The following is a 115,062-nucleotide window of genomic DNA, read 5'->3' as shown; positions in this document are numbered from 1 at the left end:
GGCTGGCCGGCAGCGCACTGCGCTGACGACCGGAGTTGCCCGTCCTCGCTCCTATCTTCTCCTCGTCTACTTCTGGGCACACCTCGTGGACGCTGCCTCTATTCGCCCGGCCACGATGCGGACTACTGGCGCAATCTCTCGGCAGACCGCTTCCAATTCGGGCACGAACACCGTTGCCCACCAGTCGTGGTCGGGCCGTATCGGACGGTCACGCCGCAGAGCCGATATCACCAGTTGCGAAAGGCACTCCCTCTGGGCCCCTGTCCGGGCATCGTCCCGTGCATTGCCGACGTGGGCACACGCACCAGGATCGGCATCGCGGAGCCGGAAAAGGAAAATCGACCAAGATAGATCCCGAGTCTGCGGACAGTCCCGGGCACGAAGATGGGTATGCCTACCGGTCGTTCTACCGTCGTCGGATCGACACCTGGCGAGGAGTGTGGGAGTTCGACAACCCCCACAAACCCTGCAAGCCGAGGCCCCAATGCACGATCAGTTCCACCGCCCCTTCCTCGTCGCACGCGACGTCTCCATCAGTCGCCGCTGCGCTCAATGCCAGACCATGCTCGCCGGCGACGCGTCCACGTGCTCGTCGTGCCGCAGCGCCGAACTGAGCCGGACGGGCACCGACTTCACTCCTTCACGGTCGCGACCATCACGCTCGACGAGCGGACCGTGGGGCCTACGCCTGGGTCGACGCCCTTCTCACGCAGGCTGACCGGGGCAAGTTCCGCGTCCGCAGTGACCGGATGATCGTGGACGAGCAGTATCCGCTGTTCGTGCGTTCCGGTCTTCGCCAGTCCCCCGTGTGGACTGCCGCCGACCGTGCCGTTCTTGCGAACGATGCCTGACCTGACTGCCTTGCAGAAGGCCGCGCCGGAGGCCGACGGCGATCGGCAGACAAGGTCCTGCTGCTTTCAGCCCCGACAGTCCAGCCGTGACGACATCGTCAGGTCGAGTCCAGCTCGGGCACCAACGCGAGCGGGCTTACAGACAATCCCTCGATTTCGCGAAAGTAGAGAGAATTCAATTGAGAAGGCTTTCCGGGTTTCTTGCCTGTCTCGCAGTCGCCCTCGGCGTTTTCCTCGTCGAGGCCCCGGCGGCATCAGCCACCGGTGTCGTGTCCAACGGCATCGCATGGACCGACGATCTGAACCCGGCACCGCACCCGCCCGGCATCATCGAGTTCTGCACGATGGGCGTTGTAGGTATCGACTCGCTCGGCAACAAGATCGGCATCTCCGCCGCCCACTGCGTCGACGGCACACCCGACGGTGCGCCCGTATACCGCTACGCGCCGACCGGACCGCGGGAACAGATCGGGAACATCGCGTACCGCAGTCCCGGCGGCGGGACGGGCGTCGACTGGGTGGTCATTCGCCTCAACGCTGACGCGGTACTCACATCGAACGGTCCCAGTGCCCGGGTCGACGGAATCGGCGCCTCCAGCCCGGTCGGTCCCCTTTGCAAGGACGGGGCCGGTACCGGCGTCCATTGCGGGTCGATCACCTCGCAGAACCCGACACGTTTGTACAGCAACGCCCAATCGGGCGGCGGCGACTCCGGCGGTCCCGTACTCCAGAACAACACCGAGATCGTGGGCATGGTCCGCGGATTCGACACTGCGCTGTTCGCGTTCGAGTACATCAAGTTCGCTGCCGTCCTCGACGGCATCAACGCCCAGTTCAACCCTGTCGGTAAGGGCTTCGTCGTCACCAACAGCTAACCGCGCCACCAAATCTGCTGCACAATCAGCCACAGCCATTCTCGGACAGGCTGGGGAAACGGGCTGTAATACAGCCACCAATTGTCCATTGCCCGTCCTTCCGCGTAGCGCCCCGGCGGTCCGTCGATCATACGCCCGACATCTGGACCGAGTCCCGCGTCAGGCCCCCGACTGGTAGCAAGACCTGTATTGTCACGTTCGTCGAGACATACGCCCTCGACGCCTACATAGAGGGTGTACGCCACCGATCCCGCTCTTCCCCAGTCGATCCCACCGTGATCCGACAGCATGGCAGGCGAGAGGTCCCGGTTGACACGCCTGGCGGGTGGAACTCGGCACAGGCAATTGGGTTGCGGTGAATGACTTCGACTCGCCAGTAGTTGCCCTCGTGGGATGCATGTTTCATGCCTGACCTCCGATAACCACGGAGTGGACCCGCCCGTACGACGGTGCCGTCGTACGGACGGGCCATCCCCCGACTCGCACCAGGAAAAGGTGCGGTCTTCGGGTGCAGCACTGAACCCTCAAAAGGGGGCGCACGTTGCCTGTCTGCGCGGGGTGTGCTGCCTGTATGACTACGAGTGAAGTTGTGGGTCGGACGCTGTCTCCGGCGACCTCCTTCGCGAGGTCCGTAGGGCACTGGTGTCGCTTTTCTGTCTGGTCACAATTGTGGGGTGACCTGCGGGGTTGCACACGGGTCGTTCAGCCCATCGGGGTACCTGTTTCTGCCCGGCTTGTTTTTCACGCTGGTCTCCGTTCTCGGCAGGTAAGTGACGGCGGCGTGCTTGTCCACATCGGTGTACTCGACTCCGATTCGGTGGCGGTGTTCGTGAAAGACCACGGTTCAAGAAGGAGTTCTTGGTGGAACCGACGGTCTTCACCCACGTCACCAACGACATGATCATCGCCCGAGAGGAAAACTTCGGGCCCGCGCTGTCGATCATCTCCTAGGACAGTGTCGACGAGCGTCAAGATCGCCAACGACAGCAAGTACGGGTGGGCCGCCGGCGTCTGGAGTTCGGACGATCAACGGTATGGATCAACGACTGGCACAACATTTCCCAGTTCCTGCCGTTCGGCGGTTGCAAGCAAAGCGGGGTGGGACGCGAACTCGGACCCCCTCCGCCGCTCTGACCGTTGGCGATTCGCCGGAGGTGGGCAGCACCTATTGGTACGCCCCACCCGGGATGTCAGTCTCCATCGAAGTCACGCATCCTCGCTCCGACGGGGCGGGAGGCCCTGCGGTCGAGTAGCTGCGCGGATGCCTTCGGGTCGGATGCGACATCGAGCACGGTCCACGCCAAGGGGGTCGCGCCGTCGACGACGTACTCGTCCCCCGGCGGGCAGCCGCCGCGTCGGTGCGCCCTGATCGTAGTTTCAATGCCGCTGAGCGAGCTGGCACTGATTCGCGCCATCCGCTTCATGACCTCTGTCTTCTCAGCGATCTGGTTGTCTACCGCGACACCGGAAATTGCGATCGTATCGTCGACATCCCCCGATCGGGGGGCATTGGATTCATCCCGTCCTCGGCCCTGTCGGCGGACAGACGAGAACGCGCAGTCGCGACATAATTGCTGCACACCGGGGAATCGAAAGCCTAAGCCCCACGGTCCCCGACGTTCCCCCGAAGTGTCAGAACTCAGGAGAGCCATCATGCACACCAACGCCCGCCACCGCGTCGCACTCTTCATCGCACTCTCCGCCACCGCCGTGGCCGTCACCGGATTCGCCATCGGAGCCGCCGGTGTTGCCACCGCAGGTCCGCACGAGAACCCATCGCAAGTTCAGAGTGCCCTGCTTTACGGAAAATGACGGCATCACCCATGACTCTGAAGCGCTCAGACCGGCTCGACAGTCACCGATGCGTCCACCCTATTGATGGTCAATGCGGCACAGCGCCGCTGAACGTCTCCGTAATCCGCTGCCGGATCGTCGAATAGTCCAGGTCGGTGATGAACCGATGCGTCGGGGCGTGAAACGCTCTGTGCCCCCACAGGCCTGCCCGACCGTCATCGCCGCGGTGCACGCGGCCGGTCAATTCGACGGCGGACCGAACCACGGCCGGGTCGAGCATGACACCGGCCGCGACGGAGTCGTGACAGGTGTAGATCGGGGTGTCAGCCTGGTAGGTGGTGGTGCAGTACAGGTGGTAGTCGGCGGTGATATCGCGGACGAACGCGGCGACTCCGGAATGCGCAGCCTGGGCGTCGAGATCGGCCCACGGCATGTGCAGACGACCGGTTGCGTTCATCCCGACCCAGGTAACCGGCCCCCGCGCCGCTGCGACCGCAGCGGTGGCGACTGGGTCATGGTTCGTGTTCGTGTCGCCCTTCACCAGAAGGAGAGGTTGCACCGCGGCATTGGTGTCCTGCCGGGCGGCGGGTCCCATTCCGCCCATGATGGTCACCGTCCGGTAGCGAGTCAGCACCAGCGAATCTTGCTCGAGAGCGGCAGCGACGTTGGACAGCGGTCCCAGGCAGAGGAGGTCCACCTGTCCGGGTGTTCACGAGCGATTCGCAGGATCTGTTCGACAGCCGACTCCGCCGCCGGCGAGACCCCGTCGGGTGGCCGTAAGCCTCGATCGCCAAGACCGTCGGCGCCGTGAAGTGACGGGATTGTCGGCGCCGGTCCGGGTCGTGGCCGACCGACGCAGACGGGGATGTCGACGCGGCCGACGGCCGCGAGTACGACGAGCGCGTTGGATGCGGCCTGCCGTTCCGTGCAATTGCCGAAGACGCTGCCGACTCCGATCAACTCCGTCTGCGGTGCGTCCAGGACCGTCAACAGAGCGAGTGCATCGTCGACTCCGGTATCCGTGTCGATGAGTACGCGGCGAACGTCCGTCATCGCACCCCTCCCGTTCGTCTGTAACCGCCACTTTGTACGCAGCAAGCCGGATGCTGCCATTCGTGTGCCGACACGCTGACACGAAGCGCTGCAGTGGTCGTCTTCTCGTCCACGTCGACATCGAGAAACTCGGCCGCATCCCGGACGGTGGTGGACACCGCGAGTCCGGCAGCACAGACGCTCGTATCTGTGGTGCCCCGCTCCATCATCTCCAGCATTGTGAGCCGCGACCCCCGTGGGCCGACCCTGCCACGTGGGCCGTCGTCACCGCCGACGACATCACCGCGGACCCCGCCACCGCCACCGAGTGGCGCGGCTTCGACGAGCACGGCGACCTTGCGCCGTCACCACTGCGCTCGTCGGCAGCCGCCCCGACCAGGGGAATCTCAATCGCACACTCAGAGCTGTCCCGGGACTCGAACGCACCGACGAGCGGGTCCGAGTACAGGCCACCGGCCGCCCGCAGTCGTCTGGCGTGGAGCGACACCATCAGCGGCACCGCCCCACCCCCGGATTGCCACGCCGTGATCCCCCACTGATCCGAGTCTGCCCAGTGGCAGAACAGGACGATCGTCCAATACTTGTGGCCAAAACCGACCGGTACGATTCAGCTAGGCAACCGGATCGGACAAAGGAGTGGGGCACCGTGCAACAGCGCGCTATCGCTACCCGCCACGCTGTGCTGGCCGCCGCGGCTGACGTGTTCAACCGCGTGGGATACGTCAATGCCGGCCTACAAGAGATCATCTCCGCATCGGGGGTGACGAAGGGTTCGCTGTACTTCCACTTCAACTCGAAAGAGCAGCTGGCACGGTCGGTGATCGACGAGGGCTGCGAACGCCTCGAAATGGCATGGTCTGCACACATCGATTCCCGCACACCAGCGTTGGAGTCGTTGATCGGGATGTCGTACGCGATGATCAACCCGGACAACAGCGACGTTCTGACATTGGCGGCATTCCGTCTGCTCACCGAGGTGGGGGACTCTCGGGGCACGGGGGATGTTGTCTTCGAGCGCTGGACTTCGATCTATCGGACACTGGCGGCGAGGGCCGTCGAGGAAGGCGACTTCCGTGCCGGCACCGAGCCGGACGAGGTCGGCCGTCTGCTGCTGGAGATGGTATTCGGTGCGCGACAACTCGCCGTCGCGACCGACACCCTGAGAAACCTGCCTGAGCGCACGACCACGGCATGGAAGGTCTACCTGCCCGGACTGGTCGATCACGCCAAGGTGGAGTACTTCACCCAGTTCGCCGCTCGTCGACTGTCCGCGCTTCTCGTGCCCGCATAACGTGTCGCGTTACCCGTGCTCGACCAAACTCGATGCGGGCCCGGACCAACCCCAGTGGGACACTGCACTAGCCGTCCTTGGTGACTGACACACCGCTCCCCGACCCCGAGACGACAGTGCGGGCAGGGAATATGAGCAACGAACTCGAATGGATTCATTGCTCACCTCCACTGCTGGCGCCTCGTAATACGCACGATGGCCGGCCATCGCGAATCATGCCGCAACGACGCGCTGGGCACCACACAGCGCTGCCCATCATCCGATCCGGTGCATGCCACCCCTGAGGTTCCGCAGACAAATACAGCCACCCCGGGATCGGCCTCGAGCGATCGGAACGTGGGCGTGTCGGCCCAACCTGGCACGATAACGAGGGACAGCCAGACAAGCTGGCCGAACAACGCACCAAGGAGTACCCCATGGCACTGCCCGTCTTGACACCGGAACAACGCGCGGATGCGCTCGCGAAGGCCGCCGAAGCCCGCAAAGCGCGCAGCGAACTCCTGGCAGCAGTGAAAGCCGGCGACCTCAGCGTCGAAGCGGTGCTCACGAAGGCCGAGACCGACGAAATCGTGAAGAAGACGAAGGTCTCGGCACTGCTCAAGGCACTGCCCGGCGTCGGGGCGGTGAAGGCCGCGAAGCTTCTCGAGGAACTGTCGATCGCCGACACCCGTCGCATCGGCGGGCTCGGAGCCAACCAGCGGCAGGCCCTGATCGAAGCGTCGTCGGCCTCCTGATCCTGGAGGACAACAGCGTCCGGCCCACCCGAGATGAATGGGCTGGATGCTGTTGTTCACCGCCGCGACCGCGTGTTGACTCAGTGAGCTGCGCTGTACATCTCCTCGATCTGGGCGGAGATACATCCACTCGTGACCACCTCATAGGCCTCGGTGGCCGCCATTCCCGATTTCTTTGTCGGCTTGCGCCACCGGCGACAGCTCCAATGCGAGAGTCGACAGCTCTTCCCACGCCGACTCGTGTTGCCTGCTCGATGTAGCAATCGTGAGTGCTGAGAATTTCTTGCGCGTTCGTGCCCTGCACATCGATCCGTAGTCGACGCTACCAACTGTGAACGGAATGGCGTCCCCCATAACGCTCTTGGTCGGTATTCCGTCGATGCATTCGACAACGCATCCACGGGGGCGGACCGACGTACTCCATGATCACCGACGGGCATTGTGCCCAGGTCCGGGCCGTCGTTAAGGAACTGCCCGGCGATGGCTGGGGAGACGAATTCGGTGATAGTGCAGTTGATTCGAACCCAGCCCCCGCATGGTCAGGGTTGGCCGTGCGCCGTAGGTCCAAAGAAGGCCGCGAACGTCTGGATCAGCTGGGCTGAGGCGCGGTTGATGCCGTCATGGCCCCCGCGGACTGCTGCTGCACGGCCGCGGGGCAGTACAGCAGCAAGGGCATCGTTGAGTTGTTCGTAATAGGGCGGTCCGTCCGCACCCCTCAGCAACAGAACCTCCGCAGTCACCCCCGACCAGCGGCTCGCCGGACCGTCGGCCCGTGCGATCGTCTGCGACTCGTCCAACGTCATGGGCAACAAAGCGCCCATAGTGCGCCCGACGGGAGTGCGCAACAACAGTCGGCTCATTGCGATCTGCACCCCCAGTGGCAGGGCGCCCACCCGCGACTGAGTGTTGATGCCAGCCCCGGTGATCGCCATCGCACGTGCAACGTCGCCGTCCCGTGCCGCTGCTCTCGCACTTTCCAGCCACTGCGCGGGGAAGAGACCGTCCACGGACACTGCTGCGTCGTAGAGAGCGAGACGCACGATGGGCAGTTGCAGGGCAGCCGTCAGGGCGATGAACCCACCGCTGCTGGGGCCGATAACGCCACGTGCGCCCGTGTTTTCGAGCACCGTCCGCAGGTCGTCGACGTCCTCTTGAACGTCGTAGGGCTCCGTACGGGGCGGCGCATCTCCGCGTCCGCGTCGGTTGTAGAGATGCACGGTGAACGTATCCGACAGTTTGCGCGCCAGACGGCGATAGGAATCGATCGTTACCCCGCCGCCATGAACGACCACCAGAGCAGGGCCGTCACCGACGGTATGCAGGACGACGTCGCCCACTCGTTCAACCCGCTCTTGCATCGCTGCCTCCTGAAGTGCGTACTTCAAACAATAGCAAACAGTGTTCGCAGTTTAGGATTGTGGAGTGAGCGACCAACCCCGACCCCGTAAACGCAGAGCCTCCGCAACGGAGACGCCGCGTCCCCGACGAGGCCCGGTCCCCGCGCACAGCCGAGACGAGATCGCTGCAGCCGCAATCACACTCACGGATCACGAAGGCTTGGCCGGCCTGTCCATGCGGGCCGTTGCAGCCGCGTTGGGTACCGGTGCCGCTTCGCTGTACCGGTACGTGACATCGCGGGACGAACTTCTCGGGCTCATGACCGATCACGCCATGCGCGAGCTCCGTCCGTACCCACGCGGCCATGATCAGTGGTTGGACGCCATGCTCGAGATGTCCCGCCGACAGTTGCACCTGTATCGGCGTCACCCCTGGCTCGTCGACGTCACCCAACAATCGCCCACCTTCGGTTCCGAAGCCCTGGCGTGGCTGGACCACTGCCTGCAGGTACTCGAACCAGTCACGGCCTCCAGTCGGGCAAAATTTGAAGCGATCGCGATGGCAACGGGAGTCACAACGTTGTTCGCTCGCAGCGAGCGCGCTTCGCAGCTCGCACTTCCCCCGATCGACAGCCATGCGTACCCGCACGTGGCCCGGGCGATCTCCGCTGACGCAACTCCTAAGCCCACCGATCGGGATCTCTTCGAGGATGCCTTGCGCAGCCTTCTAGTCGGTCTGCTGTCCTGAGAACGATACTCCGGCGAGGATCATGGATCGAGACAACAAGAAGGACAACCGAATAACCCCAGGTTGTGTACCGCATCCTCCGAGCCCTGTCGTACGCCGAAACATCCGCGGTCCTTGCTCCCGAGCTAATCAAGCTGGGCGAACGGATCGGATCGTCGGCCCCTCACGAGCGACAGCCACTACACCCGAGATACGTACCCTGGGGCGATCACAGCCGAAGGCGACGGTCTTTGCTCCGCCAGCTGCCACCGAGCCCGGCCGAGGACCTATGAATCCATTCGGCTGCCGGAGTTCAGAGTCGACGTGGCTTCTCGCAGCAAGACGGCGACCGCTGCCACCAGGTTGTCGGCGATCTTTCCTCGGGGGTAACTGCGGAGCACGACCCGACGGGTACCGAGTCCGGGCACGTCGATGACATCGACTCCCTCGAGCAGCATCCCCTGCAGCGCGAGTGACGGCAGCACGGTTATCCCTTCTCCGGCGGCGACCAGCGCCAGTGCCGTCTGCGTGCCGAAGTAGCGGTGCATGACTTGATTGTCGCCCCCAGCCACACGCCGCAGTCTTCGTGCGGGGAAGGCGGTTGCAGCTTCGGGCTCACCGAGCCACGGCAGGGATGTGCGTTCGAGGTCGGTGATGTCGGTGATAAGTGTTCCTGTCGGAACTACCAATTTCCAGGGCTCGTCGAGAAGAGGAACCTCGGCGACGCCGGCGGGTGGCGCGGCCTCGGCTGTTTCTGCGTCGAGTTCGATGATAGCGGCGTCGAATTCGCCGTCCTTGAGGGAGCGCAGATGGGGTTCCAGTTCGGTCTCGACGAGGTCGAACGCGACTCCTGGCAGTCTGCTGCGCCATTGCGGTAGGGCAGGGGCGATAACGACCGACAAGAAGCTCTGGAAGCACGCGATGCGCATCCGGCCGTGCAACTCCACGTCGCCCTGCTGCAGCCGTGACCGCACCCCGGCAAGTGTTCGCTCGATATCTTGGGCTGCCTCCGCGAGCAGTGTTCCCTCCTGCGTCAGCACCGAGCCCTGCGGGGTTCGCGTCATCAGCACCTGATCGGTCTCACGTTCGAGCCGCGCTATCTGCTGCGACACCGCCGAGGGGGTCATGTGCAGCTCGTCGGCGGCCGCCAAGATCCCACCTGCCCGCGCCACCGCTAGCAGGTAACGCAACCGTCGCGGATCGATGTCCATTCACAAATCCTAAACCCCGGATACAGAATATTTCACTTGTCCTGAACACCTGGGCCACCACATACTGCGGATGTACATCGGGAGAGATCGTGAGAGGAGGAGCCCGTGACCGCGGCGGTGCTCGGGTGGGTGGGAACAATCGGCACGCTGATGGCGTACCTGTTGGCGAATCGCGGCCGGTTGTCGATCAAGTCCCGGCGCTATGCCATGGTGAATGCCGTCGGTGGCGTGCTCAGCGGCACCGCCTCGGCCCTGTACGGCGCATGGCCCAGCGCTGCAGCCAATTTCGCATGGGCACTCGTCGGCACGCACGCGCTGCTGATCGGCGTCAGCCGCGGGCCCTCTCCCTTCGCAGCGGTCCGTTCCCTCGCACGGTCGCATGGTTCCCGGCGAGCGGGAAAGAACAACCGCTCTCGGCCGCCCCGCTATGCCGGCATCGTCTCGAATCACGCATCGGCGATGCCCGCGGCACCGCGGTGCACGAGTGGCATCCGACCGCCGGCCACCCACGAGTCCGGGGATTCGCCCCGCGCGGGCCGGCACTCGGACTCCCACACGCGTGTACCGAGCCCGGGGTGTCGATCCACCGGACTGCTCGCGGCGTGCGGCGTCGACCGCGACCACGACGGCGTAGGAACGAACGACGTTGCGAACGCGCACCCTGTCGAACGCCACGAGGAGGCGGCCGCGCCGGCATTGCCGCAGAAGTTCGCGATCTCGTGTGTCATGAGCACGGTCGCCGACAATGATGCGGCACAGGTGGTCACCGCCTGATGTGGCGGCGCCATCGGGACGAGCCGCGTCGACCACAGGGGGGCACCGCAGTACAACGGCTTCTGTTGTCGCCCGCTCCTCACCCCGGACGGGTTGGAAACCGGAGTGAACATCTACACGAGCCCGGCCACGGGGGGCGCAGTTGACCCAGCGGTGCGGCGAAGACAGCCGTGAAGGGCTCGCTCCTCGGCGCGGTACGATCACGGTCGTGTACTCCCACCGAGTTCGGTATCACGAGGTCGACCAGCAGGGATATCTCTTCAACAGCCGATACCTGGAGATCGCGGATATCGCGATGACCGAATTCTTCCGATCGCTCGGATGGCAGTACGACACACTCATTGCGGCGGGGACGGATCCGTCCGTCGTCAAGAGCGAGATCGCCTTTGCGACCCCCTGCCGTTTCGATGACGTCCTCGACGCCGACACGGTTCCGACCCGTGTCGGAACGTCGAGCTTCCAGCTGCGCATCACCCTGCGGCGTGACGAGGTCATCGTCGCAACGATCGAAAACACCTATGTCAACGTCGATCTCGCTTCAACGCGGTCGCGTCCACTGCCAGATGACGTCGCCGAAGCGCTCAGGCGGGCGGTTCAGGTCGAAACAACCTAGTACCGTGCGCATTGGATGGCAGCGAAGACACCACCGTTTTCGTACGTGCGTTCAGCTGGGCATCCGATGCTTCGCCGCACCGCCTTCGGATACCTCGCTATTGCCGGTTCGCGGCGAGAATGACGTCCTCCGGGTTTCGGCGAGCGCCGAACATGGCTGAGACCATGGGATACTCGGGCTCGAGCATGAACTGTGCAGCGCAGACGCCACATCCGCGTCCTGAAGCCACGCCAGTGTCCACGTAGGTTGGTCAGGTCTCCCAATACCCGGACCTAACCGAGGTCGCGTACTCTCTCGGCTGCGGCATCGCTGTGCACCGAGCCTGTGACGGAATGTCCTGCTGCGACAAATCTCTTCGCAAGCGCGGTCCCGAGGCATGCACCTGCACTGAAGACGAGTACACGCGCTATTGCAGTTTCCTTTGTCAGTCGAGGCAGTGCTGCGCCGTGGGACGGCCCATGCGCCGCCCACCACCGGAGGAATCGCCGAGCACCCACCTCATCCACCCTCACCCTCGGCCCCTCCCCACCACCACCGGATCCGACGCACACAGGCAATCGCCCACAGATAACAGCGAACCCCTCCAGGTTGCGTCCAACCGTGCAACTAAGCGAGATGCAGGGGTCCTGCACGATCGTCAGCGTCAGGGCGCTGAGAAGCCCGGCCTCGCCGTCCGGCAGATCACATCCAGCCCCACTGCGCTGGGTAACGGTGGGCGTCAGCGCCAGAGTTGCCTGAAAGGCGGCGCTCTGGCAACGAGGGGTTTCATTCCGGCCGCAGCGGGGTTACCGTCATGGACACAGGTTCAGACAGCAGCCGCCGAAATTCCATCACGGCCGCTGTGCGTGCACTGACCTCCCACCCCTGGCAGGTTATCCGCTCCTCGACCGCCCACACGGGAGCGACCATGACCTACCTGCGATCCGTCATCGAAACCCCGCAACGCCTGCGCCTGTCCCTGTCCGACACCGCCGATTGGGACCGAGACGACCCCGAGAATCGCCGTTTCACCCTCAAGATCGACGAACCCACCGGAGGTCCGATCGTGCTGCGTCTGAGCGGTGACGTCGACGTGGCCACCGCGCCGATCCTCGCCGCGTGCCTCGACGAAATCGTTCTGCACGGCCGCAGCGCCGTCGTCGACCTGCTCCGCACCAGCTTCGTCGGATGCGCTGCCCTCACCGCGCTCGCTGCCGCCGGCACCCGAATCCGCGAGCAACGCAGCCACCTCACCGTCGCCGCACCCCAACACCTGCGCCGGGTCATCGCCCTGGCCGACATGGACGCGGTGCGCACGTTCGATACCCTCGCGCACGCCTTCACCGCCGCACACACCGCCACATCGAGCGCCTACGAGGAGCCGCCGCCACGTCAGACCGGATGAGATGCCGGCGGCGGCACCAAATATCAAAGCGAGGGCACCCAGGTGCCGCCAGAGCGCCATCGGCGTCCGGGTCGGCGATGAGCCTCCGGATTCCAATTCGGACCAGAGCGGAAACCTCGTCGGCGAGTTCTTCGAGCCGGCGTCTGGTCTTCTCGTCCCACCGCAAGGGGTACCGCTTCCCGAACGGCGTGCCCGCCGGTGTCGGCACTGCCGCCGCGGATGCGGGCGCAGTTGCGACCTGGGCGGCGGCCGTGCGGCGTTCGTCACGGGCGAGGGAGCTGGCCGTTGCAGCCGTGACCTTCGCCCCGTTCTCGCAGAATTCGGCGTGCTTGCGGTGCCCAGGCGTTTCCGGCCACGCGCATCCGGGGCGTCGACGCCGTTGCGCTGTCGTTTGCGCAGGGCGGCGAGACCGCCGAAGCCTGGTCCGACCGGTGGCCGGCGCTTCGCGGGTGGCGGTGGTCAGGCGTTGTCCCCCAGCAGGGTCGTGCGGACGTGCCGCAAATGCACACGCATCGCAGTCCGGGCGCTGTCCGGGTCCCGGTCGGCGATGGCGTCGACAATGTCGGTGTGCTCGCCGCAGTATTCGCGATGCAACTCGGGGTTGAAGGTGCGCTTCTTGAGCCCACCCCAGATCGGTTGCTGGCGGCTGTCGATGAGGAGCTGACTGACCCCGATCAGGACGATGTTGTGGGTGGCGAGAGCGAAGCTGTGGTGCAGCGCGGTGTCCCACCGTTCGAACTCTTCCGAGGATCGGGCGCCGTCACCGCCGCGCAGGCAGCGGCGCATTTCCTCGATGTCGTCGCGGGTCGCGGCCGCCACGGCGAGTGGGAGCAGTTCCGGTTCGAGGATGAGCCGCGAGCTCATGATTTCGCTGGGGCTGGGATGGTTCGCCGTCTCCGCGGCCGCGGATTCGCTCGGGGCGAGAAACGTGCCTCGCCCGACGTAACGCACCACTGTTCCCCGGTGTTCGAGATCTTCGAGAACAGACCGAACCACGGCACGGCTGACACCGGCCTCTGCGGCAAGTTCCCGCTCGGTCGGCAGCTTGTCGCCAGGGCCCAACTGCCGCTCGGCGACAAGGGCTTCGATGCGCCGCAGAACAGCAGCCGAAGGTCCCACAGCCAGGCTCACAACAACTCCTCTCAACGAACCAATTCGAACCAATCATAGGGGGTGAGTACCCAGATCCCCTACTTGCACTTCAACAAATCAAGTGTTGACGGTCACAGCACGATCGACTTATCGTAACCAATACGAACCGCAATCCAGTTTGGTTCACATTGGTTTCACAGGAGGTCTCATGCGCTTCGCGCGGATTCAAGGTAAGAGCGGCGCAGTCGTCTGCGCTGTGGACGCGAACGGAGCTGCGCTGCCCGTGCGGTTCGGTGACACCGGCGCCCAGGTGCATGAGCTGCAGGAGATCATCGCCGGCGGCCAGGGCGCTCTCGGCCGGCTGAGCACCAGCACCCCCGCCGAGGGCGGCAAGTTACTTGCCCCCATCACCCCGCACCGCAACGTATTCTGCGTCGGCCGGAACTACTCCGAGCACGCCGCCGAGTTCGCCAAGAGTGGGTTCGACGCGACCGGCTCCGCAGACGGTCAGCACGTGCCGCAGTACCCGGTGGTTTTCACAAAACCCGCTGCCTCGGTGATCGCCTCCGGCGACCCAATCGACCCGCATACCGACATCACCTCGGCCCTGGACTACGAGGGCGAGATCGGCGTCATCATCGGCAAGCGCGCCTCCAAGGTCAGCCGCGACGACGCGTTGGATTACGTGTGGGGCTACACCCTCATCAACGACGTCACCGCCCGCGACCTGCAACGCGACCACAAGCAGTGGTTCATCGGCAAGTCCCTCGACACGTTCTGCCCGCTCGGCCCCTGGGCCGTCACCGCGGACGAGATCGACATCGACGACCTACAGCTGCAGACCCGCGTCAACGGCGAACTGCGGCAGGACACCAATACCGCCAAGCTCATCTTCGACGTGCCCACCATCATCGAGACGCTCTCCGCCGGCATCACCCTCGAACCCGGTGACGTGATCGCCACCGGCACCCCGGTCGGCGTCGGCATCGGATTCGACCCGCCGAAGTACCTCTTCGAAGGCGACGAGGTGATCGTCTCCGCCCCAGGCCTCGGCGAGCTGCGCAACAGCATCGGTATTCCGGCCGCTGTGAACCACCTCACCCCGATCGGCACCAGTGAACTCTTCGTCGAGAAGACCGGCAGCGGACCCGCGGTGGTGCTGATCCACGGACTCGGCGGCGCCACCACCGTGTACGAACCGCAGGTCGCGACACTTGCCGAAACCCACACCGTGCTGCGCTACGACCTCTCCGGTCACGGCCGCTCCCCATTCGCCGGACCGGCGAGCATCGACAACTGGGTCGAGGAGTTGCGCGAACTGCTCGACGCCGAGGGCATCGAGCAGACCGCCCTGGTCGCGCACTCGATGGGCACCCTGGTCGCGAACACCTTCGCCGCCGAGTACCCGCAGCGCGTCAGCAAGGTCGCGCTCCTCGGCGCGGTCCGCGCTCAGCCGGAGGCCGCCAAGACTGCCACCCGGACTCGCGCCCGCACCGTCCGCGAAGCGGGCATGTCCGCCGTCGCCGACACCATCGTCGGAGCAGCGCTGTCGCAGGAAACGCATAGCACCCGACCGTCGTCGGTGGCCCTGGTCCGCGAACTGCTGCTCGGTCAGAACCCGGAGGGCTACGCGAGTGCCTGCGAGGCCCTCGCCGCCGCCGTCGAACCGGACTTCGCGTCGATCGACGTCCCCGTTCTGCTGCTCACCGGCGACGAGGACAAGGTCAGCCCGGTCGCGGTCAATGACGAGCTGCTCTCGATCTACCCCAACGCCCAGAAGCACGTGCTCGACGGGGTGGGCCACTGGCACTCCCTCGAAGATCCCAGTGCTGTCACCAACCGGCTTCAGGAATTCCTGAACAAGCCCTGAGCTCCTCCAAAGAAAGGAGTGGCGACAATGACGTCAGCCAACACCCCCGATCAGTCCATCCTTTTCACCAACGTTCGGATCTTCGACTCCACCGGCTCCGACCCGTATGAGGGTGAAGTGCTGGTCGAAGGCGAACGCATTGCCGAGGTCCGGAAAGGCACGGGAGATCTGCCTCGCGAAGGCGCGAGGGTCATCGACGGCCAGGGCAAGTTCCTCATGTCGGGTTTATGTGACGCTCACACCCACTTCTCCTGGGTCAACTCCGCCGACCTGCCTGGTCTCGGGACGATGGGCGTGGAGGAGCACACCCTGCTGTGTGCCCGGTCGGCGCAGACCTACATCGACTCCGGCTACACCATGTGCGTCGGTGCCGCCGCCGCCAAGCCGCGACTCGATGTGGTCATCCGCAACGCCATCAACGCCGGCCAGATCCCCGGACCCCGCTACCTGGCGAACTGTCAGGAGATCGCGGTCACCGGCGGCGCACTGGTCAAGGGCATCACCGCCTTCGCCGACGGTCCCGAGGAGATGCGCAAAGCCGTCCGACAGAACGTCGACCTGGGTGCGGACCTGGTGAAGCTGAGCATGTCCGGCGAGGAGATCACCGGAAACCAGCACGCTGAGGACAACTACTTCTCGGACGAGGAAACCCTCGCCGCGGTCACCGAGGCGCACCGCCGCGGACTGCGGGTGTGTTCACACGCCAGGTCCGGGGAGAGCGTGAAGATGTCGTTGCGCAACGGCGTCGACATCATCTACCACGCGTCCTTCACCGACGAGGAGGGTCTGGACATGCTCGAAGAGCAGAAGGACCGCATCTTCGTCGCACCCGGACTGAACTGGCTGGTCGCCACCCTGCACGACGCCGAAGCGTTCGGGTATCCACCCGAGGCCGCCGAGGCCGCCGGATACCAGCACGAACTCGACTGTGCGATCAACAATCTGAAGAAGATGAAGGAACGCGGCGTCCGGGTGCTGCCCGGCGGCGACTACGGCTTCGCGTGGACCCCGCACGGCACCTACGCCCGCGACCTGCAACACTTCGTCGAACTGCTCGAGTTCTCCCCGAAGGACACCCTGCTCGCGGCCACCGCTCTCGGCGGGCAGATCATGCGGATGCCCGACGACCTCGGGCAGGTCAAGGCCGGTTTCTACGCAGACATGATCCTGATTGACGGTGACCCGCTCGACGACATCACCATCCTGCAGGACCAGTCCAAGATCGTGGGGATCATGAAAAACGGTGCTTTCCACAAGGATCCGGGATCGGGGCAGTCGGCGCGCCCGTCCAAACTCAGCGAGACCCACCGGGGCACGCCAATCCCCGCATAGGAATTCGCCGGCCGTTCGACCGGCGGTGTGGGAAGCGTGGCGCACCCACACCGCCGGCTGGACGCGGCAGCAAGTCTGCGGCGACTGCCTGGTGCGGCGGAAATGCCTACCCATGCCCTCAATATCCCCGAACCACACGGGGTGTGGGCGGAATGACCGAACGCGACCGCGCCGGGACGAAGAACCCCACCACCGCCCGGCCGGCACCGCTCGCGTCCTGAGTGAAACCCGCGCCGCCCGATCGGCGCATCTCCCCCTCCGGCGTCCGCACCCTGCGTCGACGCCCCGCCCCACGGTCGCTCCGGCAACGCTGCGTTACCCACACCTGCCGAGGCCGACCGTGCCGAATGTTCAGCGAAGGACCATTCGATGTGCAACCTCATTCATGAGGCTCACCAACATTCGCTATCCCGCCGCGGGCTGCTCGCCGGCGTCATGGCACTCGGGACCGCGACGGCGCTGGCCGGGTGCTCCTCTGCCGACACCACGTCGACGGCGCCCACCGGCACCTTCGCTTACGTCGACGACGCACGCTCGCACCGCACCCGGCTGGTCCTGCTCGGCACCGCCGGCGGCCCGATGACCTGGATCGCCCCACACAACGGCGGCGACCAGACCCGCCACGGCATCGCCACCGCACTCGTCGTCGACGACGCGATCTACCTGGTCGACTGCGGAATGGGCGTCGCACACCAACTGAGGCTGGCTAATCTCGGCAAGGACGGCGACTTCCACGGCTACGAAGGCCTGCGCAGCGTCTTCCTGACGCACCTGCATTCCGACCACACCATGGACTACTTCAACATCGTGCTCTCCGGCTGGTACCAGGGACTACCCGGATCGGCACCGGTCGAGGTCTACGGACCCGGTGACCGGGGCGCCCTGCAACCGATCTCGGGCAATGCCGCCGTCCCGGTGGTCAACCCCGAGAACCCGACACCGGGAACGGTGGACATGACCAACTATCTCACCCAGGCGTTCGCCACCGACATCAACGACCGGCTCCGTGACTCCGGTAAACCCGGTCTCGACAAGCTCATTCGCACCCACGACATTCAGATTCCCGTCGCTGTCGCGGCCCAGGCCAACGACAACCAGTTTCCGGTCATGGACCCGTTCCTGGTCATGGAGGACGACCGCGTCCGGGTGACCGCGACCCTCGTCGATCACGGCGCCGTCTACCCCGCATTTGCGTTCCGCTTCGACACCGACGACGGGTCCATCGTTTTCTCCGGCGACACCGCACCCACACCCAACCTGATAACCCTTGCCACCGGTGCCGATGTCCTCGTCCACGAGGTGATCGACGCCGACTGGGTCAAAGCACTCTACGGTGAACCGCCGTACAGCCCGGAAGAAGAGGGGTTCATCGAACACCTCCTGCACTCGCACACCACGATCGAGCAGGTCGGCCCGGTCGCCGAGGAAGCCCGCGCGAAAACACTGGTTCTCTCGCATCTCGCGCCGGGAAACAACCCGGCCGAACGGTGGCAGGCCGCGGCCGCCGGCTTCTCCGGCGACCTGATCGTCGGAGAAGACCTGATGGAGATCGGCGTCGGAGAGCGCACCGGTTGATCGATACCGTGCTCCTGGTCGGGGCCGCGGTCGCGACCGCAGTGACGGTCGGCGCCGTGCTGCGGCGGCTCAGCGGCACCGGTCTCGCGCTCGTCTCCGCCGCTACTCACCCTGCTCCTCGTGTCTTACCCGGCGCGGCACTGTCGCGGCGCGTGGTGATGGCAGGAGCGATGTCCGGGTTGATGAATACCGTGTGGGAGGTAGCGGGGTGCGAATAGTGACCGCGCGGCCCGCGCAATTCCTCCTTGAACGCGCATCCAGATGTACGATCAGTCAGCGACTTCTCATGGCGGCTGTGTGAACCTCCATTGCGACGCCGGGCCCGAATGTCTTGGATGAGGTTCATGCAGTTAATGAACGAGAGCCGGATTGTTGTACCACCACGCGAAGGCAGAGCCGTTTCCCTCCGGAGGGGGCAACAGGTGCGGCTGGAAGACGTCGAGGGAGGGCAGGTCGGGGATGTGTTCGCCTTCTCGGCGGAGGACATAACGGAGTTCCACAGCGCTTCTCACACCCGCGCACACAACAGCCGCCTATTCCCTCGGGTCGGCGAGCCATTTCTCACGAATCGACGCCGCCCCATCCTCACATTGGTCGCTGATACTTCTCCTGGCATCCACGACATGCTGATCGCGGCGTGCGACCCAGCTCGCTATGCCGCTCTAGGTGCCTCCGAACATGCCTCCTGCGCCGAAAATCTCCGTTCGGCGTTGGCCGACATCGGGTTGGCTACTCCGGTCGTTCCCCAGCCGATCAACATCTTCATGCGCATACCGGTCGCCGAGAACGGGGGTTTGAGCTGGCTTTCGGCGCCCACTCGCGGCGGTGAGGCCATCACCTTCGAAGCGACTATGGACTGTGTTCTGGTCCTGTCGGCGTGCCCGCAAGATCTCACCGCGATCAACGGAAAGAACCCGACGGCGCTGGCAATCGATCTTCTCGCTGATGCCGGAACGGAGACGCCGACGAATGACTAGTCCTCAGGCAGGCAGCCACTCCGCGCTGCGACCCGCCAGGATCGGCACCCTTGGGCTCAAAAACAGCCTGGTTGTGGCACCGATGACCCGTGTCTCAGCAGACGCGGACGGCACTCCAACCACGGAGATGGCCGATTACTACGGCGAGTTTGCGGTAGGTGGATTCGGTCTCATTATTACCGAGGGAACCTACACCGACGCCCGGCATAGTCAGGGCTACCGCAACCAGCCCGGACTCGTGTCGGATCGGCACGTGCACGGATGGCGGCAGGTCGTGCACCGGGTACACGAGGTGGGTGTGCCGATCATTGTGCAGCTCATGCACGCCGGGGCCCTTTCCCAAGGCAACTATTACGGCGCCGAGTCCATCGCACCGTCGGCGCTCGCGCCGCGCGGGGAAATGATGCCCGAGTACGGAGGTAACGGTCGGTGGCCCATTCCCCGCGCGATGGAGTATGACGACATCACCCAGGTCACCAGCGGATTCGTCAGCGCGGCGCGGAATGCGGTGGACGCCGGATTCGACGGTGTCGAGATCCACGCCGCCAATGGGTACCTGCTGGATCAGTTCCTCACCGACTACACCAACCACCGAACCGATTCCTTCGGCGGCGACGTCAGCGGCCGCATGCGACTGACCGAACAGATCGCCAGCGAAATACGGCGAGCGGTAGGACACCGGGTGACGGTGGGGGTCCGCTTGTCCCAGACGAAAATCAACGATTTCACCTATCGGTGGCCCGGCGGGGTGTCCGACGCCGAGACGATATTCGCCGCAGTCTCAGCGGCGGGTGTGGACTATCTGCACATCGCCAGCGAAGGCCGGAACTTCGTCGAGACAGCACGGATGACGGATGGCCGCACGATCACCCAGATCGCCAGGGAAGCCTCGGGGCTGCTCCCGGTCATCGCGAACGGTGGTATGCACGATCTGGGGCAAACCGCGAGCGTCCTCGACGGTGGGCACGCCGATCTGGTATCGCTCGGACGGGGGGCTCTCGCCAATCCCGATCTCCCATGCAGGCTCGCGCAGGGGGCAAAGATGACCGACCTCAACAGGTTCGATCACTCGATGCTCGAGCCTTTCGCAACACTCGGTAATGCCCGACGATGGGCTGCGGGGGGATCAGGTAGCGACGGCCCTGTTCGAGTCGCCGCGGATACGAGGGAGTGATCGGGATGGGAACTTGGCATCGAGGTGCAGCAGCGGTCGTCACCTTGTCCTTCGACGTGGACGCCGAGACGCCGATCCTTGCGGAGGGTCGAAGATACGCCGATCACCTCATGACGATGTCGCACCAATCCTACGGGCCCGATGTCGGCGTTCCCCGCATCCTGGACCTGCTCGACGAGATGAGCGTTCCGGCTACCTTCTTCGTGCCGGGGTGGGTCGCCGAGCACCGTCCCGGGCTGGCGGCCTCGATCGTCGAGCGCGGACACGAGGTGGCCCATCACTCACACAGTCATCGGTCACCGACATCGATGTCTGCTGGTGAGGAGCGGGCGGACTTCGAACGTGCCTTGGACGTTTTCGACAGGCAGCGAATCGCGATTGCGGGTCACCGTGCGGCCTCGTGGGGAGCTAGCTGGCAGACACCTGGCTTGGTCGCCGAACACGGTCTGATCTACGACTCGTCCCTCATGGGTGACGATCGTCCCTATCGGATCGCCACCGATTCGGAGCCGATTGTCGAGCTGCCAGTCCACTGGTCGCTCGATGATTGGGAACAGTACGCGTTTTTGCCGGATCCGCAGATTGGTTCAGTCATCGAATCGCCTTTGAAGGTCGCCGAGATGTGGCGCGTGGAACTCGAAGGGATGCGCCGCTACCAATGCCTGTTCAATCTCTGCATGCATCCGTTCTTGTCGGGGCGGCCCGGACGGATCATGGTGTTACGGAGGTTCATCGAGGAAGCTCTCGCGGCCGGCGACGTTCGCTTCACCCGCTGCCGGGATCTCGCGCAGGCCGTGCGGGAGGACCCGTCGATCAGTCCCCGCCGCTTGGTACGTCCGACCGTTCCGCCTGATGTCTATCCTCTCTGAGCACCGCTATCCCATACCGTCCGCTTCGAGGGCGAGATACAGATCGACGGCGTCCTCGATCCTGTTGACGTCGCGGCCGGTCAATTCCGTGATGCGGGCGACACGGTTGCGCAGCGTGTTGACGTGCACGTAGAGGTCGGTAGCGGTGGCCGACCAGTGACAGTCATTGCGGAGAAAGACTCGCAGCGTTCGTTCGAGTTCGCTGCCATTTCGGGCGTCTACCGTGCGCAGTGGACCGAGGACGTCGTCGGCGAATCGCCGCAGGATGGTGCGATCGTGCAGGCCGAGCAGCATCCGATGGGTACCGACGTCTGCGAATGTCGCGGCCCTCGGTCCGTGACTTCGCCGGCGGAGCACGTGACACGCCTCCCGCGAGCGGACGAGCGAATCGCGCAATCCTGATGCGCTGCGGGCCAATTCCCCGATGCCAACCACCGTGCGGTCGAGCGCGAAGCGCAGTGTCAGGGTATCTGCGAGGGACTCGGCCAGGTCGGCGAGCGCGCCTGTGCTGGTCCAGGGAAAAATCGTGACGATGTCGTTGCTTCCCGCCGCCACGATCACCGGTGTCCCTCGGTTACTGAAAAGCTGTTCGATCTCCTCGGTAGCTCCCACGGGCGGTGTGGCTGCGGCGCCGACGGCGATGGTGAGAATGGCCAATGGGCCGGTCGGGTCGATGCCGAAGGCGCGCAATCGATCGGGCAGCTCGGCGGCACGCGCGGGGCCCGAGAGAATCATCTCGAGCACTTCCCCGGAGAATCGTGACTCGATCGCGTGCAGGGCCTGTTTCTTGGCGACCTCCAAGCTCAGGAATCGGGCGGCCTGGTCGAGCGCGGCCCGTTCGTTCTGCTCGAGTTCGGCGAGCGGCTTCAAGCACAGCAGGGCAGCGTCGACCGTGCCCACGGCGCCTTCGACCAGGTAGACCGCCGCGGGCCCCACTCCGGACAGACTCACTTCCAATGGTGGCGGATGCTGCCCTAACGCCCGGCCGGCGAGACGCATCTGGTCATCGCTGACGTCGTCGGCAGCATCTCCCAGGGATGCCAGACACGACCCCGCTCGGTCGACGACGAGTAACGGCAGGTCGTATTCCTTGCTGAGAATTTCCAGGACCCCGATGGCGCCGGCACCACGAGTCAACGAGGCTGCAAGGGCGTTGCCTCGGCGAATCATCCCCTCGAGGACATCCTGCCTTGCTTCACTCTGGATCTTCGCAGCCGCTTGTGTGATCGCGGTGAAGGGAACCGCGATGGAAAGCTCGAGAAGGGACATTCGTGCGTTTTCGCACGCGGTCACCAGAGCTGGTGGGACCCGCGGCGTTTGTTCGGTCAAGCCGAACACCAGCCCACTGGCGCGTGCGGTGACGAGTGAATCGACAAACGCATCCGCGGTGACACTGGTTTGCCACAACCCATTGGTCAGAACGAGCTCGGTCTCCCGAATGTACGGTGCGGGGTCCGGTAGTTCGGTGTTGTGCAGCCACAGCACTTCGTCTGCGTCGATATCGCCCGCGCCGCGCACAAGCAACGTCAACTCCAGCGCGGTATCCGCAAGCAATGCACCAAGTGAAAGCACCATGACTGTGCCTTTCTATATCCGCCCCGCGACTCTGGTGGATGAAACTACACTACCGCCGTTCACGGGCCGGTGCTTGTATGGGCTACATCACCCACAAGGGTGAGCACTAACGCCACCACAGGACTGAACATGACTCCTTCTCCACTTGCCCTCCCCGACGTGATCGACGAATACCGGCTCAGCAACAGTTTCCTCGGCAACGTCATCGAAATCTGCATCGTGACCGCCGACTATCGAAAAACCATCGAGGGCTTGATCCGGTTGGGGATCGGCCCGTGGCGGGTTTACACATTCAGCTCGTCGAATGTCCGAGACCAGACGTACCGCGGCGCCGAGAGTGAGTTCTCACTGAAAGTTGCCTTCGCCATCAATGACAACATCACCTGGGAACTCATGCAGCCGATCGAGGGACGCAGCATCATGGCGGAGTTCCTGGAGCAGCATGGCGAGGGAATTCACCACGTGGCGTTCGATTGCAACGGTGCCCCGTGGGAGGAACGGATCAAAATGTTCGCCGAGCGCGGTTTCGAGAAGACCCAGTCCGGTTTGTGGGCGGACGGCAACTCGTTCGCCTTCTTCGACACCGAGGCTGCGACCACAACCTGCTTCGAGACATACCACTTCCCGCCCGACTTCGAATACCCGGAACCGGAGGAGTGGCTACCGGCACCGCCGCCGCGGTGACAAGCATCGTACAGCCACTCACCGGAGCCAGGACTCCTCCCTTGTGCTGCAGCGATCCCAGCCAGTTCTAGACGTACACCACAACATCCATCTTCGTCCGGCCCACAGAGGAACCGTTATGGCCCCCGAACTCACAACCTCAGCAGCTGCGCCCCAGCACAGTGCCTTCCGCGTCGAGAAACACGGCTTCGATTTCATCCCACTCACCGAGCGCACGATGACGCTGCGCCAAGCGGCGTTGTTCTGGGCCGGCACCCAGGCCAATTTCGTCCCCGTCAGTCTGGGAGTGGTTGCGGTCACCTTGGGTCTGAACCTGTGGCAGGCACTGATCTCCGTGATCATCGGATGCTCATTCTTCGCGTATGTCGGCGTGGCCTGCGTCGCCGGCCCGCGCGCCGGGGTGCCCACACTGACCTTCACCCGATCGGCCTTCGGGCCGAAGGGAAATCAGCCGAATGTCGCATTGACATGGGCGGCGCTCGTAGCATTCGAAGCCCTCAACACCATCCTCGCCGCCCTTGCCATTCTCGCGTTCCTCCCCCTCGTCGGTGTTACCGAACCCGGTCGGACAACCGAAGTCCTCGCCGTGCTGGCGGTCATCGGCCTGTCCGTGGCAGTCGCCGCGCTCGGTCACGCCGCGATGGTCTGGCTGCAACGCATCGCCGCGGTGATCCTCGTCGTCGCATTGGTACTCGTCCTCGCCGCCACTATGGCCGGCGCCCAGTGGACGGCCGGGCAGAGCATCGATACCGGACACGTGCTCGCGCTGATGACCGTAGCAATTGCCGCCAACGCATCAGGACCGCTGGCATACCTCTTCTGCTCACCGGAATGGTTCCGTTATCTGCCGCGCGATGTCAGCGCCCGCAAACTCTCGTGGACATTGTTCGCCAGCGGCGGCGGAGTGGCCGTCCTACTGGGACTCCTTGGTGCCGAACTGGCCTCCCAGGTCGACATGTCGGACCCGTTGGCCGGACCCAAGGACGCGTTGCCGGTCGCGATCTACGCAGTCTTCCTGCTCGCCGCCGTGCTCGGCACGCTCGCCAACAATGTCCCGACCCTCTACTCTGCAGGGCTCACCCTCCAGGCGCTAGGCGTACCCATCTCCCGCTTCTTCGCTACCGTCTTGAACGCCGTCCTCGCGGCCGCAGTCACGCTTTGGGTCCTCGCCAGCGGTGGATTTCTCGACAGCTTGGAAACATTCGCGTCCTTGCTGGTTGTGTGGCTCGGCCCGTTCGGGGGTGTGTACGTCGCCGATGCGATCCTTCGACGCTGGCGTTGGAACCCCACCGATCTGCACGACCGATCCGACCGTGGGCAGTACTGGGGACACAATGGCTGGAACATCGCGGGATGGATCGCCCTTGGCGCGGGCATGGTCACGACCGTCCTGACCATGAACAGCGTGATCTACGTCGGACCGGTCGCCCATGCCCTCGGAGGCACCGATTTGAGCTGGCTGTTAGGAATCCCCGTCAGCGCAGCCGCCTATGTGGCACTCAGCGCTAGAAAGCTCCGGTCCCCCGACGCCGAGCGTCTCGGACTCACCGCATGGCGCACCCAACAAACCGTGCAGGATACCGAATCAGACATAATCGCCCGCGAGCTGCACCGATCATAGCCACCCACCCTGACGGCCCCCCTTCTTTTCGCGCTGTCACCACCCAGGACGAAGCGAGACACAGCATGCACAGCATCGCTGCAGCCGACCTCTCAGCCCGAGAGACGTTCAACATCCTGACTGCCACCGTCGTTCCCCGGCCCATCGCGTGGACCTCCACGGTCAGCGCGTGCGGGGTAAACAATCTGGCGCCCTTCAGTTTCTACACCGTCGTCTCTTCCGAACCACCGATGCTGCTGCTCAGCATCGAACCGAAAGAGGGCAGCGACCCCAAGGACAGCGAAGCCAACATCATTGCCACAGGCGAATTCGTCGTCAACGCGGTGTCGGTCCCCTCCGCTCACGCCCTCCACACGACCAGCCTCGACCACCCACGCGAGGTCGACGAATTCGATGTCGCGGGCGTCACCGCGATCCCCTCCATCCGAGTACAACCCCCACGGATCAAGGAAGCATTGATCAGCATGGAATGCACAGTGCGCCAAACACTCCGGCCAGGACGCGACCTACTGGTCATCGGTGAAGTCGTCACCTTCCACCTCGCAGCTGATCTCGTCGTCGATTCCCGCGTCGACGTCCGCCGGCTCAACCCACTCGGCCGAGTCGCCTCGCAGTTCACCGAACTCGGCACGTTGTTCTCCCCCGCGGACTAGCCCGCCGACCGCCGCAGCAACGCCACCCGAAACGGAATCCCCTCATGCCTACATCCGGCCCCTCGCTGATCGACGATTCGCCACTGACGGCTTTTCACAAAAAGCTCACACTGTTCTCGTGCGGTGGCCCATTCCTCGACGGCTATGCACTGACCATCATCGGGATCGCCCTGGTCTCCATGAAACCGCACCTGGGACTGACCACCCTCGACACCGGCCTCATCGGCGCGACCGCCCTGATCGGGATTTTCCTCGGCGGCGCCGTCTTCGGCTACGTCACAGACCGGGTAGGTCGCAAGGTCATGTACATCGCCGACCTGGCCGTGCTGGTGGTCGTCTCACTCGCCTCAGCATTTGCCGATCATGTCTGGCAGCTGGTTGCTCTCCGACTGATTCTCGGCATCGCCATCGGGGCCGACTATCCCATTGCCAGCTCCTTGCTCGCGGAGTTCATCCCCAGCAAGTACCGCGGACGCCTGTTGGGGTCGCTGTTCGTCGTCTGGGCCGGCGGGGCCGCCGCGGCAGCGGCTGTCGGGTGGGCGCTGTCGTTCCTCGGCCCCGATGCCTGGCGATTCATGCTCGCCAGTCCCGCCGCGTTCGGGATCGCCACCATCGTGATGCGCGCCGGCAGCCCGGAATCACCGCGGTGGCTGCTGAGCAAAGGACGAACGGACGAAGCTCAGGCCGTGTGCGTCAAGGTGTGGGGCCCGTCGGCTCGCATCGATCAGATTCCCGACGAACCGCACAAGATCAGCTACACCGCAATCTTCAGGGGCGTCTACCTCCGGCGTGTCGTCTTCGTCGGCGTCTTCTTCACAGCACATGTCATCCCGCTCTTCGCTATCTACACCTTCGGTCCGGACATCATCGCCGAGATCGGACTCGCGGGAGACAACATCTACCTCGCGGAACTGATCATCAGTGCACTCTTCCTCGCCGGCGGCATTCCCGGGCTGATGATGGTCGACAAGATCGGCCGCAAGTCCCTCCTCATCGTCACCTTCGCGATCATGAGTATCGCCTTTGGATTCATGGCTCTGTTCCCGGCCGCACCCGCCCTTGCCCTACTCCTCGCCCTCGCGGTCTACGCGGTCACCTCCGGGGCCTGCAACTTCATCGAAATCATCTACCCGAACGAACTTTTCCCTACCGCGGTACGCGCAACAGCAACCGGCGCGATTGTCGCGATCAGCCGAATCGGCTCCGCAATCAGCACCTTCGCGCTGCCGCTGCTGCTCTCCGGGGCCGGTATCGGCGGTGTGATGTGGCTTCTCGCCGCCGTCAACATCATCGGATTTGCTGTCACCATCGTGCTCGGGGAAGAGACCCGCGGACGTCCCCTCTCGGAGACATCGGCAAGCACGTTAGGCGGCCGGTCCTCTCAGGCCGGCACCGTCACCACTCCCGGCAGTTCCTCGGTGCGCTCGGGACCGACTCGATGAGCCCGGCGCCGGTCACCGCACTGAGCATGGCCAGTCATCTGGCCACACGCGAGTGGACCGCGACTGACCTGTTCGACCGGGCGCTTTCGCGGACGAACCTCGCGCCCGCCGCCTCTGCGTTGATCACCACGACCATCGAACGCGGTCATCGCGAAGCGCGGGCCAGCGACCGGCGCCGACGAGCGGATGCCTCGAAGTCACCACTCGACGGGGTCCCCATTGTCTGGAAAGACGTGTTCGATGTCGCGGGCACGGTCACGACCGCCGGATCACAGAGCCGGACAGCAAACCCCCCAGCCGAACAGGACAGTTCGCTGGTCCGACGTACCCATCGCCGGGGACTTGTCACGGTCGGCAAAGCGAACCTGAGCGAGTTCGCCTTCTCCGGTTTGGGCGTCAACACCTACTTCGGGACGCCGGTCAACCCGAACAGCACCGACACCCCCCTCGTCCCCGGTGGGTCCTCGTCAGGGTCCGCAGCCGCCGTAGCCGCCGGCCTAGCCCCACTGGCGGTGGGAACAGATACCTCAGGATCAATTCGAGTGCCCGCAGCGTTCTGCGGTCTGGTCGGATTCCGAGCAAGCCCCGGACGGTACGGCCCGCACGATTTCCTTCCGCTATCGGTAACACTGGACAGCATTGGAATCATCGCCCACACGCTCTCCGACATCGACGCCCTCGACCGCGTCCTCACGGTCACCCGCACGCCCACGACCACCCACACCTCGCCGCGGGTCATCATCCCTGCCGGCGAATGGATCGAGGACTGCACACCCGAGGTGCGGATGCCATTCGAGCGTGCCACCATGGCGCTCACCCGCGCCGGTATCGACGTCACCACCAAACCCATCGCCGCGATGATCGAAGCCCAGCACCTAATGGACTCCCACGGCACAATCGTCGGTGCCGAAGCGCACGCCCTCCACGGTCACCTCCTCCCATTCGCGCCACACATCGAAGCCGCGACACTACGTCGCCTGGAACAGAATCAACATCCGAGATCCCAACTGCAGCAGGTGTTTTCAAATCTAGCCGACCTGCGCCGCCGGTTTGGGGAAGAACTCGACGGCGCCCTCCTGCTGTGTCCCACAGTTCGACATGACCCCCCGCCCATACATTCCCTCCTGAACAGCGCCTCCGCGTACGACCGCTACAACGCGAGCACACTCAGAACCACCATGCTGCTCAGCTACCTGGGCACCTGCGGCCTCAGCTACCCACTGCGCGCCTTCGGCAATGCCGCAGCCGGAATGCTTTTCTCCCAAACCGATACTCACGACGACTACCTCCTCGCCATGTCCAGACGGCTACTCGATCTCCTCCAACTGGACTGACCCCGAGTCCCACCATTTGCCGATCACCATGATCCCCCGCAGTCGGTACGAATGGGCCCGGCCGCCACTTCTAAGACTTCGTACTCGGTGACGTTTATCGGCACCCGCTCGGCCGGACCGTACTGGACGCGGACAACCTCGCCGGCAGCCCAGACTTGCGATCATCGACACAGCCCGTAGCTAGTCGCTGCACTTTGTAGCGAGTAGCTACAACACCCGGTAGTGAAGCAATGCAAAGTTCCGCGGACAAGGTCACCCGCCTGGCGGCGGACCTGGTGGCCAGCGCCATGGCCGAGGGAGCACGGCAGCACCGCACAGGACGCCAGCAACTCGAACACTGGGCCCGGGTGGGGCGTGCGGTCTCGAGTCGGCAGACCGCGGCCCGGCGCCGGGTGGAGGAAGCTCTCGCCGGCCGGTTGCCGATCGGTGAACTCGGCACCGAGGAAGGCACAGTATTCAACGCCGAGATCAACGCGGCGATCGAGGAACAACTGGCCACCACCGATTACGGCGCTGCGCTCGCGGCGTAGGGGGTCACCACGGTCGCGCTGTCCGAGGACGGTCAGATCGTCGAGTACCGTCCCGACGGCACGCGGACAGTCCTGCCCGAGTGAAACGACTCGACCTGGTGGTCGGCTGCAACGGTGCCGGCAAGTCCACCTTCGTGGCCTTCACTCTCGCTCCCTGCTGCCGGCCAGCCCGCTCGTCAATGCCGACGAGATCGCCAAACAACGCTGGCCGGCGAATCCGGCAACACACCCCTACGAGGCGGCAGATATCGCCGCGAAGACCCGGTCACACCTTTTGACCCTGGGGAAATCGTTCATCGCCGAGACGGTGTTCTCCCATCCGTCGAAGCTGGAGCTGGTCGACGAAGCGCGCATGCACGAGTACACCGTCGTCTTGCATGTGGTGATGATTCCCGAGAAGCTAGCGGTCCAGCGTGTGCGCTACCGGGTCCGTGCCGGCGGGCACGATGTACCGGAAGACAAGATCCGCCAGCGATACCAACGATTGTGAGGTCTCGTCGCTCAGGCGTCCCCCCGCTGTGATCACGTGACCGTGTACGACAACAGCTCGAGCACCGGCCCGCGCATCCTCGCCCAGTTCACCGACGGATACCTCGTCGGCGAAGCCACCTGGCCCGCGTGGACACCCGCAGAACTGACGTCGCACACCAACCGGGGCGAGCGACCATAGGCCCGTCCAAGGAAGCTGAGCCGCCGGCCTCGCCGACGGCTCGGCTCCTTCCGTCCTCAGACCGTCGGATAGGTGGGATATTCGATGCCGGAGAGGAACTGCACCGTCCGCACCACCTGGCACGAGTACCCGAACTCGTTGTCGTACCACACGTAGATGATGGCGCTGTCGCCTTCGATGATTGCAGCGTTCGCATCGACGATGCATGCCGCACGCGAGCCGATGAAATCGCTCGAGACCGCGTCGGTAGCAGCCGTGAAGTCGAGATTTCGACTCAGCGGGCCGGTCAGCGAAGCTCGCCGAAGATGCTCCACCACATCCTCTTTGGTGGTCTCACGTCGAAGTTGAAGGTTGAGAATCGCCATCGACACATCCGGGGTGGGCACGCGGATCGAATTGCCGGTGATCTTTGCCTGGAGGGACGGTAGTGCTTTGGCGACCGCCGACGCGGCCCCGGTCTCGGTCAGCACGAGGTTGAAGGGCGCCGACCGACCCCGCCTATCCGCACCGTGAAAGTTGTCCAGCAGATTCTGGTCGTTCGTGAACGAGTGAACGGTCTCGACGTGACCGCGAACAATACCGAACTCGTCATCCATCGCCTGCAGCGGAGGAACTATCGCGTTGGTCGTGCACGATGCACACGAGAAAATCCGCTCCTGCAGGTTCTGAGTTCGGTGGTTGACGCCGTGCACGATGTTCGGCACCTCCCCCTTGCCGGGGGCGGTGAGCACGACCTTGTCGATACCGGGACGCAGGTGCTGCTCGAGCCCGTCGCGATCACGCCACTTACCAGTATTGTCGACGAGAATTGCGTTGGTGATGCCATGCTCGGTGTAGTCGATGCATGTCGGGTCGTCACTGTAGATGAACTTGATGACGTTGCCGTTTGCTGTCAGTGTGTTGTTCTGCTCGTCGATTTTGATCGTGCCGTTGAATTGCCCATGAACCGAGTCTCGTCGCAGCAGGGACGCACGTTTGGACAGGTCACCTGCACCGCTCTTACGCACGACTACCGCTCGCAAGTTCAATCCACCGCCCGAGCCTGCTTTCTCGATGAGCAAACGAGCCACCAGACGTCCGATTCGACCGAAGCCGTACAGCACCACATCGCGCGGACCCGCCGGCTCGCTCTTCCGTTCGCCGGTGATCTCGCTGAGCGTGTCCGCGACGAATTCGGCAATGGGCCGATTGTTTCCCTGCTCGCGGTAGGCCATCACGAGAAGACCGAGATCAATCTTCGATGCTCCCAGATCCAGCTGGCACAGTGCTTCGAGAAAGGGGAAAGTCTCGTCGACGGACAGCTCGTCGCCACCGATCTGACGAGAGAAGCGGTGCGTACGCAGGATGCTGATGACCGACTTGTTCACCAAAGAGCGGCTGTGCAGCAGAATGGTAACGCCCTTGGCGCGATACAACGTGCCGATGATCGGGATCATCGCTTCCGCTATTGCCTCCTGGGAGTTCCAACGGGTGAGTTCTTCCGAGGTCAACGCATACATCCTTCGGTTGTTGGTAGGGGAACACCGGCGTTTGGATCGCAATGAAGTGTAAGGGGCGGCCATGATCTCTCATGGCCGCCCTCACGGGTGTGAACTCAGTGGTTCTTGCATGCGTCGACTGCCCAGCCCGGGCCGCGCTATCGACGGCGACGTAATTCCCGACGAACCCCGCGCAATGTCTCGAATGGCGTGCACGTTTTGCCTTCGCTGCGACGCGGATCAGTCGTGCTCGCACCCGACCCCAGCATGGCATCGACCTCCTCGTTGGACGTCGTGAAACACATCAGCAGGCCTTCGTCGCTGTTTTCCGCGGGAACTGCGACTTGATCGCAGCGAGCGCCGGCTGTGGAAGCCCCCAGTTTTCGAATTGCTCTACGACGACGCGCGTTCCTGACGGACCCTGAGAATCTCGACGTGTGCTCCGGAATTGTCCCACTGTCCCTTGTCCGGGAGGTGAATCTGCAGTAAGCACGCTCGCTTATAGGAGATCTGCGGCGGCAGCACCGCGCGGCCGGGAGGCGCGGGGAAATCGTTGACCAGGAACTGGCGTTCGGCCGTACTGGTGGAGCCAGCGAGGGGACCGAAAAGCATCCCCGGATGCAGTTGTCGCCTTCTTCGCAGAGCCCGTTCTCACGGCAGGCTTCGTCGCGGCAGACTTCTTCACGGTTGCCGTCTTCGTGGGGGCCGATTTTTCCTGAACTTCTCTTGACGCCTTCTCGATCTCCGCTGAAATTCCTCCGCGAGAGGCTATTTAGCGTCCCTCGGAGTCCGCCCACTCCGAATCTCCGATTGCGTGATACTGATCCTCGGGCAGCTCCTGACGGAACAGCCACCGGCGACCTGCGGTGCCGAACAGGTCGCTGACCGGTGGGCGTGGCATCAGATTGCGGTGCAGGCGAGCAACGTGTGTCTCGAGCGGATTGGATACCACCACCCATGCCACCTCCAACGAGTCTCGAGGATTCGAGGAAAAGGTGGGTAATCGACACCTACGGATTCGCGCTCGCAGCGCAGCCGGACAAGTCGCAAGGGCGGCCATCTACCAATACGGGCTCGCGGCCCATCGAACGAGAACGGCCTGCCCATACCGATTCCTCACAGATGCCCCAGTTCCGGACGGTCTCACCGTACGACCGGGGAATCACCCCGGCCGGCCGGTCGAACAACGCGAGGCACCGACCGAATTTCATATCACGTACGAATGCGATCGAGTCTCGGGTGCTCGCTACCGGCAGGCAGTCCGGGCGCGCGGCCACTTCCTATTAGTTACGTGGAATCAGAACGAGGCTGGAACGATCTCGGCCAAGGAAACCACGGAACTGGGAGGCAGGCTTGGGAACGGTGGTGCTGGAGGAGAAGTGGCCGGTGCTCGGCAGACACGAACGCGCGGCAGGCTGGTTGCGAGTGTGGGTCGATCTGGGTCGAGCACCGCGGACGATCGACGCGTATGCGCGCGGGCTGGCGGAGTTCCTGCAGGTCTGTGAGGACCATGGCATCGACCCGGTCGCCGCGAACCGGGCGGATGTCGCGGTGTTCGTTCGCGAGCTGACCGGGCGGGCCAGCCGTCGCGGCAGGAACGTGGTGTCGATCGATTCCGGGTGTGGATTGGCAAATGCCACGATCCAGCAGCGGCTGGTGCCGGTGCGGTTATTTTTCGACTTTTTGGTGGAGGAAGGTGTTCGGGAATCTAATCCTGTTGGTCGAGGCAGGTATACGCCAGGGCGGAAGTGGGGTGGACAGCAGCGTGGCCTGGTGCCACGGCTCGTGAAACTTCCGTGGATTCCAACCGAGCAGCAGTGGCTCGACATCCTCGCCGTCGCCGCGGCCGAGCCGCCGCGTAACCGGCTGATGCTCGCACTGGCCTACGACGCCGCGCTGCGCCGCGAGGAGTTGTGCTCCCTGCGCACCGACGACCTGGATCCAGCTCGTCGGATGTTACGAGTGCGGGCGGAGACGACGAAGAACCGGCTCGAGCGAATAGTGCCGTATTCGGCGCCAACCGGGGTGTTGCTGCAAAAGTATTTGACGCATCGAGCGACCATAAGCCAGGCCCGAGGACCGCTGTTTCTGTCCGAGTCACGCCGCAACCATGCCGATCCGTTGAGTTTGTGGACATGGTCGAAAGTGGTGCGACGCATCGCAGTCGATGCGGGAGTGCCGCAGTTCTCCACCCACACGACCCGGCATCTGTGCTTGACGGACCTGGCACGGACGGGTTGGGAACTACACGCGATCGCCACCTTCGCCGGACATCGCAGCACCGAAACCACACTCACCTATATCCACCTGTCCGGGCGGGAGCTGGCCGACAAGCTCGCTCTCGGCATGAACCACATCCACTCATGGCGGGTGGAGATGCTGGCTCGCCTCGACGAGCAGGAGACCAGTCGCCGATGACAATGATGATGAATTCGCAGACAGCACCATCCGTTTGGGAGTGGCCGCTACGGCTGGATCGTTTCCGTCGCCACGGGCGGCTCTCGAAGAACGAGTCCGATGCGCTGCAGACCCTCGGTTTCGACCTGCTACGGCTCGACCGGGAGCGCGAACACCCGCAGTGGCAGGCGATTGCGCGGTTGACCGCACCACTGGACGAGGCGATCGCGGCTCTGCACTGGCATCCCGACACCGTGTTCCAGCGACGGTTCGCCCGCTACGCCACCGCGATCGTCCTGCATCGCTGCGGTGAGCTGGGCCGCGACTTCTGGTCCTGGTCGACGCAGGAGTGGGCCGAGCTGCTGCGCCCACAGCAGCTGCGGGAGCGTTTCCGGGGGCAGGTCGGCATGCAGGCACGTCCCTATCTGCTCGTTCATGCCTATTTGCTCACCGGGTTCACCGCATTCGATCTGGTCGGCCCGTTCGCGCGGCAGACGTTGGCGCAGCGGATATTCGGTTCCGTCAGCGTCGATCAGGCGGTCGAGCCGGTTCGCGCGGTGCTGAACGGATGGGGATATCGTGCCGCGAATCTGGAGTCGATGATCTGCACCTTGTTGCTGCTCAACCGCAGCCCGATGCTGAACGAGCTCACCTCATCGGCGCTGGACCGGCTGCGGGCGGACGCGGCGATCGAACGGCACTTCCACGGCCGCCACCTGCACGGCGTTCACCGGGCTCTGGCCACGCTCGGCCACACCGGCCCTCCACCGGCACCGCGATACGGGGACGGGCCCGTCCCCATCACCGGCACCGCCCCGGGCTGGGCGCAGGCGGTCGAACGCTGGCACGCCACCGCGACGGTCCAACCGAGTACCCGCGACACCCATCGCGTCGTGCTGGCCAAGATCGGCCGTTGGCTCGCCGCCGACCATCCCGATATCACCGGGCCCGCTGACTGGACACGGCAGACCTGCTCGGCCTGGATCGCCGCCGTCGACCGCATGCATGTCGGCGACCACATCCAATCGGAGAGCTGGCGTGAGAGCCGCATCGAACAGCTCGGAAAACCATTGTCGGCGAAAACGAAACGCACCTACATCCGGATCGTCCGCACTTTCTTCCGCGATATCCAGGACTGGGACTGGATCCCGCGTCGATTCGACCCCGCGCGAGCATTGGAAACCCCGCGCAGCATCCGGGCACTGCAAGGACCCGACCCGCGAGTGATCGCCGATGACCTCTGGGCCAAACTTCTCTGGGCCGGCCTCAACCTCGATCCCGGCGACCTGCCCGCAGGACCCGGGGCCCACCCGGTCGACATGGTCCGCGCCGTCACGCTGACCTGGCTGTTCGCCGGCCAGCGCAGCGACGAAATCGCCCGGCTTCGGGTCGGCTGCATCCGCTGGCAACACGATCAGCCCGCCGTCGTCGATGACCGACAGCAGACCGACTCATCGGTCTGTCTGCTCGATATCCCTACCCACAAGACTGGCACCGCGTTCACCAAGCCCGTCGACCCGTTGTTGGGCCGGGCGATCGAAGCATGGCAGGCCCTGCGCCCCGCGCAACCACCGATGCTGGACCGGAAAACCGGTGAGAAGGTGCACTTCCTGTTCGCAGTCCGGGCCGGGCGGATCAGCAAGAACTACATCAACGACACGATCATCCCCGCGCTCTGCCGCAAGGCCGACATTCCTGCCGCCGACGTTCGCGGGCCGATCACCAGCCACCGCGCTCGCTCCACCATCGCGACACAGCTCTACAACGCCAAGGAACCGATGACGCTGTTCGAGCTGCAGGCTTGGCTCGGGCACCGCAGCCCGGAATCGACCCAGCACTACGCCAGAATTACCCCGAATACCCTGGCCAAGGCATACAACGACGCCGGTTACTTCGCGCGCAACGTCCGCACCATCGAAGTCCTCGTTGACCGCGACGCTGCGACTTCCGGCGCTGCCGCCGTTGGTGAGCCTTGGCAGCACTACGACCTCGGCCACGGATTCTGCAGCTACACCTTCTTCGAGCAATGCCCGCACCGCATGGCCTGCGCCCGCTGTGACTTCTACATACCCAAAGAGTCCAGCAAAAGTGAACTCTTGCAGGCGAAATCGAACCTTCAGCGCATGCTCGTCAGCATCCCACTCACCGACGATGAACAAGCAGCCGTCGAAGACGGCCAAGCCGCCCTCGACCAGCTACTGCAACGCCTCGCCGACGTTCCGACCCCGGCCGGAACAACACCACGCCAACTGACCGCCACCCCGTTGCCGATCGTCGCCGTCAACCATGGCCGACCAGCACGAACTTGACAATCTTGATTCCACAGAACCAGCGACCAGGCCGCGCTCAAATGCCTCTACCTCGCCACCCGTGCTCTGGACCCAATCGGCAGGGGAAGAGCATGATGGGTGACGAGGTGGAAACCAGCCCTCAACGCGTTGCTATTACATTCAAAACCCGAATCACCCCCACTGGAAGCTAAATTCATATGCCAGAGCTAGATCCACCGAAGTTCTGAGAGTCCCAGATTTGTCGCCGATGTCACGCCCGTGGCGGGTTCGCCGCTGGACATCGATCTGCTGGGGAAGAGGAGCACATCTGCGGCCCTCCCATCGGGACGATGACGGTGAGGTGCGGTGACGCCGACTTGTTCGGCCGGCGGCACCCGCACGATCACGGTGGACGGTTCAGAACAGACTAGTCAGGACAGGACGAAGCCGGCGTAACCGTTGATGACCGACTCCCGACACTTCTCCAGGTACATCGGCAGGCCGCCAGGGTAGGCCAGCAGTTCGCGTTTCTTGCCGGGCACGTTGGCGTTCATGTACCAGGAGTTCGCCAGTGGGAAAGTGGTGGCAGCAGCCAGGGTTTCGAGATGATCGTGCCATTCCTCTTCCGCCTCCGGGGTGGCTTCGATCCGAGTCAGGCCGTTCTCACGCATGTAGACCAGACAGTCGATGACCCAGTCGCCCTCGAGTTCGGCACAGGTTGGACCGTTGCAGAACGCTGATGGACTCTGCGGACCGTAAACGTAGAGGATGTTCGGGAATCCGGCGGTTGCGCGACCCAGTGTGGTACGAGCTCCGCCGCGAAACACCTCGCTGAATGACGCGTCACTGGTACTGCGGACATCGATGTCGGTGAGTCCACCGGTGAAGGAGTCGAAACCGGTAGCCAGGACGATCACATCGACCTCGTGTTCGCGACCGTCTGCGGTGATGATCCCTCGGGGCGTGACCTTTTCGATGGGTGTCTCGTTTACGTCGATGAGTTCGACGTTGTCTTGGTTGAAGGACTCGTAGTAGGTGTATTCGAGCGGGCAGCGTTTGGTCCCGAACGGGTAGGGCGGGACTTCGGGGACGAGCTTTTCCGCCAGGATGGGGTCTTTGATACGTGGGAGGGTCTTCTGTCGCCAGAACTCGTAGATCCTGTTTCCCACCTCGGCGTCGAAGAACATGTCGGCGTAGCCGCCCAGCCAGATCTGCAGGCCTCCCTTGGACCAGAGTTCTTCGAGCGTCGCGGTGAACTCTTCGTCGGACAGCTCGGAGGTCGCCGCGTAGATGACGTCGTACTCGAGACCGCCGAAGGTCTTTTCTCGATGCCGGAAGAGATCGGGGTAGGTTGTGCGCAGCTCGTCGTTCGCGGCGTGGTCGAGTTTTCGTGAGATCATCGGCAGTGCGGTGGCGGGTGTGCGCTGAAAGACGCTGAGGTGCTGCACTTCTGGAGCGATGGACTGGACTACCTGCAGACCGCTGGCACCGGTGCCGATAACCGCGACGCGCTTGCCACGCGTGTCGTAACCCTCGGGCCAGTGCGAGGTGTGAAAGGCGTCGCCCTCGAAGTCGTCGAGTCCGGGTATGTGCGGGTAGAGAGCCTTGGAGCCGGTGCCCAACAGAGGCAGGAAGAAGCGTGCACGTGTCGTAAACGTCCCGCCCGTCCGCTCGTCCCGGGACTCTACGGTCCACATGTTCGTGTCTTCGTCGAACCGGGCCGCTGTGACCCGAGTGCTGAATCGGATGTCTCGGCCGAGGTCGAGTGTCTTGATGACGAACCGGAAGTAGGCCTGCAGCTCTTCCTGGCCTGGGAAGATCTCCGACCAGTCCCATTCGCGCCAGATCCTCTCGTCGGAGAACTGGTAGAGGGTGGCCTCGGTGTCGACCTTGGCCCCGGGGTATTGGTTCCAGTGCCATACTCCGCCAGCGTCGGAGCCAGCTTCATAGAGCCTGACGGAGAAGCCGAGCGACCGGAGCCGCTCGAGCTGATAGATCCCGGAGAATCCGCCTCCGACCACAAGGACATCGAGCTCCTCGATCACACGGTCGCTTTCGGTCACGGTTGACATGTGGTGTTCCTTTCCGGTCAACGCCGGCCTTTGTGTGGCGCTTGCTCAGCACCACTTGTCGGTGTGTCGCACGTCGCGTCGCCACAGGGAGCTGCCTGGTCAGCTAAACCCCTGACGTCTCCATTTTCGATCTTCGAGACGTTCGGCGGCTTCGGCGTCTGGCAGCGGTCGCTCATAATCGAACAGCCTGAAGTCCTCGAGCGGTAACTACAGGTCGCTGTGGCGTGGGTAACAGAGTGCACGGAGAAGTGATTTATGTCAAGGATTACTAACAGTTCATTGCTTCGGCGCATGGGCGCCGCTCGGTCGCGTAGCTGCGTCTTACACGTCGGATCGACGTGCATACGAGTGTCTACGGAACCCGTGAACCATCTCGCACGGGGCAATTGAGAAACTGGCACTTAGACGGGGACAGGAAGGGCAGCTTTGGTCTGGCGGCGCTAAGTCGTGCATGACTAACCAAAGCGGGAGGGCGGGTTGCGGCGTGAACTCAACCGATCCGGGGTCGATTACAGAGCGCGTGTGCGCAGGAAAGTACCCACGAGAAGAAGTCCAGCTTGCATACATCGCGCAGATCCCCCGCGTGGAGAGGACACACTGCTGGCGCGGCGCCGGAAGGCGATGAGGCGCAAGAAGGTTGTGACTGTCATACGCCGGTTACGGCCACGACTGCGGTTATGAGTTCTGCTGCGAAATTGGGGCCGTCGTGCAGGTGTGGGATTCGAACCAGGTCGTTCACGACGGTCTTGGCAATGTTCGTCAGGGTCGTGGCGAGAGTCTCACTCACGTCGTCACCTGCTGATACGAGCCACCGCCGCCACTCGTAGAGGTTTTCTTCCCGGATTTTGTCGAAACGGTCCCGGGCCTCCTGCGGAAGATAGTGAGCTTCGGTCAGGGTCACCGCGAGAAGATCGGTGGCCTGCATGCTCAGCCGCACGTAGCCCTCGATCAACGCCTCGAGGACATCACTGTCGTCTCCTGGTCGGGCGAGAGCACGCATGGTTTCCAGTGCCTGCCATTCGTAGAACCGGGTGGTCGCCGTGACCAGAATGCTTGCCTTGGTGTCGAAGTACCTGTACATGGCGGGCCCGACCATCCCGACTTCGCTACCGATGTCGTCGATACTGACACCGGCGTAGCCGTTGCGACGGAAGGCCCGGGTCGCTGCGCTCACGAGTTGCTCGCGGCGCGATGTCGGTGCGTGCTGAACCCCTTTGCTCATCCCGTCGCCCTCGACCGTTCGGTCACCAGGCTGTGCGCCGATGACCCTGGCGCAGGCGTCCACGAGTGTGCAGCTCAACCGACTGCGCGAAAGCGCCGAGTCGTAGAAGGCGGGACTGGTCAGGATGCTGACCACCGCCCAGCTGCGAACCTCTGTGGCGAATGCCCCGAGTTCGGGTCGCGCCGGCCTCACAAGTAGATCGTTGACCTGGCGCTCGATCCAACGGGTGCGATCGCGAACGAGGCCGAAGTCGTCATCGTTGAGGTGTCGTGCCTCACGTTGCCAAAGCACCGACAGCCGTCGGCTGGCGATGCCGACCTCGGCGAGCGTGGACAGCCGCGCGTTCAGTCTCGTCTCGCGGCTAGCAGCGAGGTTGTTCAAGGCATCAACCCATCGCTGCTGGTCCTCGAGGATAACGTGGGCCAGCAACGCCTGCTTGTTGGCGTAGTGCCTGTACAAGGCGCGCGCGGTGATCCCGCTGGCTTCGGCGATCTGATCCATTCGCACCGCGTGATAACCGGAGGATGTGAAGAGCTCGCGGGCCTGAGCCGCGATCTGGTCGCGGCGGTCGCGTGGTCGCCGTGCCTTCGCTCTTTCGCCAGATTCCGACGCTTTCACACCACTCATCCTCGCCTCATCTCTGGTATGCCCGGATTGACCCGCACTTCTGCGGTCACATGGGATGGCCGAGTCGAGTGGCCAGTATGGCAACTCGGCAAGCGCGGACACACACCAGGTTCTGCTGGTTGCACTGGACCGCTTACGGTGAGCCGCTCACGCTGTTCGAAACCGCAACGCCACCCAGCCTCATCGACCGGACCGGACACAGCACGGCTCGCGGACGAGGTTCCGGCTGCCAGGACTGTCCCCATTCGGACCGAAAACGTTTCCGACGTGACCACCCGCCGGCACGGGTCGGCGGGGCCGGGGAACAGAAGCGCGCAGCACTCTGACGCAGATCGATCCTCGAGTGAGTCAGTCGCTTCCACCTCGAACCCAGCCCTCCAGCCGGTCACCCTCGCCATGTCAGTCCGCCACCAAGACGGCTGGTCAACGACCGAAAGCATCAGCAAAGTTTCGTTAGTACCCATTGACAATGATACCTGATTACCCTAGCTTCATCGGAAAATAATGAGACTGAACCACGTAGCTGTTCAGTAAGTATCTATGTACTTCGGCGGAATGCCGTTCCGACAATCAATTGGGAGATGCGTGATGACGCAGTTCGAGTTCATTCAGTGGCAGGAGACAGGGCCGATCGCAACGGTGTGGATGCATCGACCTCCGGCGAACGCGGTCAACCAGGCTATGTACGTCGAGATCAAGAGGTTCTTCGACAACGTCGATGAACTGTTGCCCGAGGCCCGCGTCGTCGTGTTGGCCGGCCGGGGTAAACACTTCTGCGGCGGCAACGACCTGGCGGAGTTTCAGACTCTCGATCCCGCAAACTCGCCAAGTCGCATGAAGCAGGTCCGTGAGGCCTTCTTCTCGATCTATGACAGCACCAAGCCCACCATCGCCGCCGTGCAGGGAGCAGCGGTCGGGACGGGCCTCTGTCTGGCTGCATCGTGCGACCTCATCGTCGCCGCGGAGAGCGCCCGTTTCGCGTTACCCGAAGTCAATGTCGGAGTGATGGGCGGCGCCAAGCACCTATCTCGGCTGGTCCCTCAAGGAATGGTCCGAATGATGCACTTGAGCGGCGATCTCATCCCAGCCAGCCGGCTGCTGCCATATGGAGGCATTGTCGATGTGGTCGCCGACGACAAACTCCTCGACACCGCCCAAGACCTGGCGGCATCTCTTGCGCGACACAGCCCGGCAGCGTTGCGATTTGCGAAGCAAAGCCTGAACACGATCGAGTATATGGACCTCAAGGCTGGCTACGAGTTCGAGCAGTCTTTGACAGCCGAGCTCTCCGGCTACGAGGACTCCAAGGAGGCGGTCAACGCCTTCATCGAACGCCGCGCGCCAGTATATACAGGGCGGTGAGCTGGGTGTCGAAGGTCATCGATCTGGCGGACTACCGCGAACAGGCGCGAGAGTGGCTGTCTCACGCGGATATTCCCGACGTACCGCTAAATCTGGACGAGCGGTTCTTGGTCCTGCGGGAGTGGCAGCGCACTCTGTTCGAGAATGGCTGGGTGGGCATCGACTGGAGCTGTGCGGCAGGTGGACAGGGCCTCACACCGATGCACCAACTGGTGTTTGCCGAGGAACTCGCACGTGCGCGTGCGCCAATGCCGATCGGCCTCATCGGTCTGGATGTCGTCGGACCATCCATCGACCATTACGGTCAGCCGTGGCAACGCGAGGAGTTGCTTCCGAAGCTGTTGTCCGGTGAGCACATCTGGTGCCAGGGGTTCTCGGAGCCTGACGCCGGCTCAGACCTTGCATCCCTGCGCACCCGCGCGGTAGCCGATGGCGAGGACTTCGTCATCTCAGGCCAGAAAGTCTGGACTAGTTGGGCGCACAAGGCACAGTGGTGCGCCTTGTTGGTCCGCACCGACCCAGAGGTCCACCAGAACGCCGGGATCAGCTATGTGCTCGTGGACATGAACACTCCGGGTGTCACCGCTCACCCTCTCGAGCAGATGACCGGCGACCGAGAGTTCTGTGAAGTGTTCTTCGACCAGGTCAGGGTCCCGCAACGCAACCTCGTCGGCGAACTGAACAATGGGTGGGCGGTGGCCACCCATACACTCGGTATCGAACGTGCCGCCTACACCGTCCGGCGACGCGTCGACTACGAAGTCGCGTTCGAGGATGCACTGGCCCAACTCCGCGCAGGTGGCGTCCCGCGGGCAGACACACCAGCCGGTCGACGGGTACGACATGCGGTCGGCGAGGCGCAGATCGCGCTGAAAGTGCTGGGGGCGCAGACCCGCAAAACCGTTGCCAGGCTCGAGTCCGGAGAAGTCCCTACAGCCGAGGACTCCGTCGACAAACTCCTGCTGAACAATGTCGAACAAACCGTATTCGCCGCGCTCGTCGAACTCCTCGGACCATTCCGCTCTGTCCCTGGTTCTCGCCCGTTCGGGCTTGACTCGGCCCGTTGGGTACACGATCACCTCTACTCCCGAGCGACCTCGATCTACGGCGGCACATCCCAGATCCAGAAAAATATCATCGCCGAACGACTTCTAGGACTCCCCCGTGGCTAACAGCACAGATACCTTCGCCGACACGGTCGACGAGTTTCTTCGCCGCAATTACAGTGACGACGTCAGGCGACAACTGCTCAGTACCCACGACTCCAGTTCCGCGCTGGCGGCATCGTTTGCAGAGCTGGGCGTGTTCGCTGTCGCGCTGACCGAAGAGCAAGGCGGGCTTGGCATGTCGCTGGCGACACTCGGCCCCCTGTTCACCCAGTACGGACGCCACCTCGTCGCCGGGCCCATGCTCGAGAACTCGCTGATCCCTGCCCTGCTGTACGCCGCGATGCCCGAGGAGGGCCAGAAACTACTCAGCAACGCCATCGAAAATGGAGCGGTCCTGGCCATTGCCGATCCCGGAGTGAGCGTGCATTGGCGTGAACAGCTCGGGTCGATAACGACCGACGGCGCGAGCCTCTGCGGCAGGTTCGACGTCGTTCGATTCGCCCCCGATGCGAGCGTGCTGGTAGTCGTTGCCCACAACCACGACCGCCCCGAACTGTGGCTCGTCGAGGCGGGAGCGCCCGGAGTAGGGATCGAGCCAGTCGAGAGTTCCGATCCCCTGGCAAGCTTCGCGCGCGTGACCCTCGACGGAGTTATCGGGATTCCGGTGACCGATCAATCAACAGTTCCCAACCTTCTGCGTCAGATCCGGCTCTGGAGTCAGGCCTTGATCGCCTGCGAGCTGAGCGGTATCGCGAACCGCTGCGTAGAACTCTCCCTCACATATGCCCTGCAGCGAGAACAGTTCGGTCGCCCGATCGGCTCGTTTCAGGCCATCAAGCACATTCTCGCCGACATGCACACACGTGCTGCCGCACTCACCAATATGTGCGAGGCGACGATGGAGCGCCTTGCGGAGGATGACGCACTCGGTGCGGAACTGGACTGTGCCGCACTCAAGGCGTACGCGGCCACGGTCGGTGTCAGCGTCTGCGAAGACGCCATCCAGGTCCACGGCGGCATCGGCTTCACGGCCGAGGCCGACATCCACTGGTATTACAAACGCGTCCTCGCGCTCCGGGCATGGTACGGCGACACAACCGAACTGGCGGAACTTATCGGGTCGATAGCGCTGCAGCCAGCGACACCGACCACAATGAGGAGCTGAAGCTTCATGGCAACGACACGTCTGACACCGGAGCTGATCCGCGAGTTCACTGACTCGGGTGCGTGGCAGGGAAACCTCATCGACGACTACCTGAGTAGCGCGGCCCGCGAGGCACCCACGCGCATCGCAGTGACCGACCGTGGCCGCAACTGGACCTTCACCGCGCTGAACCGCGTGGTCGACGCGCTGGCCGCAGCATTACAGCACCACGGCATCGGTCGCGGCGACGTGGTGTCCTGGCAGCTGCCGAACTGGGTGGAGGCGTGTGCGATCCATCTGGCCGCCATCCGGATCGGCGCTGTCAGCAACCCGATCATCCCGATCTATCGCCACTCGGAAACAAAATTCATTCTGCAGCAAGCAGGCTCGAAGATCGCGTTCGTCCCGTCCACTTTCCGCGGCTTCGACTACGCTGACATGTTCGCCGAGCTCTCGGCCGATCTCAGCGAGTTGCAGTCGACCGTCGTCGTCGGCGCCCCCGCGACAAGACCAGGCGAGGTCTCGTTCGACGCGTTCATCGACGGCTTCCAGGACACACAGCCCGCACCGGTCGATCGCGATGCCAACGATCTCGTCCTTCTGCTCTATACGTCTGGTACAACGTCAGCGCCGAAAGGCGCAATGCACACCCACAACACGCTCGACTACGAGAATCGCAGCATCATCGAACTGCTCGATCTCACCGACTCCGACGTCGTCTTCATGCCGTCACCGGTCGGACACATCACCGGCATCCTGTACGGCATTCAGCTCCCGCCGATGTTGCGAAGTGGTGTGGCCCTACTCGACGTGTGGGACCCATCGGCTGGTCTTGCACTGATTGAGCAGCGCCACTGCACCACAACTGTAGCGGCGACGCCATTCCTGCACGGCTTGGCCCATCACCCATCGTTGGACACCCACGACGTGTCATCGATGAAGAATTTCTTGTGTGGCGGTGCGGACGTACCTCCGGACCTGATCACCGCAGCCACAAATTCTCTCGACTGTATGGTCGCGCGAGTTTACGGCTCCACGGAATACCCGACCGCCTCCAGCAGCAACGTCACTGACCCGGCACCGAAGCGAGCGCGCACCGACGGGCGAGCGATCAGCCAAGCACAACTGCGGGTCGTTGACGGCAACGATGCCGATATCGTCGGCCAGGTCGGTGAAGTACTCCTCCGCGGTCCCGAGATGTTCATCGGCTACCTGGACTCCTCACTGAACGACGAGTCTTTCACCGACGATGGTTGGTTCCGAACCGGCGACCTCGGAAGACTCGACCCTGAGGGGTACCTGGAGATCACCGGACGCAAGAAGGACATCATCATCCGCGGCGGGGAAAATTTCAGTGCCAGAGAAGTTGAGGATCACCTGTTCACTCACCCTAAGATCTCCGAAGTCGCCGTCATCGGATCCCCCGACCCCGTACTCGGCGAACGAGTGTGCGCCGTCGTGGTGCCCGAACCCCACGCGACGCTGAGCCTCGACGACATCGCCAGCTGGCTTCAGGAGCGCAAGGTCGCCAAACAGAAACTGCCCGAAAGCATGATCCTGATCGACGCCATGCCCAGAACCGCCAGTGGAAAGATCCAGAAATTCAAGCTGCGCGACATGGCCGCGCACCAAACGAAGCAAGGGAGCCTACCCTGACCGGTCTCCCGCAACACGACATCCCCCAAGAGTCCCTTTCCTCCACCCGGTAAGACACCGAAACCAATGCGCTGGCACTGTGCCGCCGCGGAATGGAGCACGTCATGAAAGAACACGAATCGGTCATCTTCTCCAAGGACCACAAGTTCCTCGAGGGATTGCGGTGGCACGACGGACACCTCTGGGCCAGCGACTTCTTCACCAAGTCCGTAAAACGGCTCGCATCCGACGGCTCATCCTTCGAAACGATCGCCGAGATCGCAGGAGCTCCCTCCGGCCTCGGGTTCCTCGACGACGGATCAATCCTCGTGGTCTCGCAAGCCGACGCCACTATCCGCCGCCTCACCACAGGCGGGTCCGACAGCCTCTACGCGGACTTCAGCAGCTACGCAGGTGGAATCGGCAACGACATGATAGTCACCAACAGCGGACACGCATATGTTGGCAACTTTGGATTTGCTCTAGGCGCAGAAGATCCCCGGCCTACCCACCTGGTCCATGTCGATCCCACCGGCATTGTCGAGTCTGTCGGTGGTGACGTCCTGTTCCCGAACGGAATGGCCATCACGCCAGACTCCGTCCTGCTCCTCGCCGAGACCTGGAACCATCGCATCACAGCATTCGACATCGTCGACGACGGTTCGCTCGCCAACCAGCGCGTGTGGGCTCAACTCGATGAGTCGCTGCATCCCGACGACATCGCCTTGGACACCGACGGCGGAGTCTGGTTTGGCAACGCGCTTACTCTCGCGGAAGACAGCGGATTCTACCGCGTCATCGAAGGCGGCGAAATCACCGACAAAGTACCAGTTCCCGGCGCGTGGGCCGTATCCTGCACGTTCGGGGGAAACAGCCTGGACACCTTGTACATGTCCTGCAACACCACCACCCTCGACGAATTTCACGAGGGCCATTCCTCCGCACGCATCACCACGGCCAACGTGGGAAGGCGGGGTGCGCCGAGTGTTTGATATCGGGCTGGATCAGCGTGTTATGTGCTTCGGGGGAGACTCCAAATAAGCCAAACACCCGACACACGGAATCGCTAGATACCCAATCCGCTTCGCTGCCATCCATTTTCCGAGGATGTCCCGAGCTCCGTGGAACTTCGGTGGCGGCCCGGTGAGCATCAGGCTGCGTTCACGTCTTCGTTGTGCACGACGGGTCCGACGGATTCGGGGAACTCGCGCTCGAGCGCGGCGCACCAACGCAGCGCCATCTGCCTGTCCCGGCACCGCTTGACGTTGGCGGCGTGCTCGCGGCACACCGAGGTCAAAGACTCGATGGCGTTCGTCGAGCACAGCGTCCGGGCGAGGTTCGGTGCGGTCGAGTTCCCTCGCCGCTTGCCCAGGATCTCGATCGAGGTGAACAGCTCGTACGAGCCGATCACCAGCTCCCCGGACCGACCCACGTTCGCGGCCGTGACGGACCGCGGTCCGAGCGTGATCGTGCTTGCATTTCGGTCCGGCCAACGCCGTCACGTCGGCCTCCATCAACGCCTGCATGGCCTACAGGCCGGCGCCGACACGTGCGAGGAAATTCCGGTTGCCCGGCGAAGGACGTCACTCGGAACGAAGATCAGTCCAGCGACTGCGCCTCCTCGCTTGTCCGGTGCAGATAGCGGAGATGTGACTGAGCGGAACAGCGCGACATACCATCCAACCGATCTGGCACTCGGAGTCATCGAGTGCTAAATTTTCCCCGCACAGTAAAGGAGGCTTCGCCGAGGTGGCGGGCCCAAAGACTGAACATGGGAGGTGTGTTGCTGTGCTGCGTCTCGATCCCGTCACCGATATCGACTCGATGACCAAGACATTGCTGGGCACTCCAATCAGATCGACCCGTCGCCCACGGTTCATGCCGATGGACCTGTACAAGGTCGACGACCATTACGTCCTGCACGCCGATCTGCCCGGGATCGATCCCGGCTCGATCGACATCGGCGTCGATGCCGGGATCCTGACCCTGACCGCCCACCGGAGTCGAACGGACGACGGGGTGCAGTGGTTGTCGGCGGAGCGATTCAGCGGCCACTATCGTCGCCAGGTGTCGGTCGGTGAGAACATCGACGTCGACGGCATTTCGGCAAGCTACGACAACGGCGTCCTCACCGTAATTCTGCCGGTCACTGAGCGAGCGAAGAGGCGGCGCATCGAGATCACCCGCACCGCCGCACCCGCGCAATTCGACCGCACCCCTGTCGAAGCCTGACCCGCCCACCCCGCAAGTCGGTTCGGTCCAGCGGTGCACTCCACGCCGCTGGACCGAACCTGCTGCGGGACCAGCACATCTGACTACATCCGCACGCTCCCGAGGACCCGAGAACTATGACTGCCCCCACGACCGAATATCGCACCGATCCCCCCGGCCGGCAGCCGCGCTCGCCTCAGCCGACCAGGCCGCCTCGTCCCCTCGGTGAATACTGCAGCGACCTCTCGATCATGCTGGGCTCGCTGTCGATCGTGACGTTCTGGATGTTCGGATTCGGCATCCTGCTCGGCGCCGGCGCCATCGTTGCCGGAATCGCCGCCGACCGGAACCCCGGCCTCGAAGGGAACGAGTCCAATTCTCTCGAAGCGCTTCTCGGCATCTTCGCCGGTGCTTTCGGAATCGCCGCCGGCCTCGTCTTCCTTGCCGCAGCCCTGCCGAACCTCTGACTGGAACGCCCCGGATCTGCCGTTGCCCGTGTGCGTGCCCGGGGTACACCGCAGGGCACGGGCGGGGCGGCACGTGAGCCCGTTGCGACCGCCCGCCAGGCCGGCCGTTCGACGATGGGCCCGGAGATGGCAAGCGCCATCAGTCACCGGTCCGCGGGACTGGATCCGATGAGCAACGTGCCGCGTACCTGCACATTGTGATCGAGCGGCACAGTTTTCGTATCCCGAGCGCCGCGAGAACAACGATCATGGCCTGCGAGGGCTGCGAACATGGCGCAATGCCAGGGCGGAAGGTGCCGCAACAACTGCAACCGGCGCTTGCTGCCGGGTCGTCCAGGGATGGAGCCGATTTCGGTGTACTGACGAAAGGAGTCCTGCCATGCGTCCCGACCCCACTTCGGGAGCAGATCGTATCTCGCCCCTCGCCGGCGCCTCTCAGTAGCCACCTCGTCGGCTGTCTGTGCTTGGGCCGACCGATAATCACGAATCAGGGGCTGAGTGGTAGGCGTCGCCGATTCCAGCGCCCGCGGCGCCGGATGGAGTGGGTGCGCTGCGAGAACCCCGAGGCGGGTAGGGCCTCCTTGACGTTGATGTCGTGGTGCATGCCCATCGGCATGCCCCTTGCCCGAATCGATGTCTGCCCGGAAATCATGCCTCGGGGCGGCGGGCCCTCCCGGCCGCACAGTGCCAGCGGCGGCTATTACTGATCGTCGCCGTCGCTGCCGACGGTCGTGATTTCATCAGCTTCTCATCGATCGGATCGAATGCCTCGGAACTACATTGATGGCCGTTCCCTCGGCATCAGGGGTAAGGACGCTGTCTCTACCGCACAGTCTCCGAACTCTCGACGGGCTGCGCGGAGGCCGCTTTTGGGCCGCCCGCCACCGCGACCCATGCCAGCAGAACAAGGATGATCTCGACACCGTCACGAGCTCCGGCCAACCGCTCTGCACGAGTCCCGAAGGGATCATTATCTTCTGCAAATGGTATAGATTCATTCGTGCGTTCGTCGTAGAATGACCGTGAAGTCGACCGGCGAGATTCGGAGGTTTCGATGTCTGCGGATATGGCCGACGCCTCGACCCGGTTCCGTCGCGGCGAGTACGTCGTACCGGTGGCCGCCGAGGTGTCCGCGATCGCGGTACTACGAATCGACGAGCAGTACGGGTCGATCACCCCGCTCGTTGCGAGGGGCACCCGCGGGTCGGGGAACACGCCGGTACAGCAACTACGACCGGGCCCAATTCGGACGCATCCCCGAACTCAACAGACATAGGGCAAACCTCGTCGGCATCGGCTGTCGCCTCGGTGCCGTCAGTGCCTGTCTGCGGGTAGGAAAGGAGGGAGAGCGTGGTGGACAATCCGTTGCACAGCATTCCGGAGGCTGATCGCCTCGAGCAAGACCTCCCGGTCGATCCCGCCATCGGCCCGAGCTATCCCGCCGACCGGGATGCCGACGAAGACTGGTGTGCGCCGGAAGCCGACAGGCTCGAACAAAGACAACCGGTAACCACCGTCGATGACGCGCTCCGCTCAGGTGAACGCGAGGCGGGATGGGATGCACCCGAGGGTGACCGGCTCGAACAATCCGTCACCGTCGACTACGACGACGAGGATCGTGACGAATTCGTGGACAAAGCTTTCGAGGAGGACCAGCACTGACCAAACAACGGCCCGCCGGATGGTGCCTGCACGGGCCTACTCCCAGCAAGAGGGGTGCGATATGAGCGTGACCAGCTCCGATCAGATGTCCCTGTCCGAGGCGGCGCGCGCCCTCGAGACCGTCACCGATGCGCTCACGGTGCTGCGTGAGCAGACCGCCGTAGAAGAACCGCTCGAGGACGTGCTCGGGCGGCTGGCGGTGACCGCGGTCACCGCGGTGTCCTATGCGGACGCGGTCAGCGTCACTCACCTCGACGACGCCGGCCCGCGCACCGTGGCGCTGACCGACGACTACGCCGCCGACATCGACGGCGACCAGTACGCCGCGCACCGGGGTCCGTGCCTACAGGCCGCGGCGTCGCGACTGCCGGTCCGCGCCGTGGTCGGTGAACACGCGGACCGGTGGCCGGAATTCACCGCTGCCGCGCGCAGGGCAGGGATCCGGGCGTATCTGTCGGTGCCGTTGATCATCGACACCCCCGGGGAGGGCCCCGGGGAGTTGGTGGGTTCGTTCAATGTCTATGCCCGCACCGCGGTGGCGTTCGATCCGTTCGACGAGAAGTTGATGCAGCTGCTGACGACCGCCGCGTCGGCTGCGATCGGCAATGCCCGCCGGTGGCGGCGCGCGCAGCGGCAGGTCGAGCAGCTCACCGAGGCGCTGACCTCTCGGGCGGACATCGACCAGGCCAAGGGGATGATGATGGTGATGCACGGAATCGGCGCCGACGAGGCCTTCACCCGACTGACCGCGATCTCCCAACGCACCAACACCAAGGTCCATCGCGTCGCCCGTGACCTCGTCGGCAAGTTCAGCAAACCCTCATCGGGCTCCGACCCGGTGAGACCCGTGATTGCGCCGAGATGCGGCGATCTCGTCGAGTAAGGAGACGCGGGTTACCGTTACCGACGCCTCACCAGGACGGGACCGGCAGTGCAACACCGGATCCACTGCACGACGCCGTCCGTTGGTCGGGCACCGCGCGTGCATGGGGGCTGGGCGGCGCGGGATCGGTCTGGAGGAGGTCCTGGTATCAGCAACTGACCCGCCGCCGTATCGGCGGAAGCGAGGGGGACAGTCCGACGGCAGGGGCACAGGTCAGCGGTGCCGACGGACCGGCCCCACCCACAACCCGGTCGCGGGTGGGCGCCGCGGCGGATGTGCATCGATGACGACGTGGATGCGGGCCGGGATGGTGGGCGAGGAGCGAACCCCCGGCGCCGGGCCGGGCCGACTCTCGGGTTCGGCCGCCGCCTCCTCGGCTGTCGAACCGTCGGCTGCTACCTGGTCGTGGGTAGAACGATGTTCAGGGTCGCGCAATAGGGCGTAGGCGGTCAGGACCTGCTGGAGGTGCTCGTCCGACGCCGGATCGGCGGACAGATGGGAGTCTCTAGTGTCGGGGTGGTGTTCGCGCAGCAGCCGCCGGTAGGCGCTGGCGATCTCGGCCTGGGACGCCGACGACGGCAGTCCCAGCACCCGGTACGGATCCTGCTCGGTGGCCATCACCTCGTCCCTTCCGTGCGCTGCACACGAGAAGGTGGTTCCGGGCTCGCGGTGCCGGAACCACCAGAACGGGACGGGCCCGACCCGCACGTAGGGCCCGCCCCCGCTAGTCACGGTTGAAGGTGAGCACTGCCCGCCCGGACGGCCGACGAACTACCATCTGCCAGTCAATGGCTCTGCGCCCCAGTCGATCCGATACCAATCACGATCGCGGTCGGACGCGGTCGGCGCCGTCACAATTCGATCGGTGGATCGGCGGTGCCGGGCGGTGCGCTTCGAGGGGTTCGCCGCGCCCCGCGGGAAGGAATGTCAGGGAAGGAAGCGGTAGCGGCGAACCCCCGGCAACTGGTGAACCCGTCTGGTTCATCACCCCTTTCGTGCTCGACTGTCGACAGAGGAGGCCGGGCTTCCTCCGTCACGGAGGTGAGCGCTGCGTGGCCCGGATCCCGGGGGCCGGTGGAACCGAGATCGTCCACCACACCGGAGCGGGAGGGGATGGGCGAGGCGGACCGGGCGGTGCGGTCGCCACCCGCGCGAGCAGGACTACGGCCTGCGGCGTGAGCGCGTCGGCGAGGATGCGGTCCGAATCAGCTACGAGCAGAGCGTATTCGAGTTCGTGCCACATCCGTACCACCTCGCGTGCTGAGCGCTCCCAATCCTCAGGGGCGGTCACCTCCGCGACCCTATTCGCCTGTGTCATCGTCTTCACCCCCTCCCGAAACCTGGTCACCTCGGGGTCAGGCGTTGACGGCCTTCCTGTCGGAATGACCGTTGCTGCCGATCTCGATCTTGCGGGGCTTGGCCTTCTCCGCGATCGGGATCGTCAACCGCAGCACACCGGCGTCGTAGTTCGCCTCGATCTTGTCGACATCGAGATTCTCACCGAGGAACAGCTGTCGGCTGAACACCCCGCGGGGACGCTCGGCGGCGACCATCTCCCGGTCCTCGTCCAGTGCGACCCGTTCGGCGCGCACCGTCAGCGTGTTCTTCTCGACGTCCAGATCCAGCGAGTCGACGTTGACTCCGGGGAGATCGAACTCCACCACGAACCGGTCCTCTTCGCGCCAGGCGTCCATCGGCATCACCGCCGGGCGGGCTGCGGTGCCGAGGATCTGCTGCGTCAGACGGTCGAGATCGCGGAACGGATCCGTGCGCATCAACATCATGTCCACCTACCTCCAGAAATCCTTTCATCCCATCAGGTAAACTTCCAGCAGATGCTGTAGGTTCGTTATAGCATCTGTCGTAGACTATGACAAGAGAGTGTGCGAGAAAATTCCCGATCGGAGCAAAAATGTCCGAAGAATCCGAACGGAAGGACACCCAATCACCCTCGGTGCGTGGGGTTTACGGCATCTCGGTGGCCGCCGAGCTGTCCGGGTTCGGGGTCGCGGCATTGCGCCTGTACGAGGAGTACGGGCTGATCACTCCCGGCCGCACCGGCGGGGGCACCCGCCGCTACAGCGACTACGACCTGGCCCGGCTCAAACGCATCGCCGAACTCATCGACGCCGGAGTGAATCTCGTCGGCATCGGCCGAGTCCTCGACCTCGAAATCCGTACCGGTGAACTCGAACGCGACAACCTCCGACTGGAAGCGGACAACGCGCAACTACGCGCCGAACGGGACCCAGGCGCCTCCACTGCCGAGGACGACACCGCCGGTGAGGCAACACCGGCGCCGGAAACCCGAACCGGGCGGCGTCGGCGCCCGTCGTCCCAGGGTCGATCCCGCTTGGGTGACGGCAGTGCCCGGGAACGAGCCGGCGGCGACCACCACTGAGGACACCTGAACAAGGCGGTAGCCGCGAGCTTCAGCCAGGCAGTTAACCGATTGCACGCGCCCGGCCTCGAGGTGCCTGCGACGAACTGGCGTCCGGCAGTGAGAGGCCCCGGCGTCGGGGGATTACGCCGGGGCTGTGTTCCTCGAATCCGGACCCGTGTTGACCGTGTCGAGCAGGAAGTCGTCGGATGAGGCTTCCCTACGAACAGGGTCGAGAATACTCGCACCGTAAGCGGTGAATAGCATCCGCGAGCACACCTGGTGTGCCCAACCCGCCGGGCGGGGCCTCTGTTGCCGTCTGGTCGAGGTCGCGGGTGGCGCGTTCGAGGAGCTCGTCGTGGTCGGCGGTGCTGCCGGATCGCTCCCAGGCGGTAAGGATGCCTGCGCACTCGTCGCGGGCCCTACGGGCGGCCAGGGCGCGTTGGAGCGCCAGTACCGCCTCGGGTCGGGGAGGCGGCGGAATCGTGGCCATGACCCCCGCCTCCTCTTCCTTCCGGACCATGCCACCGGCGAGCGGATACGTTCTCGTCACCAACCGGACGACCGGCGATCGGTGGGTCCGGTGTCGCTGTCGACCCGGCGGACGAGAGTGGGGACCGGAAAGGTGTCCGGGGCCCGGCATTCGAGGTGCAGCAGGTCCGCGACGAGCTCGTCGACCCGGTCGGCGATGCCCTCCGGTGGCGGGCGGCGGCCGATCCCGAGCCCGCCGATGATCAGGACACGATCGGTGCGCTGGCCCTCGATTCCCAGAGACCACCCGAAATGATGGTTCCAGGCAATCACGACGTTGCGTCCGCTGTAGTACCGGAATTGTTTCGACAGCACGACCACGGCATCGAAGATGACCGCGTCCCACCGGCGGATCGCGTCGGCGTTCAATGCCCGCGCGACCGCGATCACGTAGGCATGGACGTCGGGGGTTTCGTCGGCGCCGGCGCCGCGCTTCATCGTGACACCACTTCCTTTACCGCGAAACACTTACCCGTCTGCGGTGACGTCGAAACTACCCCGCCGACGCTGGTCAGGACGATAATCGGAGCGACCCGGCGCCCAATCCGCCCGTTGATTTATGCCCGTCACCACCCGGGCAGGCCGGCGGGCCGAGGACGACCGTACCCGCTGGGCGGGTGAGCTGGACTGGGTGAGCCGGGTCCCGAGCCAGTCGTGCCCGTCGATGCTGGACGTCCCGTGCAGTCCGACGAGGTCGGCGGCCTCGGTCACCTCGGCCGCGTCCACGTGATCGGGGCGGGCCGGTTTCGGTGGCATCAACCACAGAAACCGGTGCCGGACAACAGCGTGCGGCGGTGATCAGCTCGGCGAGGTCACCGTCCCCGCTGCGCCACCACAGCAACACCGCGTCGACACTTCGTCGACATCGGCAGCTCCTCCTACCGCACTCGCACCCCGGCAGTGAACCTCGACCTCATGCGAGTCCTCGCCGGTACGTGTCCAATCGGTCGCGGTGAGCACGGTGCCAGCCATCCGGAGTGGGCGCCCTGTCCGTCACCACGGCTGATGGGCCCTCCCGCCCGAATCACGCTGTGCCCGAACGAGCTCGGACGGCGGTACCAGTAGAGCATCCGCCGACACGATCACCGAAACCCGGCGGCGCGTATCCCGACAGTGATGCGTCCCGGTTCAGGACCCGAAGAGTGCGCCCCATTCCGTCCGAGCCGCGCGGGCGGCGGCGAGGTCGGGCGCCTCGTTTCCACTCGCGAGCGCGACCAGGGCCTCGGCGAGGGCGAAGACGGACACCCCGTAGCGGCGGGCCGCACCGACCAGTTCGTCGAAGGCGTCCGCGGGCCCGATCCGGCGGATCCCGATCAGCACTCCCTCGGCGGTGTCGAGAATGCGGGTACGCGTTCCCGTACCGCTGGGATGGGTGGTGTGACTATGCAAGGCCGCCATCGAGGACACCTCCGTCGAAGTCTGGGAGCGGGTTTGTGTGTTCGTGCCCGATTGGATCGGATCCCAAACATCGCCCAGCTCAGGTGAGCCCGCCGGAGGTCGTGATCCGGCGCCCCCGGCAGTCGTGGGTGCTCATACCGTTTCGGGCCGGCCGAACAGTGACGCGGAACCCTCGGGCAGAGACCCCAGGACGGTGCGCAGGCAGTCGTCGTCGACCGCCTGGGCAGCCGTGGACAGTGTCCCGTTCGGCGGTAGTGGGGTGGGGTCGGCCGTCAGTCCGATGCGGCACGCAAACATCACCGGCATCAGCGGGTGTCGGCGCTCTCCGCGGCGAGGGCGCCGATCGCCGCTACGGTGCGGCCGGTGTGTGGATCGATCCAAGACGGGTGAGAGTCCCGGACCCGGGGCACCCACACCGCGGCCTCGTCGCGGCAGGGCCACGGCACCCTCAGTTGCCGCAGCAACGCCGCCTGCACGGTGTTGGCCACCCACATCGTCGCCTCGACCGCCGGCAGCCGCGGAGCCAGGCCGCGGCCGAGGACCCATCGGCTCGCGCCGATCTCGTCGGGCTTACCGCCGGGCCGGACGATACCCGGCGGGGCGGGATCCCAGGCGAGAATCACCCCCTGATGGTGCATCGCCAGTTCCCAGCACACCTCGTCCCAGCCCACCGCCCCCCGGCGGTGACAGCACCGCAGATCCTGGGCGACCGCCACCAGGGCCCCCGCCCAGGCCGGTGGCGCACCGGGCACCGACGGTTCCTCGAACACCGGGAACCGCCACATCCCACCGACGCGCTGATGCCCACCCACCCGTGGCACTCCCACCCGTGGCTTCCCGGCGCCACGCTCGCCGGACTGTCAGTCCTCCTCGCGACTGACGAAGCATTCGGTGGCCGGGGTGAACCCCGGCTTGGTGAGCATGTCGATGTCTGCCCACCCGTCCTCGCCGAACACCACCGAATCGGTGTGCCAGACCAGGCTGACATTCTCGCAGCCGTGCTCGAGGATCAGGTATTCGTAGTTCTTCAGTGCGACCAGAGTTTCATCCGTCATCGTCACCACCCCCGACCATGCGGTGTGCGGGCCCGTCCACCCGAGCCCGCCAGGACGGTTCCATTATCCCACAGATCTACCGCGAATCAAGGAGAAAATCTCATCAGAAGTGGCCGGACTGAGTAGGATGGGTTCATCGCTGTCGTACGCCGGGATCGGCGGCCACGGTGGGACGTTCGTAAGATTCACTGACCACGTCTGCCTCGGAGCTGCGGTATCAGAGCCGCGGCGAAAGTGGCGGCACGGTAGCGATTTCACCGCTCGAGGCGTAAAGATTTCGGCGCACCTGGCTGCACGCCTTCCTCGATGTGGTCGACGCACCCGCCGCCGCGGCGATCGGGCACTCGCTCGGCGGCCGGGTCGCACTCGAACTACCACCTCACCGCCACCGCCCGCAGGTGCGCTCGGTGACCCTGCCGGACTGCGGGCACGTGCCGCAGTTCGAATTGCCGAGGCCGACGACTTCCTCCCCACACCGCCTGCCATCCCCTCACCGGCGCGACCGCTGACTCAGTGCCGCCCCACGAGCACTCCCCCAGTCGCTGAATTCATAGGAGAAAAAGTGCTGTGATTGCGTCATATTTTCTTGACGGTAGCCGCTGCACGGAGAGAAAATTGAACTGTCAACGGAAGGGTTTCGGCGGGTGCGCCGAGAGTGCGCCCGGGTGTGAGGAGGGAGTCATGGCACGGGCGGTCGGGATCGATCTCGGCACCACGAACTCGGTGGTGTGTGTCCTCGAGGGCGGCGATCCGGTCGTGGTCGCCAACTCGGAGGGTTCACGCACCACGCCGTCGGTGGTGGCATTCGCGCGCAGCGGTGAGGTGCTGGTCGGCCAGCCCGCCAAGAACCAGGCCGTCACCAACGTCGATCGGACAGTGCGGTCGGTGAAACGGGAGATCGGCACCGACTGGCACGTCGCGATCGACGACAAGAACTACACCGCTCAGGAAATCAGCGCCCGGGTATTGATGAAACTCAAGCGGGACGCCGAATCCTATCTCGGCGAGGACATCACCGACGCGGTGATCACCGTCCCCGCCTACTTCAACGACGCCCAGCGTCAGGCCACGAAGGAAGCCGGCCAGATCGCCGGCCTCAATGTCCTGCGGATCATCAACGAGCCCACCGCGGCCGCACTGGCCTACGGCCTCGACAAGGGAGAGAAGGAACAGACAATCCTGGTCTTCGACCTCGGTGGCGGCACCTTCGACGTCTCCCTGTTGGAAATCGGCGAGGGAGTAGTCGAAGTCCGGGCCACGTCCGGCGACAACCACCTCGGTGGTGACGACTGGGACGACCGGATCGTGAAGTGGCTGGCCGAGAAGTTCAGGGCGAGCTCCGGATTCGACCTGACGAAGGACAAGATGGCGATGCAGCGGCTCCGGGAGGCCGCGGAGAAGGCCAAGATCGAATTGTCCTCGTCGCAGAGCACGTCGATCAACCTGCCCTACATCACCGTCGACGCTGACAAGAACCCGCTGTTCCTCGATGAACAACTCTCGCGCAGCGAGTTCGAGAGGATCAGCTCCGATCTCCTCGACCGCACCCGGGCCCCGTTCCAATCGGTGATCAAGGACGCGAAAATTTCCGTCAAAGACATCGACCACGTCGTGCTTGTCGGTGGTTCCACCCGGATGCCCGCGGTGACGAATCTGGTGCGCGAGCTGACCGGCGGGAAGGAACCGAACAAGGGTGTCAACCCGGACGAGGTCGTCGCCGTCGGTGCCGCCCTGCAGGCCGGTGTCCTCGGCGGTGAGGTCAAGGACGTGCTGCTCCTCGACGTCACCCCTCTCTCGCTCGGCATCGAAACCAAGGGTGGCGTGATGACCAAGCTCATCGAGCGCAACACCACCATCCCGACCAAGCGTTCCGAGACCTTCACCACGGCCGACGACAACCAGCCGTCGGTGCAGATCCAGGTGTTCCAGGGTGAGCGCGAGATCGCCTCGCACAACAAGTTGCTCGGCTCCTTCGAACTGACCGGGATCGCCCCGGCCCCGCGTGGCGTGCCACAGATCGAGGTCACCTTCGACATCGACGCCAACGGCATCGTGCACGTGACCGCGAAGGACAAGGGCACCGGCAAGGAGAACCGGATCCGGATCCAGGAAGGCTCGGCAGTGTCGAAGGAGGACATCGAACGGATGATCCGCGACGCCGAGGCACACGCCGCCGAGGACAGCCGCCGCCGGGAGGAGGCGGAGACTCGCAATCAAGCCGAGTCGCTGGTGTATCAGACCGAGAAGTTCATCAAGGACAACGAGGACAAGGTGCCCACCGACGTCACCGGCAAGGTTCGGTCGGCGATCAAGAACGTACAGGACGCGTTGGCCGGTACCGACCTCGCGGCGATCAAGACTGCCGTGGAGAAACTGGGCACCGAATCCCAGGCCCTCGGCGAGGCGATCTACGCCGCCCAAACCGCCCAACAAGGCGCGGCAACCGGTGGCGGCGACGGCACCGGTGCGGCCGCCGGAGCCTCCGGTGACGGGCAGGGCGCCGAAGACGTCGTCGACGCGGAGGTGGTGGACGAACCCCGGAAGGGACGGCCATGAAAAGAGCAAACGATGATCGGCCCCGCGGGCAGCCCGAGCAGGGCAACGGGCGGCAGCCGCACCGCGAACCGATCGCGATCACCGACCGGCGCCGCATCGACCCGGTCACCGGAAGGGTCCGCGAACATACCCCCGCGTCCTCGTCCACACACACGGACCACGGTGCGACATCGGCACGGGGACCGGGAGCCGGGTCCCGGCAGGTCGAGTCCGACCCGGTGGCGGAGCTGACCGCCGATCTGCAACGCCTGCAGGCCGAATACGCCAACTACCGGCGCCGCGTCGATCGGGATCGTGCGGCGGCCGCCGAGAACGCGAAAGCGTCGGCCGCCGCCCGGTTCCTGGGCATCCTCGACGACCTGGACTGGGCCCGCGAACACGGCGACACCGCCCGCGAGCCGATGCACGGTCTGGACCGGAAGCTTCGGGCAGCCCTGATCGGGCTGGGGGTGGCCGCGTTCGGCGAACGAGGCGACCGATTCGATCCCACCCTGCACGAGGCCGCCAGTCACCAGGGCCACGGCACCGACCTCGTGGTGGACGGCGTGCTCCGGCGTGGCTACACCTTCGGCGAACGGAAGGTGCTGCGGACCGCGCTGGTCACCGTGATCGACCGCGAACAATACGAAACCGATGCCGCCGACCTCCCCCTCGGCGACGAAGACGCCGGACCGGGTGACTCCGGCACCGCCGCCCAGGTGTCGGACCCGGCACCGGCCTCGGACGCGAGCCCTTCACACGGACCGGCCGGACCGGACCCACCTGGCGGGCCCCGATAAAGATCCGATCGATCCGGAAGGGAGGAGATCCTGTGACGCAGCAGGAGTGGATCGAACGCGACTTCTACGCCGACCTGGGCGTCCCCTCCACGGCATCGGCGCAGGAGATCAAACGCGCGTACCGCACCCTGGCCCGGCAACTGCACCCGGACGCCAACCCCCACGACAGGACCGCCGAGGAACGGTTCAAAGCGGTCAGCGAGGCACACAGGGTGCTCTCGGACCCGGCAACCCGCAAGGAATACGACCAGACCCGGCAGCTGTATCGCTCCGGGGCCTTCCACCGAGCAGGAACGCGGACCGGCACCTACACCGGACGGGCAGCCGGCGCGGGCGGCTTCGACATCTCCGACCTGTTCGGCGGCGGTTCCCCGTTCACCACCGCCGGCGAGGCCGGGTTCGGCGACGCGTTCGGAGACCTGTTCCGGCGCAGCGGCACCCGCACCGGCGCGACCCGCCCGCGGCGCGGCAGCGACGTCGAGGCCGAGGCCCGACTGCCGCTGCGGCAGGCGGTCACTGGGGTGGTGCTGCCGCTGCAGGTCAACTCCCCCACGGCATGTACCACCTGCCACGGCAGCGGCGCCCGCCCCGGCACCCATCCGCGCCGGTGCCCCTCGTGCGGCGGAGCCGGCACCCACACCCGCAACCAGGGCGGCTTCGGGTTCAGCGACTCCTGCGACGACTGCCGCGGCACCGGGATGGTCATCGACACCCCGTGCGCGGACTGCCAGGGCAGCGGGGTCGGGTACCGCACCCGCACCATCAACGTCCGCATCCCACCCGGAGTGGTGGGGTGGTGACAGCGGAGGTATGCGCGGTGGGATGGTATGACGCACCGCATCCGCTGCCACCCAGGGCGAGCCGTCGGCTCAGCGCGGCCACGTCCGCATCCCACCCGGAGTGGCGGACGGTCAACGCATCCGGCTGCCCACCCAGGGCGAGCCCGGGCTGCGCGGCGCCCCGTCCGGAGATCTGTACGTCACCGTCGGGGTGGACCCGGACCCGGTGTTCGGCCGGAACGGGGACGACCTCACGGTGACCGTGCCGGTCAGCTTCGCCGAACTCACCCTCGGCGCCACGATCTCGGTGCCCACACTCGACAGTCATGTCAGCGTGAAGATCCCCGCCGGCACCCCATCTGGTCGCACCTTCCGGATACGCGAACGCGGGGTCCGCTGCCGCAACGAAAAGCCCGGGGATTTGCTGGTCACCGTGCAGGTCGCGGTGCCGAAACGGCTGGACCAAAGGGCCATCGACGCCCTGCGCGCCTACGAAAAGGCCGAGAAGGCCGACGGATTCGACCCCCGCGCCTCGTGGCCCGGCCGCTGAGGACCACCGGCCGATCGGATGACGGCGGCGGCTAGTAGGTGGAGAGGGCGATCACCGTCGGTGCCGTTGTCATCTGACATGCTTCGGCTTGGCCGGAGTTCGCCATTTCGGCTCGCTGGTGTTGCGGCGCAACGCCTTCGCCGCTGCGCTCGCATCAGGTCAGTGTGGGATTCGTTCCTCCGAATTCCTGCTCGAGGTCGGCCGCATGCTGAAGCGCCCACCCCCCTCGTTGAGCTGGGACGTCGGGGGCGCCCCGACGCGAGCGGGTCGGGCTCGATGACGGCATTCGACGCCGGAAACGGTAGTAGTGAGGCGTCCCGGCGATAACAGGGCCCGGACAAGCAGCCACAATCACAACGGCGGCGCCACCCCTAGGAAGTGGCGCCGCCGCGCGTGAACAATAGCCTTCGCTGCTGCTGCTAGCTAACCTCTCGCCATGTCCACGAACTTGGACAGGTGAAGCTGGTGCGCCACAGTGATTGTCGCGGTCGGACCGTTACGGTGCTTGCCGAGAATGAGGTCGGCCTCGCCGCCGCGGGGGTCGTCGCGTTCGGTCGCGTCGGGGCGGTAAAGCAGGATCACCATGTCGGCATCCTGCTCGAGACTGCCCGATTCGCGCAGGTCAGCGACCTGCGGGCGCTTGTCCTGCCGCTGTTCGGGACCACGGTTCAGCTGGCAGATCGCGACCACGGGAACTTCGAGTTCCTTCGCCAGAAGCTTGAGGCTACGGGAGAACTCGGAGACTTCCTGCTGACGAGACTCGACCTTCTTACCGGAGCTCATCAGCTGCAGGTAGTCGATCACGATCAGTTTGATGTCGTGTTTCTGCTTGAGCCGCCGGGCCTTTGCGCGAATCTCCATCATCGTGAGGTTCGGCGAGTCGTCGATGAAGAGCGGCGCCTCACTGATCTCGCTCATGCGGCGAGCGAGCTTCGTCCAGTCGTCGTCGGTCATCTTGCCGGAGCGCATGTCGCCGAGCTTGATCTTCGCCTCCGCCGACAGCAGACGCATGACGATCTCGGTCTTGCTCATCTCCAGCGAGAACATGACGCTGGCCATGCCGTGCTTCACGGAGCAGGAGCGCAAAAAATCCATTCCCAGGGTCGACTTACCGACACCGGGTCGCGCCGCGACGATGATCATCTGACCGGGGTGGAGGCCGTTGGTGATCTCGTCGAGTTCGACGAAGCCGGTGGGCACACCGAGGGAGATGCCGCCGCGGCTGGCGATGGAGTCGATCTCGTCCATCGTGGGCTGCAGGAGTTCCTCGAGGGGGACGAAGTCTTCGGTTGTGCGGCGTTCGGTGACCTCGAAGATCTCGGCCTGCGCGCGGTCGACGACCTCGGCGACGTCCTGACCGTCGGCGCCGGTGTAGCCGTACTGGACGATGCGGGTGCCGGCGTCGACGAGGCGACGCAGGATGGCCTTTTCCGCCACGATCTCGGCGTAGTAGCCGGCGTTGGCGGCGGTGGGCACCGTCTGGGTGAGCGTCACCAGATAGGGCGCGCCGCCGATGCGACGGAGTTCGCCGCGGCGATCCAGTTCTGCGGACACCGTCACCGGGTCGGCGGGTTCACCGCGGCTGTAGAGGTCGAGGATCACGTCGTACACCGACTGATGCGCGGGACGGTAGAAGTCGCCGGGGCGGAGGACCTCGAGCACGTCCGCGATGGCGTCCTTGCTGAGGAGCATGCCGCCGAGCACCGACTGCTCCGCCGCCATGTCCTGAGGGGGCTGCCGGCCGAACTCTTCACCGGGCTCCGCGTCGGGCGGACCCGGGTATTCGGAATGGCCCCGATCGTCTACTACAGCCACTCGACCGACCTTCCCCATCACTGTTGCGCCGCCCGGAAAATGCTTCCGGTATTTGGTGCCCCGAACTCTTTGTACTCGCCCCCACCGACAACCTTCGCAGGCTCTCCGCGGCTGCCGACGTCGTGATCGTGAGGCACGCCGGGACGACGTTAGGGATTAGCTACCCAGGGTTCAAACCGGCCTGTGTACACAGTTGGGGACAAATTGTGTAAACCGCTGGGGACGTTTGTTAACCCCATGGGGATAACCTGAGGATAAGTGCATATCACAATCTCAAAGCCCCAGTTCAGAGCCGTTTTTTGGATTCTCCCCACTGTGGATGAAAACCCGTTCGGCGTGTCTTTCGCGTTGACGACTCGGGCGTGTTGAGTTGATCGCCCCTGCGTGGCAATATGATTCACCTCACACACCGCCGACGGGGGCGGCTAACTTCCAGTCACACCTGGAAGCCGGTCCCCTGCGCGCCTCACACCCCCGAAAACACGCGGGCGAGCCGGCAGCCGGAATCGACAAGCGCAGGCCCCCCGCACGCCGAGGCGTCCGGGGGGCCTGTGTTCGAACGAGTCGACTAGGCGCCGACGACGTTCAGGTGGAACTTCGCAACCACGTCGGGGTGCAGGTTCACGACGATGGCGTGCTTGCCGGTCGCCTTGATGTGAGCCTTCGGCAGCTCCAGGCTGCGCTTGTCGACGACGGGTCCACCGGCGGCCTTGATGGCACCGGCAACGTCGGCGGCGGTCACCGAACCGAACAGCTTGCCCTTGTCACCGGCGGTCTTGACCGTCAGCGAGATGTTCTCGAGACCCTCGATGGCGTCCTTGAGCTCCTTGGCGTGGTCGAGACCGCGCACGGCGCGGGCTTCCTGCGCACGACGGATGCCCTCGACCTGCTTCTCGGCGCCACGGGTGGCGACGATGGCCAGGCCGCGGGGCAGCAGGTAGTTGCGGCCGTAGCCGTCCTTGACCTCGACGGTGTCGCCAGGCGCACCGAGGTTGTCCACGTCAGCGGTGAGGATGAGCTTCATGTCTTTCCTCCCTTTCCTTAGCGAGCCACGGTGGCGTAAGGCAGCAACGCCACCTCACGTGAGTTCTTGACGGCAATGGCAACGTCGCGCTGGTGCTGGACGCAGTTGCCGGTGACACGGCGCGCGCGGATCTTGCCGCGGTCGCTGACGTACTTACGCAGCAGCGTCGTGTCCTTGTAGTTGATCTGCGTGTTCTTCTCTTTGCAGAAGATGCAGATCTTCTTCTTCATTACCTTGTCGCGCAAGGGCGGCTTCGGCATTTGTTTGCTCTTTTCTGGATGTTCCGATCAGGTACGGATCAGAACGGGGGTTCGTCGCTCCCACCACCAGAGCCTCCGAAGGAGCCGGACGCCTGCGGCGCGCTGCCCCACGGATCATCTCCGCCGGTGTTGGATTGCGGACGTCCGCCGCCCGATCCGCCGGAGGAACCGAAGCCACCGCCGCTGCCGCCACCACGGTTGGCCTTGTTGACCTTGGCCGTGGCGTACCTCAGCGAGGGGCCGATCTCGTCGACCTCGAGCTCGACGACAGTGCGCTTTTCACCTTCACGAGTTTCGTAGGAGCGCTGCTTGAGCCGGCCGCTCACGATCACTCGCGAGCCACGGGTCAAGCTCTCCGCGACGTTCTCGGCTGCCTCGCGCCAGATGTTGCAACGCAGAAACAGTGCTTCGCCGTCTTTCCATTCATTGGTCTGACGGTCGAAGGTGCGGGGCGTGGACGCGACAGTGAAGTTCGCGACCGCGGCACCCGCGGGGGTGAATCGAAGCTCCGGATCAGCCGTCAAGTTTCCGATGACGGTGATGACGGTGTCGCCTGCCATATGGTTCCTCCTGCAGAATGTGGAGTTCGGTTGGGCACGAGCCTAGGGCTGGTGACCGACAGAAATCACTTGTTGTGGCGCAGAACCTTCGTACGCAGCACCGACTCGTTCAGACCGAGCTGACGATCGAGCTCCGCGACGGTGGCGGGCGTAGCGCTGATGTCGATCACCGCGTAGATGCCTTCGCTGTGCTTCAGGATCTCGTAGGCGAGACGACGCTTACCCCAGACATCGACCTTGTCGATCTTGCCGCCGTCCTGGCGAACAACATTGAGGAACGTATCCAGCGAAGGAGCAACAGTGCGCTCGTCCAGGCTGGGGTCAAGGATGACCATCAATTCGTAATGACGCATAAGACCTCATCACCTCCTATGGACTAGTGAAAACGGCCACGGACTGTCCGTGGCAGGAGGGTCGTTGCGTCAGCAACCTTTGCAGGGTACATGACGAGCCCCTGACCAGCGAAATCAGGCCGTCCGGTGTGATCGGGGGTACCGATGGGTACGCAGACACGATGGCAGCCGACAAGAATTTGCACCGAGGCGACAAGGTGGAGTGGAAGACGCACGGCACCACCACGTCCGGCGAGGTCGAGGAAGAGATCACCGAGGACACCAGGGCGGCGGGCCGCACCGTGCGGGCCTCCGAGGACGACCCGCAGTACCGCGTCGTCAGCGACAAGACCGGAAAGGACGCCGTCCACAAGCCCGACGCCCTGCGCCGGACGGAGGACTGACCGCCGCACGCACGGCGTTTCCGCTTCGCACGCGGGGGCCCGCGCACCTTAGTGTGGATTCATGCATATCGGAGCTCGGCAGCGGTCGCCGATCACGGCGTTCGTCGTCGGGTTGGCGGGCCTCGCCATGCTCGCCGGCTACCTGCAGAAGGCGCGGTGCGCCGGGGCGCCGTTCGACGGCGTCGGGCGAAGCCTGCTCTTCGACCGCATCAAGGACACGCAGGTCTGCTATTCCGACATCCAGTTCCTGTGGCTCGGCCGCGACGTCAACCTGCACGTCTTCCCGTACGTCACTGGGGGGATCAACGCCGACGGCGTGCTCACCGGCGGCACCGTCGAGTACCCGGTTCTGAGCGGTGTCCTCATGTGGCTCGGCGGCATCGGTTCCCACACCGACGCCGACTTCCTGCTGCACTCGGCGCTGATCCTCGCGCCGTTCGGCCTGCTCACGGCATGGATGCTGGGACGTCTGGCGGGGTGGTGGGCGTTGCTGTGGTCGGCGACTCCGCCGCTGGTCCTGTACGCCTTCCACAACTGGGAACTGCCGGTGGTCGCAACGTCGGTGGCCGCGATCTTCGTCATGACGTTCGAGCGCATCCCGCTCCGCGCCCGCGCCGTCCTCGCGGCGGTGCTCCTCGCCATCGGTTTCTGTCTGAAGCTGTATCCGGGCGCGTTCGTGCTCCCACTGATGGCGTACGTCCTCACCCGGAACGGCACCGCCGGCCGACGCTACGACGTGCGCGGCGCGATGATGGTCGCGGCCGCCGCGATCACCACCGTCGTGGCGGTGAACCTGCCGTTCGCTCTCATCTCCTACAGCGGGTGGCGGGCGTCGTTCACGTTCCAGCAGAACCGTCAGGCCGACCTCACCACCAATTCCATCTGGTACTGGGGCCTGCGACCGCTGTTCGGTCCGGTCTCCGACGACGTCCCGCTCCCGGCATACGACCAGACGGTGAGCCTGCTGTCGCCGCTTCTCGTGTGCGTCGCGTTCGCGATCGCCCTGCGGCTCGGCTGGATGCGATTCCACCGCGACGGCGTGTACCCGTGGATCGCCGTCAGCGCGGCCATGCTGTGCGGTTTCCTGCTGCTGCACAAGGTGCATTCGCCGCAGTACACGCTGTGGCTCATCCCGTTCTTCGTCCTGCTGCGCGTCCCGTGGGGGCTCGTCGCGGCGTATCTCGTGGCCGACCTGTCGATGGGGATCGGCGTCTTCAAGTATTTCGGCGCCCTCGCCGCGCAGACGGACGCGTCGACGTTCGAGGTTCTGGTGAAGTTCGGGGTGTGGGGCCGCGCGGGACTGCTGGTGGTGCTGTTCTTCGTGTTCCTGCGCGCGACTCTTCGGCATCCTCCGGCTCGCGGCCACACCGGTCCCGGTTCGGACCACCGGCCGATGCTGAAATCTCCCGAGCCGGTGCGATGAGCGAATCCCGGTTCGCGCACCCCATTTCTCACCGGGCGGCACGTGCGGCTCGAGCCGCCGGGCGAGATGCACGTCGACGGACTGCTGGACGCGGTCGACGACCCCCGGATCTTCCACTGGACGTCGGTCGCCATCGCCGTCCGCGTCGAAGGCACACCGACGAACGCAACGCCCACTCCCGCGGCGGCGCCACGCCAAACTGGGAGCCGAGTTCGAGGGCATCCTGCGCAAGCACCGACGCCGACGCGGCGGAACCTGGCGCAACACCGCGCTCTTCTCGATGGTCGACGAGGAATGGCCACGCATCAGCCCCCGACTCGAGGCTCGAGTCGAGGGCTGACGCGACCGGGTCACGTCACACGACGGGGGCGGTGGCCGTCACCCTCTTCACGAACTCGACGACCGCCGCACGCATTTCGCTGCTGCGCGGCACGGCCCCGGACATCCAGAACGCTCCGTGGATCAGACCGTCGAACCGGATCGCTTCGGTATCGACCCCGGCCTGCCGCAGCGACGCGGCGTACGCTTCGGCCTCGTCGCGCGCCACCTCGTTCTCGGTGGTGAGCACGAGGGCCGGCGGAAGTCCCTCGAGGCTCGTGGCGCGACTCGGTATCGCATACGGATGTTGCGCGTCGTCGGGCGAGGACAGGTAGTTGCTCCAGAACCAGTCGAGGTCGCCGGCGCCGATGATGTACCCCTCGGCGAACTCCCGCCGGGACGGGAACTCCGCGTTGGGATCGATTACCGGATAGATCAGCACCTGCCCCCGCAGGTGGGGTCCGCCCGCGTCGCGTGCGCGCAGCGCGGTGACGGCGGCCAGGTTGCCGCCGGCGCTGTCGCCCATGACGACGACGTTGCCGGCGTCGCCGCCGTATTCGGTGACGGTGTCGGCCACCCACTGCAGGGCGGCCGCGGCGTCGTCGGCGGCTGCGGGGAAGCGATGCTCGGGAGCGCGGCGGTACGTCGCGGCCACCACGACCGCGCCCGTACCGTTCGCGACCGCCCGCGCCGGTTCGTCGATCACGTCGAGGTCGCCGGCGACGAACCCGCCGCCGTGGAAGTACAGGACCACCGGATGCGGCGCCGGACCGTCGGGCACGTAGATCCGCAGCGGGATCTGCGTGCCGCCGCTGACGTAGTGTGCGTCCGCCACCCGGGCCACGGGTTCGGGCGGCGCCTGCAGTCCGGTGAACGTGCCCACCACCGCGCGGGCCTCGTCCACGGTCATCTGCTCGAAAGCCTTCATACCTTGCGCCTGCAGTCCGGCGATCAGTTCTGCTGCGTGTGCGTCGAGTGCCATGTCGGTCTCCTCTGTCGGGGGTTCTGGGTCAGGACACGGTGGTGGCGGCGCGGGCCTCGGCCCGGGCGAGGTCGAAACCGGAGTAGCCGGCCTCGACGACCTCGGCGCACGTCGCCCGGTAGGTGGGCGCCCCGCCGAGGTAGACCATGCAGGCGCGGGGCTTACCGGGAATGTTCGCGCCCATGTACCACGAGTTCGTCTCCGGCAGCAGGGTCTGGTCGGCGATCTCGTTGGTCAATGCGCCCCAGTCGCTTTCGGCCTGTGCGGTGGGCTCGATGACGTCGAGGCCGCGGCCGTTCAGGTGGTCGATCGCGTCGGTGGCGAAGTCGACGTGGTCCTCGATGGCGAGCGGCATGTTGTACAGCACCGACGGCGACTGCGGTCCGGTGACGAGGAACAGGTTCGGGAACTCGTTGACCATGATCCCGAGGTACGTCCGGGGCCCGTGCTCCCACTTCTCGGCCAGCCGCAGCCCGCCTCGACCGCGGATGTCCATCGCCATCAGCGGACCGGTCATCGCGTCGAATCCGGTTGCCAGGACGATGGTGTCGACCTCGTAGACTCGGTCACCCACCCGGACCCCGCTCGCGGTGATCTCGTCGATCGGCGTGGACTTCACGTCGACGACGCTCACCGAGTCGCGGTTGAACGCCTCGTAGTAGTTGGTCTCGAGCGGGGGCCGCTTGGTGCCGTACGCGTAGCCCGTCGGCGCCAGCGTCGCCGCCTTCGCCGGGTCCTGGACGCGCTCGTGGATCCGCTCCCGGATGTAGTCGGCGATCGTGTCGTTGGCGGCCTTGTCGAACAGGATGTCCTGGTAGGAGTCGATGAACAGCCGGAACCCGCCGGCGTTCCAGCGTTCGTCGAACGTGCGGCGACGCTCGTCGGCCTCGACGGCGAGCGCGGACGGCTGCACCTGGGTGAACGGCACGCCGAGGAAGTGGTTGCGGGCCGCGTCCCGGACCTCGCCGTAGTTGCGCTTGATCTCGGCCACCTCGTCCGGGTCGATGGGACCGTTGCCGAGGGGGGTGGCGAAGTTGGGGGTCCGCTGGAACACCACCAGTTCGGCCGCATCCTCGGCGATGAACGGGATGGCCTGGATGCCGCTCGCCCCGGTCCCGATCACGGCGACGCGTTTGCCGGTGAAGTCGGCGCCCTCCCTCGGCCAGTTGCCGGTGAGCAGCACCTCGCCGCGGAAGTTGTCGATGCCGCCGAACTCCGGGGTCTTCGGGACGGACAGGTTGCCCGCACCCGAGATGAAGAAGCGACTCCGCACGCTCTGCCCGTCGTCGGTGTGCACCGTCCACACCGAGTCGTCGTCGTCCCAGTGCACACCGACCACCCGGGTGCCGAACGTGATGTCTTTGCGCAGGTCGAAGCGGTCGGCGACGTGTTCGAGGTAGCGGAGGATCTCCGGTTGCCCCGCGAACTTCTCACTCCACTGCCATTCCTGCTGCAGATCCTCGTCGAACGAGTACGAGTAGTGGATGCTTTCGATGTCGCAGCGGGCTCCCGGGTACCGATTCCAGAACCAGGTGCCGCCCACGTCCGATCCGGCCTCGAACACGCGCGTCGTCAGGTTCATCGTGTCGCGCAACTTGCGCAGCGCGTAGAGGCCGGCGAATCCGGCGCCCACGACGACGACATCGACGTCGGCGGAAGAAATGGTCTTTGACATGGTGCTGAGCTCCTCGTGAACGATGGGTTCCGGCTGAGTTGGAGCGGCCAACCGGGCATGCCAACCACGATGACCCACGTCACATCACCCCCACACGGGGTAAAACACCCCCTTCGTTACCTGTGTTGGCCGTCACATTCCGGTGGGGGTAGGTTCGTGACACCCTGGCCGCTCGGAAGAGGGAGATCCACTGACTCGCTCGAGAGAACTAACGAGGTCGATGACCAGCTTCATCGGCCGGCGCCGCGAAATCGAGGAAGCCCGGGCCCGGTTGCAGCAGTCCCGGCTCGTGTCACTGCTCGGTGCCGGTGGTGTCGGGAAGACTCGACTGGCCGAGGAACTCGCGGTCCGCTCCGCCCGCGCGTTCCGCGACTCGGTCCGGTGGATCGACCTCGCCCCCGTCCGCGATCCCGACGCGCTGCCCTCCGCGGCCGCGGCCGCGCTCGGCGTCACCGACCAGTCGAGCCGCGCGGTCATGGACAAGGTGATCGACCACCTGCGGTCGCGGCACCTGCTGATCGTCCTCGACAACTGCGAGCATCTGCTGTCCGCTGCAGGAGAATTCGTCGGCACGGTCCTCGCCGCCGCGCCGGAGGTCCGGATCCTCACGACGAGCCGCGAGCCGCTCGGGATCGCCGGGGAGTTCACGTACGTCCTTCCGCCGCTGAGCACTCCGGGTGACATCGAGGACTGCCGCGCATCGGAGATCGCGCCGTTCGAGTCGGTGTCTTTGCTGGTGGAACGCGCGCAAAGTGTGGTCGCCGACTTCCGCCTCACCGACGCGAACGCCCACGCCGTCGCGCAGCTGTGCAATCAGCTCGACGGGATCCCGCTCGCCATCGAACTCGCCGCGGTCCGGCTGCGATCCCTGTCCGCTTCGCAGCTCGTCGAGCGCCTCGACAGACGGTTCGCACTCCTCACCGGCGGCGACCGCGCCGCCCTGCCCCGGCAGCAGACGCTCCGCGCCCTCATCGACTGGAGTTACGAGCTGTGCTCCGACACCGAGCGGCTGCTGTGGTCCCGGCTGGCGGTGTTCCCCGGCAGTTTCGATCTCGAGGCCGCCGAGGCGATCTGCGGATTCGGCGCGCTGTCCGACTCACCGGTCATCGACGTCCTCGATCGGCTGGTCGGAAAAAGCCTTGTCACCGTGGACCGTTCGACCGAGAGGCTCCGTTACTCCCAGCTGATGACGGTGCGGGAGTACGGGCAGGAGCTTCTCGACCTCGGCGGAGAGCGCGACGAGTTGTACCGGCGACATCTCGAACACTATTCGGAGCGAGCCCGCCGGTCGTCGCTCGACTGGTGCGGGCCAGGACAATCCGAGACGCTCGCGGGACTGCGGATCGACCACCCCAATCTCGTCGCCGCCCTGGACTGGGCCCTGCACGACGACTCGCAGCGGGCCGCGGCCGCCGAACTGGCCGTCGCGCTGCGGTACCACTGGATCGCCGGCGGCAACCTGTCCGACGGGCGTATCCGGCTCGAGCGGATCCTGCAACGGCTCACCGAACCGACCCGGGAGCGGGGCGACGTGCTGTGGGTGACCGCGTGGACCGCGCTGATCCAGGGCGACCGCGACGCCGCACGGGATCATCTCGACGAATGCGCGGCGATCGCGGCGGCACTCGGCGACGAGCGACTCCGGGCGCACGCCGATCACTGGGCGGGGATCCACGCAGTGTTCTCCGGCCGCCCCGCCGACGCGATCCTGTTGTTCCGTGACGCGATCGCCGTCCACCGCGCCGTCGGCGACACGGCCTCCGCGCTGACGGCGTCGTTCGAGCTGGGTATGGCGCAGACCTACGACGGCCACCTCGACGACGCACTGGAGACGTGCCGCGACGTGATCGCGGTGGCGGACAGGCACGGCGAGAAGTGGAACAAGGCCTACGCCCTCTGGGTTTCGAGCGTCGCGTACTTCCACCTGGGCCGGTCCGACGACGCCGTCGACGCCGCCCGGCAGGCGCTGCGGATCCAACGCGATTTCAAGGACAAGATCTGTACGGCCCTGTCGATCGAGGTGCTGTCGTGGGTGGCGACGTCGAGCGGCGACGCGAACGCGGCGGCGACACTGTGCGGCGCCGCGAAGGGGGTGTGGCACCGGCTCGGCACGTCCGTCGCGGCGTTCGGGCCCCACATCACCGACGACTCCCAGTCGTCCGAGCGGGACGCCGCCCGCATGGTGGGGCCCGGCGAGTTCGCCCAGCTCGCAACGCCCGCGATCCGGCTCACCATCGAGCAGGCAGTCGACCTCGCGCTCGGCACCCGGACCGAGGACGCGCCGGCCACCCGCGCCGAGCCCTCACCGCTCACCAAGCGGGAACAGGAAATCGCCGAACTACTCGCGCAGGGCCTCAGCAATCGGCAGATAGCCGAGGCCCTCGTGATCTCGCGGCGCACCGTCGACGGGCACGTCGAGCACATCTTCGACAAGCTCGCCGTCGGCTCCCGCACCCAGGTGGCGGCGTGGGTCGCGGCGCGGTCGCATCCGCCGACCGTGGACAGCGGCCGGTAGCCGGGACATAACCGTAGGCGCGCGAAAGGCACTGCACAGTCGGGCATCTGGACGGGTCTATACTCCACGTCGTCGCCCACTGGCCGTGGGCAGGACCACGGGGAGGCAACGCATGACGTCGCAGCAGCAGGACACCGGGGCGGACTACCGCGGGCCGCTCGCCCCGCCGCCCGCCAGCGGTCTGCCGCTCGCCGCCGTCGCGATTTTCGCGTTCGTGCCGTTCGGCATCGTCGCGCTGCTGCGTTCGCTCACCGTCCACCGACTGTGGGAGAGCGGCGAATACGACCGTTCCGTGCGCGCCGCCGCCGACGCCCGCCAGTGGTCGATCCGCGCGATCGCCCTCGGAGTGTCGATCGCGGTGTTCGCCGTCGGCGCGGCGCTGGTGCTGTCGAAGTCTTAGACCGGTGAAACACCGGGAGCGGGAGCAGCTTCCGCCCGGGTCCGCGGGCGCAACCGGTCCGGCAGCCACCGCGGCTGATCGTCCGGAGCCTGGTCGAGCACGCCGCCTGCCGGGTCGTCGACGAAGCCGTACCGCACGAGGTCCTCGCCGGGACGGTAGATCTGGCGGACGATCAGCGCGCAGATGACGACGACGGCGACGTCGCGGACCACCACCGCGGCGGTGAACCACTGCTCAGGCAGTCCCTTGTTGGACACGCCCAGGTAGTAGAACATTCGCGGCACCCACACCAGCGCGTCGACGGTCATCCAGGCCAGCAGGATCCGCCGGTGCGGGAACGCGAGCACGGCCAGCGGCACCAGCCACAGCGAGTACTGCGGGCTCCACACCTTGTTGGTGAGCAGGAAACCCGCCACCAACAGGAAGCACAGTTGCGCCAGCCGCGGCCGGCGCGGCGCCGTCAGCGCGACGTACCCGATTCCGACGCACACCAGGACGAACAGCACGAACGACACGGAGTTGAGCACGGTGGGCGCCTGACCGGACGGGAGGATGCCGTCGAATCCGGTCCAGCCCGTGAACGACGAGATGACGTTGTAGACGGAATCCGGGTCGGCGCCCCGTTCGGAGTTGAGCCGGAAGAACTCCGCCCAGCCGCGCGGGAACAGCAGGGCGATCGGCAGATTCACCGCGAGCCACACACCGACACCGGTCAGCGCCGTCACCGACCACACCCGCACCTTTCCGGTGCGCAGGCACAGCACCAGCAGAGGTCCGAGCAGGAGCAGCGGATACAACTTGGCCGCGCCACCGAGCCCGAGCAGGATCCCGGCGAGCACCGGCCGTTTCCGCGACCACGCCAACAGGCCGCCCGCCGCGAAAGCCGTTGCGAGGGGATCGAAATTCGTGAACGCGTGCACGATCACGAGTGGGGACGCGGCGATCAGCGCGGCATCCCAGATGCGGCGCCCCGCCAGCAGCGCGCTGGCCCACACCGTGACCAGCCACGCCAGCGCCAGACCGAACGCGACCACGTTGAAATAGATCGCGACCTGCAGCCCACCGGGTAGCCAGTGCACCGCGTCCCACGACTTCGCGATCGTCATCGCGCCGTACTGGTAGAGCCCGGAGATCACCGGGTACTCCATGTAGCGGCGTTGCACCTGGCCGTTGCCTGCGGCCTCCTCCCACCACTTCTTGTAGGGGAAGGCGCCCTCGTTCAACCGTTCCGCACCGTACAGGGGCACCGTGTCCGAGTAGCACATCGCGACGTACTGCCGGCTGCCGCTCCAGTCGAGCCCGAGCGCGCCGTTCTCGCCGACCGGCGCCTGCTGGATGCACGGAGCCTTCGCGAACCAGCCGAGCGCGAGAAACACGATCGCCAGCAACAGGATGGCGCGCATCGGTGTGAAGAACCGGCTGCGCCCGACGACCGCATGCCGCCCGATCGGACCGCCGATCACCCCCGACAGCTCGGCGGTCAGCGGGTCGGTGCGCCCCGGAAGGTCCCGCCAGTCCGCGGAGCGCCGGTCCTTCGCCAGCGGCGCGGGCGAGACGAATCCCGTCTCGCCCGCGTCTCGGACGGCGTGCGCGTCACGGTTTTCGGCCACTCAGCGAGGCTACCGGTCGCCGTTAACGGGTCGGAACCTGCTGCTGGCCGTTACCCGCGTTCGGCGGCCTGGTCGTCTCCGGCTCCGCCGGCACGGCGGGGGCCGGGGTGGTCTGCCGCGGTGCCAGACCCGGAATCGGAATGGTGATCCCGGGCAGGATCTCCACCGGCGACGGCGTCACGACCACCGGCGGCACGAGCTCCGTCGGCAACTGGAACGTGCTCGACGGCGGCGCCGACGTCTTGGTCGGTGCAGGCGCCGAATAGGCCGGGACACCCGACTGACCACCGATCGCTCCCGGCTTCGGGAACTTCTCGACGTCGGTGCCGTCGAGGGCGCCGTCCATCGTGTCCTTCCAGATGTCGGAAGGCAGACCGGAACCGTAGATCATGGCGCCGCCGCTGTTCTTCAGCGCCGAACCGTCCGTGGTGCCCACCCAGACCGCCGTCGACAGCGACGGGGTGTAGCCGACCATCCACGCGTCCTTGTTCTGCCCGGTGTCGCCGAGCTGCGCGGTACCCGTCTTCGCGGCCGACGGACGTCCGCCCGCCAGGTTGTGGTTGCGCGAGTACCCGGCGATGGGCTCCATCGCCGACGTCACGTTGTCGGCGACGTCCTTGTCGATGCGGTCCTCACCGGTGTCGCCGCCGCGGTCGAGCAGCACGGTGCCGTCCGCGCTCACGACCTTCTGCACGAAGTGCGGGGCGTGATACGTGCCCGACGCGGCCAGTGTGGCGTACGACGACGCCATGTCGAGGACCCGCGACTGGTACTGGCCGAGCACGATGCCGTTGTTCGGGCCGCTGCCGTCCGGCTCGGTCAGCGACGCACCGACACCCGGGATCTCCTTGGGGATGCCCGCCTTGTGTGCCATGTCGGCGATCGCCTGCGGTCCACCGTCGAGTGCGAGTTCCTGACGGTAGAAGCTGGTGTTCAGCGACCGCTTCAGCGCCTCGGCGATGGTGCAGGTGCCGCAGCCCTCACCCTCGACGTTGCTGATGGTGATGCCGTTGACCGTGAGCTCCGAGCTGTCGTACATCTGCGACAGCGGGATGCCCTGATCCAGGGCCGCTGCGAGACCGAACACCTTGAACGACGAACCGGTCTGCAGTCCGGCGTTCGCGAAGTCGTATCCGCCACCGTCCTCGCCGCCGTAGTACGCCCGCACCGCGCCGGTCTTCGGATCGACCGACACGACACCGGTACGCAGGTTCTCCGGCTCACCCTTCATGTTGGAGCGGGCCGCATCGACCGCCGCGGCCTGCGCGACCGGGTCGATCGTCGTGGTGATCTCGAGGCCCTCCGTGTTCAGCAGCTGCTCGCTGATCCCCGCCTCGCCCAGCTCCCGCAGCACCTGGTTCTTGATCAGGCCCTCCGGACCGGAGTCCTGGTTGCCGTTGTCGACCTGCGCGATCGGCACGTACGGCGGGTACTGCATCCCGGTCCGGGCCGACTGCTCGAGCGTCCCCGCCGACACCATGCCGTCGAGCACGTAGTTCCAGCGCGCCTGCGCACCCTCCGGGTTCGTCTCCGGATCCAGCAACGACGGCAGCTGGATCGACGACGCCAGCACCGCGCTCTCCTCGACCGTCAACTGGTCGACGGGCTTGTTGAAATACGCCTTCGACGCCGCGGCGATGCCGTACGCACCGCGCCCGAAGTAGATGGTGTTCAGGTACGCGGCGAGGATGTCGTCCTTGGACCACTCACGGGCCATCTTCGACGAGATGACGAGTTCCTTCATCTTTCGCGTCAGCGAACGCTCGGAACCGACCATCGTCTTCTTCACGTACTGCTGCGTGATGGTCGAGCCACCACCGGCGCTGTCCTTGCCCAGGACGTTGTCGCGGGCGGCACGCGCGAAACCACCGATCGAGAAGCCGGGGTTCGAGTAGAAGTCCCGGTCCTCGGCAGCGAGCACCGCGTCACGGGTGTGCTTCGGAATCTGGTCGAGCGTCACCTCGGTGCGGTTACCCTCGGGCGGCACGACCTTGCTGAGCACCGACGTTCCGTCGGACGCATAGATCGTGGCCACCTGATTGGTCTTGAGGTCGCCGGGGCGCGGAACGTCCTGGACGACGTATGCCGCCATGAACAGCAGGATCGGGATGATCAGACCCAGCGCGACACACGCGTACGCCGTCCGGCGCACGACCTTCCACCGCGACTTCTTCACAGCCGTCTTCTTTCCACCCTTGGGAGGTTCACCACCACGGCCGCCACCACCGGTCTTGCGACCGTTCGACGGCGGAGGTCCCGGCGGACGCCCACCGGGGCCCGACTGGTTCCGCGCGACCGGCGGCGGACCCGCGGGACGTCCGGGCGGCGGGCCCGGACGACGCGGCGGGGGACCCTGCGGCGGCGGGCCGGGGCGACGCGGCGGCGGGCCGGGGGGACGGCCACCACCCTGCGGGGGCGGAGGCGGCATGCGGCGCGGCGGCGAGCCGCCCGGTTGGCGCGGCGGCGAGCCGCCCGGTTGGCGCGGCGGCGAGCCGCCCGGTTGATGTGGCGGGGGCCCACCCGCAGGCTGTCCGCCGCGGGGTGGTGGACCTCCGGGGCGTCCCTGTGGCGGGGGGCCACTCGGTCGTCTCGGTCCGTTCGGTCGATCACCCGGGGCGTTGCTGCGGGGGGAACTCACGTACAAATCTCCAGTGGTCATGGACCGGCTTCAGTCCTGCGTTACGTCGGCGGGCATTCTTCGGCCCGCGTCCGTCTTCGGGCGTGTGTCTACTCGCTCGCGGTCCGGCGAGGCCGAGGCGAGGATCGCCGCGGCCGTTTCGGTGCGGGCACGGTACCGAGAACATATGACTGAACCAAATGGTTCCAGCTGCATGTCCGGCACACCTCGACCACGTGAACCGAGAATTCCTCCTGAGTGGACGCGAGACGCACCAACTCTTCGGCAGTACGAGCCGAACCCGACACCGGGCCCAGCTTGTCACCGAAGACCCAGGAGACCAGAGTCAACTGCTCCTTACGGCAGATCGGGCACACCACATCACTGCCCTTGCCGTGGAACTTTGCGGCACGAAGCAGGTAGGGGCTGGCGTCACAGACCTCCGTGACACCCGTCCTGCCCGAGTAGACCTCGGCCAGGAGAGACCGGCGCTGAAGCGCATAGTCCACCACCTGCCGCTGTATTCGCACGGAGACCAGAGTACGTGCGTCGCGTCGGGAGAGAAGGGGTCGGTCGAGTGACGCTGGTCAAACACGGTTACCCCACTACGATGCCGATGTGGCCACAGGACCGTCCTCGCAGACTCGCGCACGCGACCTCGACCGGGTCAACGCGTGCAGCCGACTCGACGCCGCCTACGCCGACGGCCAGCTCGGTGCCGCCGAGTACCACGACCGTAGCGCCCAGGCCATGTCCGCCAAGACCCTCACCGAACTGAACGTGCTGATCAGCGACCTGCAACTGGCGTCGTCGATCACCGATCAGGCACCGGTCCGGGCGCCGCGCTCGCCCCGGCGGGCCCTGCGGATCGCGGTCGCGTGCGGTGCCGTCATCGCGGTCGGAGCGATCGGTCTCGCGCTCACCGAGCAGGACGGTCCCGACCCCGTCACCGTCACCGTCCCCGTTCCCGTTCCCGCCCAGGTCGAGAAGGCGGTGGCCCAGCCGGAGGTCGAGGTGCCCGCCGTCGACCCGATCATCGTCGGCCGGGCGCAGCCCCTCACCCAGGACGGGATCTACGCCCTCTTCGAGCAGTACCGGCAGAAGTTCGGCGACCTCACCGTCCACGAACTGGCGTTGTACGACAAATACGCCATCCTGTCGCGGACCGCCGCCGACGCGCCCGACAAGGTCGACCGGTACGACTTCCGCGGTGGTTTCAAGGTGTCGGGCACCCGCACGCAGCGCCTTCCCGGGACCGGCGAAGTCGACCTCGCCCAGGTCGACGTCCCCGCACTCGCTGCCCTGCTCGGTGATGCGCCCCGACTGGTCGGAATTCCCGACGGCACCATCGGCCACGTCCTCCTCGCCGACGGCGGCACTGGACCTTCCGTCAACGTGTACGTCTACGCCAAGCAACAGTCCGGCGGCGGGTATCTGCGCGCGACACTCGGCGGAGACGTGTGGCAGGTGACACCCGCGAATTAGGGACGGGCGCTCTAAGATCCTCCCGTGGCCAGCCGATACCCACCGAACACGCGGGCGCGCGACGTCGATCGAGCCAACACGTCCGCACTGCTCGACGCCGCGTTCGGCGACGGCCAGATCAACGAGGCCGAACACCGGGCGATGTCCGACCTCGCCGCCGAATCCCGCACCCTCGCCGACCTCGACGTCCTGGTCAGCGACCTGCAACGACCCGCCGACGCACCACCGGACGCGACGCCCCCGCGCGACACCGCCCGGCACTGGTTCTCCGTCGCGGTCGCCGCTGCCGCAGTCGTGGCCGCTGTCGCCGCCTTCACCCTCGTCGACGGCGACGACGCACAGGCCACCGCAACCCCCGCCGCGCAACAGGCCGACTTCGATTCCGTGCAACCGCTGGTCGTCCCCACGCCGAGCCCCGTCACCCCCGACGGCATGAAGCTGTTCCTCGACCGGTACCGCGCCAAATTCGGCGACCTCATCGTCGACGAACTCTCCCTCTACGAGGCCGGCCACGGAAGTCTCGAACGGGCACTCCCTCTCGAACCGAATCGGGTGGTGAGTTACGACTACCGTGGCGGATTCACGCTGTCGGGCACACCCACCACTCGGAAAGTCGACACCCCCACCTTCGACCTGTCGACGCTGAACCTCGACCGGATCGGCGGAACGGTCGTGGGCGCCCCCGTGAGCCTCAACGTCCCCGACGGCAAAGTCAGTCACGTCTCGTTCGAGACCGATGACGACGGCCCCACCGTGTCGATCTACGTCAACAACGAGTTCAGCGAGAGCGGGCACATGGAACTCGCCCCCTCCGGTGAGCCCCTGAGCATCTACCCCTTCGGCAACTAGGATGCAGATGCCCAGCACCACGCCCGCAGGTATCCGCACCCGCGACTCGGATCGCGCCGACGCCTGCGGCCTCCTCGACGCCGCACTCACCGACGGCCAACTGTCCGCGGAAGAACACGCCTCCCGCACAGCCACCGCCATGAAGGCGAAGACGTTCGACGAGCTCGACCGACTGATCGGCGACCTGCAGATCCCCCGCCGGCTCGCCGCCAGCCCTGTCGTGTCCCCGCGGCGCCGCCGGTCACCCCGACGGTGGGTGTTCGCCGCCGTCCTCGTCGTCGCCGCGGCAGCCGTCGGCGGCATCGCCGGGGCGATCGCGAACAGCGACCTCGGACCCTCGAAAACCGTCCCGACCCTCACCACCGGCGCCGGCCTGCACTTCTTCCTCGACGAATACCGCGCCGAATACGGCGACCTCGTCGCCGACGAACTCGGCCTCTACCCCGCCCACGCCGTCTTCGACCGGCCCGCACCCGGCAACGCGCGCGAGTCCGACCCCCACCTCTACGACGGCGAATTCGACGACTGGGGCAGCCCCTCCACCCGAACCGACGACGACAGATCCTTCGACCTCGCCGCCGTCGACCAGATCGCCCTCGCCGGACTCCTCGCCGGAGCACCGGAAACCCTCCACGTCCCCGACGGCGCCGTCGAAATCATCTCCTTCCGCTACGAACCCGGATCCGACAACGGACCGCCGACCATCTCCATCCACGTCAAGAACGACGCCGGACACACCGGCCACATGGTCGTCGGCTTCGACGGCGAACCGTTCGAGATCTACCCCTACGAAAGCTGAACGTCCGGGGTCCTACCCTCCCGCGCCCCACCACGTCCCCACATCGCCCAATGTGACATCCGTTCAGTCAGACGGCACCGGTGTGACATTCGGCGACGGCACCGACCAGCTGCCGGCCAGCCGCCACCACGTCCCCACATCGCCCAATGTGACATCCGTTCAGTCAGACGGCACCGGTGTGACATTCGGCGACGGCACCGACCGGCACTGGCCGCCGCCCGACCGGCATCAACCACCTGTGACGGGTTGTCCCATGTATCGAGCGGGCGTATCGTCCTATATATCGGTGCGATATAGTTTCGAATCGCATCACACGGTTAGGTCGGGCGACTCAGGGGGTGAACGTGCTCGAATTGGCAATTCTCGGGCTGCTTCACGAGTCACCCATGCACGGATACGAGTTGCGCAAACGGTTGACGGGACTGCTGGGTGCTTTTCGCGCCTTTTCCTACGGTTCCCTCTACCCGACGCTCCGACGCATGCAGGCAGACGGTTTGATCGCCGAGGACGCAGGCCCTCCGGGGACCGTCAAGCGTCGTGCCCGCCGCGTCTACCAGCTCACCCCGATCGGCAAGGAGCGGTTCACCGAACTGGTCGCCGATACGGGTCCGCAGAACTACACCGACGATGGATTCGGCGTCCATCTCGCCTTCTTCAGCCGCACACCCGCAGAGGCGCGGATGCGGATTCTCGAGGGCAGACGACGTCAGGTCGAGGAGCGCCGGGAGGGGCTTCGAGACGCGATCGGCAGAGCAAGCGGGACGCTGGATCGCTACACCAAGCAGCTCCACCAGCTCGGTCTCGAATCCAGTGAGCGCGAAGTGCGCTGGCTCAACGAGCTGATCGCCGCCGAGCAATCGACAGCAACACCTAAGAAAGAAGGAGAACCCGACCATGGGTGAGAACAGCACCGCGGTGCGCGTAGCCATTGTGGGCGTGGGGAACTGTGCCTCGTCCTTGGTTCAGGGCGTGCAGTACTACAAGGACGCCGACGAGACGGCGACCGTTCCCGGCCTCATGCACGTCAAGTTCGGCAAGTACCACGTGCGCGACGTCCAGTTCGTCGCCGCGTTCGACGTCGACGCCAAGAAGGTCGGATTCGACCTGTCCGAGGCCATCTTCGCCAGCGAGAACAACACCATCAAGATCGCCGACGTCCCGCCCGCCGACGTTCCGGTGCTGCGCGGCCCCACCCTCGACGGCATCGGCAAGTACTACGCCGAGACCATCGAGATCTCCGAGGCCGAGCCTGTCGACGTCGTCAAGGCTCTGAAGGACGCCAAGGTCGACGTGCTGGTCTCGTACCTGCCCGTGGGTTCCGAGGACGCCGACAAGTTCTACGCCCAGTGCGCCATCGACGCGGGTGTCGCGTTCGTCAACGCCCTGCCCGTGTTCATCGCTTCCGACCCGGAGTGGGCTGCGAAGTTCAAGGACGCCGGCGTCCCGATCGTCGGCGACGACATCAAGTCGCAGGTCGGCGCCACCATCACCCACCGCGTGATGGCGAAGCTGTTCGAAGACCGCGGCGTGCAGCTCGACCGCACGATGCAGCTCAACGTCGGCGGCAACATGGACTTCAAGAACATGCTCGAGCGCGACCGCCTGGAGTCGAAGAAGATCTCGAAGACGCAGGCCGTGACGTCGAACCTGACCCGCGACCTCGGTCCGGGCAACGTGCACATCGGCCCGTCGGATCACGTCGGCTGGCTCGACGACCGCAAGTGGGCGTACGTCCGCCTCGAGGGTCGCGCGTTCGGTGACGTGCCGCTGAACCTGGAGTACAAGCTCGAGGTCTGGGACTCCCCGAACTCGGCCGGCATCATCATCGACGCCGTCCGCGCGGCCAAGATCGCCAAGGACCGCGGCATCGGTGGACCGGTTTACCCGGCGTCCGCGTACCTGATGAAGTCCCCGCCGGTCCAGATGGCGGACGACAAGGCTCGCACCGAGCTCGAGGCGTTCATCATCGACGCGGAGTAATCCACGCAGCAGCAGTAGTAGGGCGAATGCACCTTTCGACGTCTTCACGGCGACGAAAGGTGCATTCGCCTTTGTGTTCGACTTCTTGTCAGACCCTCCCTCTACGGTGACACCCAGGATTCATCGAGGGAGGCGTGATGTCCGACAACACTTTCGATCGAGAGATCGACGACGCCTGGACCGAACTCCAGGACCGTCTGACCCGGTACGTGCACGCGATGGAGGACGACGACGAACTGGTGCTGCAGTCGCAGTACGACAGCGTCGACGACGGTCTCGTCGAGACGGCCGCGTGCGTGCGGTTCTTCGCCTGGGCGGGCGACACGGTGCGGTGCGAGGTGCCGTCCAACCGCTTCCTGCATCCGGCGCGGGCGCTCACCGAGGAGGAACGCGATCGGCTGATCGAACTCGGCTGGAACGGCCCCGACCTGTGCGAGCGGGTCGCCGAGGGGAACGGTTCCGCGTCGTACTATCTCGACGTCGATCGGGAGGACGCCGAGCGGGTGGCGTCGATGACGGTCACCGTGTTCCGGGAGATCTGGGATCTCCTGCATCCGTCGTTCCTGAAGGCGATCACCGGGGGCCGCAGCGAAACCCCGGTGTTCGACAGTACGGAAGTCCCCGACCCGTTGCGCGAGGGCGCCGGGTTGCGCGATCGTGTCGATGCGGCGGTCGAATCCATGCTCGAGCAGGCGCCGGGCCGGGATGCGGACGGCGACATCCTCGTGTGGGTGGGCGAACTCCCCACCTACGTGCGGGTAATCGAGGAGGATGCCCGCGTGGAGGTGTTCGCCCGGGTGGTCCACACGATCAGCGACCGAACCCGCGCAGCGGAGGCGCTCGCCGACCTCAACCGCCAGTGGCCCGACATCAAGTTCCTGCTCATTGTCGACAACGTGGTCGCCGTCATGCGCGTCGACGGTGCACCGTTCATCGCCGATCATCTGGTTTCGGTGTTCCGGATGTTCGAGCATTTCGTGGATAGCGTCGACGACGCGTTCGCTGAAAAGCTCGGCGGCAAACTCAATTCCATGGCCGACACCCCCTCTGCGTACGCCGAGCACGAATGCGAGGACGAGTTTCCTGCCGCCCTGGTCACATTGATCCACCTGGACTCCGAGAGCGGACTCGACGCCGACGACGTCGCGGAAATCTGCGGACGCGACCGCGACACCATCCTCGAATTTCTCCGCCTCTGCTCCGAGCAGGAGATCGAGTGGCGTCACAACGCGGAACTCGCCCGCGAAGCGGAACCGGGAGAGGCCGACATGTGCGAGGACGAATCGAGGGCTTGGGCCAAGACGAAGGAGAGCCTGCGCGCCGCGCTGCGGGTTGTGGTGCTGCCGAACAGGACTCCGCCGCGAGGTGGGTTCCAGAACCTCGGCTAACCCGGCAGCGGGATGACGACGCCCGGCAGGATCTCGATCTGGGTCGGCGCCGGGACGGGTGCGGGCACTGGTGGGGCGATCGGAGCCGGCACGGTCGCGGGTAGTACCTCGACGGGTGCGGGGGTGGGCGCACCGGGCGGCGGGAGCACCCCACTGGTTCCGGTTCCGGTTCCATCGCCGCTGGTCTGCCCGCTCCACGTCGGCACACCGGCTTGGCCGCCGATCGGATCGGGCCACGGGAAGTCTTCCCAGTCGGTGTCTTCGAGGGCGCCGTCCATCGTGCCCTTCCAGATGTCGGACGGCAGACCCGAACCGTAGATCAGGCCGCCCCAGCTGTTGTTGATCGCGGTGGCGTCGGACTTCCCGATCCACACCGCCGTGGACAGCGACGGCGTGTACCCGACCATCCACGCGTCCTTGTTCTCGCCGGTGTCCCCGAGCTGCGCCGTGCCGGTCTTCGCCGCCGACGGCCGTCCCCCCGCCAGCGCGTGCCCGCGCGAGTAGGACGCGATGGGCATCAGGGCCTGACTGATGTTGTCGGCGACCGCCGCATCGAGCCGCTGCTCGCCCGGGCTGGGCGCGCGGTCGAGGAGCACGACGCCGTCGGCGGTCACGACGCGCTGCACGAAGTACGGCTGGTGATAGATGCCCGATGCCGCGAGCGTCGCGTACGCGGACGCCATGTCGATCGGCCGCGACAGGTACTGGCCGAGGACGATGCCGCCCTCCGGTTCACCGCCGTTCTCGCTGAGCGTCTTGCCCTGCACCCCGGCAATGAGCTCGGGGATCCCTGCCCGGTGCGCGGCGTCGGCGATGGCTTGCGGACCGTTGTCCATCGACATCATCAACCGGTAGAAACTCGTGTTCAGCGACCGCTTGGTGGCCTCCGCGATGGTGCACGTCCCGCAGGACTCGCCCTCGACGTTGCCGATCTGGACATTGCCGACTGTCAGCGGGGCACTGCTGAACCGGGCCGACAGGGGGATGCCCTGCTCCAGCGCCGCGGCGAGGCCGAACACCTTGAACGACGATCCCGTCTGCAGCGGCGCCTGCGCGTAGTCGAATCCGGCGCCGTCCTCGCCGCCGTAATAGGCGCGCACCGCGCCGGTGCGGGGGTCGATGGACACGACGGCGGTGCGCAGCGCCGGGTCCTCACCCTCGAGAGTGTCGTGGACGGCGTCGATCGCGGACTGCTGCGCCCGCGGATCGATCGTGGTGGTGATCTGCAGCCCCTCGGTGTTGAGGGTCTGCTCGGAGATCCCCGCATCCGACAACTCGCGCAAAACCTGGTTGCGGATCAGTCCGTCGGGGCCGGGGGCCGAGTTCGCGTCGGTGGGCCGGTTGGACGGCGCGGTTACCGGGAACTCCGCGGCCGTGCGGTCCTGCTGACTCAGCACACCCATCGACACCATGCCGTCGAGCACGTAGTTCCACCGCGCCTGCAACTGGTCGAGGTTCGCCTCGGGGTCGAGGTACGACGGGCTCTGGATCACGGACGCGAGCACGGCGCCCTCCGCCACGGTGAGGTCGCCGACCGGCTTGTCGAAGTACGCGCGCGACGCCGCCTCGATGCCGTAGGCGCCGCGACCGAAATAGATGGTGTTGAGATAGGCGGCGAGGATCTCGTCCTTGGACCATTCGCGGGCCATCTTGGTGGAAATCACCAGTTCGCGCATCTTGCGGTACACGTTGCGATCCGCGCCGACCAGCACGTTCTTGACGTACTGCTGCGTGATCGTCGACCCGCCGCCGGCGCTTTCCTTGCCGAGGACGTTGTCGCGGGCGGCGCGCATGAACCCGGTGACGGAGAAGCCGGGGTTGGAGTAGAAGTTGCGGTCTTCCGCCGACAGGACGGCGTCGCGGACGTGCTGGGGAATAGCGTCGAGCGCGATCTCGGTGCGGTTGCCCTCCGGCGGGATCACCTTGGTCAGCTCGGTGGTGCCGTCGGCGGCGAAGACGGTGGCCACCTGGTTGGTCTTCATGTCCGACGGGCGCGGGACCTCGGCGCGGACGTAACTGACCAGGAACGTGACAAGCGGGACGACCAGCAGCAATGCGATCACCGCCAGGCTCACCCGGCGGACCGTGCGCCACCGGGTGCGCTTCTTCTTGCCGTCCGGTGCCGGGGTCGGGTCAGCCGTACCGTCGTCAGCGGGCGGGGTGCCCCCCGGATCGGAGGCAGGGGAACCCGCCGCGTTGTTGCCAGAACTCACTTACACACTCCCGGTCAGTTATCCGGTCACGGAGGATCGTCGCACCCACCCGTACGTATGTTATGTGAATGACCGCGAGCATGACGCGCGCCGCGCTATCGCTCAGCAAATATTCATACCGACCGTACTGTTTCAGCGCACCCGATTCCGGGCTGTGATCGCCAGCCCCGACAGCACCAGGCACCCGAGCAACACCAGCGCGGGGGTGACGCCGGGGTCGCCGCGGAAGACCTCGACGACGGCGGCCACCAACGCCATCACCGTGAAGAACCCGAGGATCCCGATCAGAACCTCGAGCCGCTGCCGCTTCGCCACCGGATGCATGACCGACACCTTTCCCCTCGCTTCCCGACCGTCAGCTCTTCACGCCGCCGGCCGTCAGGCCCGAGACGATGCGGCGCTGGAACAGCAGGACCATGATCACCAGCGGAATGGTGACGATCGTGCCGGCCGCCATGATCGCCGCGTACGGCACGACGTGCGGGTCGTTGCCGGAGAACCGGGCGATGGCGACGGTGACGGGTTCGGTGGCGTCGCTGGAGAGCTGACTCGCGAGCAGGTACTCGTTGACGGTCGCGATGAACGCGAGGATGGCGGTGGTGAACAGGGCCGGCGCCGCGAGCGGCAACATCACCAGACGGAACGCCTGGCCGCGGCTCGCTCCGTCGATCCGTGCCGCCTCCTCGAGTTCCCACGGGAGTTCCTTGAAGAACGACGTCAGCGTGTAGATGGTGAGCGGCAGGACGAAGGAGATGTTCGGGATGATCATCGCCTGGTAGGTGCCGATCCAGCCGATGTTCGTGAACAGCTGGAACAGCGGGGTGACGAGCGCGACGACGGGGAACATCGACGCCCCGAGCACGATGCCGACCACCACGTACTTGAACCGGAACTCGATCCGGGCCAGCGCGTAGGCGGTGAAGATTCCGACGGCGAGCGCGATGACGGTGGTGATTCCGCCGATGATCATGCTGTTGACGACAGCCCGGGTGAAGTTGTTGCCGCTGCTCGTCGACAGTGCGTTCTGGAAATTCTCGAGCGTGACGTGCGTGGGCCACGGGGTCGTGTCGAACGTGTAGTCGGGGTCGCGGAACGCCGTCACCATCATCCAGTAGAACGGGGCGAGACCCCAGACGAGGATGATCGCGACACCGACGTAGATGCGGGAGTTCTTGAACGCGAACCGCTTCGGACGGTTCCGGCGGGCGGGTTCGGCGGGAAGTTCGAGCTCCGGGGCGCGATGGGTCACGGCTTCGGCCCCTTTCGCTGGGCTTCCTGCGTCTCGACGGCGTTGGCGCCGAGGAACTTCACGAGGACGAACGCCACCGCGAAGATGAGGAGGAACGTGATGGTGGAGAGCGCGGACGCGCTGTTGAACCCCTGCCGCACCTGGTCGACCACGAGGATCGACACGGTCGTGGTGGCCGGGTTGCCACCGGTCAGGATGGCGGGCAGGTCGTACATGCGGAGGGCGTCCATGGTGCGGAACAGGATCGCGACCATCAGCGCCGGCTTCACCAGAGGGAGCGTGATCTGCCGGAACCGCTGCCAGGCGGAGGCGCCGTCGACGCGGGCCGCCTCGTACACGTCCTGCGGGATCATCTGCAGGCCGGCGAGGATCAGCAGGGCCATGAACGGGGTGGTCTTCCAGACGTCGGAGATGATCACGGCGAATCGGGCGGGCCAGGCGTCCGACGTCCACAGGATCTCCGTGCCGAGGATCCGGTTGGCGATGCCGTCGTACGCGAAGATGAAGTACCAGAGTTTGGCGGTGACCGCGGTCGGGATGGCCCACGGGATCAGGACCGCCGCGCGCAGCAGGGCCCGGCCCTTGAACGTCTTGCCCATGATGATCGCCATCCACAGGCCGATCGCCACCTCGAGCGTCACGGTGACGACGGTGAAGAACGCGGTGTTGCCGACGGCCGACCAGAACTGGGAGCCGAGCGTGCCGGGCGGGCACGCCATGACCACGCCGCTCGGGGAGGTGCACTGCTGCAGGATCCAGTGCGTGTAGTTGGTCAATCCGGCCCAGCCGCCCTCGACGAACATGCCCGTCGCCGGGTCGAGGCCCGCGTCCTTCTGGAACGACATCACCACTGCCCGGACCACCGGGTAGCCGATGACGACGGCCAGCACGGCCAGCGTCGGCACGACGAACAGCCACGCGCGGCGACTGCTCATCCCGAAGCGCCTGTTCTCGCTCGCCTCACGCGAACCGCGGCCGGGGTTGGAATCCCCGGCCGCGGTGCGGGCCGGCGCCCCACTGGTGGTCCCAGTCGGAACGGCCATGTTCACTCCTGTGCTGTTACGAGCCTGCGGACTGGATACCGGACTGCATGTCCGTGATCGCCTGGTCCACCGACTTCTCACCCTTGATGGCAGCGTAGGCGTTGTCCTGCACGGCCTTCGACACAGCGGGGTAGAACGGCGTGACGGGACGCGGGACGGCGTTCTCGATGGACACCTTCAGCGTCGGCATGAACGGGTAGGCGGCGATGATCTCCGGGTCGTCGTACAGCGCGGCGCGAACCGGCGGCAGGGAACCCATCGCGATGATCCGCTGCGCCTGCTCACCCTGCAGGAACGCCAGGAAGTCGCGGGCCGTGGCCTTGTTCTCGGAGTACGCGCTGATGGCCGCGTTGTAGCCGCCGAGCGTCGACGCGCCGATGCCGTCCTTGCCGGGCAGCGGGGCCACCGCGTACTTGCCCTTGACCGCGGACGAGTCCTTGTCGGCGGTGCCATACACGTAGGGCCAGTTCCGCAGGAACAGCGCCTTGCCGTCCTCGAACGCCTTCTGGCTCTCCGGCTCCTTGAACGTGGTGTCCTGGGCCGGGATGTCGCCGTTCTTGAAGTTGTCGACCAGCACCTGCAGGCCGGCGCGGGCCTCGGGGCTGTCGACGGTCGGGGTCTTGCCGTCCTCACCGACGAACGAACCGCCGTACGCGTTGATGACCTCGGCGGTGTTCACCGTCAGGCCCTCGTACGGTGCGAACTGACCGGCGTAGCAGTCGATGTTGTTGGTCTTCGCGACCTCACACGCCGCGGACAGCTCGGCCCACGTCTTCGGTGCGGCGGGCAGCAGGTCGCTGCGGTAGTACAGCAGGCCGCCGTTGGTGTTCTTCGGCGCCGCGTACTGGGTGCCGTTGTAGGTGGCGCTGTCCACCGTGGCGGGGAGGATTCCGGTGTTGTCGACCGCGAACTCGCCGGACAGCGGCTGCAGCCAGCCCTTGGCCGCGAACTCCGCGGTCCAGGGGACGTCGAGTGCGACGACGTCGTAGTCGGACTGCTTGGCCTGCAGGTGCTGGACCAGGTCGTCGTGCGCCTGATCGGCGTCGTTCGACTGCTCCTTGAACGTGACCTGCTCGTCCGGGTGCTCGGCGTTCCACGCGTCGATGATCTGGCGGACGACACCGGTCTCGGTGGTGTCCTTGCCCTCGACGTACGTGATGGGTCCGCGGCCGTCGAGGTTCTCCGACGTGGAGTCGCTGCCGCTGTCGCTCGAGCAAGCGGTGAGCGTGACCAGCGAGGCAGCGGTGGCAAACACCGCGGCGCGCCGAACCGCTCTCGAAATCTGAACCATGGAGTCTCCCCGTAGGTAGATGTGGATGAACCCGATACCGGCGGCACGACAGAGTTCGCGGCACCGGCGCGGTGTCGGAACATACTGTGGCACGGAACACCGTCGAAGGCGTGCATTACCCCCGACCTGAATCGGTCAGGAACCGTTCCGACCACCGCGGGGTCAGCTCAGCCGGAACCCCTCGGACGCCGAGAAAAGGTGCACCTGGGACGGGTCGACGTGCAGTTTCACCAGGTCACCCTTGCGGGGCGGGTTCCGCCAGTCGGCGCGGGCCACCAACTGCTGCGTCTCACCGTTGACGGTGCTGCGGCCGTAGATGTAGGCGTCGGATCCGAGTTCCTCCACCACCGCGACCTCCATCGGGATGCCCGCGGTGGACAGTTCCAGGTGCTCCGGGCGGATCCCGACGACGACCTGACGCTCGTCGGTGTCGGAGCGCAGTTGCCGGGGCAGCGGGATGGTCGCGTCGCCGAGCACGACGCCGTCGGCGGTGATCGGCAGCGTGAACAGATTCATCGACGGCGACCCCATGAACCCGGCGACGAACACGTTCGCGGGCCTGTTGTAGAGGTCGCGCGGGGACGCGCACTGCTGCAGCACCCCGTCCTTCAGCACCGCCACGCGGTCGCCCATGGTCATGGCCTCGACCTGGTCGTGCGTCACGTACACCATGGTCGTCTCGAGGCGGCGCTGCAGCTGCGCGATCTGGGTTCGCGTCTGCACGCGCAGCTTCGCGTCGAGGTTGGACAGCGGCTCGTCCATCAGGAACACCTGCGGCTGCCGGACGATGGCGCGTCCCATCGCGACGCGCTGCCGCTGACCGCCGGACAGCGCCTTGGGTTTGCGGTCCAGGTACGGCTCGAGGTCGAGGAGCTTCGCCGTCTCCTCGACCCGCGTGCGGATGTCGTCCTTCGCGGCGCCCGCGAGCTTCAGCGCGAAACCCATGTTCTCGGCCACCGACATGTGCGGGTACAGCGCATAATTCTGGAACACCATCGCGATGTCGCGTTCCTTCGGTTCCTGCGTAGTGACGTCGCGGTCACCGATGAGGATCCGCCCGCTGTGGACGTCCTCGAGCCCCGCCAGCATCCGCAGCGACGTCGACTTGCCGCAGCCGGACGGGCCGACGAGGACCAGGAATTCACCGTCCTCGATCTTCAGGTCGAGCGTGTCGACGGCCGGCTTGTCCGAGCCGGGGAACAGACAGGTGGCACCGTCATAGGTCACTGTGGCCATGAACGTCGAAGTCCCTTCTACCCGGCGCCGCGCTCAGGTGCGTGAAAATGTACCTGTTGACACCCCTTCTCACTCACCTGTGGGCAGGCTGGGTACGAATCCCCCTCGGTCCGAATCATGTTGGTCGCATTCATGTACAGGGTTTTCCACAGCTGGGGATGGACGCGCCAATGAAACGGGGCGGTGAATGCCGTGTGAACACAGGCCGTCGTCGAGGCCGAGCAACGACCGCTCGACCCGGACAGTGTGCTCGGCGAATTGCGGCAGGGGTCGTCGGCGCACCGCCCGCGGGTAGTGCTCCAGCACCACCCGCCCGCGATCATGCTCGGCGACAATGCGTTCCGCGGCGTCCGCGGTGACCCGGGCCGTAATAGATACCCGACGGCAGGCACACCGTGGTCGCGGCGCTGCCGGGTGCGGATCAGCACCGGACGCACCCCCGCGTCGGCGCACCGGGCCGCGAGCGCGGCGCCGAGGACCGGGTCGAGGCGGCTCTGCCGGAGCCGGTCGCGGCCCCACGGTCCGGGTTGCTCGATCAGCAGCCGCCGCGTACCCGGGGCGAGGTGCCGCACAACGGCTCCTGGAGTCGGAACGGGGAGGCGATGTTTCACCCGAGGCGAGCCGGGTGCCGGTAGCAGCTATCGCGTCGCTTGTGGGTTTTCGTGTCGCGACCGGTCGGTTTTACCTGCGGGTTTTCGGGGAATTCCGGAATTGCACAGAACAGGAGTCGGGGACTTCCACGGATGAGGTGAGCACGATGAAGAAGAAGATCGCATGGCGTGCGGCGGCGGCGTCGGCGGTCATCGCTCCCGCGATGGTCTTCGCAGCGGGTACCGCCGAGGCGGTGCCGGCTTTGAGTGTGGGGGCAACTGGTTCCGGCGCGGTCACGGTGACTGTGCCGGCCGGAGAGAATTGGACATGTTTCGGCTTCGATTCCGGGTTCAGCTTCAAAAGCGGGGCATTCGCTGCCGGTGTCGGCACACTAGGTGGGTTCGCGAGGGGGTCCAACGTCACCCTCTTCTGCTTCGGCAACCAGGCGCCGTTCTTCTTCACCGGGAGCGTGACCGTCAGGTAGTCCATCCGCCGCACGCGCGCCCGGTCCTCAGGGCTGCGGGGCCGACCCCCGGTACCCAGGGCGGCGAATGGCTCGCCACGCAGTGACCAGAGCCTTCGCCGAGAGCATGTCCTGCCGGTGAGCACCCCCGGCCGGGTCCCGTTCGAGGTGATCCGGAATCAGGATCCGGCCGGCGTGCCGGCGGGAGGATGACGAGCAGTCCCGATGGACGGTCGATGCTGCCCGGGGCGGTGTATTCGAGCAATGCGGGCGGGTCGGCGCACGACGGTGTCAGGTGGCGAGGGCGTGGTCGCAGACTGTGCAGGACCCGCCAGACGTCCTCGCGGCGATGCGGAAGATGCCGTATCGCCTGCAACTGGTAGCCGTCCTCGTCGACGGTGACGATGTCGGTCATCAGCCAATGCCGTCCGGACCCCGACCTTCGGACCAATATTTCCACGCTGGACGGGAACTGCCGGCTGCGCAACCGTTGCCGCGGCGTCACCGGCCGTTCGTGGTGTCAATTATCCCGGCGCCGAGTCCAGTTCTATCGCTACCGGGCCGCGGTGTGGCTTGTGCATCATCACGTCGGCGACCGCTTTCGCGAGTTCTGTGTTGATCACGCCGCCGGTGCGGGCGATGAACGTGGTGCGCGTGGTGGCCACCGGTTGCTCGTGCTGGTCGGTGATCAGGTTGGTGGTGACGATGATGTCGGTGCCGCCCATCTGCCGGAACGATTCGAGATAGACATCGCAGTTGAGTCGGTCGCCGACCGTGACCGGGCGGTGGAGGATCAGCTGCTGATCGGTGTGCATCAACTGGCTCAGGTTGTATCCGACGAGGACGACGTCGAAAAGTTCCTCGATCGCGACGGAGCCGAGGATGCTGACGAAGGTCACGGGGCCGATCAACCCGGCGTAACCGAGTGCGCGGGCCGCGTCCTCCCGATGATGCGCGGGATGGGAATCGAGGACAGCGCGGGCGAATTCCCGGATCTTCTCCCGGCCCACCTCGTAGTCCCCCACTCGGTGGTGGCGGCCGACCAGGCGCGCCATCCGGGCCGCGATGTCGGTGTCCTCCTCCATTCGGGAACCTCCTGATCTCCGATCCCGCCCGTCGCTGCACCTCGCGCCACACGAGGCGTCATGTGACGAGGGTGAACTGCATGACGTCGATGCGCCCGCTGCGGAAGTGATCGGCGGACCCGGTCAGATATCTGACATACCGCCGATACACCTGTTCGGAGGCGACCTCGACGGCCTCGTCGTGGTGCGCGCGCAGCGCCTTCGCCCCACAGTCCAGGGTGCGCGCGGAGTGCGGTTGCAACGCCTGGATCCGCTCGCAGGTGAAACCGGCCTTCACGGCGTGCTCGGTCACCCAATCCGGTAGCGGCAGTTGCCCGCCGGGGAAGATCTCTTTCAGGACGAAGCGGGTGAACTGGATGGCTTGGCGGGTGATCTCGATGCCCATCTGCCGCAGTTTTCGGCCGAACCCCACGATGGTGTGCAACAGCTTCCGCCCGTCGGCGGGCAGGACGTCATGGCACATGGCGAAGAAGTCGTCGTAGCGTTCGATGGTGCGCCCGGTCCGGGGCAGGCGGGAAAACAACTCGGAGACATGCTGGTACTGGTTGCGGCTCGGGGTGAGTCCGATGACGTTGACGTCGTAGTGCTCGGTCGCCCGCAGCATGGTCGATCCCCACCCACAGCCGACGTCGAGCAAAGTCATGCCCGGCCGCAGGTCGCACTTGCCGAGCGCGAGATCGACCTTGGCGATTTGCGTCTGTTCGAGGGTCATGTCGTCGCGTTCGAAGTACGCGCAGCTGTGGTGCGGGTCGGATCGAGGAACAGGCTGAAGAAGTCGTCCGACAGGTCGTAGTGCGCCTGCACCTTCTCGTAGAACGGCGTCAATGGCGACACGGGCAGAACCTCACTCACACGTAGCGTGGACACGAAGTCGAGGACCCCAGGTCGACTTCCGGCGGGCGGAAGGGGCCGAACTGGGGGCGGCGCCACCCTGCTGGACGCCGTGAGGCAAATCACATCAAGACTCTATGGTTTTTTACCCTCATCAGGGCGGGCGTGCCACTGGTCGCTCGTCCAATTCGGCAGTGGTCGGGACTGCTCGTTCAGCGTTGTCCGTTGCTCGTTGTCCCGTTGCGGCGCTTGTCCTTTTCCGCTTCGGCGAGTTTCTCGACGCGCTCGGCCCGAGCGCGTTTGTCTGCGGCCTCGTTCTGCTTGTCCGCGGCGTCCTCGAGCTGCGCCTTGGCCGGTGCTGCCGCCTTCTTCTCGGTCTCCCGGATCTTGGTCTGTTCGGCGCGGTGCTCGGCCTCCGCGGCTTGGGTGCGTTGGGCGGCGAGTTGATCGGCGTTCTTCTTCGCGATCTGTTTGCGTTGCTCGGCGTCTCGTGTGGCGGCTTGTTTGCGCTCGTCCTCCCGTCGGCGGGCCTGTTCGACCTCTTGTTGTTTCGCCTTGCGGGCTGCCGCCTGCTTGTCGCGGGCCTGATTGCGCTTGGTTTCCAGTTCGGCGTCGGCCTCGGCCTGCGTGGCGGCTGCCTCTTCCTCGAGTTCTTTTGCCCGGATCAGTGCGTCGCTTCGTTCGGTGAGCGCGTCGCCGCGCCGCTCGATGCCGCGGTCGCCCAGAACGCTGCCGGCGGCTCCGTCGAGCACCCCGAGGGTGCGTTCGTACATCAACCGGGCCGGGGACTCGGTTGCCAGCCGGGACATCAGTCGGTCTTCGATGAGTTGCAGGGGAAAGCGCACGATCTGGTACTGCACGCGGATCACGGCGACCGGAACGGTGAGGATATTCATGGAATCTCCGTTGACTCGTGGGTAGTTGGTCAGGACAGGCCGGCGTCGCCGGTCAGGCCCTCGGCCGCGCGTCGAACTCGTTCGGCCTCCTCGCGTGCAGCGTTGGCGTCCCGGACGGCGCGTTGGTGTTCGTCGGCGGCCTCGACGGCTTCCTCTGCGGCGGCTGCGGTCTTGAATCGTTCGACGGTCTCTGCCCGGGCCTCGTCGGTGCGGGCGGCGGCCGCTGCCCGGGACTGCTCCTGGGCGACTTGTTGGTGCTGGTGCTGCTCGGCGGCCCGGTGTTGGGCCTGCTGCTGCAATGCGGCAGCCTTTTCGGCGGCCGCGGTCTCGGCACCGACCGCGGCGCGTTCCTCGGCGGTCTCCTGACGGACCTGTTCGAGTTCCTCCGCGGCCTGAGCGGTTTCCGCCCGGGCGACGGCCTCGGCACTGTTCGCCTCTTTACGCTGTTGCGCCTGCGCTTGTTGGAGTTGGCCTTCGGTGGCCAGCGAGTCGTTGCCGGTCACTGCCCCGGCAACTTCCTTCACCTTGCCCTTGACCGAGTCGAGCAGACCCTTACGTGCTTGTCCGGACGTGTTCTGTTCGTTCATGAAACTCTCCTGATGTTGGCGGTGTTCACCCCGCGGATACGGAAGCGGCGGTCGAGCAGCATGCCCGGACTCCGGACCGCTCCCCGGGTCAGAGCAGGGACTCCTGCGCTGAAAATCGGAATCCTTGCTCATGACCACCTTGTCGAAGTCGGGGCGCACGACGGTACTGCCCTCGGACACGGTTACCCGCAGACTCTGTCGAGAACCGCCGTGCGCCGAATGTCATGCCCGTCAGCCGATGCCGACCACTTCCTGGGCGATGGCGGCGAGCCGGGTCTGTGCGGCCGATACCACGCCGTGGCGATTCTTGTTCGCCTCTTCGTGGGCGATGATGGTGCGAATATCGGCAGGCACCGTCAATTCCTTCACCGCCGCCACCGCGCCGGAGACGTTGAGTTCGTCGTAACCGGAGATCGGGAGCTCGTCGGCCTCGAGGGAACCGTTGACGTTGCGGGCGTTGCGGATTGCGTCCGCGACGCCAGCTGCGCCCTCCCGGCGGGTCACTTCTTCGGCTGACTCGCGTGCCGCGTCGCGGCTGGCGGCGAGCGTCTTCGTGGCCACGTTCCCGGCGTGCGCTCCGCGGCTGAGCAGCACGCCGATCCGGTCCGGGGTGGCCCGGGCGGTGTCGATGGCGCGATCGAGTCCGCGCGCCGACCACGCCGCCGGGACGTTGATCAACCGGATCGCGGTCCCGGTCGCGGCCTGCAGTGGGGTGCGGCGCAGGGCTGCGGGGCCACCGAGAGCGTCCTCGGCCAGCACCATGGTCAACCATTCGACCGTGGCGGTGTGCGCGGTGATCAACCGTCCGGCCAGATCGACGATGTTGGTCTGCATCGACGCGGTCGCCAGTGCGCGCAGGTACCGCGCCCGCTCCAGCAGTTGATGTTCGAGGACCAGATCACCCAGCAGTGCCTCGTCGAACGGCTGTGCTTGTTCGGCCATCGTCTTGACCATTGCCGTCGCGCGGCCGAACCACGGACGGACGATATCCGGAAGTCCACCGAGGTCACGGATTGCTTCCTCCACAGCGTCGGCGCGCTGACGCGCATGGCCGGCGTTCTGCGACAATTCTCGGCGGACGGCTTCGGTGCGGGCCTGGGCGATGCGGGTCTCGGCGACCTGAATCTCGTTGTGGGTCAGGTCCAGAACTACACGCAACTGGGTGATCAGGGTGGCGGTGTTATCGATCATATTTGCTCCTGAGGGCGTGTGAGGTGGGACGGCCGCGCGTACCGGCCGCAAGATCATGGTCATCGGATGCGACGTCGGTGTTCCGCGTCGTATCGGGATCGGCACCGGTCCGTCGGCGTGCGACTCGGGAGAGTCCGAGCAGCCCGCGAGATGTCGCAGTGGGTTTGCCGGCGCGGCGTTCGAGGTGGCGGCCGAGTCGAGATAAAACGGCGGCCGCGAGGGGGAGGGCGAGAACGATTATTTTCCATCGACGGAGCAGACGGCTGACGAGAAGCCACATGGGACGGTCCCTTCTTATCGAACGGTAAGGCTGCGCCGCACCGCGGTCCGCACACCCACCGCAGTCAGTAGGCCGGCCACGGCAACAGGCAGCGACGACATCTCGGTCAGGACTACGGCGAAGATGACGAACAGGCAGAGGTCGAGCACACGCCGGACGCCGGGAAGCTCGACCAGGGGCAGGTGTACCCCGGGCGGGACGCAAGGACGGGTCCCGACGCTGGTTCGCGGTGACAGGGATTGGTCAATAGGACTGGAGGATAATGTGTCTGACAAAACTTGGCCCAACTATCGGTGGCACCGATCAACCGTTCCGGGGACGCAGAAGTGTCGGCCGATGCCCGACGGTCGGTCGCCGCGCGGCTGTCCGGTGGTGGCGCCGTCACGAATTCGGTCGACGACGGCGTGACGCGAGGGTCCGGCATTCGGACTGCCGGATCCCTCGCGACACAGGAGTCAGATGCCGGTGTGCCGGTCGGTATCGGTGTAGTGCTCGCGGCTGCCGGACTTGGCAATGCCCCGGCTGACGATGTATGCGATCGTCAGGATCACGATGTAGAACCAGGCGCGGTCGGCACGGAAGTAGTCCTCGTGCCCGTCGGTGGTCTGCACCAGATACGAGGTGATCAGGACTGCGATGACCGCGGCGATGTAGACGAAGAACTCGGTGGTCTTGAAGGCGGCCTTCGTTTCGGTACTGCGACGCGGCTCGAGATGCACGCGCTGGCCGGGCGCTACGGTCCCGGTGTTCGGGCCGAGGTGGTTCGGGTTGGTGGAGGTCATAGATGACTCCTTCAATGGGGTGCCCGGCATTTCGCAACACTCGGGTCACCGCGTACGTCTCCTCGAATGAGGTGGACGTCGGTGAGCGCGACCCTCTGCTGGAGCGAACCCATACACCGCAACTATACCCATTGGTAACTACAGTGCAAGTGTACGGTGTAGGTTAGGGCTGCACAGGAGTTCCGGCGCGCGGACGCGGACTCTGTGATCCGTTCCAACACAAGGAGACAGCGATGGTTGCGCGCACAGACTCCGCCGAGTCGTCCACGCCGGGTGGCCCCCGGACGCGGAGCCGTCTGCCCCGCCTGACCACCGAGCAGGTGCTGGCCACTGCCCTCGAGATCGTCGACCGCGAGGGTGTCGAGGCCCTGTCGATGCGCAGACTGGGGCAGGCCCTCGGCCGGGAAGCGATGGCCCTGTACCGCTACGCCCCCAGCAAGGCCGCCCTCCTCGACGGTGTCGTCGAACTGGTACTCCGCGAACTCGTCATCGATCCCGACGCGGCGGACTGGGCCCAGGAACTGCGCTCACTCGCGCACAACTTCCGAAATCTCGCGCTCGTCCACCCCAAAGTGGTTCCGCTGCTGGTGACACGCCCACTCACCACCCCGCTCGGTTTACGGCCGCTGGGGACGCTGCGCCCGCTCGAGGATTTCCTCGAACTCCTGATCCGAGCCGGCTTCTCCCCGCAAAACGCGCTGCGCTCCTACCGGCTCTTCTTCGGACTTCTTCAAGGATGCATTCTCGACGAACTGCAAGAACTGATCGAGGACCCCGAAGAGTCGGAGCAGATTCTCCGGCTCGGACTGCACCGCCTGCCCCGCAAGCAGTTTCCCCGATTACGCTCCCTCGCCGCCGAACTCGCCGACTACGACGGCGCGCAACTACTCGACGACGGCCTCGATATCACCATCGGAGGCCTCGAAGCCCGCTACCAGCCCACCCCCTCCGGTACCAGGGCATGACCGGCATCCGCAAGTCCATCAATGAGGAACGGCGTCCGGAAGAAGGCGAACCTTTCGGCACTGATCCCGGCCCGGTCCCGGGGCGTTATTCGACACCGCCGGCGACGAAGCCGATGGTGGGATCGCGGGGCGCTCGACCCGCTGACAGTGATGACCCGCAGCAAGACAAATCCTCCGGCAGCGAGGCTCTGTAACGAAGTCCTGTGCACTAGGAAGTCCTGCACCACGTTCCCCTGCCGGGCACCGGGCCGGACACATTTCGCGAGGACGACAGTATCGACGACCTCACCGTTGTTCCGCCGGATACGGAACCGTCGGGGCTCACTGATCCGGCGTGTCTCGGCCTTCCCGGTCTACGGGTACAGGCCGCGGACCTTGTGTGCCTCTGCGACCTTGCCGACGCCCAAGACATGGGCTGCCAACCGAAGAGGGATTCTCTTGTCGTCTGCGAGAGCCCACACCGAGCGGGACGCGGTGCGCATCAGCGCGACAAGCTTGCGGTCCACTTCCTCGCTGCTCCACGAGAAGGCCTGCAGATTCTGCACCCATTCCAGGTAGGAGACGACGACACCGCCGGCGTTGGCGAGGATGTCCGGAACGACGGTGATGCCCTTGTGGGCGAAGATCGTGTCGGCCTCGGGGGAGGTCGGCCCGTTCGCACCCTCGACGATCACTCGCGCGCGAACGGTGTCGGCGTTCTGCCCGGTCAGCACACCGTCCATGGCCGCGGGGACGAGGACATCCACATCGAGCGTGAACAGTTCCGCGTTGGAGATCTGGTCGGCGCCATCGTAACTGTCGAGGGTTCCACCTCGCCCCACCCACTCCTGGATCGGTGCGATCTCGAGCCCGGATTCGCGGTAGCAGCCACCGGTGGCGTCCGAGACCGCCACCACCCGGCAGCCTTCGTCGGCGAAGAACTGGGCCGCATGGGCACCGACCTTCCCGAACCCCTGAATGGCCACCGACGCGCCGACCGGGTCGATCCCCTTCTGCCGCATCGCTTCCAGCGCAGCGAGGACCACCCCACGGGAGGTGGCACCGGCCCGGCCGTTCGACCCACCGACGGCCAGAGGTTTACCGGTGGCCGCGCCGTGGACAGAGTAGCCGACGCTGACGGAGTAGGTATCCATCATCCAGGCCATGGTGGTTTCGTCAGTATTGACATCAGGAGCGGGAATGTCCTTGTCGGGACCGATGAACGGCAGGATTTCCTGGGTGTAACGGCGGGTGAGTCGTTCCTTTTCCGCCATGCTCAGGACGCTGGTATCTACCGCGATGCCGCCCTTGGCCCCGCCATAAGGTAGACCGAGGAGGGCGCACTTCCAGGTCATCCACATCGCGAGCGCGGTGACCTCCTCGATGTCACTGGCGGGGTGGAATCGGACGCCGCCCTTACCGGGGCCGCGGGTGAGGTTGTGCTGGACACGGTAGCCGGTGTAGATCTCGGTGGTTCCGGTGTCTCGGCGCAGGGGCACGGCCACGGTCAGGGACCGGCGGGGTGTGGCGAGTAGTTGATGGAGCCCCTCGTCGAGCCCGAGGAGATCAGTGGCGTTGCGCAGTTGGGTCAACGCTGCCCGGTGGGCGAGTTGGCCGGGGGACGGCGGCGCGCCGATGGCCGCGGGACGGGTGGGGGTCGGCTCTGTGGTGGTGTGGGGATCGGTGATCGTCATGCGAGGGCAGCCTTTGCTGGTGTTTTGCCTCGACGGTCTGGCGGGTGCGATCGAGGCGCTCAATCAGGTACTCGGTTTCGGAGTCGTCGATGGTCAGCGGCGGGGCGATCAGGAGCACGTCGACGAATTCGTCGGTGGTGGTGTAGAGCTGCAGGCCAGCCTCCATGGCTTCGTCGCGCAGTTGAGTGCCGCCGGTCTCCGGGGAGCGTGTCGCGTTGGCCAATTCGACCCCAGCAGCATCCCCTTCCTCCGTACGTCGCTGATGATCGGGCGGTTTCGGCGAGGCACGGTGCGGAGTGTGGTGGCCGCGGCCGCGCCGCAGGCGACGATGTCTTCGTCGCCGAACACGCGCAGCACCGCCGAGATTCCGGATTCGACGATGCCCCTCAGGGAAATTGATTCAGGACGCGGCTCCCACACGCCGTCCGGTCCGAGCGCGTGAGATCAGCACGGTCACCACGACGAGCAGGGCGAGAACTCCCGACAGCCCGTAGCCGATGCCGTAGAGGCCTCGGGCGGCGACCTCGAGACCGGTACCGGCCATCGGGACCAGGGATGCGCTGAGGTCGCCGCTGACCAGTGCGGTGCCGAGGGCGAAACCCACGGCCATGAACGTGCCGGCGATCCCGGCCGCCATCCCGGCCTTCTCCTCCGGCACCGCCATCTGCACCATGGTGAAGCCCGCGGAGTAGCCGATTCGGGTCCCGAGACCCAGGACGGCAGCACCCACGAGGTAGTGCCACTGCTGCTCGTGCGCCACGGCGAGCCAGGTCAGCCCCGAGGCGCTGACGAGCGCGCCGATGACGAAGACGGGCACACCACGGCCGTTGACCAGGGCGCGGTCGAGCACGGTTCCGCGGATCAAGAACGCCGCCGCGAACGGCACCATCAGCCAGCCGGTCTGCAGCGCGCTGAGCCCGAGCCCGTACGCGTCGCCCGGACGAAGATCCCCGGGAACGACCTGGGCATAGGTGCTCAGCAGCAGCATGAAGGCCGAGTTCACCGCCGCGAACAACGCGATGCACAGACACGACGCGGTGACCAGCGGCGCCTTCATCAGCGCGACGTCGAACACCGCCGCGGTCGACCGGCGCTCGACGCGCACCCACGCGATGCCCCCGACGATGCCGCCCACCAACGGAATCAGTGCCGCACCCCCCCACACGAGGCCCTGCGTCAGAGTCAGCAGGATCGCCGCGACCCACGCGATCATCCACACCGTGCCGAGTACTCCGATCCGACCGCCCCGCTCGGCGGGCGGGGCGTGTGGAATCGAGGCATAGCACGCAATGGTCGTCGCCGCGCACACCGCGGTGAGGAGGACGAAGAAGCCCCGCAGCGACAGGCTCTCGACGATGAACCCGCCGCCGATCATGCCCACGACGATCCCGACACCGGTGGCGATGACCAGAACCGCGACCCCCACCGCGATGCCCTCCTCGCCCAGATTGCGACGCAGGAAACCGAGCGGAAGCAACTGCGCCGCACCACCGAAGCCCATCAACGCGCAGCCGACCAGAAGCGTCGGATACGAGTCCCCGACGGCCGGAATGAGCGCGCCGACCGCGAGCAGTGCGGACGCCGCCACCGCGGCGTTGCGGTCGCCGTGCAGATCCGCGAGCCGCGGCAACAGGATGAAACCCGCTCCCCCGCCGAGGGTCAGCGCCGTGTAGACCCACGTCGTCGCGGCCACCGTGGCGAGGCCGTACTGCACCTGGATGGTCGGCAACAGCGGCGGCAGGATGAAGACGACGGCGTTGGTCAGGACGATCAGCAGCGTGCCGACACCGATGAGCACCCCCCTGCTCGGCGCCCGGCGGACAGTCCCCGCACGGCCGAGTCCGGCCTGCTGATGAATCTCTGTCATGAATCTCTCCGATTGTCGTGATCAGACGCGGGCCGCAAGGCCGGCGCACATAGCGGTGTAGTCATCACGGCCGAGCAGCTCCATCGGGTCGGACATCCGACCCCCGACCTCGACCCAACCGACGCAACGCTCAAAGGACCAGGCGAGTTCACGCTGGAGTTCCCCGGGGAGCCTTCAGATCTCGTCGAAGTTGCAGCTCGGCGGTGGTGTTCGGTCCGCCCCGGTGGTACGTGGAGCCGATCCAGATGAGCGCCGAACCGGCCTTCATCTCCGTCGGGACGGCCTCGTCGACGCGGTGCCCGGGTGTCGTCCCAGAGATGCGACCCCGGGATCACCAGGGTTCCGCCGTTCTCGGCGGTGAAGTCACTGACGACGACCATGATCTGCACGCGGGCCTCGCGCCCATAGCCGGGGTGACGCCGAAGAGCTGTTCGATGATCACACCGCCGTCACAGATGATCAACCCGGGAGGGAGACGCGTGAGTTCGTTCGTCGTCATGAGAGATTTGTTCCTTCGAAATTGAGGCCGGTCGCATTGGAGGGGCGCCAAGTCGACCACGTGATCCGGCTCATACCGTAAACGTAGTCAGTCATCCGATCAAGGTATTTGATTCATAAGTTTGTCACGGCAGGCTGTTCAGCGTTGCCCTAGCCACCGGGCGCTACCTGCACGTACGATCCACCGTTCGCGGAGCCTTCCCCTGCCGTATAGCAGTCCGCGTACCAACTTGACCGGTAACATTGAGACTGACTTGATCATTCGATCGGTTCTGTTCGACAGGAGGACGCATGGCTCGCATCCCCGCCGCCGAACGACGCGCCGAACTGGTGGCGGCGGCCGTGCGCATGATTGCCGCCCACGGAGTGGAGGGCGCCACCACCCGCCGCATCGCGCAGGAGGCGAACGCTCCGTTGGCCACGCTGCACTACTGCTTCGACTCGAAGGAGGTACTGTTCGCAGCAGTCTTCGAGCACGTCGGCCAGCAGTATCGAGAGGTATTGACGCGCAACGACGTCCATGGCGACGTGCCGACCACCGGCCGTGCCCTGTTGCGCGGTCTGCTGGAGTGGTACGTGGCGAATCCGGAATTCGGCGCGGCGACCGTCGAGCTGATCAGCTGGGCCCAGCGTCAGGACTGCGAGCACGGCGAGACGGTGTACAACGAGGCATTCGCGACCATACGGGCGATTCTCGCGGCCGCCACGACCGCTGCGGGCCGGCCGGTGGACGCGACAATCATCAGCGAGCTGACACACATCGTGTCCGTGTTGGCCGACGGATTCGCGCTCAACTGGCTGGTGTTCACCAACCGCACAGCGGCCGAGCCGCAGATCGAAATCACCGTCGGCGTGCTCGACACGTGGATGGCCGCCCGCCTCGGCGATTCCGCCGGGTCGGCGGCCCAGCCTTCGAAGGATTCCCCCGCGCCGACCCTGCGTTCGCTCGTGTCCTGGGTGAGCGTGGATTGATGCCGCATCGACCCGAAAGAGACCGTCGGCAGCGCGCCCGTGACCGCGACCCCGGTACGCAGCGGTCGACCGCCTGGTGGCACGACTAGTTGGTCACCTCGCTGGCGCCGAATTGCCCTGTCTGGTCGGTGTGCGCGGCACGCTCTCTCAGCTGTCGGTGCTGGTCGCTGCATCTTGGAAGGTCCGCTACGGTGTCTGAAAGGTTTGACTTGCGCGAAGCAGTTGTCGTCAGGCCGCTCGCGACGTCCGTGCCGGCGCCGAGGACCAGAAATTCGGGAAGTGTTCACCACCACTTGCGGTGACCTGCGCTCGATCGAGCGCCTAGTCTCAGCGCGTGTACACGAGACCGAACCGTCGTGCGGTGTTGCTCGGGCTGCTCGGCGGAGGCCTCGCCGCCGCGATGGGGAGCTACATCGACCTCACCCACCCCGCCGTCTCCACGGCATCACCCATCCCCGGGCTCCCGGACGGACTGATCCCCGATGGACTGGTCCCCGGCGGCCTGCTGCCGGCGCCGCCCCCACCTCCGCCGCCGGATCCGTCGGCGATCGCGGCGAAATATGCGGGTGCCGTCCCGCGTGAGTGGGGTCTGGCCGTCACCGGCACGAACACCCGGCTCGCGGTGCCCGGTCGCCGGATCGCGCTGACCTTCGACGCGTGCGGTGGGCCGCAGGGCGACGGCGTCGACACCGATCTCCTCGCTGTGCTCGAGCGCGAGAAGATGCCTGCCACCCTCTTCTTGAACGGCCGCTGGATCGATGTGAACGAGGCGCTGACCGCGCGGCTCGCCGCAAACCCACTCGTCGAACTAGCGAACCACGGCACCCGGCACCTGCCGCTGTCGGTGACCGGGAAATCCGCGTACGGCATCGCTGGCACCACTTCGCCCGCCGAGGTGATCGACGAGGTATGGATCAATCACCAGCGCCTGCATGCGATCACCGGCGCACCACCGCGCTGGTTCCGCCCCGGCACAGCCCACTGCGACGAGGTCGCAGCGTCTATCGTCCGGGATCTCGGCGAGCACGTGGTGGGTTTCACCGTCAACGGCGACGCGGGGGCCACCCTGCCCGCCGCGAAGGTCCAGGCCGCCGTCACCTCCGCCCTACCGGGGTCCATCGTGATCATGCACGTCAACCGGCCGGCGGGTGCCACCGCGGAGGGCCTCACCGCGGCGGTGTCCCAACTACGTTCGGCCGGAGTCGAATTCGTCACCCTCAGTGGTGCGGACGGCCTGGCCTGATCCCGCGCGTGTTTGGCGCGCTCGCTCGCACTCGGAGGATCGAGGTCCCCTCCACCTCCACCCAAGGCATCGACCTGATCGTTCGCGGCGGGCGTCGGCGGAATTCCCGACGGCGTCAACCGCGGGCACAATGCCTGCGAAAACACCACCCACGGACAGCGGGTACGCCCTCCCGGCCCACGTTGTACTGACATGCAACAGTGACGCGAGGGGATGAGGAACGGACAAGAGCACCAGCACTGTCATGGCACCGACCCCGACCGCCCACCGTCACCGCGAAACACGGGTGAACCATCCCCGGTCGACCTCCTCGACATCTCGGCCACCGAACTCACCGAACGCGGCACCCACGGCTGGAGGAACCTCGAACTACGCACCACCGGGTCGACCGGAATCGCTCTGATCCGGCACGTCACCTCGAGAAATCCGACACGGTTCAGCTCCTCGTCCGTGGAACGGAGGGATCTATCTCCCTGCGAGTGCGATCCCGCACCGGCGACGGCATTGAATTTCTGCGACGAAATCGGGTACTGCTGTGGGCATGGACAGCGATGATGACTTCGACGATGCGGAGTGGAATCGCCGGGTCCGGGACGAAACCGAAACCGAGCGGTTGGACCGCAACTGGAGCAATCTGCTGCAGGAACTGCGTGTCGTGCAGACCGGTGTTCAACTCCTGACCGGATTCTTGCTGACGTTGCCGTTCCAGCAGCGGTTCGAGGAGCTGTCCGACACGCAGGAGGTGATCTACCTCGTCACCGTCGCGCTCTCGGTCACCGCGACGATCATGCTCATCGCACCGGTCGGACTGCACCGATTGCTGTTCCGGCAGCACGCCCTGCCCACGCTCGTCGCGATCGGACAGCGACTGGCGATCGCCGGCATCGCCGCCCTGGGCTGCGCCCTGGTCGGTGTCGTCCTGCTGATCTTCGGCGTCGTGGTGAACATGCCCACCGGGGTGATCGCGGCGGCAATAGCGCTGCTCATGTTCTTCGGATTCTGGATCCTGCCGGCGCAGCGGTACGGTCGCCCCGGCGACGATCAGACGCGGTAGCTCGTGCCCGGCCGAGTCACCAGGCGAGTTCGGCGGCGGCCTCCCGCGCCCGGTCGGCGGCCTGCAACGCGAGTCCGTACAGCAACCCGAACGCGAAGCACTTCTTCACCCTCTTCCCGATCACCGGGGTGGCGAGTTCGGCGGCGTACCGTTTGGGGTCCTTGCGGGCCCGGTGCAGCTCGGCGTCGTCGGTGCCGGTACCCAGATGCCGGTGTTGCTCGGCGAGCAGATCGTTCTCCATCCGCGCGGCTACCGGCCCCATCACCAGCTCGACCGGCAGGTCCGCGACCGCGTCCGCGAAGCGGCGCCCGTTGCACCTGCCGGTCCCGCACCTCCCCGGGAACACCCGCATACCAGGGCAGTTCGTCATCGAGCGCCGCCCGCTGGTCGGGGTCGAACAGGTCCTTGAACACCCGTAAGGTGCTGCGGAACCGTCGGATCCCCACCCGGGTGGAGTGGATCGGGTCCAGCCCGCGCCGAAGCACACATCACCGGCGGCGATCGCCTCCGCCTGGGTGTCGAGGTACCCGGTGAGTACCGCTGCCGCGTTCTCGTCCGCGGTGCCGGGGTGGTCGGGCGAGAGTGCGTGGGTGAATTTCGAGGGATACCGCGACGGCCGTGCACCGGCCCGGACCAGGCGTTTGCTGATTGCCTGCTGCACGTCGGCTATCGGGCGTACCGGTTTGCCGGCCGCGGCTCCCGGATCAGCGCGGCCAGCGCGTCGGGAATCGCCTCGGCGGGCACCAGATCCCGCAGGTCCGGAACCTCGAATCCGAGGTCTACCTCGTCTTTGTCTTCCCGCTCCGCTGCGCCGACACCATCAGTCCAGTCTGCCCGGGGGAAGGTCTTCGGGTGTCTCGGATGCTGCCGGGCAATAACCGGACCAGATTCATCCGGTGCACGACCCCGGCATCCTCGTTCGCGCGTCAACCGATCCCGTGGGGCCAATTAGCCCGAAGACCAGAACCCGGAGGGGCTCGCGCCGTGACGTCCGGAGGCAGATGGCACGACGGAACCCGGTCCACTCGACAGACGCTTTCACCGCCGAAAAAATTTAGACCGGCACGGAAACCGGCTCTCTCCCGACCTGATCGTCGACGACCCGACAGGGCACCCTCGCCGTCGAGCGTGAAAGCGGCAGCCCGTCCACGACAGACAGCACCATCGCCGTGCCACGGCCGGCGGCGCACCTGGCCGGAAGTCGCGACCCGCCCCCGGTGAGGCTGCCCCTCGACGTGACGAACAATACCCTCAGGGGTATTTGCATACCCTGGGGGGTATAAGGCACCCTGGAGGCATCGCACACCCTTCCCCGTTCGGAGGTAACCGGATGATCCTCGAGCAGTACTACATCGAGTGCCTGTCGCATGCGTCGTACCTGATCGGCGACAAGAGCACCGGCCGGGCCGTGGTGGTCGACCCGCGCCGGGACATCACCGACTACCTGGCCGACGCCCGCCGCCTCGGGCTGACCATCGAGGGCGTGCTCAACACCCATTTTCACGCCGACTTCGTCTCCGGGCACCTCGAGTTGCTGGACGCGACCGGCGCGTGGATCGGCTTCGGCGAGACCGCCGACACCGCCTACCCGATCCGCCGACTCCGGCACGGTGAGCGCATCAGCCTCGGCGAGGTGGACCTCGAAGTGCTCGCCACCCCCGGGCACACCTGGGAGTCGATCAGCCTGCTGGTCCGCGAACACCCACACGCCACCCCGACCGCGGTCCTGACCGGCGACTGCCTGTTCATCGGCGACGTCGGCCGCCCCGACCTCGCCAACCTCGGCGACGGCACCACCACCGACCTCGCCCGCGCCATGTATCGCACCCTGCACCAGGTACTGCTGCCCCTACCCGATGCGGTCACGGTGCTGCCCGCCCACGGTGCCGGCTCGTCCTGCGGCAAGAACCTGTCGGCCGAGCTGACCTCGACCATCGGGGAACCAGCGCGCGCACCAACCCGTCCGTGCACCGATGAGCGAGGGACGCGTTCGGCCGGCTGACCTCGACCATCGGGGAACAGCGCCGCACCAACCCGTCCGTGCAACCGATGAGCGAGGACGCGTTCGTGGCCCTGATCACCGACGGGCAACCGGCGGCCCCCACCTACTTCGCCGCCGACGTCGCACTGAACAAGGCCGACCGCCCGGTGCTCGACCAGCACCGCCGCATCCCCGACATCACCCCGGCACGGCTGCGCGCCGCACTCGCCGCCGGCACCCGGGTGCTCGACGCCCGCACACCTGACGACTTCGCCGCCGGTCACCTGAGAGGTTCGGTCAACATCGGATTCGACGGCCGGTTCGCCGAAACCGGCGGCATGGTCGCCGACATCGGTGACACGATCCTCCTGATCACCTATCCCGGCCAGGAACAGCAGGCCGCGATGCGCCTGGCCCGCATCGGATCCGACGGCGCCAGCGGCTACCTCAACGTCGACACCGACGGCCGCTTCCCGGCCGAACTGGCCGATCTCGTCCAGTCCGCCCCGAGGACCACCGTCGCCGAACTCCATCACGTCCTCGCCACCGAGGCGGTCACGGTGATCGATATCCGCAACCCCGGCGAACGCGAGTCCGGCGTCATCCCCGACGCCATCCCGATCCCGTTGGCCCAGTTACGCACCCGGATCGGCGAGATCCCCACCGACACACCGGTCGTGGTGCACTGCGCCGGCGGTTGGCGATCGAGTGTCGCCGCGTCGCTGCTGCGAGCCCACGGATTCGATCAGATCACCGACCTGGTCGGCGGCTACACCGCCTGGGCGGCGCACACCGTGACCGTCTGACCCATCCCGGACGCGGCCCACCACCCCCGTTGCCGACAGACGGCACCGACACCTCGAGGAGACATTGCCATGTGCTACCCCACCGCCTGTACGAGATGCGGGAAGACAACCTGGGGCGGCTGCGGCCGGCACGCCGACAGCGTGATGCGGTCCGTGCCCGCCGCCGACCGCTGCACCTGCACCAACGACTCCACCCCGCAGAAGAAACCCGGACTGCTCCGGGGACTGTTCGGGCGCTGAGATTCCGACGGCGATCACGCCACCACGAACTGCGCCTGAGGTGTACGGCCAGACCCGGAACCCGGCGCCAGGCACGGCACCGGACACACCACACCAGAGGAGAGGACACATGATGGTCGGAGACGACGACAGCATCGCTGTGGTACTGAACAGGTTGCGGCGCGCACACGGCCAGCTCGCCGGAGTGATCTCGATGATCGAGCACGGCCGCGACTGCAAGGACGTCGTGACGCAACTCGCCGCGGTGTCACGTGCCCTCGACCGCGCAGGATTCAAGATCGTCGCCACCGGTCTGCGCGAATGCCTCACCGGTGATTCCGCCGACGGCACCGAACCGATGACCGAGGCCGAACTCGAAAAGCTATTCCTGACCCTCGCCTGACCCCGTCCGCCCGTGCCCCACTCCCGATGCACTGAGCCCTCTCAGGCATGGACCACCGCCCCACCGAAAGGACAATGGTGACCCTGACAATCGCACTCGGGATCGGTGCGCTCATCGGGATCCTGCTGGGAATGCTCGGTGGCGGCGGATCCATCCTCGCCGTACCCGCACTGGTCTACGTCCTCGGAGTCGGCATCGCCGAAGCGATTCCCATCTCGCTGCTGGTGATCGGAATGGCCTCCGCCATCGGTGCCATCCCGAAAATCCGCGCAGGGAAGGTCCAATGGCGCCTCGCCGGGATCTTCGCCGCCGCGGGTATCCCCGCCACCTTCCTCGGTAGTGCAGTCGGCCGGCTCCTGCCGCAACCCGTGGTGATGACCGGCTTCGCCGTCGTCATGATCGTCGCGGGCATGCGGATGCTCGCCGACCGAGGAGACGTCGGCACCGCCTGCCGAACTGGTGATTCCGGCATCAATTGGCGCCGATGCGCACCCCGCTCCATTCCCGCCGGATTCGCGGTGGGATTGCTCACCGGCGTGTTCGGCGTCGGCGGCGGTTTCCTCATCATCCCCGCCCTGGTGCTGATGCTCGGCGTCGAGATGCAGGTCGCCGTCGGCACTTCACTGCTCATCATCGTGGCGAATTCCGCCGCCGGACTGGCCGCGCACCTGAACGAGGCAAGCATCGACTGGACCCTCGCCGCCGCCTTCGCCGCCGCCGCGATCACCGGGTCACTTTCAGCCGGCCACCTCGGCACCCGCATCGACACCGCCCGACTCCAGCGCTGGTTCGCCTACCTGGTATTCGCTGTCGCCGCATACGTACTGGCGGACACCGCGTTGCTGCAGCGATCCGCTTCGTGAGCTGTGCACACTCGGCGATGATAGTTTCAGTTATCGAAGCTAAAGTCCGTCCGCAAGCAACGATGTCAGCAGGTTTCGGTTTCAGCTCCCGGCTTGGTGCACCGACCCAAGCGATCAGATTGGCGATGTTGCACGCCAAAGATGCTAGAAATCAATCATTTTCAAAGTGCCGATAATCTATTTTACGTCAACTAATAAGTTGGTTATTCGCATCGGCTGCGAATACGACCACTCGCGGTAACACTCATCTGCTAAGTGTCGAGGGAGTTAGCCTGCGGTCTTGGCTGATTGGGCGTTGGTATTTGCGAGGCGCAGGTCGCGTGCGGCCCGCATCCCCCTGAGCGGCTCCCTCCGAGACAAGACGACCGTCGGCGTCGTACGCACCGAGAACCAAGGCGGACACCGACCTGCTCGAGGCCTGCTGGTGAGGCGGGATTTCAGAACATGCCGAATTGGCCCGCTGTCGATCACGTTGCAGGTCTGCAGTTGTCATGAATCGACGACGGTCACGGTGCACGTCCTACCCACCGTCTCGTGTCAGGGACGGTGGGGCAGTCCACGGGCTTGGATGGTCAGGTGTCGATTCGGTCGAGCGGGTGGCCGAGCAGTTCCGGTTGCGGGCGCGGTGTGGGCCGCCGGTCGGACGGGCAGTGCCCGGCGTTGTCGGTGTGCTCGTCGGGTTCGGCGGTGCGGTTGTGTGTTGCGGCGACGGCCATGACCGCGATGACGGCGAGGAGGGTGAGCACCACGAACAGCGGGAACTCGCCCTCCTCCGGTGCGGCGAGGTGGCTGTCGGCGAGCAGAACAGTGGCTGAGAATGTAACCATCGCAATACCTTTCGGTCGAATTGGGGTTCAGGTGACGGGGACGCCGACCAGTCCGGCGGCGAGCCCGAGCAGTGCGCACACCCCGAGGGTGCGCAGCACCGACCAACCCAGCCGGTAAATCATGAGTCCGGCGAGGATCCCGATCACGAGGGCGAGCGGCCGGAAGCTGCCCGGTTCGGGAATGAGCAGGTGGAACGGTCCGAAGTGCACGGGTGCGGTGTCGGCGAAGAGGGTGTGGACGGCGAAATACAGGGCCAGGTTCGCGATCACCCCGACCACCGAGGCGGTGATCCCGGACAGTGCCGCGGTCAGGTGGTGGTTGTGGCGGAGTCGTTCGACGTAGGGGGCGCCGAGGAAGATGAACACGAAGCACGGCACGAACGTCACCCAGGTGGTCAGCAGCGCCCCGAGGGTCGCCGCGGCCCAGGGGTCGAGGTCGCCGGGGTTGCGGTAGGCGCCGAGGAAGGCGACGAACTGCACCACCATGATCAGCGGGCCCGGGGTGGTCTCGGCCAGGCCGAGCCCGCGGACCATCTCGCCGGGGGTGAGCCAGCCGTAGGTTTCCACCGCCTTCTGTGCCACGTAGGCGAGGACGGCGTAGGCGCCGCCGAAGGTGACCAGCGCGGTGCCGGAGAAGAACATCCCCTGCTCGGTGAACACGCTGCCGCGGCCGGTGAACGCCACCACGGCCACCATCGGGATCGCCCACGCCAGCAACCCGGCACCGACGACCAGGATCGCGCGCCGCGCGCTGGGGGCGTCGGCATGCAGGGCGTCGTCGGCGATCAACGGAGGCAACTCGTCGGTGGTGTCGGGACGATCGGAGTTCTCGTTTCCGCCGTGTCGGCCGACGGCCCAGCCGGCGAGTCCGGCGACGGCGATGACGATCGGGAACGGGATGGCGAACAGGGCCAGGGCGAGGAACGCGGCGACGGCGATCACCCAGTGCGCCGGACGGGTGAGGGCCCGCTTCGCGACGCGGGTGACGGCCTGGACGACCACGGCGAGCACGGCCGGGGCGATGCCCGCGAAGACGGCAAGCACGACGGTGGTGGTGCCGAAGGCGACGTAGATCGCGGCCAGCCCGAGCATCGCGAGCATTCCGGGCAGCACGAACAGCACACCGGCGATCAGGCCGCCGAGGGTGCCGTTGAGCAACCAGCCGGTGTAGATCGCGAGCTGCTGGGCTTCGGGGCCGGGCAGCAGCATGCAGTAGTTCAGGGCGTGCAGGAACCGTTTCTGGCCGATCCACCGTTTCTCGTCGACGAGGGTGCGTTGCATGACCGCGATCTGCCCGGCCGGGCCGCCGAAGGTCTGCAGCGAGATGAGAAACCACGCCCGGGTGGCCTCCCGCAGCGGGATCAGGTTCCGCTGCCGGCTGGTGGGGGCGGTGTCGGTGCTGGGGTCGTGCCTGCTCACGTCGGCCTTTCGAACGAGTGACAAGCGTTCTCGCGGCCGGAGAAGGCTCGTCGTGGTAGGTCAGGAGGGTTCGCGGCCGGACAGCACGCGCTGGCGGTGGAATTCGTAGAGGCCGTCGAAGATGCTCGTCGCCACTGCCAGGGTGTCGTCGTCGGTGCCGGTCAGGGACAGTCCGCGCAGCACGGTGTCCAGGCCCGGCGCCTCGGGGGCGTCGTAGCGGCCGTCGTCGATGTCGGCTTCGTGGACGATCTCGGCGAGCACCCACAGCACCGGGTCGGTGAGTTCGTAGCGGCGCAGGATCGTCTCGAAGCTGCAGTCCCCGTGATGGTGTGACAATTCGGCGCCGCGCATGTCGAACGCGGTGGCATCGGTCGGCACGTCCGCGGGGTCGGTGACCCAGAGGAACTCGGCGTCCGGGTCGAGGTTGCGGCGGATCAGCCACGCGCAGGCGGCGCGGTCGATGTGGATCCCGGCGCGGGTCGCCCACCTCACCGCGGTACCTCCACCACTCCGGGTTGACCGGTGGCCAACTCTCGCAGAGCCGCCTCGGCCGCGTCGCGTTGCGGGGTGGGGTAAAAGGTGCGTTTGTCGATCTCCCGGAGCCGGCGCCGCAGTTGGGTGAGCTTTTTGCCGCGGACCGCGGCGTCTGCCAGGGCGCGCGCGGCGCCGGCGGCGCCGGCGAGGTCGTCGTACTCGGCCCCGCGGTCCGCCGACATTGTCGCCTGCATCCGCTCCTGCTGGGTTCGGGTGGTCGGGGACGCGGTCCATACCTCCGCCTGCCCGTGGGCCTCGACGATCTCCTCGGCCAGCCACTCGAACTGCTCCCGGGTCCGCGGGGCGGCGGGCAACACCACCACCCCGTCGGCGAGCTGAAACGCCCCGTACTTGCGGAGTTTGCGCCACACCGCGATCCGCGGCGTCGACGGCTCACGGGGGATGCGATACGCCAACATCACCCACTCGTCCCGCCGTTGCTCGGGCTTCGCCGCTCGATCCACAAACAGGATGTAACCACGGTTGCACTGGACTGTCCACCCGGTGCCCGACCCGGCTGGGTGCTCTGCCTGGACGCGGGCATGAAACCGTGGTTACAGTGGATGAGGATCGCCGGAACGCCTCTGTCGAGATCAGAAAAGGTGCACCGATGCCGCGGATTCGGCTGCTTCACGCGTGCGGATTCCTGACCCTGGTCGCCGCCCTGGTGCTGGAGACCTCCAGGGAACAGTCGGTGCAGAGGCCGGACCGGACCACCGACGCGGGCTGGTCGCCGGTCACCGAGGCGCTGGCGCGGACCGGCAAGTTCGGTGACGACGACACGATGTACCGGATTGCGTTGCCTCGCACTGATCTCGATGCAACGCCCGGAAGCTGAACCACCGTGCGCGTCAGTGAGACGGTGCGCGGGAGGCACACCAGGACCCGAACCCCGACCGAACGCCGAGGGCCTGCACGGCGGGTGTTGCTCGCGGGCGCTCTGGCTTTCGCCCTGATCGCCGGGTGCTCACGGGGCGCGCCGGTCGAGAGCGGGTCGCCTTTGCCGCTGGAGCCGATCGGGGAAATAGCGTTGCCGGGCAACGGGTCCCGCTTCGACTACGCAAGTATCGACCCCGGGCGGGGTCTGTTGTTCCTCGCGCACCTCGGCGCGAGTGAGGTCATCGAGGTCAATCTGCGCACCCGGCAGGTGGTGCGGACCATCCCGAACATCACCGAGGTGCACGGGGTGCTCGTCATCCCGGAGCTGCGCCGGGTCTACGCCACCGCGACCGGGGACAACCGGCTGGTCGTCCTCGACGAGGACAGCGGCGCCGTCCTCGCGACGGGCCCGACCGGGCGGTATCCGGACGGGATCGCCTACGACCCGACCCGCGGCGCGGTGTGGACCACCAACGAATCCGGCGGAACGGAAACCGTCCTCGACGCCGCCTCCGCCGCGGTCCGCGGCACCGTCGACCTCGGCGGCGAGGTCGGCAACGTCGCCTACGACCCGGTCGCCGACCAGATGTTGGTGGCCGTGCAGGGCCGAGACGATCTCGCCGCCATCGACCCGCAGACCCTGACCGTCACCCGTCGACTCCCGCTTCCCGGTTGCGAGAACGACCACGGCCTCGCCCTCGACCCGGCAGCCCGGGTCGCGTTCATCGGCTGCGACGGCAACGCAACCCTGATCACCGTCGACCTGACCACCTGGCAGCCCACCGGCACCGCTGCAGTCGGCGACCAGCCCGATGTCCTCGCCGACGATCCCGGCGCCTCCCGGTTGTATGTCGCCGCCGAATCGGGCACCGTCACTGTGTTCGACCACCAGGACCGCAATCTCACCGTGGCCGGGTCCGGGCACCTCGCCGACGACGCGCACGTCGTCGCGGTCGACCCCGGCACCCACCACAGCTATTTTCCCGTGCCCACCGGCGCGGACGGGCACCCCGCCCTCCTCGAACAGGCACCCCACAGCTGAGCCGGGAGCCACCGGCGGTCGTCGAAGGTCAGCAGAAGATCAACCACACCGCGGCGGCCGCACGCGCCACGATCAGCACGGTCGATGGACGGAGGGCGAACCGCGGACGCCACGTTGCACATCGGCTGGTCGGGCATCCGCTCGGACGCTACGGCAACCGCTGACAGTCGGGTGCACAACTGTCAGAACAAGTCTCGACAGGCCTTGCGCTGACAAGCACTGACACCGGCCGTGCGGGATACATAACGTTGGGGCACAGATCGGGGGAAGATTCCGAGTACCGCACTCGACAATCTTCGTACACCTGTTCGAGTCACGTCATTTACTCTTGAACAAACGTTTGTGCGAGCCTGGGGTCGACCTCGTCGACGCCCTGAATCAGCTTCACTCGGTCGGACAGAGGGACGTCGTAGTCAAGGGCCGTGTTGTACAGAGCTGTCAGCTCTTCCGCTGTCGGAAGCATTCCCGGTATGTCGGGCGGAGCTGACGCAGATGGCGCCGCTTCCACTCTCGCCGACTGGGATGATGACTTACCACCGTCAGAGCTGCAGGCACCCAGTAGTACCGCAGTCGTGACAACGATGCCAGCAGTCGGCATCGGGACAAACCGAAACGTCGTCGACGATCCTTCGCAGTGAGAGCACCTCGTTCATGTCCACCATGTCAGTTCGATGCTCGCCGAGGCCGAACGATTCGATTCCGCTGGACGATCCTCATCCGGGCTACCGAATGAAGGACCGCACCCACCGGGTGCGGTCCCGCAGACTAGTTGGACAGCCCGCACGTCCGTGGCCTGCGGACCCTTCTGGCCCTGGCCCACCTCGAACTCCACACGCTGGTTCTCATCGAGCGACTTGAAACCACTGCCCGAGATCTCCGAGTAGTGCACTAAGACGTCCGGGGTTCCGTCGTCGGGTTCGATGAAACCATCCGCCCGCTTTCGTCCACCCCGATGTGCGTCAACTCCGCACGGAGTTCGTCGACATGACCGCCGACATCACCGATGACAGCTATCCGCACGATTCACTCGCCCT

General features: G+C 65.8%; 106 protein-coding genes and 13 pseudogenes (1 of these 119 cut by a window edge). 66 read left to right on the top strand and 53 right to left on the bottom strand.

What is annotated here, in order from left to right:
• The 4 genes and pseudogenes from H0B43_RS19785 to H0B43_RS19770 form a co-directional block, all read left to right on the top strand.
• Positions 1–26: the 3' portion of an Ig-like domain-containing protein gene (locus H0B43_RS19785; protein ID WP_185726396.1), read on the top strand. The gene continues 1,201 nt to the left of window position 1, outside the view; 26 of the gene's 1,227 nt are visible here — the last part of the coding sequence; its start codon lies beyond the left edge, outside the window; its stop codon occupies positions 24–26.
• 1,004 nt (positions 27–1,030) lie between these two features.
• Positions 1,031–1,726, top strand: a complete 696-nt coding sequence (locus H0B43_RS19780; RefSeq protein ID WP_213015196.1) for a hypothetical protein — start codon at positions 1,031–1,033, stop codon at positions 1,724–1,726.
• Between the two features lie 816 nt (positions 1,727–2,542).
• Positions 2,543–2,860, top strand: a pseudogene (locus H0B43_RS41640) (aldehyde dehydrogenase family protein); the annotation flags it as partial.
• A 519-nt stretch (positions 2,861–3,379) separates the two neighbouring features.
• The gene (locus H0B43_RS19770) at positions 3,380–3,538 is read left to right on the top strand and encodes a hypothetical protein (protein ID WP_185730162.1); all 159 of its coding nucleotides are present in this window, start codon (positions 3,380–3,382) and stop codon (positions 3,536–3,538) included.
• Positions 3,539–3,608: 70 nt separating this feature from the next.
• Here H0B43_RS19770 and H0B43_RS19765 read toward each other — a convergent pair.
• Positions 3,609–4,573 (bottom strand): annotated as a pseudogene (locus tag H0B43_RS19765) (nucleoside hydrolase).
• A gap of 62 nt (positions 4,574–4,635) precedes the next feature.
• On the opposite strand from H0B43_RS19765, the gene H0B43_RS41635 reads away from it, so the two are divergent.
• The 3 genes from H0B43_RS41635 to mihF all read left to right on the top strand — a co-directional run bounded on the left by H0B43_RS41635 (position 4,636) and on the right by mihF (position 6,598).
• On the top strand, positions 4,636–5,112 hold the full coding sequence (locus H0B43_RS41635) for a hypothetical protein (RefSeq protein WP_252189755.1): 477 nt from the start codon (positions 4,636–4,638) through the stop codon (positions 5,110–5,112).
• Positions 5,113–5,219: 107 nt separating this feature from the next.
• Entirely contained in the window at positions 5,220–5,864 is a 645-nt protein-coding gene (locus tag H0B43_RS19755) for a ScbR family autoregulator-binding transcription factor (protein ID WP_312033694.1), read from the top strand.
• A gap of 416 nt (positions 5,865–6,280) precedes the next feature.
• On the top strand, positions 6,281–6,598 hold the full coding sequence (gene mihF / locus H0B43_RS19750; protein WP_185726397.1) for an integration host factor, actinobacterial type: 318 nt from the start codon (positions 6,281–6,283) through the stop codon (positions 6,596–6,598).
• A 539-nt stretch (positions 6,599–7,137) separates the two neighbouring features.
• Here the strand turns inward: mihF and H0B43_RS19745 are convergent.
• On the bottom strand, positions 7,138–7,956 hold the full coding sequence (locus tag H0B43_RS19745) for an alpha/beta fold hydrolase (RefSeq protein WP_185726398.1): 819 nt from the start codon (positions 7,954–7,956) through the stop codon (positions 7,138–7,140).
• A 64-nt stretch (positions 7,957–8,020) separates the two neighbouring features.
• On the opposite strand from H0B43_RS19745, the pseudogene H0B43_RS43185 reads away from it, so the two are divergent.
• Positions 8,021–8,236 (top strand): annotated as a pseudogene (locus H0B43_RS43185) (TetR family transcriptional regulator); the annotation flags it as partial.
• Positions 8,237–8,254: 18 nt separating this feature from the next.
• Positions 8,255–8,683, top strand: a complete 429-nt coding sequence (locus tag H0B43_RS19740; protein ID WP_252190871.1) for a TetR/AcrR family transcriptional regulator C-terminal domain-containing protein — start codon at positions 8,255–8,257, stop codon at positions 8,681–8,683.
• A 266-nt stretch (positions 8,684–8,949) separates the two neighbouring features.
• Here H0B43_RS19740 and H0B43_RS19735 read toward each other — a convergent pair whose 3' ends face one another.
• Positions 8,950–9,873 (bottom strand): LysR family transcriptional regulator, encoded by a 924-nt coding sequence (locus H0B43_RS19735; RefSeq protein WP_185726400.1) that lies wholly within the window; start codon positions 9,871–9,873, stop codon positions 8,950–8,952.
• Between the two features lie 105 nt (positions 9,874–9,978).
• On the opposite strand from H0B43_RS19735, the gene H0B43_RS19730 reads away from it, so the two are divergent.
• The 3 genes from H0B43_RS19730 to H0B43_RS19720 all read left to right on the top strand — a co-directional run bounded on the left by H0B43_RS19730 (position 9,979) and on the right by H0B43_RS19720 (position 12,644).
• Positions 9,979–10,647 (top strand): hypothetical protein, encoded by a 669-nt coding sequence (locus H0B43_RS19730; RefSeq protein WP_185726401.1) that lies wholly within the window; start codon positions 9,979–9,981, stop codon positions 10,645–10,647.
• Positions 10,648–10,855: 208 nt separating this feature from the next.
• Entirely contained in the window at positions 10,856–11,260 is a 405-nt protein-coding gene (locus tag H0B43_RS19725; protein ID WP_312033695.1) for a thioesterase family protein, read from the top strand.
• 907 nt (positions 11,261–12,167) lie between these two features.
• The gene (locus H0B43_RS19720; RefSeq protein ID WP_185726402.1) at positions 12,168–12,644 is read left to right on the top strand and encodes an STAS domain-containing protein; all 477 of its coding nucleotides are present in this window, start codon (positions 12,168–12,170) and stop codon (positions 12,642–12,644) included.
• A 459-nt stretch (positions 12,645–13,103) separates the two neighbouring features.
• On the opposite strand, the gene H0B43_RS19715 is transcribed toward H0B43_RS19720, so the two are convergent.
• Entirely contained in the window at positions 13,104–13,775 is a 672-nt protein-coding gene (locus H0B43_RS19715; RefSeq protein WP_185726403.1) for an FCD domain-containing protein, read from the bottom strand.
• A gap of 169 nt (positions 13,776–13,944) precedes the next feature.
• Between H0B43_RS19715 and H0B43_RS19710 the strand changes: the two genes are divergently transcribed.
• The 7 genes from H0B43_RS19710 (at position 13,945) to H0B43_RS19680 (ending at position 21,533) form a co-directional block, all read left to right on the top strand.
• On the top strand, positions 13,945–15,606 hold the full coding sequence (locus tag H0B43_RS19710; protein WP_185726404.1) for an alpha/beta fold hydrolase: 1,662 nt from the start codon (positions 13,945–13,947) through the stop codon (positions 15,604–15,606).
• 27 nt (positions 15,607–15,633) lie between these two features.
• Positions 15,634–16,938 carry an amidohydrolase family protein gene (locus H0B43_RS19705; protein WP_185726405.1) on the top strand — a complete coding sequence of 435 codons (1,305 nt, stop codon included), beginning with the start codon at positions 15,634–15,636 and terminating at the stop codon, positions 16,936–16,938.
• Between the two features lie 369 nt (positions 16,939–17,307).
• Positions 17,308–18,513 carry an MBL fold metallo-hydrolase gene (locus tag H0B43_RS19700; RefSeq protein WP_185726406.1) on the top strand — a complete coding sequence of 402 codons (1,206 nt, stop codon included), beginning with the start codon at positions 17,308–17,310 and terminating at the stop codon, positions 18,511–18,513.
• Positions 18,510–18,731, top strand: a complete 222-nt coding sequence (locus H0B43_RS19695) for a hypothetical protein (protein ID WP_185726407.1) — start codon at positions 18,510–18,512, stop codon at positions 18,729–18,731. Before H0B43_RS19700 ends, H0B43_RS19695 begins: the two co-directional genes overlap by 4 nt.
• Before the next feature lie 108 nt (positions 18,732–18,839).
• Positions 18,840–19,490, top strand: a complete 651-nt coding sequence (locus tag H0B43_RS19690; RefSeq protein ID WP_312037622.1) for an urea carboxylase-associated family protein — start codon at positions 18,840–18,842, stop codon at positions 19,488–19,490.
• A complete protein-coding gene (locus tag H0B43_RS19685; protein ID WP_312037621.1) occupies positions 19,459–20,664 on the top strand; it encodes an NADH:flavin oxidoreductase in 1,206 nt (401 codons plus the stop codon). Before H0B43_RS19690 ends, H0B43_RS19685 begins: the two co-directional genes overlap by 32 nt.
• Before the next feature lie 56 nt (positions 20,665–20,720).
• The gene (locus H0B43_RS19680; protein ID WP_312033696.1) at positions 20,721–21,533 is read left to right on the top strand and encodes a polysaccharide deacetylase; all 813 of its coding nucleotides are present in this window, start codon (positions 20,721–20,723) and stop codon (positions 21,531–21,533) included.
• Positions 21,534–21,539: 6 nt separating this feature from the next.
• On the opposite strand, the gene H0B43_RS19675 is transcribed toward H0B43_RS19680, so the two are convergent.
• Complete coding sequence (locus H0B43_RS19675) at positions 21,540–23,108, bottom strand: PucR family transcriptional regulator (RefSeq protein WP_213015191.1); 1,569 nt, start codon at positions 23,106–23,108, stop codon at positions 21,540–21,542.
• 129 nt (positions 23,109–23,237) lie between these two features.
• Here H0B43_RS19675 and H0B43_RS19670 point away from each other — a divergent pair, with 129 nt between their 5' ends.
• The 7 genes and pseudogenes from H0B43_RS19670 to H0B43_RS19640 all read left to right on the top strand — a co-directional run bounded on the left by H0B43_RS19670 (position 23,238) and on the right by H0B43_RS19640 (position 30,042).
• Positions 23,238–23,792 (top strand): VOC family protein, encoded by a 555-nt coding sequence (locus H0B43_RS19670; RefSeq protein WP_185726411.1) that lies wholly within the window; start codon positions 23,238–23,240, stop codon positions 23,790–23,792.
• 118 nt (positions 23,793–23,910) lie between these two features.
• Entirely contained in the window at positions 23,911–25,413 is a 1,503-nt protein-coding gene (locus tag H0B43_RS19665) for a cytosine permease (protein WP_185726412.1), read from the top strand.
• Positions 25,414–25,478: 65 nt separating this feature from the next.
• Entirely contained in the window at positions 25,479–26,066 is a 588-nt protein-coding gene (locus H0B43_RS19660) for a flavin reductase family protein (RefSeq protein ID WP_185726413.1), read from the top strand.
• 44 nt (positions 26,067–26,110) lie between these two features.
• Positions 26,111–27,508: an MFS transporter gene (locus tag H0B43_RS19655; protein ID WP_185726414.1), complete on the top strand. Its 1,398-nt coding sequence runs from the start codon at positions 26,111–26,113 to the stop codon at positions 27,506–27,508.
• Positions 27,505–28,842, top strand: coding sequence for an amidase family protein (locus tag H0B43_RS19650; RefSeq protein WP_185726415.1), 1,338 nt, complete (start codon positions 27,505–27,507; stop codon positions 28,840–28,842). The genes H0B43_RS19655 and H0B43_RS19650 overlap by 4 nt, the downstream gene beginning before the upstream one ends.
• A 230-nt stretch (positions 28,843–29,072) precedes the next feature.
• A pseudogene (locus H0B43_RS19645) lies at positions 29,073–29,456 on the top strand (hypothetical protein).
• Positions 29,453–30,042: pseudogene (locus H0B43_RS19640) on the top strand (zeta toxin family protein). Before H0B43_RS19645 ends, H0B43_RS19640 begins: the two co-directional pseudogenes overlap by 4 nt.
• A 56-nt stretch (positions 30,043–30,098) precedes the next feature.
• Here the strand turns inward: H0B43_RS19640 and H0B43_RS19635 are convergent.
• Together H0B43_RS19635 and H0B43_RS19630 are read right to left on the bottom strand one after the other, a co-directional pair.
• Complete coding sequence (locus tag H0B43_RS19635; RefSeq protein WP_185726416.1) at positions 30,099–31,532, bottom strand: glyceraldehyde-3-phosphate dehydrogenase; 1,434 nt, start codon at positions 31,530–31,532, stop codon at positions 30,099–30,101.
• A 760-nt stretch (positions 31,533–32,292) separates the two neighbouring features.
• Positions 32,293–32,475 (bottom strand): hypothetical protein, encoded by a 183-nt coding sequence (locus H0B43_RS19630; protein ID WP_185726417.1) that lies wholly within the window; start codon positions 32,473–32,475, stop codon positions 32,293–32,295.
• A gap of 407 nt (positions 32,476–32,882) precedes the next feature.
• On the opposite strand from H0B43_RS19630, the gene H0B43_RS19625 reads away from it, so the two are divergent.
• The 3 genes and pseudogenes from H0B43_RS19625 to H0B43_RS43180 form a co-directional block, all read left to right on the top strand.
• A complete protein-coding gene (locus tag H0B43_RS19625) occupies positions 32,883–33,938 on the top strand; it encodes a tyrosine-type recombinase/integrase (protein WP_312037639.1) in 1,056 nt (351 codons plus the stop codon).
• Positions 33,935–36,226, top strand: coding sequence for a tyrosine-type recombinase/integrase (locus H0B43_RS19620; protein WP_185726419.1), 2,292 nt, complete (start codon positions 33,935–33,937; stop codon positions 36,224–36,226). Before H0B43_RS19625 ends, H0B43_RS19620 begins: the two co-directional genes overlap by 4 nt.
• Positions 36,227–36,238: 12 nt before the next feature.
• Positions 36,239–36,399, top strand: a pseudogene (locus tag H0B43_RS43180) (IS256 family transposase); the annotation flags it as partial.
• A gap of 219 nt (positions 36,400–36,618) precedes the next feature.
• Here H0B43_RS43180 and H0B43_RS19615 read toward each other — a convergent pair.
• Both H0B43_RS19615 and H0B43_RS19610 read right to left on the bottom strand, forming a co-directional pair.
• Complete coding sequence (locus H0B43_RS19615) at positions 36,619–38,259, bottom strand: NAD(P)/FAD-dependent oxidoreductase (RefSeq protein WP_185726420.1); 1,641 nt, start codon at positions 38,257–38,259, stop codon at positions 36,619–36,621.
• Positions 38,260–38,905: 646 nt separating this feature from the next.
• The gene (locus H0B43_RS19610) at positions 38,906–40,099 is read right to left on the bottom strand and encodes a TetR/AcrR family transcriptional regulator (protein ID WP_185726421.1); all 1,194 of its coding nucleotides are present in this window, start codon (positions 40,097–40,099) and stop codon (positions 38,906–38,908) included.
• A 597-nt stretch (positions 40,100–40,696) separates the two neighbouring features.
• Between H0B43_RS19610 and H0B43_RS19605 the strand changes: the two genes are divergently transcribed.
• From H0B43_RS19605 to H0B43_RS19585, 5 genes are all read left to right on the top strand, one after another.
• Entirely contained in the window at positions 40,697–41,470 is a 774-nt protein-coding gene (locus H0B43_RS19605) for an enoyl-CoA hydratase-related protein (RefSeq protein WP_185726422.1), read from the top strand.
• A gap of 5 nt (positions 41,471–41,475) precedes the next feature.
• Positions 41,476–42,642 (top strand): acyl-CoA dehydrogenase family protein, encoded by a 1,167-nt coding sequence (locus H0B43_RS19600; RefSeq protein ID WP_312033697.1) that lies wholly within the window; start codon positions 41,476–41,478, stop codon positions 42,640–42,642.
• Positions 42,635–43,744: an acyl-CoA dehydrogenase family protein gene (locus H0B43_RS19595; RefSeq protein WP_185726423.1), complete on the top strand. Its 1,110-nt coding sequence runs from the start codon at positions 42,635–42,637 to the stop codon at positions 43,742–43,744. Before H0B43_RS19600 ends, H0B43_RS19595 begins: the two co-directional genes overlap by 8 nt.
• 6 nt (positions 43,745–43,750) lie before the next feature.
• Positions 43,751–45,379, top strand: a complete 1,629-nt coding sequence (locus H0B43_RS19590; protein ID WP_185726424.1) for an AMP-binding protein — start codon at positions 43,751–43,753, stop codon at positions 45,377–45,379.
• 104 nt (positions 45,380–45,483) lie between these two features.
• Positions 45,484–46,350 (top strand): SMP-30/gluconolactonase/LRE family protein, encoded by an 867-nt coding sequence (locus H0B43_RS19585; RefSeq protein WP_185726425.1) that lies wholly within the window; start codon positions 45,484–45,486, stop codon positions 46,348–46,350.
• Between the two features lie 158 nt (positions 46,351–46,508).
• On the opposite strand, the gene H0B43_RS19580 is transcribed toward H0B43_RS19585, so the two are convergent.
• Entirely contained in the window at positions 46,509–46,790 is a 282-nt protein-coding gene (locus H0B43_RS19580; protein ID WP_397517542.1) for a hypothetical protein, read from the bottom strand.
• Positions 46,759–46,905 (bottom strand): annotated as a pseudogene (locus tag H0B43_RS43175) (IS256 family transposase); the annotation flags it as partial. The pseudogene H0B43_RS43175 and the gene H0B43_RS19580, both read right to left, overlap by 32 nt.
• 241 nt (positions 46,906–47,146) lie before the next feature.
• Between H0B43_RS43175 and H0B43_RS19575 the strand changes: the two are divergent.
• Together H0B43_RS19575 and H0B43_RS19570 are read left to right on the top strand one after the other, a co-directional pair.
• The gene (locus tag H0B43_RS19575) at positions 47,147–47,590 is read left to right on the top strand and encodes an Hsp20/alpha crystallin family protein (RefSeq protein ID WP_185726426.1); all 444 of its coding nucleotides are present in this window, start codon (positions 47,147–47,149) and stop codon (positions 47,588–47,590) included.
• 116 nt (positions 47,591–47,706) lie between these two features.
• On the top strand, positions 47,707–48,036 hold the full coding sequence (locus tag H0B43_RS19570; RefSeq protein WP_185726427.1) for a hypothetical protein: 330 nt from the start codon (positions 47,707–47,709) through the stop codon (positions 48,034–48,036).
• A gap of 487 nt (positions 48,037–48,523) precedes the next feature.
• Here the strand turns inward: H0B43_RS19570 and H0B43_RS42545 are convergent, their stop codons facing one another.
• A complete protein-coding gene (locus tag H0B43_RS42545; RefSeq protein ID WP_282555434.1) occupies positions 48,524–48,646 on the bottom strand; it encodes a hypothetical protein in 123 nt (40 codons plus the stop codon).
• Positions 48,647–49,090: 444 nt separating this feature from the next.
• On the opposite strand from H0B43_RS42545, the gene H0B43_RS19565 reads away from it, so the two are divergent.
• From H0B43_RS19565 to H0B43_RS19555, 3 genes are all read left to right on the top strand, one after another.
• Entirely contained in the window at positions 49,091–49,312 is a 222-nt protein-coding gene (locus H0B43_RS19565) for a hypothetical protein (RefSeq protein WP_185950074.1), read from the top strand.
• A gap of 74 nt (positions 49,313–49,386) precedes the next feature.
• Positions 49,387–49,698 (top strand): hypothetical protein, encoded by a 312-nt coding sequence (locus tag H0B43_RS19560; RefSeq protein ID WP_312033698.1) that lies wholly within the window; start codon positions 49,387–49,389, stop codon positions 49,696–49,698.
• A gap of 61 nt (positions 49,699–49,759) precedes the next feature.
• Entirely contained in the window at positions 49,760–50,581 is an 822-nt protein-coding gene (locus H0B43_RS19555; RefSeq protein WP_185726428.1) for a GAF and ANTAR domain-containing protein, read from the top strand.
• A 213-nt stretch (positions 50,582–50,794) separates the two neighbouring features.
• Here the strand turns inward: H0B43_RS19555 and H0B43_RS19550 are convergent, their stop codons facing one another.
• The 3 genes from H0B43_RS19550 to H0B43_RS19540 all read right to left on the bottom strand — a co-directional run bounded on the left by H0B43_RS19550 (position 50,795) and on the right by H0B43_RS19540 (position 52,362).
• On the bottom strand, positions 50,795–51,313 hold the full coding sequence (locus tag H0B43_RS19550; protein ID WP_312033699.1) for a J domain-containing protein: 519 nt from the start codon (positions 51,311–51,313) through the stop codon (positions 50,795–50,797).
• A 301-nt stretch (positions 51,314–51,614) separates the two neighbouring features.
• Positions 51,615–51,899 (bottom strand): hypothetical protein, encoded by a 285-nt coding sequence (locus tag H0B43_RS19545; protein ID WP_185726429.1) that lies wholly within the window; start codon positions 51,897–51,899, stop codon positions 51,615–51,617.
• A 37-nt stretch (positions 51,900–51,936) separates the two neighbouring features.
• Positions 51,937–52,362 (bottom strand): Hsp20/alpha crystallin family protein, encoded by a 426-nt coding sequence (locus H0B43_RS19540; protein ID WP_185729889.1) that lies wholly within the window; start codon positions 52,360–52,362, stop codon positions 51,937–51,939.
• A 131-nt stretch (positions 52,363–52,493) separates the two neighbouring features.
• Between H0B43_RS19540 and H0B43_RS19535 the strand changes: the two genes are divergently transcribed.
• Positions 52,494–52,982: a MerR family transcriptional regulator gene (locus H0B43_RS19535; RefSeq protein WP_185726430.1), complete on the top strand. Its 489-nt coding sequence runs from the start codon at positions 52,494–52,496 to the stop codon at positions 52,980–52,982.
• Positions 52,983–53,181: 199 nt separating this feature from the next.
• Here the strand turns inward: H0B43_RS19535 and H0B43_RS19530 are convergent, their stop codons facing one another.
• From H0B43_RS19530 to H0B43_RS19500, 7 genes are all read right to left on the bottom strand, one after another.
• Positions 53,182–53,454 carry a hypothetical protein gene (locus H0B43_RS19530; RefSeq protein ID WP_185726431.1) on the bottom strand — a complete coding sequence of 91 codons (273 nt, stop codon included), beginning with the start codon at positions 53,452–53,454 and terminating at the stop codon, positions 53,182–53,184.
• Between the two features lie 56 nt (positions 53,455–53,510).
• Entirely contained in the window at positions 53,511–53,930 is a 420-nt protein-coding gene (locus H0B43_RS19525) for a DUF6292 family protein (RefSeq protein WP_185726432.1), read from the bottom strand.
• A gap of 30 nt (positions 53,931–53,960) precedes the next feature.
• A complete protein-coding gene (locus H0B43_RS19520; RefSeq protein WP_252189757.1) occupies positions 53,961–54,248 on the bottom strand; it encodes a DUF3052 family protein in 288 nt (95 codons plus the stop codon).
• Between the two features lie 372 nt (positions 54,249–54,620).
• Complete coding sequence (locus tag H0B43_RS19515; RefSeq protein WP_185726433.1) at positions 54,621–54,890, bottom strand: ANTAR domain-containing protein; 270 nt, start codon at positions 54,888–54,890, stop codon at positions 54,621–54,623.
• A gap of 132 nt (positions 54,891–55,022) precedes the next feature.
• Positions 55,023–55,196, bottom strand: coding sequence for a hypothetical protein (locus tag H0B43_RS41625; protein ID WP_252189758.1), 174 nt, complete (start codon positions 55,194–55,196; stop codon positions 55,023–55,025).
• Entirely contained in the window at positions 55,196–55,702 is a 507-nt protein-coding gene (locus tag H0B43_RS19505) for a hypothetical protein (RefSeq protein WP_185726434.1), read from the bottom strand. The genes H0B43_RS41625 and H0B43_RS19505 overlap by 1 nt, the downstream gene beginning before the upstream one ends.
• Before the next feature lie 48 nt (positions 55,703–55,750).
• On the bottom strand, positions 55,751–55,945 hold the full coding sequence (locus H0B43_RS19500; RefSeq protein ID WP_185726435.1) for a hypothetical protein: 195 nt from the start codon (positions 55,943–55,945) through the stop codon (positions 55,751–55,753).
• A 681-nt stretch (positions 55,946–56,626) separates the two neighbouring features.
• Here H0B43_RS19500 and dnaK point away from each other — a divergent pair.
• The 4 genes and pseudogenes from dnaK to H0B43_RS19480 all read left to right on the top strand — a co-directional run.
• A complete protein-coding gene (gene dnaK, locus H0B43_RS19495) occupies positions 56,627–58,501 on the top strand; it encodes a molecular chaperone DnaK (RefSeq protein ID WP_185726436.1) in 1,875 nt (624 codons plus the stop codon).
• The gene (gene grpE, locus H0B43_RS19490) at positions 58,498–59,280 is read left to right on the top strand and encodes a nucleotide exchange factor GrpE (RefSeq protein ID WP_185726437.1); all 783 of its coding nucleotides are present in this window, start codon (positions 58,498–58,500) and stop codon (positions 59,278–59,280) included. The genes dnaK and grpE overlap by 4 nt, the downstream gene beginning before the upstream one ends.
• Before the next feature lie 32 nt (positions 59,281–59,312).
• Positions 59,313–60,050 (top strand): annotated as a pseudogene (locus H0B43_RS19485) (DnaJ domain-containing protein); the annotation flags it as partial.
• Between the two features lie 118 nt (positions 60,051–60,168).
• Positions 60,169–60,609, top strand: a pseudogene (locus tag H0B43_RS19480) (DnaJ C-terminal domain-containing protein); the annotation flags it as partial.
• Between the two features lie 423 nt (positions 60,610–61,032).
• On the opposite strand, the gene dnaB reads toward H0B43_RS19480, so the two are convergent.
• From dnaB to rpsF, 5 genes are all read right to left on the bottom strand, one after another.
• On the bottom strand, positions 61,033–62,424 hold the full coding sequence (dnaB, locus tag H0B43_RS19475; RefSeq protein ID WP_185726439.1) for a replicative DNA helicase: 1,392 nt from the start codon (positions 62,422–62,424) through the stop codon (positions 61,033–61,035).
• A gap of 568 nt (positions 62,425–62,992) precedes the next feature.
• Positions 62,993–63,448, bottom strand: coding sequence for a 50S ribosomal protein L9 (rplI, locus tag H0B43_RS19470; RefSeq protein WP_185726440.1), 456 nt, complete (start codon positions 63,446–63,448; stop codon positions 62,993–62,995).
• Between the two features lie 17 nt (positions 63,449–63,465).
• Entirely contained in the window at positions 63,466–63,708 is a 243-nt protein-coding gene (gene rpsR, locus H0B43_RS19465) for a 30S ribosomal protein S18 (protein ID WP_005249686.1), read from the bottom strand.
• Between the two features lie 38 nt (positions 63,709–63,746).
• Positions 63,747–64,268, bottom strand: coding sequence for a single-stranded DNA-binding protein (locus tag H0B43_RS19460; RefSeq protein WP_005249678.1), 522 nt, complete (start codon positions 64,266–64,268; stop codon positions 63,747–63,749).
• Between the two features lie 65 nt (positions 64,269–64,333).
• Positions 64,334–64,621, bottom strand: a complete 288-nt coding sequence (rpsF, locus tag H0B43_RS19455; protein WP_005249677.1) for a 30S ribosomal protein S6 — start codon at positions 64,619–64,621, stop codon at positions 64,334–64,336.
• 161 nt (positions 64,622–64,782) lie between these two features.
• On the opposite strand from rpsF, the gene H0B43_RS19450 reads away from it, so the two are divergent.
• Both H0B43_RS19450 and H0B43_RS19445 read left to right on the top strand, forming a co-directional pair.
• Positions 64,783–65,004: a DUF2945 domain-containing protein gene (locus H0B43_RS19450; RefSeq protein WP_185726441.1), complete on the top strand. Its 222-nt coding sequence runs from the start codon at positions 64,783–64,785 to the stop codon at positions 65,002–65,004.
• Positions 65,005–65,065: 61 nt separating this feature from the next.
• A complete protein-coding gene (locus H0B43_RS19445) occupies positions 65,066–66,427 on the top strand; it encodes a glycosyltransferase family 87 protein (RefSeq protein WP_185726442.1) in 1,362 nt (453 codons plus the stop codon).
• A gap of 355 nt (positions 66,428–66,782) precedes the next feature.
• Here the strand turns inward: H0B43_RS19445 and H0B43_RS19440 are convergent, their stop codons facing one another.
• A complete protein-coding gene (locus H0B43_RS19440; RefSeq protein ID WP_185726443.1) occupies positions 66,783–67,727 on the bottom strand; it encodes an alpha/beta hydrolase in 945 nt (314 codons plus the stop codon).
• 28 nt (positions 67,728–67,755) lie between these two features.
• The gene (locus tag H0B43_RS19435) at positions 67,756–69,402 is read right to left on the bottom strand and encodes an NAD(P)/FAD-dependent oxidoreductase (RefSeq protein ID WP_185950073.1); all 1,647 of its coding nucleotides are present in this window, start codon (positions 69,400–69,402) and stop codon (positions 67,756–67,758) included.
• Positions 69,403–69,622: 220 nt separating this feature from the next.
• On the opposite strand from H0B43_RS19435, the gene H0B43_RS19430 reads away from it, so the two are divergent.
• Together H0B43_RS19430 and H0B43_RS19425 are read left to right on the top strand one after the other, a co-directional pair.
• Entirely contained in the window at positions 69,623–71,917 is a 2,295-nt protein-coding gene (locus H0B43_RS19430) for a LuxR C-terminal-related transcriptional regulator (RefSeq protein ID WP_185726445.1), read from the top strand.
• A gap of 112 nt (positions 71,918–72,029) precedes the next feature.
• Positions 72,030–72,317 carry a CD225/dispanin family protein gene (locus H0B43_RS19425; RefSeq protein WP_185726446.1) on the top strand — a complete coding sequence of 96 codons (288 nt, stop codon included), beginning with the start codon at positions 72,030–72,032 and terminating at the stop codon, positions 72,315–72,317.
• Here H0B43_RS19425 and H0B43_RS19420 read toward each other — a convergent pair.
• From H0B43_RS19420 to H0B43_RS19410, 3 genes are all read right to left on the bottom strand, one after another.
• Complete coding sequence (locus H0B43_RS19420; protein WP_185726447.1) at positions 72,314–73,927, bottom strand: glycosyltransferase 87 family protein; 1,614 nt, start codon at positions 73,925–73,927, stop codon at positions 72,314–72,316. The two genes, H0B43_RS19425 and H0B43_RS19420, sit on opposite strands and share 4 nt — an antisense overlap.
• A 22-nt stretch (positions 73,928–73,949) precedes the next feature.
• On the bottom strand, positions 73,950–76,103 hold the full coding sequence (locus H0B43_RS19415; protein ID WP_185726448.1) for a transglycosylase domain-containing protein: 2,154 nt from the start codon (positions 76,101–76,103) through the stop codon (positions 73,950–73,952).
• Between the two features lie 551 nt (positions 76,104–76,654).
• On the bottom strand, positions 76,655–77,074 hold the full coding sequence (locus tag H0B43_RS19410) for a DUF5318 domain-containing protein (RefSeq protein ID WP_185726449.1): 420 nt from the start codon (positions 77,072–77,074) through the stop codon (positions 76,655–76,657).
• An 88-nt stretch (positions 77,075–77,162) separates the two neighbouring features.
• Between H0B43_RS19410 and H0B43_RS19405 the strand changes: the two genes are divergently transcribed.
• From H0B43_RS19405 to H0B43_RS19380, 6 genes are all read left to right on the top strand, one after another.
• Positions 77,163–78,029 carry a DUF1707 domain-containing protein gene (locus H0B43_RS19405; RefSeq protein WP_185726450.1) on the top strand — a complete coding sequence of 289 codons (867 nt, stop codon included), beginning with the start codon at positions 77,163–77,165 and terminating at the stop codon, positions 78,027–78,029.
• A gap of 24 nt (positions 78,030–78,053) precedes the next feature.
• Positions 78,054–78,878, top strand: coding sequence for a DUF1707 domain-containing protein (locus H0B43_RS19400; protein WP_185726451.1), 825 nt, complete (start codon positions 78,054–78,056; stop codon positions 78,876–78,878).
• A gap of 7 nt (positions 78,879–78,885) precedes the next feature.
• The gene (locus H0B43_RS19395) at positions 78,886–79,677 is read left to right on the top strand and encodes a DUF1707 domain-containing protein (protein ID WP_185726452.1); all 792 of its coding nucleotides are present in this window, start codon (positions 78,886–78,888) and stop codon (positions 79,675–79,677) included.
• A 344-nt stretch (positions 79,678–80,021) separates the two neighbouring features.
• On the top strand, positions 80,022–80,579 hold the full coding sequence (locus tag H0B43_RS19390) for a PadR family transcriptional regulator (protein ID WP_141470616.1): 558 nt from the start codon (positions 80,022–80,024) through the stop codon (positions 80,577–80,579).
• Positions 80,572–81,657: an inositol-3-phosphate synthase gene (locus tag H0B43_RS19385; RefSeq protein WP_144288878.1), complete on the top strand. Its 1,086-nt coding sequence runs from the start codon at positions 80,572–80,574 to the stop codon at positions 81,655–81,657. The genes H0B43_RS19390 and H0B43_RS19385 overlap by 8 nt, the downstream gene beginning before the upstream one ends.
• A 137-nt stretch (positions 81,658–81,794) precedes the next feature.
• A complete protein-coding gene (locus H0B43_RS19380; RefSeq protein WP_185726453.1) occupies positions 81,795–83,045 on the top strand; it encodes a T3SS (YopN, CesT) and YbjN peptide-binding chaperone 1 in 1,251 nt (416 codons plus the stop codon).
• Here H0B43_RS19380 and H0B43_RS19375 read toward each other — a convergent pair.
• From H0B43_RS19375 to H0B43_RS19350, 6 genes are all read right to left on the bottom strand, one after another.
• Complete coding sequence (locus H0B43_RS19375; RefSeq protein WP_185726454.1) at positions 83,042–85,258, bottom strand: transglycosylase domain-containing protein; 2,217 nt, start codon at positions 85,256–85,258, stop codon at positions 83,042–83,044. The two genes, H0B43_RS19380 and H0B43_RS19375, sit on opposite strands and share 4 nt — an antisense overlap.
• 132 nt (positions 85,259–85,390) lie before the next feature.
• Entirely contained in the window at positions 85,391–85,582 is a 192-nt protein-coding gene (locus tag H0B43_RS19370) for a hypothetical protein (protein ID WP_185726455.1), read from the bottom strand.
• A 31-nt stretch (positions 85,583–85,613) separates the two neighbouring features.
• The gene (locus tag H0B43_RS19365) at positions 85,614–86,507 is read right to left on the bottom strand and encodes a carbohydrate ABC transporter permease (RefSeq protein ID WP_185726456.1); all 894 of its coding nucleotides are present in this window, start codon (positions 86,505–86,507) and stop codon (positions 85,614–85,616) included.
• The gene (locus H0B43_RS19360; protein WP_185726457.1) at positions 86,504–87,550 is read right to left on the bottom strand and encodes a carbohydrate ABC transporter permease; all 1,047 of its coding nucleotides are present in this window, start codon (positions 87,548–87,550) and stop codon (positions 86,504–86,506) included. Before H0B43_RS19360 ends, H0B43_RS19365 begins: the two co-directional genes overlap by 4 nt.
• 16 nt (positions 87,551–87,566) lie before the next feature.
• A complete protein-coding gene (locus tag H0B43_RS19355; protein ID WP_185726458.1) occupies positions 87,567–88,841 on the bottom strand; it encodes an ABC transporter substrate-binding protein in 1,275 nt (424 codons plus the stop codon).
• 162 nt (positions 88,842–89,003) lie between these two features.
• Positions 89,004–90,077: an ABC transporter ATP-binding protein gene (locus H0B43_RS19350; RefSeq protein ID WP_185726459.1), complete on the bottom strand. Its 1,074-nt coding sequence runs from the start codon at positions 90,075–90,077 to the stop codon at positions 89,004–89,006.
• Positions 90,078–90,834: 757 nt separating this feature from the next.
• Between H0B43_RS19350 and H0B43_RS19345 the strand changes: the two genes are divergently transcribed.
• On the top strand, positions 90,835–91,152 hold the full coding sequence (locus H0B43_RS19345) for a hypothetical protein (protein WP_185726460.1): 318 nt from the start codon (positions 90,835–90,837) through the stop codon (positions 91,150–91,152).
• Between the two features lie 503 nt (positions 91,153–91,655).
• Here the strand turns inward: H0B43_RS19345 and hadA are convergent.
• From hadA to H0B43_RS19315, 6 genes and pseudogenes are all read right to left on the bottom strand, one after another.
• Positions 91,656–92,216, bottom strand: coding sequence for a (3R)-hydroxyacyl-ACP dehydratase subunit HadA (gene hadA, locus H0B43_RS19340; protein ID WP_185726461.1), 561 nt, complete (start codon positions 92,214–92,216; stop codon positions 91,656–91,658).
• A 58-nt stretch (positions 92,217–92,274) separates the two neighbouring features.
• A pseudogene (locus H0B43_RS19335) lies at positions 92,275–93,056 on the bottom strand (class I SAM-dependent methyltransferase).
• A gap of 203 nt (positions 93,057–93,259) precedes the next feature.
• Entirely contained in the window at positions 93,260–93,943 is a 684-nt protein-coding gene (locus tag H0B43_RS19330; RefSeq protein WP_185726462.1) for an IF2 family translation initiation factor, read from the bottom strand.
• 29 nt (positions 93,944–93,972) lie between these two features.
• Positions 93,973–94,530, bottom strand: coding sequence for a CsbD family protein (locus tag H0B43_RS19325; protein WP_185726463.1), 558 nt, complete (start codon positions 94,528–94,530; stop codon positions 93,973–93,975).
• A gap of 231 nt (positions 94,531–94,761) precedes the next feature.
• Positions 94,762–95,721 carry a ferritin-like domain-containing protein gene (locus H0B43_RS19320; protein WP_185726464.1) on the bottom strand — a complete coding sequence of 320 codons (960 nt, stop codon included), beginning with the start codon at positions 95,719–95,721 and terminating at the stop codon, positions 94,762–94,764.
• A 735-nt stretch (positions 95,722–96,456) separates the two neighbouring features.
• The gene (locus tag H0B43_RS19315; protein ID WP_185726465.1) at positions 96,457–96,783 is read right to left on the bottom strand and encodes a hypothetical protein; all 327 of its coding nucleotides are present in this window, start codon (positions 96,781–96,783) and stop codon (positions 96,457–96,459) included.
• 233 nt (positions 96,784–97,016) lie between these two features.
• On the opposite strand from H0B43_RS19315, the gene H0B43_RS19310 reads away from it, so the two are divergent.
• A complete protein-coding gene (locus H0B43_RS19310) occupies positions 97,017–97,748 on the top strand; it encodes a TetR/AcrR family transcriptional regulator C-terminal domain-containing protein (RefSeq protein ID WP_185726466.1) in 732 nt (243 codons plus the stop codon).
• Positions 97,749–98,101: 353 nt separating this feature from the next.
• On the opposite strand, the gene H0B43_RS19305 is transcribed toward H0B43_RS19310, so the two are convergent.
• Positions 98,102–99,421, bottom strand: coding sequence for a Glu/Leu/Phe/Val dehydrogenase (locus H0B43_RS19305; protein ID WP_213015189.1), 1,320 nt, complete (start codon positions 99,419–99,421; stop codon positions 98,102–98,104).
• Between H0B43_RS19305 and H0B43_RS19300 the strand changes: the two genes are divergently transcribed.
• The gene (locus H0B43_RS19300; protein WP_185950072.1) at positions 99,393–99,863 is read left to right on the top strand and encodes a hypothetical protein; all 471 of its coding nucleotides are present in this window, start codon (positions 99,393–99,395) and stop codon (positions 99,861–99,863) included. The genes H0B43_RS19305 and H0B43_RS19300 overlap by 29 nt on opposite strands.
• Here the strand turns inward: H0B43_RS19300 and H0B43_RS19295 are convergent.
• Together H0B43_RS19295 and H0B43_RS41620 are read right to left on the bottom strand one after the other, a co-directional pair.
• Entirely contained in the window at positions 99,822–101,288 is a 1,467-nt protein-coding gene (locus H0B43_RS19295) for an MFS transporter (RefSeq protein ID WP_185726468.1), read from the bottom strand. The two genes, H0B43_RS19300 and H0B43_RS19295, sit on opposite strands and share 42 nt — an antisense overlap.
• A gap of 148 nt (positions 101,289–101,436) precedes the next feature.
• Positions 101,437–101,668 (bottom strand): annotated as a pseudogene (locus H0B43_RS41620) (phytanoyl-CoA dioxygenase family protein).
• 409 nt (positions 101,669–102,077) lie between these two features.
• Between H0B43_RS41620 and H0B43_RS19285 the strand changes: the two are divergent.
• The 3 genes from H0B43_RS19285 (at position 102,078) to H0B43_RS19275 (ending at position 105,055) form a co-directional block, all read left to right on the top strand.
• Positions 102,078–102,758: a TetR/AcrR family transcriptional regulator gene (locus H0B43_RS19285; RefSeq protein ID WP_185726469.1), complete on the top strand. Its 681-nt coding sequence runs from the start codon at positions 102,078–102,080 to the stop codon at positions 102,756–102,758.
• Positions 102,759–103,092: 334 nt separating this feature from the next.
• Positions 103,093–104,001 (top strand): polysaccharide deacetylase family protein, encoded by a 909-nt coding sequence (locus H0B43_RS19280; RefSeq protein ID WP_312033700.1) that lies wholly within the window; start codon positions 103,093–103,095, stop codon positions 103,999–104,001.
• A gap of 541 nt (positions 104,002–104,542) precedes the next feature.
• Complete coding sequence (locus tag H0B43_RS19275; RefSeq protein WP_185726470.1) at positions 104,543–105,055, top strand: DUF6328 family protein; 513 nt, start codon at positions 104,543–104,545, stop codon at positions 105,053–105,055.
• On the opposite strand, the gene H0B43_RS19270 is transcribed toward H0B43_RS19275, so the two are convergent.
• The gene (locus H0B43_RS19270; protein ID WP_185726471.1) at positions 105,043–105,501 is read right to left on the bottom strand and encodes a CHAD domain-containing protein; all 459 of its coding nucleotides are present in this window, start codon (positions 105,499–105,501) and stop codon (positions 105,043–105,045) included. The genes H0B43_RS19275 and H0B43_RS19270 overlap by 13 nt on opposite strands.
• A gap of 884 nt (positions 105,502–106,385) precedes the next feature.
• Between H0B43_RS19270 and H0B43_RS19265 the strand changes: the two are divergent.
• From H0B43_RS19265 to H0B43_RS19250, 4 genes and pseudogenes are all read left to right on the top strand, one after another.
• Positions 106,386–107,842: pseudogene (locus H0B43_RS19265) on the top strand (rhodanese-like domain-containing protein).
• A 69-nt stretch (positions 107,843–107,911) separates the two neighbouring features.
• Positions 107,912–108,082, top strand: a complete 171-nt coding sequence (locus H0B43_RS19260) for a hypothetical protein (RefSeq protein WP_185726473.1) — start codon at positions 107,912–107,914, stop codon at positions 108,080–108,082.
• A 112-nt stretch (positions 108,083–108,194) separates the two neighbouring features.
• Entirely contained in the window at positions 108,195–108,464 is a 270-nt protein-coding gene (locus tag H0B43_RS19255) for a metal-sensitive transcriptional regulator (protein ID WP_185729892.1), read from the top strand.
• 77 nt (positions 108,465–108,541) lie between these two features.
• Entirely contained in the window at positions 108,542–109,327 is a 786-nt protein-coding gene (locus tag H0B43_RS19250) for a sulfite exporter TauE/SafE family protein (protein WP_185729893.1), read from the top strand.
• 572 nt (positions 109,328–109,899) lie between these two features.
• On the opposite strand, the gene H0B43_RS19245 is transcribed toward H0B43_RS19250, so the two are convergent.
• Genes H0B43_RS19245 through H0B43_RS19230 form a run of 4 tightly spaced genes read right to left on the bottom strand, consistent with a single transcriptional unit; the run spans position 109,900 to position 112,571 of the window.
• Positions 109,900–110,154, bottom strand: coding sequence for a hypothetical protein (locus H0B43_RS19245; RefSeq protein WP_185726474.1), 255 nt, complete (start codon positions 110,152–110,154; stop codon positions 109,900–109,902).
• A 27-nt stretch (positions 110,155–110,181) separates the two neighbouring features.
• The gene (chrA, locus tag H0B43_RS19240; RefSeq protein ID WP_185726475.1) at positions 110,182–111,573 is read right to left on the bottom strand and encodes a chromate efflux transporter; all 1,392 of its coding nucleotides are present in this window, start codon (positions 111,571–111,573) and stop codon (positions 110,182–110,184) included.
• A 60-nt stretch (positions 111,574–111,633) separates the two neighbouring features.
• Positions 111,634–112,065: a chromate resistance protein ChrB domain-containing protein gene (locus H0B43_RS19235; RefSeq protein WP_185726476.1), complete on the bottom strand. Its 432-nt coding sequence runs from the start codon at positions 112,063–112,065 to the stop codon at positions 111,634–111,636.
• Entirely contained in the window at positions 112,062–112,571 is a 510-nt protein-coding gene (locus H0B43_RS19230) for a Chromate resistance protein ChrB (RefSeq protein ID WP_312033701.1), read from the bottom strand. The genes H0B43_RS19235 and H0B43_RS19230 overlap by 4 nt, the downstream gene beginning before the upstream one ends.
• 146 nt (positions 112,572–112,717) lie before the next feature.
• Between H0B43_RS19230 and H0B43_RS19225 the strand changes: the two genes are divergently transcribed.
• Positions 112,718–112,945: a hypothetical protein gene (locus tag H0B43_RS19225; RefSeq protein WP_185726477.1), complete on the top strand. Its 228-nt coding sequence runs from the start codon at positions 112,718–112,720 to the stop codon at positions 112,943–112,945.
• Between the two features lie 24 nt (positions 112,946–112,969).
• Positions 112,970–114,028 carry a YncE family protein gene (locus H0B43_RS19220; protein WP_397517511.1) on the top strand — a complete coding sequence of 353 codons (1,059 nt, stop codon included), beginning with the start codon at positions 112,970–112,972 and terminating at the stop codon, positions 114,026–114,028.
• Positions 114,029–114,800: 772 nt separating this feature from the next.
• Here H0B43_RS19220 and H0B43_RS19215 read toward each other — a convergent pair.
• Positions 114,801–114,956 (bottom strand): annotated as a pseudogene (locus H0B43_RS19215) (cold-shock protein); the annotation flags it as partial.
• Between the last annotated feature and the right edge of the window lie 106 nt (positions 114,957–115,062).

Origin of the sequence: Rhodococcus sp. 4CII (assembly GCF_014256275.1) — a bacterium.
Lineage (GTDB): Bacteria > Actinomycetota > Actinomycetes > Mycobacteriales > Mycobacteriaceae > Rhodococcus_F > Rhodococcus_F wratislaviensis_A.
This window is presented reverse-complemented; position numbering and strand designations above follow the sequence as displayed.

Bases quoted from the DNA above. Each gene is read 5' to 3' on its own strand.
- H0B43_RS19770 (WP_185730162.1), top strand. From the start codon at position 3,380: ATGCACACCAACGCCCGCCACCGCGTCGCACTCTTCATCGCACTCTCC.
- mihF (WP_185726397.1), top strand. From the start codon at position 6,281: ATGGCACTGCCCGTCTTGACACCGGAACAACGCGCGGATGCGCTCGCG.
- H0B43_RS19745 (WP_185726398.1), bottom strand. From the start codon at position 7,956: ATGCAAGAGCGGGTTGAACGAGTGGGCGACGTCGTCCTGCATACCGTC.
- H0B43_RS19740 (WP_252190871.1), top strand. From the start codon at position 8,255: ATGACCGATCACGCCATGCGCGAGCTCCGTCCGTACCCACGCGGCCAT.
- H0B43_RS19735 (WP_185726400.1), bottom strand. From the start codon at position 9,873: ATGGACATCGATCCGCGACGGTTGCGTTACCTGCTAGCGGTGGCGCGG.
- H0B43_RS19720 (WP_185726402.1), top strand. From the start codon at position 12,168: ATGACCTACCTGCGATCCGTCATCGAAACCCCGCAACGCCTGCGCCTG.
- H0B43_RS19710 (WP_185726404.1), top strand. From the start codon at position 13,945: ATGCGCTTCGCGCGGATTCAAGGTAAGAGCGGCGCAGTCGTCTGCGCT.
- H0B43_RS19705 (WP_185726405.1), top strand. From the start codon at position 15,634: ATGACGTCAGCCAACACCCCCGATCAGTCCATCCTTTTCACCAACGTT.
- H0B43_RS19700 (WP_185726406.1), top strand. From the start codon at position 17,308: ATGTGCAACCTCATTCATGAGGCTCACCAACATTCGCTATCCCGCCGC.
- H0B43_RS19690 (WP_312037622.1), top strand. From the start codon at position 18,840: ATGTCTTGGATGAGGTTCATGCAGTTAATGAACGAGAGCCGGATTGTT.
- H0B43_RS19685 (WP_312037621.1), top strand. From the start codon at position 19,459: ATGCCGGAACGGAGACGCCGACGAATGACTAGTCCTCAGGCAGGCAGC.
- H0B43_RS19675 (WP_213015191.1), bottom strand. From the start codon at position 23,108: ATGGTGCTTTCACTTGGTGCATTGCTTGCGGATACCGCGCTGGAGTTG.
- H0B43_RS19670 (WP_185726411.1), top strand. From the start codon at position 23,238: ATGACTCCTTCTCCACTTGCCCTCCCCGACGTGATCGACGAATACCGG.
- H0B43_RS19665 (WP_185726412.1), top strand. From the start codon at position 23,911: ATGGCCCCCGAACTCACAACCTCAGCAGCTGCGCCCCAGCACAGTGCC.
- H0B43_RS19660 (WP_185726413.1), top strand. From the start codon at position 25,479: ATGCACAGCATCGCTGCAGCCGACCTCTCAGCCCGAGAGACGTTCAAC.
- H0B43_RS19655 (WP_185726414.1), top strand. From the start codon at position 26,111: ATGCCTACATCCGGCCCCTCGCTGATCGACGATTCGCCACTGACGGCT.
- H0B43_RS19650 (WP_185726415.1), top strand. From the start codon at position 27,505: ATGAGCCCGGCGCCGGTCACCGCACTGAGCATGGCCAGTCATCTGGCC.
- H0B43_RS19620 (WP_185726419.1), top strand. From the start codon at position 33,935: ATGACAATGATGATGAATTCGCAGACAGCACCATCCGTTTGGGAGTGG.
- H0B43_RS19615 (WP_185726420.1), bottom strand. From the start codon at position 38,259: ATGTCAACCGTGACCGAAAGCGACCGTGTGATCGAGGAGCTCGATGTC.
- H0B43_RS19605 (WP_185726422.1), top strand. From the start codon at position 40,697: ATGACGCAGTTCGAGTTCATTCAGTGGCAGGAGACAGGGCCGATCGCA.
- H0B43_RS19590 (WP_185726424.1), top strand. From the start codon at position 43,751: ATGGCAACGACACGTCTGACACCGGAGCTGATCCGCGAGTTCACTGAC.
- H0B43_RS19585 (WP_185726425.1), top strand. From the start codon at position 45,484: ATGAAAGAACACGAATCGGTCATCTTCTCCAAGGACCACAAGTTCCTC.
- H0B43_RS19570 (WP_185726427.1), top strand. From the start codon at position 47,707: ATGACTGCCCCCACGACCGAATATCGCACCGATCCCCCCGGCCGGCAG.
- H0B43_RS42545 (WP_282555434.1), bottom strand. From the start codon at position 48,646: ATGGGCATGCACCACGACATCAACGTCAAGGAGGCCCTACCCGCCTCG.
- H0B43_RS19565 (WP_185950074.1), top strand. From the start codon at position 49,091: ATGTCTGCGGATATGGCCGACGCCTCGACCCGGTTCCGTCGCGGCGAG.
- H0B43_RS19555 (WP_185726428.1), top strand. From the start codon at position 49,760: ATGAGCGTGACCAGCTCCGATCAGATGTCCCTGTCCGAGGCGGCGCGC.
- H0B43_RS19545 (WP_185726429.1), bottom strand. From the start codon at position 51,899: ATGACACAGGCGAATAGGGTCGCGGAGGTGACCGCCCCTGAGGATTGG.
- H0B43_RS19540 (WP_185729889.1), bottom strand. From the start codon at position 52,362: ATGTTGATGCGCACGGATCCGTTCCGCGATCTCGACCGTCTGACGCAG.
- H0B43_RS19535 (WP_185726430.1), top strand. From the start codon at position 52,494: ATGTCCGAAGAATCCGAACGGAAGGACACCCAATCACCCTCGGTGCGT.
- H0B43_RS19530 (WP_185726431.1), bottom strand. From the start codon at position 53,454: ATGGCCACGATTCCGCCGCCTCCCCGACCCGAGGCGGTACTGGCGCTC.
- H0B43_RS19525 (WP_185726432.1), bottom strand. From the start codon at position 53,930: ATGAAGCGCGGCGCCGGCGCCGACGAAACCCCCGACGTCCATGCCTAC.
- H0B43_RS19520 (WP_252189757.1), bottom strand. From the start codon at position 54,248: ATGCCACCGAAACCGGCCCGCCCCGATCACGTGGACGCGGCCGAGGTG.
- H0B43_RS19515 (WP_185726433.1), bottom strand. From the start codon at position 54,890: ATGGCGGCCTTGCATAGTCACACCACCCATCCCAGCGGTACGGGAACG.
- H0B43_RS41625 (WP_252189758.1), bottom strand. From the start codon at position 55,196: ATGCCGGTGATGTTTGCGTGCCGCATCGGACTGACGGCCGACCCCACC.
- H0B43_RS19500 (WP_185726435.1), bottom strand. From the start codon at position 55,945: ATGACGGATGAAACTCTGGTCGCACTGAAGAACTACGAATACCTGATC.
- dnaK (WP_185726436.1), top strand. From the start codon at position 56,627: ATGGCACGGGCGGTCGGGATCGATCTCGGCACCACGAACTCGGTGGTG.
- grpE (WP_185726437.1), top strand. From the start codon at position 58,498: ATGAAAAGAGCAAACGATGATCGGCCCCGCGGGCAGCCCGAGCAGGGC.
- rplI (WP_185726440.1), bottom strand. From the start codon at position 63,448: ATGAAGCTCATCCTCACCGCTGACGTGGACAACCTCGGTGCGCCTGGC.
- rpsR (WP_005249686.1), bottom strand. From the start codon at position 63,708: ATGCCGAAGCCGCCCTTGCGCGACAAGGTAATGAAGAAGAAGATCTGC.
- H0B43_RS19460 (WP_005249678.1), bottom strand. From the start codon at position 64,268: ATGGCAGGCGACACCGTCATCACCGTCATCGGAAACTTGACGGCTGAT.
- rpsF (WP_005249677.1), bottom strand. From the start codon at position 64,621: ATGCGTCATTACGAATTGATGGTCATCCTTGACCCCAGCCTGGACGAG.
- H0B43_RS19450 (WP_185726441.1), top strand. From the start codon at position 64,783: ATGGCAGCCGACAAGAATTTGCACCGAGGCGACAAGGTGGAGTGGAAG.
- H0B43_RS19445 (WP_185726442.1), top strand. From the start codon at position 65,066: ATGCATATCGGAGCTCGGCAGCGGTCGCCGATCACGGCGTTCGTCGTC.
- H0B43_RS19440 (WP_185726443.1), bottom strand. From the start codon at position 67,727: ATGGCACTCGACGCACACGCAGCAGAACTGATCGCCGGACTGCAGGCG.
- H0B43_RS19435 (WP_185950073.1), bottom strand. From the start codon at position 69,402: ATGTCAAAGACCATTTCTTCCGCCGACGTCGATGTCGTCGTCGTGGGC.
- H0B43_RS19430 (WP_185726445.1), top strand. From the start codon at position 69,623: ATGACCAGCTTCATCGGCCGGCGCCGCGAAATCGAGGAAGCCCGGGCC.
- H0B43_RS19425 (WP_185726446.1), top strand. From the start codon at position 72,030: ATGACGTCGCAGCAGCAGGACACCGGGGCGGACTACCGCGGGCCGCTC.
- H0B43_RS19395 (WP_185726452.1), top strand. From the start codon at position 78,886: ATGCCCAGCACCACGCCCGCAGGTATCCGCACCCGCGACTCGGATCGC.
- H0B43_RS19385 (WP_144288878.1), top strand. From the start codon at position 80,572: ATGGGTGAGAACAGCACCGCGGTGCGCGTAGCCATTGTGGGCGTGGGG.
- H0B43_RS19380 (WP_185726453.1), top strand. From the start codon at position 81,795: ATGTCCGACAACACTTTCGATCGAGAGATCGACGACGCCTGGACCGAA.
- H0B43_RS19370 (WP_185726455.1), bottom strand. From the start codon at position 85,582: ATGCATCCGGTGGCGAAGCGGCAGCGGCTCGAGGTTCTGATCGGGATC.
- H0B43_RS19360 (WP_185726457.1), bottom strand. From the start codon at position 87,550: ATGGCCGTTCCGACTGGGACCACCAGTGGGGCGCCGGCCCGCACCGCG.
- H0B43_RS19355 (WP_185726458.1), bottom strand. From the start codon at position 88,841: ATGGTTCAGATTTCGAGAGCGGTTCGGCGCGCCGCGGTGTTTGCCACC.
- H0B43_RS19350 (WP_185726459.1), bottom strand. From the start codon at position 90,077: ATGGCCACAGTGACCTATGACGGTGCCACCTGTCTGTTCCCCGGCTCG.
- H0B43_RS19345 (WP_185726460.1), top strand. From the start codon at position 90,835: ATGAAGAAGAAGATCGCATGGCGTGCGGCGGCGGCGTCGGCGGTCATC.
- hadA (WP_185726461.1), bottom strand. From the start codon at position 92,216: ATGGAGGAGGACACCGACATCGCGGCCCGGATGGCGCGCCTGGTCGGC.
- H0B43_RS19330 (WP_185726462.1), bottom strand. From the start codon at position 93,943: ATGAATATCCTCACCGTTCCGGTCGCCGTGATCCGCGTGCAGTACCAG.
- H0B43_RS19325 (WP_185726463.1), bottom strand. From the start codon at position 94,530: ATGAACGAACAGAACACGTCCGGACAAGCACGTAAGGGTCTGCTCGAC.
- H0B43_RS19320 (WP_185726464.1), bottom strand. From the start codon at position 95,721: ATGATCGATAACACCGCCACCCTGATCACCCAGTTGCGTGTAGTTCTG.
- H0B43_RS19315 (WP_185726465.1), bottom strand. From the start codon at position 96,783: ATGACCTCCACCAACCCGAACCACCTCGGCCCGAACACCGGGACCGTA.
- H0B43_RS19310 (WP_185726466.1), top strand. From the start codon at position 97,017: ATGGTTGCGCGCACAGACTCCGCCGAGTCGTCCACGCCGGGTGGCCCC.
- H0B43_RS19305 (WP_213015189.1), bottom strand. From the start codon at position 99,421: ATGACGATCACCGATCCCCACACCACCACAGAGCCGACCCCCACCCGT.
- H0B43_RS19295 (WP_185726468.1), bottom strand. From the start codon at position 101,288: ATGACAGAGATTCATCAGCAGGCCGGACTCGGCCGTGCGGGGACTGTC.
- H0B43_RS19285 (WP_185726469.1), top strand. From the start codon at position 102,078: ATGGCTCGCATCCCCGCCGCCGAACGACGCGCCGAACTGGTGGCGGCG.
- H0B43_RS19275 (WP_185726470.1), top strand. From the start codon at position 104,543: ATGGACAGCGATGATGACTTCGACGATGCGGAGTGGAATCGCCGGGTC.
- H0B43_RS19260 (WP_185726473.1), top strand. From the start codon at position 107,912: ATGTGCTACCCCACCGCCTGTACGAGATGCGGGAAGACAACCTGGGGC.
- H0B43_RS19255 (WP_185729892.1), top strand. From the start codon at position 108,195: ATGGTCGGAGACGACGACAGCATCGCTGTGGTACTGAACAGGTTGCGG.
- H0B43_RS19245 (WP_185726474.1), bottom strand. From the start codon at position 110,154: ATGGTTACATTCTCAGCCACTGTTCTGCTCGCCGACAGCCACCTCGCC.
- H0B43_RS19225 (WP_185726477.1), top strand. From the start codon at position 112,718: ATGCCGCGGATTCGGCTGCTTCACGCGTGCGGATTCCTGACCCTGGTC.